This window comes from Ornithinibacillus halotolerans (genome assembly GCF_014637405.1).
Classification (GTDB): domain Bacteria; phylum Bacillota; class Bacilli; order Bacillales; family Amphibacillaceae; genus Ornithinibacillus; species Ornithinibacillus halotolerans.
In genome coordinates, this window is the sequence record NZ_BMEY01000003.1 from 173,015 (window position 1) to 283,232 (window position 110,218).

The window sequence follows — 110,218 nt, forward strand, 5'->3', positions numbered from 1 at the left end:
ACGACATCACTTCCAGTCCTACAGTATTTTGCAGAGCATGCATATCATGAAAAGGTAACAAAAGAGCAACTTGAAAAACGTTTTTACTACTGTACAGGTGGTAATTTTTCTGACTTTATGATTTTAAATAAGTTTGATGAAACGCCAGGAGTTTCTAAAAATAACTTGCATGAATCAAATCCATCCAAGTTTTTACTTTGGCAAGATCCATTGATTGGCCTATATGATGAAAATATTAAAGGACTAGAATTAAATTCCCATTATCAAAATTTAATATCACAACTTGATACTGTGCAACAACAGTCATCGAATGAATGGAGTGAGATGTTCGCATTTTATCAGCAGTTGGCAGTAGTTTTAAGTAGTAAGGCTGAACTGGGAATTCAGATAAAACACGCCTATGATAATAAGGAGAAGGGTGTTCTAAATCAACTCGTGAAACAAATTACTCTTCTTAGAGATAATGTCAATACATTAAGAAAAAGTCATCGCACCCTTTGGTTCAATATGTACAAAGCATTTGGATGGGAAGTGCTAGAAATCCGCTATGGGGGACTAATTGCACGTTTGGAAACAACAGAATATCGCCTACAAGAATGGCTTGTTGGAAAAGTTACTAGAATTGAAGAATTGGAAGAAGAAAGATTACCTTTTGAAGGACCATACCCGATGCCTAAGGTATCGCTAGGTAGAAATATTTATAGAAGAATAGTTACAGCTAGCAATTTAACTTAATTGTTTAAGGAATGAATCTGCTCGAATTGAAATAAAATAACATAATTTTAAATATTTTTTTAAATTATTATTTCATAAATAGAAGTATTATGATATATTTATCATATCATCATACAAATACCTAGATTGCTATATACTAGGTATATTTTTTAAGACAAATGTGTAAGCGTTATCAATAAACTGAGTTGTAAGGAGAGATTTTACTATGGAAAAAAAGAAACACTTAGTAGTTGTAGGAGCACACTGTGGTGATGCTGAAATCCAAGCAGGTGCAATCGCACATAAATATGCAAAAGCTGGTTGGGATGTTACCTTTTTACATTTAACTGCAGGTGAAAAAGGAAATCCTCCAAATGTTTCTGTTGAAGATTATGCAAAACAGAAGAAGCAAGAAGCAGAAAAAGTAGCAGAAATATTAGGTGGAAAAAGTATTACATTAGATTATAAAGATGCAGAATTGACATTTAATGATGAAATTATTACCCATGTTGCTACATTAATGCGAAAACTGAAGCCAACAGTCGTAATTACGCATTGGGTAAATAGTATTCACCCTGATCACGCGCTTTGTCCAAGAATTGTACAAGCTGCACAACTTAAAGCAGGTCTTCCTGGTTTCGACTTAGATGGATTAGCACCACACTTCTATCCGTTCTATCATAGTGAGAATTGGGAGGATATGGAAGGATACGAGCCTGATATATTTGTAGATGTATCGGAAGAATTTGACACGTACTTAGAAGCACTTTCAAATTATTGGTTTATCATGAATTCTTCTTCATTCCGTTATTACGATTATTATAAAGCACTTGGGACAGTTAGAGGCTGTGTAAGTCGGGCAACATATGCGCAAACATTGAAGTTTCCTGTCGGTGGAAATGTTCGTAGAGGAAATGGTATCCCTGGTCACGAATTGCCAGTTTAATTCCCAGGAAAGAGGTGTAATTGTGGTAGATAGTGGTTTAAAGAAAAAGATTGGAAGATTACTAGTAATAGGTTTTCCTGATAAGCAAGTTCCAGATTATGTGAGAGAAATGATTCATAATTACCATATTGGTGGAATTATTCTTTTTGGACGAAACATTGGTACACCCGAGGAAATTCTAGCCTTAACGACCGATTTACAATCAGAGGCTAAGAAAGCTGAATATGAACACCCACTTCTAATCTGTGTGGATCAAGAAAATGGAGTGGTTCGTCGTTTAGGGGAAGGTGCTACAATTTTCCCTGGTGCTATGACTTTAGGAGCATCAGGTAACCCTGAAAATGCGTACCAAATTGGTCTTGCAACTGGAAAAGAGCTAAAGGCATTAGGAATAAATTGGAATCTTGCACCAGTTTTAGATGTGAACAATAATCCTGATAACCCTGTAATAGGTGTAAGGTCCTTTGGAGAATCTGCTGAAATGGTTGCAAAATTAGGCGGAGAAATGATGAAGGGGATGCAAGACGCCGGAGTTATTACGACACTTAAACATTTTCCAGGCCATGGTGATACAAATGTTGATTCCCATTTGGACCTTCCAATTATCACACATAGTAAAGAACGTTTGGACAAGATAGAATTGTTACCTTTCAAGAAGAATATTGAAGCTGGTGCCGATACTGTTATGACAGCTCATGTATACTTTCCATCTATTGAAACTACGCCAGGAATCCCTGCAACCCGTTCTAAAAAAGTTATTACTGGTTTGTTAAGAGAGGAGTTAGGATTCAACGGAGTCGTAACAACAGACTGCATGGAAATGAATGCGATTGCAAACGGTGTTGGTACTGAACGTGGTGGTGTTGAGGCTGTTAAATCTGGTGTTGACCTAGTGATGATTTCTCACACGCCATCTAAGCAGATTAATACGATAAAAGAAATTGAACATGCTGTAAATTCCGGTGAGATAGATGAAGAACTAATCAATCAATCCAATCAACGAATTGCGGCGTTAAAAGAAAAATATTTAAGCTGGGATGAAATTTCACTAAACAAAGAAATAGTTGTTCCAAGTATTGTTGGCAATAAACAGCATGAAGAACTTGCTCATGAAGTCTACAAACAAAGTGTGACAATTGTAGTTAATGATAATGTATTACCTGTTTCATTAAATGAGAATCAAAGAGTGTTAGTTGTATGCCCTGATAACGGAACAACAATGCAGGTAGAGGATAAGCGTTATGCAACCCTTTCATTGGATGAAGCAATAAAATACTATCATAAAAAAACAGATGTTTACTACTTTTCGAAAGCCATTACAGACAATGAAATAACGTCTATTTTGGATAAAGCACAGCAATATGATTTTATTATTGTTGGTACGTTAACGATTATGAATGGTAGTAAACAAATATCATTGATCGAAGGACTGAATAAGCTTAACTTGCCTTATGCAGTTATTGCGATGAGAAGTCCTTATGACCTTAATTTTTTACCTAGAGTTCCAGTTTACATTAGTACGTACGAGTTTACTTTTCCGGTACTCAAGGTTGCGGCTGGAGCAATCTTCGGTAAGGAAGATGTTAGTGGAAAATTACCAGTAACATTAACCTCGAAAAAATAATAAACCAAGAGCTTCAACTTCTAAAAGAAAGGGGTTGTATTAACATTGGCAAAGACTTTGTCTGAAAATCCCCCCAAGAAAAAGGGAACAAACTGGAGAAAAATAAAAATAAATTGGCAGCTATATGTGCTTCTAGCACCAGGACTAATTTATTTTCTAGTATTCAAATATTACCCAATGTATGGTGTGCAAATTGCATTTAAAGATTTCAGGGCTGTAGACGGAATATTTGGCAGTGCATGGGTAGGTTTTGATCATTTCATACGTTTCTTTGATTCCTATTATTTTTGGGACCTAATTAAAAATACGTTAGGAATTAACTTATACGCATTAGCCCTATTCCCAATATCTATTATTGTTGCCCTGTCACTTAATGAATTAAGAGATGGAAAATTTAAGAAAACTGCACAAACAATAACATATGCACCACATTTTATATCTGTTGTTGTATTTGTAGGTATGATTATTGCATTCTTAGATCCGGCAACAGGTATTATCAATAACTTTATACAGTTTCTTGGCTTTGAACCAATTAGTTTTATGACCGAACCTGGATGGTTTAAGACTATTTTCGTTTGGTCCAATGAATGGCAAAATTTAGGTTGGGGAGCCATTATTTATTTGGCTGCATTAGCAGGTGTTGACCCACAACTACATGAAGCAGCAAAAGTTGATGGGGCAACCAGACTCCAGCGAATATGGCATATAAATCTTCCAAGTATCATGCCAACTATCATAATTTTACTTATTCTAAACATGGGAAATATGATGTCAATTGGTTTTGAAAAAATCTTACTTATGCAAAATGAGTTAAACCTAGAGTCATCCCAAGTTATTCAAACCTATGTATATGAAGCGGGTCTATTACACGGACAGTATAGTTATTCAACAGCAGTAGGTTTATTTAATTCAGTTATTAACTTTGCAATCTTAATTTTCTTCAACCGATTAGCAAGAAGAACGGGTACAAGCTTATGGTAAAGGAGTATCCATTATGAGCATAAAACCAGCAAAATCAGATAGAATTTTTGACTTTTTTAATAAGTTATTAGTTTGGTTCTTTATTGTGATAATTTCATATCCGCTAATTTATATAATCAGTGCATCCATTAGTGATCCAGCATATGTAAACTCTGGTCAAATGTGGTTATTTCCAAAGGGAATTACATTTGAAGGATTCGAGCGGGTATTTCAAAGCAATGAAATTTGGCTAGGTTATCGAAATACTATCTTTTACACCTTATTGGGTACATTTATTAATCTAGCAATAACGTTACCAATGGCATATGCCTTATCAAGGAGCGATTTAATTGGTAAAAAGGCTATTATGGCTTTGCTAGTATTTACAATGTTCTTTGATGGTGGATTAATTCCAACGTACTTATTAATTCGTGATTTAGGAATGATTAACACGGTGTGGGCAATGGTAATTCCTAGTGCAGCTGCAATGTGGAATATTATTGTTACGATGACATTTTTCAAAGTTAGTATACCGAAAGGGTTGGAAGAAGCAGCGGAGATTGACGGTGCTTCTCAAATTAGAACCTTCTTCCAAATTGTTATTCCTTTATCCGCACCAATTATTGCAGTAATGGCACTATTTTATGGAGTTGGACATTGGAACCAGTACTTTGGAGCTTTAATTTATTTACAAGATAGAGAATTATTCCCTCTACAGTTATTCTTAAGGGAAATATTAGTACAACAGCAAATCACAGCTGAATTAATGCAGCAAAGTGGTACAGCTGCTGCAATTAGTGAACACGCTAAAATAGCAGATATCATTAAATATGCAGTAATGATTGTGTCTGCAGCACCACTTCTAATAGTGTATCCATTCTTACAACGTTTCTTTATTAAAGGTGTAATGATTGGATCACTTAAAGAATAGAATCTAGATTTTTTAGTGGGGGAATTACTCTAGGCTATTTTGAAGTTGTAATACCCCGGCTTAAATTCAACTCGTTCTAGGGAGGTGACTGTTTATTTAGCTTGCCAAGTCTTTATTAACTTTTATAAAAATAAGGGGAGATTAGAAGTGAAATTGAAAAAAAGCTTGTTAATGATGGTAATACTGCTTATTGCTGCAGTCGTAATTGTAGGATGCTCTAATAAAGATGATAAAAATAATGCTTCAACAAGTGAACCTGATGATAACTTCAATCCAACTGGGTATCCAATCGTAGATGAGCCGATTACATTGGAAATTATGGGTAAAAGTTCGCCAGTACAACCTGAATGGGGCGAAATGGGATTCTTCCAAGAGATGGAAGAAAAAACGAATATTAAATTAAAATATAGAACAGCTGCTGCGGATGACTTCACTCAAAATAAACAATTAGCATTTGCAAGTTTGGATTTACCAGACTTTTTCTATGGTGGAGAGTTAACTGCTAGTGAAGAATCTGATTATGGTTCACAAGGTCTATTAATACCATTAGAAGACCTAATTGAGGAGTATGCACCAAACTTTAAGAAGCTAATGGATGAAAATCCAAACCTTGCTGCTTCTATTACAACTCCGGATGGTCATATTTATGCACTACCAGGTATAGATGAATCTGTAACATCCAAAACACCTATTATGTGGATGAACGGTCCTTGGTTAGACGAACTTGGTCTTGATAAACCGGAAACAATGGATGATTTCTATGAAATGTTAAAAGCATTTAAAGAAGAAGATCCAGGAAATGTTGGAGATGTTATTCCACTAACAGCTAATGCTCCAGCAGATCTAAGAGTTGGTTTATTACCTAACTTTGGTATTGTTCAAAGTGATGGAATTTATGAAGAAGACGGCGAAGTAAAATATGCCTGGGTACAGGATGAGTATAAAGAATACCTTAAGTTTTTAAATAAATTATATGAAGAACAATTATTAGATAATGAAATGTTCTCTCATACATGGGAACAATTTGTAGCTAAAGGTAGCCGTACGGGTATCTTCTCAACTTGGCCAATTGTTCAAGTAGGATTTGAAGATCCATCAGATGCTTTAAATTACCCTGTGTTACCTCCAATGACTAGCTCAACTAACGATGAAAAACTAACTATTTTAATGAGTGAAATTCGTAGAGGTAGAGCAGCAATTACTAGTGAAAATGAACACCCAGAAGCAACATTACGCTGGATTGATCATGCTTATTCAGAAGAAGGAACGATGCTTTCCCGTTTAGGAATTGAAGGTAAGACTTATGAGTGGAATGAAGACAACCAATGGGTTCTTCTTTCAGAAGATGGTTTAAGTACAACAGAAACAAATGCAAAACATGCACCTGGTGTTGGAACAAACGTACCAATGAACTTAACTGAAGAATTCTTTGCCCAAGAGGGTGGAAACCCAGCTATTCTTGAAATCTATGATTGGGTTTCAGAAGAATTAATCCCATATGCAAGATTACCATATCCACAAGTGTACTTTACAGAAGATGAACAACAAAAAATTAATATTGTAAAACCTGATATTGATAGTTATTTCCAACAAATGGAGGCTAAATTCATTACCGGTGCTGAAGATATTGATGCTACTTGGGATGAATATGTAAGTACGTTAGAAAAACAAGGTATTGAAGATCTAGTTGATGCTCATCAATCAGCTTATGATCGTTGGAAAGAAGCTCAATAAAAGCTTAATAAGATTAGAACAGCCTGGTCTTCCAGGCTGTCTCTAACTACAGCTTAGACTACTAAATAATATAGAGGCGATAAAATGATGGTTTTGGAAGGAATAGTTTGGAAGTTATACGATATTTCAAGTTGGATTATGAAAATGATGTATCTTAATCTATTATGGATTGTGTTTTCACTATTAGGTCTAGTAGTGTTTGGATTTTTTCCAGCGACTTCTGCTATGTTTGCAGTTACCCGTAAATGGGTTCTAGGCGAGAAAGAAATTCCGGTTTTTCAAACGTTTTGGCAAGCGTACAAAAGTGGATTTATTCAAATGAATATTATAGGTTTTGTAATTACTATCATAGGAGCAATATTATATCTTGACTTACGTTTCTTTCAGGCATCTGAACATGTCTTACTATCTTTTTTAGCATTCTTTATTATTTTTGCTCTTTTTATATTTTTTGCGGTAGTATTATATATTTTTCCAATATATGTCCACTACAAATTTAATACTTTTGAGTATATTAAGAAGTCTATAATTATCGTAATTGGAAAACCATTGAATGCTATCATGATGATTGTTGGAAGTTATTTACTATATGTAGTATTTAGTATGATTCCTTTTCTAACATTGTTTGCAAGTGGTAGTATAGCGAGTTTGGTATTAATGTGGATTGCAATGAGGTCATTTCCTAGATATGAAGTAAAAGTGAGTGGTGTCTAATGAAACTAGGACTAGATATTTTTCTAGAGCAGGATTATAAACAATTTAAAGGGCAAAAAATTGGTCTAGTAACTAATATTACCGGTGTAAATGAACGTTTAATCCCTTCTATCGATTTATTTCATGAACATCCAGAAATAGAACTGACAGCTTTATATGCACCGGAACATGGTATTCGAGGAGATGCAAGAGAAGGAGAAAAAGTTGAATCCATGGTAGATCCTTCTACTGGTTTACCAGTCTATAGTCTATACGGGGAAACTAGAAAACCAACGAAAGAAATGCTAGAACAAGTTGATGTGCTCGTTTTTGATTTACAGGACATTGGTTCTAGATACTATACATTTATTTATACAATGGCCTATGTAATGAAGGCTTGTAAGGAACTGGGGAAGCATTTTGTTGTTTTAGATCGACCAAATCCAATTTCTGGGACAAGGATGGAAGGGAATTTGGTAGAAGATGATGTTAGATCATTTGTTGGTTTATTGCCAATTCCAAATCGTCACGGGATGACCGTCGCAGAACTTGCATTATTATTTAATAATGAGTATGGCTTTGATTGTGAATTGACCGTTGTAGCAATGCAAGGTTGGGATAGAGAGATGTACTTTGATGAAACAGGACTATTTTGGGTTCCGCCATCTCCAAATACTACAAATATGGATATGAGTATATTATATCCAGGAACCTGCTTAATAGAAGGTACAAATCTGTCTGAAGGAAGAGGAACGACAAGACCATTTGAATTCGTTGGTGCACCATTTATTAATGGTCAACATCTAGCAAAGGAATTTAATCAAAAGAATATTCCAGGTGTCATAGCTCGACCTACATCATTCATACCTTTTTATCAAAAGCATAAAGATGTACTATGTAGTGGCATACAACTTCATGTGGAGAACCGTTACAAGTTAAATTCTCTTCAAGCAGGAATTATCTTATTAGAAACCATTGCCGATATGTATCCCAATGATTTCGAATTTATTAGCAACGTCAATGACAAATATTTCTTCGATTTATTAGCGGGTACGAAATCATTAAGGAATCATATCTTGCAAAGAACGTCTAATGATTTTATTGAATCTTGTCATGATAGTTTAGAAGTTTTTCGAAAATTAAAAGAACCTTATCTCTTATACAAATAGGATGGATAATAAATGAATAATTTAACAACTTTGACGACAGAAATGCGTAATCAAAATACGATGACTATTGATAGTATGTCAACAGCTGAAATACTTACAACTATTAATAGGGAAGATATGACAGTCGCAAAAAGTGTACAACAGGTGCTCCCCGAAGTAGAAAAAACAGTGGAAGTTGTGTATCAACAGCTGAAGAACGGTGGAAAGTTACTTTATGTTGGTGCAGGTACAAGTGGGAGAATTGGGATTTTAGATGCAGTTGAATGTCCTCCAACGTATAGTACAGCTCCAGAAGTAGTGCAAGCTGTAATGGCAGGTGGTATTAATGCGATTGAAAAAGCTGTAGAAGGTGCCGAGGATGATGAGGACTTAGGTGCTAATGATCTAAAGGAACGTCATCTAACGAAAAACGATGTTGTCATAGGAATTGCAGCAAGCGGCAGAACCCCATATGTGATAGGTGCATTAAAATATGCGAAGCAAATTGGGGCAACTACAATAAGTCTTGCTAGCAATAAGAATGCTGTTATTAGTCAGTATGCAGATATAAAAATTGAAGTTGTGACTGGTCCAGAGATACTAACCGGTTCAACAAGAATGAAGGCTGCTACTGCTCATAAGATGATTCTAAATATGATAACTACAACAGCGATGATAAAAATCGGAAAAGTCTATGAAAATCTAATGGTAGATTTAAAGGTAAGTAATCATAAACTAAAGGAACGTGCTAAAAATATTGTTTCTACTATTACAGAAACATCCTATGAAACTGCTACAACAATACTAGAAGAAACAAATTATGAGGTAAAACCAGCCATTGTCATGATTAGAACAGGTGTCACACTAGAAGAGGCAAAGAAATATATTCAACAAGCAGATGGCTTTGTACGTGTGGCAATAGAATTAGCGACTAAGGGAGGAAAATAATCATGGTTACTTATAGACATTATAAATCTGGTGATGAAGAACAAATTGTAACATTATGGAATAACACATTATGGAAAGATCCGATTACTGCTAAACGTTTCCGTAATCTAGTATTATTAGATGTCAATTTTGATCCGGAAGGTTTACGAGTAGCAATTGACGGAAAGAAAATTGTTGGAGTAGTGTATGCAGTACGCAGACTATTACCAATGTATGGAACGGATTTAGAGCCAGATAATGGTTGGATTCCATTCTTTTTCGTTGATGAGCACTATCGTAATTCCGGTGTTGGTACAAAATTAATGGAAGATGCCATTCAGTTCCTAAAGGAAAATGGTCGTAAACATGTTTTCTTCGCTTCTTATGCACCAAATTATATTATGCCAGGAATTGATGAGGCTGCATATCCAGAGGCATATCATTATTTGCTAGCTCAAGGATTTACAAAGCTATATTCACCAATCGCGATGGACCGCAATATTGTAGATTTTAAATTAACGGATGACATAAAAGAATTAGTAAAACAGCGCGAACTAGAAGGTTACACATTTACTACTGCTGAGGATAAAGATTTATATGATGTAATTAAGTTTGCAAACGAAAAGTTTAATCCAGATTGGGGTAGAGCAATTAGAGAAGGAGTTCTACAGGGATTACCAATGGAGAGAATTCTAGTGGCAAGACAAGAAGAACAAGTAGTAGGCTTTTGTATTTATGGTGGATATGAAGGGGTACCAGATCGCTTTGGGCCTTTCGGAGTAGACCCTGAACAGCAAGGTAAAAAATTAGGGAAAATTCTACTAAACTTATGTTTACATCAAATGAAAGCAGAAAGTCTACATGGAGCATGGTTTTTATGGACCGGTGAGAAAACAAGTGCAGGGTATTTGTATAAGAAAACAGGTTTCGAAATTACTCGTACTTTCCATGTTATGAAAAAGGATATTTAATATAGAACAACAAGCACTAATATTGCATTCATAGTGCTGATTGTTAGGGTGGTAATAGAATGAATTATGTTATTGGAATTGATGGTGGTGGGACTAAAACACAAGTAGTTCTAGTAGATCTAAATGGAAAAGTGTTGCTAAATACTACGTATGGTTCCACCAATCCAAATGCAGTAACAAAGCAAGAATTAAATGACACCTTTCAAGCAATCTTTCAAGAGATGGAAGAAAACATTCCTGGAAGTCTTGAAATGGTGAGTAGTATTTTTGCTGGGGTTTCAGGTGCAGGAAGTAAAGCATCAGCATCTCTTTTAACTGAAATAATTGCACCATTCTTTTCTTTGAATACAAAGATAACGGTAGTTCCAGACTCCATCAATGCGCTCTATTCAGGAACATTTGGTATGCCAGGAATTGTGCAGATCTCTGGAACTGGTTCCATAACTTACGGAATAAACGAAAGACAAGAGCAGGGGCGTGTAGGAGGATGGGGTTATCTGCTTGGAGATGAAGGAAGCGGTTATGATGTTGGTAAACATGGAATTCAAGCGGTATTAAAATTTCTTGATGGACGTGGACCTGAAACAATGTTGAAAAATATGCTTTTTAAATTATATACGATAAGTTCAGGCAGAGAACTTATCGATAAAATTTACTATTCTGATAATCCACGACTAGAAATCTCTCGAATTTCAAAATTAGTTTTTCAAGCATTTGAAAAAGAAGACACCGTGGCTATGACTATTCTGAGACAAGTAGCTCATGATATTGCACAAAGTATTATGACACTTGACCAGAAGCTTTTTAATAAAACGGAAAAGGTAACCGTCGTTCTTTGCGGTGGATTATTTTCAAACCCAACAATTCTTCCAGTGTTACTTCGAGATGCACTGATAAATTATCCCAAAAGAATGTCTCTTATTATTCCAGAATTTCCGCCAGTAGTTGGCTCGGTAGTTGGAGCCTATTTGGCAATAGATTGTGCTGTAACAGAAGATGTTAAATTGAATCTGCGTAGTTCGTTTATCAATTATAAATAAGGTAGGTGATTAGCGCATGTCCCATTTAAAAGGCGGATTAACTATCATAAAAGAAATGGTAGATACCCTACCGAAGTCAGAAAGGAAAATTGCGCAATTCATTCTAGAACAGCCGAAAGAAGCAGTATTATTAACGGCACAAGCTCTAGGGAGTGAAAGCCAAACAAGTGGGGCAGCAGTTATACGCCTCTGCAAATCATTAGGATTTAGTGGCTTTCAAGAATTAAAGCTACGTGTAGCAGGAGATCTCCAAGAGAAAAGCAGTCCTGGATTTCGTGATATTGAACCTAATGAAGATTATAATCAAATCATTGAAAAAGTTACGGCGAACACGATGCAATCCATTAAAGATACAGCAAATATGGTGAATATTCCACGATTAAGGGAAGCAGTAGAAACATTAATTCATGCTGATTCGATTACATTTATTGGTTTCGGTGCTTCCTTTATTACAGCGAAGGATGCAGAACAAAAGTTTATACGAATTAATAAACATGTTCATGCCTATTCCGATTTACATATCGCTTCCACTGCTATTGCAAACAAGGGGCCAAATGATGTTGTTGTCGGCATTTCTTTTTCGGGGGATACGATTGAAGTTACTAAATTATTAGATCTCGCTAAAAAGAAAAATGCTAAAACAATCAGCATTACTAAATATGGACATACTACGTTAACAAGTTATGCCGATATTAATTTATTTACTTCATCTGCAAAAGAAGCTGTCATGCGGAGTGGTGCTACATCTTCTAGAATTGCACAACTTCACTTAATCGATATTTTGTTTATGTGTGTAGCTTCCGAAGAATATGAGAAAACTGTAGAACGACTAGATGCAACCAGGGAGGCAATCGAGTATTTTAAAGGGCAGATGAATTTGAAAAGTAAATAATCTAATGAGAAATCCTGATATTGAAACGCTTTTTTGGTAAAGGTTTTTATCAGGATTTTTTACTTGTTCATATATTTGCCATAGATGAACAAACATACTTGTTAGAATGTTGTAAATGATAATCGTTATCATTTAAAATAGAGAGGAGGAAAGAAGTTAAGAGGAGGGATTTGACGTGAGTAATTTTTTAGTGCTTTATGCTAGTGCATCAGGAAATACAGAAATAATGGCTGAAGTAATGGCTACCTATCTCAAGAAGCTTCAACATCAAGTGACCATGAAGAACTTTGATTTTGATCAAATTACTATAGAGGAATTAAATGATTATGATGCTACTTTAATCGGGGTCTACACCTATGACTTTGGAGAAATCCCTTTTGAAGTGGAGTTTTTTTATGATGAGTTGGACATGAGTGATATAAGTGGAAGCATCTGTGGCGTCTTCGGGGCAGGAGATTCTGCTTACGGAGATACATTTGGAATGGCTGTGGACTTAATGTATGAAAAGTTAGAGGAATGCGGTGCTCAACTTCATCCAACAAGATTAAAAGTAGATTTAACACCAGAGAAGGAAGATATAGAAAATTGTGAAGTGCTAGCTGAAGGAATAGCGCAACTAGTAGAGGAGAAAGCAGTTAAAGCTTTGAGATAAATTGTATTTACACGGTTAGTCATATGTTGGAATTTGGGTAAAGTGTTCTCGATGTTCACTATATGTACGTGATGTATGATTGGAGGAGAGCCTGTATGAATACTAGCTCTCCTTTCTAGGCTGTGTTTCATCCCCTTAAACAACAAAATTCTACGCACACCTCTCCTATTCATAGTTTCAAAAAGTAATTCCATTGATATGAAATAATAAACCGAATATTAATATGAATATATGAATTATCATTTCAATTCTTGTGTAATCATGTATAATAATAATAGGTTTGATTAAATAGTAATCTACTAATTAGATGTATATTAAATAGCAATAATTGCTTCTTTTATTCGCTTATGTAAGCGGTAACAATTATTTGTGTTATAACCTGATATTTTGAGTGGAAAAAGAGTAATAAAGGTAAGTTTAAGTGATGTTACTATGTATATCTCCATAATAAAAGGAGGAGATGATATTGCATGTAGATAATGATTCCTGTTATGCAGTTGGTATTATGTCTGGAACTTCTGTGGATGGAATTGATATTGCTGTAGTACGGATTTCAGAAAAGAAAAATAAGATCAATTTAGATTTGAAGTATTTTGACACCATTCCGTACTCGACTGAAGTGAGACAGGAAATATTGGAGCTTTGTGATCCAACGAAAGCAAGAATCCAGATGATTTCTAATATGAATATGTTATTAGGGAAATTGTATGGTGAAGCAGCTTTAAAAGTAATTGCTGATGCAGAACTACTTCGACAAGATATAGCATTTATCAGTTCTCACGGCCAAACAATTTTTCACCAACCAGACGAAATGATGATTGGAGGACAACGAGTAACTTCTACATTACAAATTGGCGATATAAGTTCGATTGCTGAAGTAACTGGGATTACAACCGTAGGGGACTTTCGGACAAGAGACATGGCAGCTGGGGGGCAAGGTGCACCATTAGTCCCTTATGCTGATTATCTACTATTTCGTCATCCACTGTTCGGTAGAGTACTAGTGAATATAGGGGGAATTTCTAATCTAACCATTCTACCTGCAAATGGGGATGAGAATCAGGTGAAAGCATATGACACAGGCCCTGGGAATATGATTATGGATTACTTCGTAAAAAGGATAACTGATGGTAAGCAAACCTATGATAAAGACGGAGAATTAGCTAAGAATGGTAAGGTTGATGATGATTGGTTAGAGGAATTGTTAAACGAAACTTACTACACATTGAAACCACCAAAAACAACGGGAAGAGAATTATTTGGTGAGGAGTATGCAAGAAAGCTGTGGGAGAATGCAGAAAGGCAATCAATTAGCTTCGCAGATCGGTTGGCAACAGTGACCAAGTTAACCGCTGTAACGATAACAGATCAAATAAGGATTTACCTTGATTCTGCAAATATTCATGAAGTATATATTAGTGGTGGGGGCTGTTATAATCCAACACTAATGAACGATATTAAAAATAGCTTACCTGCTGGAGTCAAGCTTCGTAAAATGGATGAATTAGGCATACCTGCTGATGCAAAGGAAGCGATGGTTTTTGCATTACTAGGATATCAGTATTTAAATAGGAGAACGAATAACTTTCCACCGGCTACAGGTGCGAGACATAAAGTTATGATGGGAAAAGTAGCATGGGGACAGTAATTTCTTGCTAGACAACATAAAAGTTGGTAGGACTTGGTTGGAGCATTATAATTAAGGGTACAGTTCATCCAGTTGGCATAACATTAATTTTACATGACCGTTAGAAGAGCAATACGAGAATACATTTTTATAGAAAGAACTATAGATGACAGACAAATTATAAATGTAGATAAAATATTTTAAGAAAAGAGATGGTTTCATGTCCTATATGACAGGAGGTTTAACTATGCTAACGGAAATGTTGCCCACATTACCTCCCTCTGAGAAAAAACTTGCTGCTTATATCATTCAACAACCAGAAGAGGCAATAAAACTTACAGCACAAGAATTAGGAAAAAGAAGTGGTACAAGTGGTGCTGCAGTTATTAGACTATGCAAATCTCTTGATTTAAAGGGATTTCAAGATTTAAAGTTCCGGATAGCGGGTGACTTACATAAAACAACGAATGAAGGTTTCCGTGATATTAGACCAGATGAAGGACTACAATCTATTATTGAAAAAATGACAACTAATAGTATTCAAACAATAAAGGAAACTGTCGATCTTATTCAAATAGAGGAATTAGAAAAAGCAGTACAGCTCCTGCTGGATGCAAAAAAGATTCATTTTATTGGAGTTGGGGCATCCGGTATTATTGCCAAAGATGCTCAGCAAAAGTTTTTGCGAATTAACAAAACGGTCTATGCCTTTTCAGATATCCATATGGCAGCAACCCTAGTTGGTAATGGGGATGAAGATGATGTTGTTGTTGGAATTTCTTTTTCTGGTGAAACAAATGAAGTTGCAAATGTATTAGAACTTGCTAAACAAAAGAATATGAAAACGATTAGTTTAACAAGATACGGCAGTTCAAAGGTTACTGAGCAAGCTGACATTAGATTATATACGTCTGCGACAAAAGAGCCGACATTTAGAAGTGGTGCTACATCATCTCGAATTGGTCAGCTACAGATAATTGATATTTTATTCATGCGAGTAGCAACATTGAAATATGATGAAACAGTTAATTATATTGATGCCACAAGAGATGCCATTAACTTCATTACACAAAATGGGAAGAAAAAATAAATAATAGGTTAACTCCGTTACAGTTGGCTTATTCTAACAGATAGCATGATGCTCGTTTTCTAGTAAAAGGAGGAAAAAAATTGCGGTATATACCATGGCAAATTGAACGATTAGATGAACTGGTTACGTTATGGAATAAGGAATTAAAGGAAAGTCTTCCAATGCGAACGGAGCTCTTTCAACAAAATAGTTTTCTAGATAAAAATATCTCATATGAAGGATCGCGTATAGTTATTAATGACGATGACAAAGTAATTGGCTTTATTGTGGTGAAGTTGTTAAAAGAAGAAACAGAAGTAAAAATGCGTAATGATGTTGCCTGGATCCAAGCACTTCTAGTAGATTCGGCTTACCGTAACAAAGGGATAGGGACCGAACTACTTAAACATGCTGAAGCAATTATTAAACAAAGAGAAGCAAATCTAATCTGCTTAGGTAGAGATTTGTATCATTATCTTCCGGGGATTCCTAAGGAGGAGCAGCAAACAAGGGCATGGTTTGAGAAAAGAGGATATGAGCATGATCAATCCAATGTCGATTTAACTCGTTACTACCATCCTAGTGAGGAAATCTATTGGCCTAGCAAACCAGAGGCTGAATTTACTATTTTACTAGAATCAGAAAAGGAAAAATTACTCGATTTTCTTCATCGCTGCTTCCCTGGTCGGTGGGAGCATGAGGCAATCCAATATTTTGAAAAAGGCGGGACTGGTCGCGAATTTGTAGTCTTAAAGGAGAAAGGTGAAATTATTGGATTTTGTCGAATAAATGATGCCAACTCCCCTATTATTATGGGAAATATGAACTGGTCAGCCTTATTTGATGCAAATGTTGGTGGTGTTGGGCCACTTGGGGTTGATGCTGAGAAGCGGAAAAAAGGGTATGGTCTTGCTATTGTACAAGCTGGTATTGCTTTTCTTCGTGACAGAGGGGTTAACCAAGTTGTTATTGACTGGACAGGATTAATTGAGTTTTACCAGAAACTAGGATATGAAGTATGGAAACGTTACGAAGGTTATCGAAAGGAGATTTAATTATGCGCGATAAGATAATTGACTTCTTACAAAAAGAGGTAGAACATAACCATATTCCAGGTGCAGTCATTCATGTTTCTCATAAAGGGAATGTAATTGTACATGAAGCAGTTGGGAATAGAGTAGTTTATCCAGAAAAGGCTCCGATGCAGTTGGATACTGTTTTTGATTTAGCGTCGCTAACGAAGGTTGTTGCAACATTACCTGCATTCTTAAAACTTATGGATGAAGGTGAATTGAGACTAGACGATTCAGTGTCCTATTTCTTACCTGAATTTGGGCAAATAGGAAAAGATGATATAACATTAAGGCAGCTAATAACCCATACTTCTGGATTACCGTCGCATATTGAATTCTTTAAGGAGGGCCTGACTACAGAACAAATAATGGAACGTATTTACAACCAGTCACTTATACATAAACCAGGAGAAAAAGTAATCTATAGTGATCTAGGGTTAATTACACTTTATAAAGTTATAGAAACTGTAACGACGGAAGAATTTAAAGACTTTGTTGCACGTGAAGTTTTTACACCACTTGAAATGACGGAAACAGGATTCAACCCAATATTTGAAAAGGAACGTTATGCAGCAACTGAGTATATTGAAAAGCTAGGAATTTATAAAACTGGTATCGTTCATGATGAAAATACCAAGTCAATGGGGGGAATTAGTGGACATGCCGGACTATTTGCACCGATTAGTGATCTAGTTAAATTTGCAACTATGATTGAGAATAATGGAGTTTATAACGGAAAGCAGATTATTTCTGAAACTGCATTACATTTATCACGGCAAAATTATACTCCATTTGATGAAGAGTTTCGTGGATTAGGATGGATTTTGAAGGGCCCTGCGTATTCTTCTTGTGGAGATTATTTCTCAGCAGGCTCATATGGTCATACAGGGTTTACTGGTACAAGTATCTGGTTTGATCCCCAGATCGACCTGCATGTCATTCTATTAACGAATCGTGTTCATTTTGGGAGAAAGCCTGCTATTCTACGATTACGTCCGAGATTGCATAACGTAATTCGGAGATATTTTTAGTGTGGAGTAGTTTGCCAAATGTCACTATATGCATCATGCATGCCTACTGCGATGTTAAATCGTCCTTCATGAACCTAATGAAGGACGATAATACTTAAAGCTAAAAGAATGGAGGATAAAGATGGAAGCTTTCGCATTGTCAGGGATGTTAATTTCGCTAATTTTCATGGTTGTGCCGATTGTTGCTGCTGTGTTTCTATTAGTTTGGGTTTATCAAACAAAAGTAAATAGCGAGAAACAAGTGATGCAGAATGAAAGAGTTATTAAGCTGCTGGAAGAATTGACTATGAAATAAAAGCCATTCCCACAGATAGAATGGCTTTTTCCTCATTAACCTAGAAAATCTTCTAATAATCTATTAAATTTTTCATCATGTTCCCAAAACATCATATGTCCACCAAGCACCTCAATTTGTGTATCAGGTGAAAGTGCCTTTGTATATGCTGTTGCTATGTCGGCCCAATGCTCAGCAACTACTGTTAATGTTGGAAGAGAGGTGCTTGCTAGTTTTGCCTCTTTCCGATAGTCTGAGAACATTCCAGACGCAAATAAGTTTCCTGCAATATAATAAGGTGTTTTCATGGATTGTTCAATTAACCAAGTCAATTCACTTTCTGTTAAATCCCGTTGCACCATTACTCCTGTAATATAGGCAGTAATAAATTCACGCTGTCCTTGTGGGGTACGCAATGACTGATTATAAATCCCAGCAATGTCATCTAATGCCCCCTCAACCCAATCTGTTTCCATAGTAGAAAGTGATTTTGGTGGCATATCTACTAACACGATTGATTTAATATTTTCCGTGCCAAATTGTTTCACATATTCCCAAGCAGTTAAGCAACCAAATGACCAACCAATCAATGTTGGGTTATTTACATCTAGTTCCTCCAACACCTTCTTTAAATCTGTTCCATGGGTAACGTAATCATTGCCATGTACAGTAATGGTAGACCTTCCATGACTCCTCGGATCAATAACAATTACACGGTTTGTTTTGCTAAAATAGGCGACCTGCTTCTCAAAAACTTCTGTCGTAAATGTAAACCCTGGAATAAATACTAATGGCTCTCCTTCACCAATATCTTGAACATAAAGCTCTACTCCCGCATCAACCTCAATATACTTTCCTGCCATGACTATTCCCCCTATCTGTTTTTATAGTCTAGTTTATTGGCACGAGTTACGTAATAGAACGGATTGTCCTCTTAAAACCATAAAATAGGAGATTTTGAAGTTATTTATTTCAAAGTTGTACATATATTTTTATGTAAGAAGAATGCAAATCCATACATTCTTTACTAGAAAAAAAGGGGGTTAACTAGTGAAATTAAAGAAACGATTTTGGATTTTATGCTTATCTATCGGTCTGTTACTATTCGTCGCAGCTTGCTCTGATAATGATAATAATAATTCCAGCCCAGATGTTGGAACGGATGGTGAAATTGCTGGAGACTTAGAAATTCAATATTTTGTTGGTGGATATGGTGATTCATGGTGGAAGGAAGTCATTGCCGACTTTAAAGAAGCCTATCCAGATGTAAATGTTATCGAATATGCAGGTCCAAATGTAAACGAGGAAATGCGATCCCGCTGGGTTTCCAATGATCCACCTGATGTCGTGTACATTGATGGCGCAGGTTCAAGTGAAACTCAAATGGTGGAAGATGGCCAGTTGATGGATTTAACTGATTGGTTGTCTGAAATTGAATTAGAAGGTGGCGATAAGCTAGCAGATAGCTTTATCGTAAAACCAGCTAATTATGATGGAAAAATCTATTCACTACCACTAGTGTTTGACACGTGGGGAACGTGGTATGATAAAGCGCTATTCGATGCAAATGGCTATACTGTGCCAACGAACTTTGATGAGTTTATGGATTCCATGGCTGAAATAAAAGCAGGAGAGGGCATTGATCCTTTCGTAACAACAGGGCAGCATCCATATTACTTCCTACGCGGTATGCTTTATCCTGCATTCGCAGCGGCAGGGGGCGAGGAATTGTTAGCCGATGTCATTACTGGTAAGGAAGGTGCATGGTCTAGTGACCAAGTGCTAGAAATTATGAAACGTGTGGAGAAAATGGTGGATGAAGGAATGTTTGATTCTGGGCTAGGGGCATTAAACCATACCCAGTCGCAAATGAACTTCTTACTTCACCAAAATGCGTTTATTCCAGTTGGGTTCTGGTTACCGAATGAAATGAAAAATGACATTCCAGATGGATTCGAATTTGGTTTTATCCCTTCACCAATGAATGCAGCCGATGAGAAATATGCAATTGTTCCGGATTTACGTCCACTCGCAATTGCACAGGAAGCGGATAACCCTGATGCCGCGAAAGCGTTTGTCGAGTTTGTCTTCACAAGAGAATATGCAAGTTCATTCTCAGAACATACGGGAGCAATCATGAACTTAAATGGGGTTGACCTCACTCAGAATGAAAATGTTCCAGGTTACTTAACCGAAGCAAATGCGATGATTAATGATCCTGATGTTGTACAAATTTATGAAAAGCCACATCCAATGAGTGCTGATTTAGAAACGCCAATTGGCAATGCATTAATTTCACTAATGCTTGGTAATATGACAGCCGAAGAATTTGTGGAAGAAGCGGAAAAAGCAGCTGCAGAATATCGCGCCGGATTAAATTAATATTGGGAATGGGGACAGTGGGGACTGTCCCCATTCAAGAAATGAGTGATGGTTATGGTGCAGTCTAAAAAGCAAAAATATACGTTTCTAGCTTTTTGTTTACTTCCTACATTTATTTTGTTTGCGATTTTTACGTTGTATCCATTGTTTAGTGGATTGTACTTTTCATTTTTTGATTGGTCAGGTTCTTCAAGTAATAAAGAGTTTATTGGCTTTGCTAATTACATTAAACTTTTCAATGATGTGATTATCCCAAAAACAATTATTCACGATTATTTTCTTGTCGTTACGAAGATAATCGGAATTATGATACTAGCGATATTCTTTGCTGTCGCCCTTACTCAATTGAAAATAAAAGAAGCACCTTTTTACCGTGTGGTGTTTTTCTTTCCAAATATAATGTCAGTTGTCGTTATTGGTATTTTATGGACGTTTATATATAACCCAAGTTTAGGGCTGGTAAACTCAGGCCTTGAATTTTTAGGTTTAGAAAAATGGGCTAAGCCTTGGCTAGGGGATGAAAAGTGGGCCTTGCCAAGTCTTGTGCTTCCCGCAGTTTGGGCAGGAATTGGCCTGTTTATGCTTATGTTAATGGGGGGAATAGCGAACATAACGAAAAGTTATTACGAAGCGGCTAAAATTGATGGTGCTTCTGAATGGCAGCAGTTTTGGAAAATAACTTTACCTCTTGTTTGGCCACAAATAAAAGTATCGATATTGTACATTGTTATCACCACTTTAAATGGTTCGTTCATCCTTGTTCAAGTTATGACAGGTGGTGGACCAAATAATGCAACACATGTGATGGGATCATACTTATATCAACAAGCCTTTAAACAATATAACTTTGGCTATGGTGCTACAATCGGTGTCATGATTTTAGTGCTTTCATTAATTACTGTTCTATTTTTACAGTTTCTCATGCGTCGTGAAAAGGTCGAATATTAGCATGAAAAAGGAGGGTGGCTATGAGGCGAAGTGTTGGACAAATATTAGGAAGGACAGGCATTCGTATTCCGTTAATTCTATGGAGTATTGCTGTGTTATATCCAATCTTTTGGATGTTTCTAGGCTCGTTTAAGTCAAATGCAGAAATTTACCGTAATCCTTGGGGTTGGCCGGAAACGTTTAGTTTTGCAAATTTTAGCCAAGCATGGACCAACTATAATATCGATATTAGTGTGTTTAACAGTTTAATAGTAACGGCAATTGGTGCTGTGTTAACTTTAGTCTTAGCAATTCCTACGGCTTATGCTATCGAACGAATTAATTTTCGTGGTAGTAAAATGCTATTTACTTTATATATTTCAGCGATGATGATCCCAATGGTGTTAGGGTGGATTCCGCTTTTTTTCTTACTAAATGATTTAAATTTATTAGATAATGTTTTTGGATTAGCGATTGTTTATGCTGTAAGTCAGCTGCCATTTAGTATCTTTGTCCTCACGAGCTTTATGAGTACCATCCCAAAATCATTAGAGGAATCGGCATCGATTGATGGACTTTCTCCTTATGGCATCTTATTTAAAATCGTCACCCCGTTATCCATGTCTGGAATTATTACGGTAACCATTATGAATTGTATCCAGTTTTGGAACGAATATTTTATGGCACTGATTTTCTTACAAACAAAAACAAATTATACCCTTGCCTTAGCAATCGATTATATAAGTAGTGAAGCACAATATACAAATGCATGGGGCACTTTGTTTGCGAGTTTAGTCATTGCGATTGTACCGGTAATTATTTTGTATGCTATATTTCAAAGACGGATTGCGAAAGGAATGACAGAAGGAGCGATTAAGGGGTAGCTTGTTTAGTACTCTTTTGATTTCCCTAAGATTGAACCTGACTAGTGCTTTCATTTTAAGTTACCAAATTATATAATAAATAATAGACTTGAATATTTTGAGATAAGAAAGGGTGAGCATATGATTGTACCATCTGAGAAAAAGTTGTCATTAGAAGAATTCTATAAAATGCGGAAAGGGAATAACCAATTGCTCGAATATATTGATGGTATTGTTTTTATGTCACCATCTCCATCAACTTTTCATCAAAGAATATCAGGGCGATTACATGCAAAGTTATTCAACTTTTTAGAAGGTAAGGAATGTGAAGTATTTCATGCACCCTTTGATATTGAGTTATCAGATGATAATCAAGAAGAAACGAAAGTAGTTACTCCAGACTTGTCAGTCATATGTGATAAAACAGGATTAGACCAAAACAAATATAGTGGATCTCCTACGATGATTATTGAGATACTCGGTCCTTCTAATCAATCACATGATTAAGTAACAAAGTTAAATCTCTATATGAAATATGGTGTGAAAGAGTATTGGATTGTTAACCCAATGTTGTATACCGTGCAAATATACTTATTAGATGATGCTGGTCACTACCAACAAGCGGATATTGTCAAAAAGAATGGAGTTATAAAATCAAGTGTGTTATTAGGATTTGAAGTAGATGTGGAAAAGCTTTTTTTGGATTAAACATTAAGCGGGATAGGAAAGGTACTATGCCAGTTTCCTGTTAATAAAATAAGGTGACTGGCTATATCCAATCTTTTATCCGTTCTAAAACGGCAACACATCATTAACTATTAACTAAAATGGTAAATCATCGTCCTCGACTTCTTTCTTATAAAAAATAGATCTTTTTTCTGCCTGTATTATTTTCTCATTTTTTACTGTTTCGTCCTCTTCCCAGTCTTCCAAAGTAATCCCAAAAGGGACTCCTCCTTCTGTATACCCTGCAATAAATGCAAATGTCTCATCACTGTCAGGAAACATGTCTTCCTCTTGTTGTTGCTTCTTAAGAGCGTTTCTTTCTTCGGCTTTTCGTTGTTTCTGTCTCTCAGATTCTCGCAATTTTTGTTTATATGATTCCTTAAACGTATATCCTAGTAGTTCCAATTCATATACCGCAGTAAGCTTATTGACACCGAAATGCTTACTATATCCGTTCACAAGGTTTTTACCTTCATATTTAGGTATCCAGTGCTTAGCAGCTTGTACTCTGCTTTGACGGTTTAGCCGCTTATGTCTTGGTGTATTGGATCTTTTCTTCTTCTTTTTTGCCATAGCGTTACCCCTCCGATATGCTTCTAGTAGTTTCAATAATACATTGGTATGTTAAATGAAAACAATTGATTTGTTTCATAAATTGAATAAGTAAAAGTATGAAGAAATTCTAGTAATATTCTAATGAAAATAAACGATAAAGAAGGTAGGCTGGGGAATGCAATTGGAGGTGTAAGCTGGACTGATGGTAATATGTAACTTTTTCAATAAGGAAGAATATACGTTCTATTTGTTGTCCAAGAATGTTATAATACAATTAGTAACTATAGAAGCATGGTGGGCGGTAGACCATCTCCTTAAAAGTGAGGTGGTACAATGACGATTTACGAAGCACTTAACCTGTCAGTAAATATAGTAATAGCTTTTTTTGCGATTATAACACTGATTGTAACGTTAATCGTCACCATGACAAAGAAATAACCGCCCCCATTGACCAGTGGATGAGGCGGTTACTTCTTTGAAAATACATCTTTCTACGGTCACCGCTCTTTATGCGGTTTATAGTTACTACCGGGTGGTTGCCGCCACTCGGTTACCTATTTATATTATACCATAAACCTTATTAATTTATAACTTGATGAGGAATATATGTACATGTAAAAAGGTTAATGGATCCAAATAGATATTAAAAAATAAACTACTCCCCTTGTTCTAAGCCCCGAATTTCCTCATTCGATAAAAAATACCAATAGACATCATTAACATCCAAATTTATAATAGAATTATGTAGAAAAGTGTAGGTGAATTTAGATGAATATGGGACCTTTTAAGAAAGTTATTGAAGCTAGTTATTTAACCGCAGACAAAGCATGGAGTTATAGAGCAATTTTGCGGTACTTTTATATTCAGCATGAACGTATGCGTGAATTTCTATTTCCAGAGGAGATTTATTCCTATTTAAAAGAGTTACAAGGGTTTGAAGGTTATTCAGAAGAACAACTTCATCAAGACCTAGATCAACTTGTGAAATGGAATAATGTCAATGCACGTCAGGAGATGGGAAGAGCCCATACGATTGAAGAATTTAAGAAGAAACGTTTTCGTTACCAAAGTACTCCTTATACCATTGAATTTGAACGGATGCTCCAAGAGATGGAAAAAGGGGGAGCTGTTTTTGGAGGCTCATTAGAGAAAAAAGAATTTGAGCGGTTATATCAAGCATTAGTGGATATTGAATTGATGCTAAAAAACACCCCATTACCAACCCCAGAAGAGTGTGCACAAGCTTGGAATGATGTATTTACATACTTTCGATCTATTACTAAGAACACATCTAATTACATTGCTCATATCAATAGTGAGCAGGCGGAAGAACGTATGCAGACTGAAGCATTTTTAGTGTTTAAAGATCAGTTTACTACTTACCTTCGTGATTTTATTATTGGCCTTCAACAAACAGCATTGAAAATCCAGCAAATTTTAAAATCAGTTGAAATTACCTCCCTTAGTCCACTAATTAATCAAGTTATTATTCACCAACAAAATGTTCCTAGATTCGAGGACAATGGATTAAACGAGCAAGAATTATTTGAAGAACAACAGGAAAAATGGTTTAGTTTGATGACTTGGTTCCTAGGTAATGAACATCGTGAAAGTGAGTTAGATAGTTTACAAACTCGGACAAATGAACAGATTCGGCGAATTACTAGAGTTGTTCAGCGACTTGGAGAACGGCATCAATATTTTCGCAGCCGGAAAAAAGATTATTTACATTTGGCAAAGTGGTTTGATTCTTTTGATGATATAAAGGATGCGCATCAACTGTCAGCAGTTGCCTTCGGAGTTTTCCATACAAGACATTTATTTAGTGACCATGTGCCGACAGATGATATATACACGGATACTTGGGACGAAAAACCGATTCAGCATGAAACAAAGCCAAGAATAAGGAATTATACTGAAAAAACACGACCAGGTGCAATTGTTAGTCAGCAGAAGAAAAAAGAAGTGGCCCGGGCTCAATTTTTACAAGAAAAACTATTGGAACAAGAAGCAATTGAGAAATACATGCAAGGAAATGAAATTCGTTTGGAAACACTTCCAATTATTGAAACACATGTAAGGAAAATGCTACTAAGTTGGATTGGAAAGGCAATGGCCAAAAAGGACCACACGTTTAAAACAGAACATGGCCGGACTGTAACTGTTATAGTTTCGAAAGATAGAAGAATTCAGCTGAAAGCAGAGGATGGCATTATGGAAATGCCTGCTGTCATATTCCGCTTTAGTGGAGAGAGTCCCTCTACAGCTGATATGAGGTGATAGAATGGAAGTTTTTGATGAAAAAGCACAAACCGGATTAAGGACTCTTTTGGAAAACTTTTGGATATTACGTTCCAAAGAACCTGAGGTGTATCAGTTAGTTCGAGAACGAGAAAAAGTTTTGAAACGTTATGTGGAAGAAAAGTTTGGGTTTGAACTGATAGTACACCAACATTTTATTAAATTAGAAAAAATACCAACAGAACCGAAAAGTTGGATGGGAATTCAGGAATTTCAAGAGCCAAGAGATTACGCGATGTTCTGTTGTGCCCTAGCATTTACAGAAAATCGTACCGTGGATGAACAATTTTTATTATCCGATATTTGTGAGGATATAAAGGACCTCTATCCAGGGGAATTCCCATTAGACTGGACAAATTATAATCATCGAAAATCATTAGTACGTGTCATCAAACAGTTAGAAAAACTAGCAATCTTAAAAACGGTTGAAGGGGAAATTGACCAGTTTGCTATGAATGAGGAACAAGAAGTATTATATGAAGTTACGGTTTACGCCCGCTATTTTATGCGTTCCTACCCTAAAGATTTATTTGAATATGATTCGATCGATGAAATTCTCGCTAGTGAATGGGAACGTCATGAAGGAGAGTCTAGGCGAAAACGAGTTTATCGCAAACTGTTTATTTCTCCGGTTGTTTATCGTGAAGGGGAGGATGATCAAGATTTCGCTTATATCCGAAACTATCGAAACCGCCTCGTAGATGATATTGAAGAGCATACATTGTTCCGAATTGAAATTTTTAAGAATGCTGCAATGCTTGTTTCTGAAGAGAAAAAGCAAGAGTTAACACTTTTTCCAGATCAAAAGGCCATCATGGATATTGCGTTACATTTTGCCACTTATTTACGGGAAAACAAAGGTATCTATCAAGCGAATGCACTTGGAAACATTCATCTAACCGAGGTTCAGTTGGAGCAGATAATTCACGAATTGCACACCCAATACGGAGAAGGTTGGAGTAAACAATATCGAGAAGGAACAATAAAAAGTACATTAAGAGAATTAGTAGATTTGTTGGAGGATTGGGAGATGCTCGATAGGGAGGCGGTTACGAATCATTACATGTTTAAACCACTCATTGGTAGAGTCTCTGGTCATTACCCGAAAAATTTTCAGGAAAAGGAGGATTAAATAAATGAAAAAGTATAATAAATGGAAAATGAATCGGGCTGGATTATTGAACTTTTGGTACTATGATGATGAAATTTTTGAGTTCTCGGATGGAAAGCTTCTACTACGGGGAAGTAATGGATCAGGTAAATCTGTAACCATGCAAAGTATTTTACCTGTTTTATTAGACGGGAAAAAGTCACCTGACCGCTTAGATCCGTTTGGTTCAAAAGCTAGGAAAATGGAAGACTATTTATTAGGGGAAAAAGATATTGTTAATCGCGACGAACGAACAGGTTATCTTTTTATAGAATATAAACGGGAAGATACAAATCAATATATTACGACTGGAATGGGACTGCAAGCACGTAGAAATAAGACGTTAAATGCTTGGTATTTTGTTATTACCGATAATCGTAGAATTGGTAAAGATTTTGCTTTATTTGAAGTGGAACGAAATGCAGGAGAAAAACAGCAGATTCCTTTATCACGTATTCAGTTGGAAAATCGAATTGGGTCTGGAGGTTATGTTGTACGGACTCAGACGGAATATATGAAATTAGTTAATAAATATATTTTTGGATTTGAAGAGATAGAAGCCTATGAGGACTTGATCAAATTATTAATTCAACTAAGGAGCCCTAAACTTTCAAAGGATTTCAAACCAACCGTTATTTACGAGATTTTGGAAGCAGCATTACCACCGTTAACAGATGTGGATTTACGACATTTATCCGATACGATTGAGCATATGGACCAAACGAAACAGCAAGTAGAACAATTAGAACGTGAGCAGGAAGCATTGGTAAAACTGATCAACCGTTATGATGCCTATAACGAATATCGAATGGCAGATACAGCCCAAGAATTGATTCAAGTAAAAAGAAAACATACAAAGGAAATAGCGATACTAGATGAGAAAAAGCAAGAGGAAGCAACACTTGCCAAGGAGATTCAGGCTTTAGTGAATCGAAATCTAGAATTAGGCCAGGCCATTTCTGTATTAGAACAAAAACAAGCAAGACTACATGGGCATAAAGTATGGAACTTAGAGAAAGAATTGACCGATGAACAACATAGTTTGGATGAATTGAAGAAAGATGCACAGAAAAAAGATGAACAGCTGACAGATAAGAAACGACAAGAGCTGGATACAAAGGAAAGACGGAAGAAAATAGAAGGAGAGATTGTTGCAGATGAGGAACGTATTGCTGACATTCTTATGGATATGCAAAATGATGCAGCGGAATCTTCTTTCGAACGACATGAATTAAATGTGCAGGATTTTTATCGTAACAAGATAAATGATTTTGATTTCACCGTTTGGAGCAAAGAAGCGGAAAATCACGCAAAAGTGCTGGACAAGATAAGTGAAGAGCTTCGTACCTATGAAAATTTAAAAGAACGTCTAGTAGAATTTCAAAAAAATATTGCGGATCAACAGCTTGAATTAGATCAAATCAAGCAGGAAGAAAAAGACTGGGGAGGGATCTTTGAACGAGATAAGCAGGAGAAATTAAATGAAATACACGCATGGATTGACGAGTATCCATTTTTCCAAATAGATGAAGCATTGCTACATCAAGTATCACGTTCTATGGATCAATTGTTTGAGCCATATTCTTATGAAGTAGTACGAGCTCCATTTATTCAGGTAAATAATGAATATAAAATGAGTATTCATGAAAAGATTGCAACAAAGAATAGTAAACTGACTGAGTTAAAATCTAAAATGGTTCAAAAGGAGATCGAGCTTTCTACTTGGAAACAAAAGCGTGACCCAGAGCCACCAAATCAACAGGAAGCAACAAGAGAGGCGCGTAAATTATTATTACAGAATGGACAGCCATTTGTCGCTTTTTATGAAGCGGTTGAGTTTCAGGAACATGTGACAGAGGAAGTGAGGAAACGCATCGAAGCGGCCCTTTTAGATTCAGGAGTGCTAGATGCATTAATTACAGATCCGTATACGCAAATTAACCATGACCGTGTAATTATACCTCAACCAAATATGATGGCCCATACGCTTGCCGATTATTTAATTCCTGACTTAGCAGAGGATTCTACTATTTCTCCGGTATTAGTTGATGAGGTCTTACGGAGTATTCTTGTGGATGAAGGGGACACTGGTTCTGGGTTTTCTATTCATGAGGATGGAACATATCAAATCGGTTTACTTCATGGGCATGCAGTAGAAGTTGAATCCGTTCGTTTTATTGGTAGAAATGCTAGGAAACGATATCGTGAAGAGCAAATCGCAACGATTACAGCAGAAATTGACGAGCTTAAACTGGAAATGGAGTTAGCTAATCAGGAAATAGCTGGGTTTCAAGCAGCTATTCAAGCAGCTGATGATGCGACGAAACGTTTCCCAACTGATGAAGATTTACAGGTTGGATTCCAACAAATTAAAGAAAAACGATTCCAAATGGAACAGCTTCGAAAAGAATTACAAAGGCTTGATAGTCAAGCACAGGAAACATCCAAGAAATTTCAAGATGTAAAACGCTCACTAGATAATCAAACACGTGGCCTAAATATTGCATTTTCTTATGAAGCTTATGCTGAAGCAAAAGTCGTCATGAGAAGTTATGAAAAGGCGCTGGGGGAAATTATTACCCTTCATACTAGTTACCTGCTACGTAAAGGAAGCCTGCTCCAAGCTGAAAATAGGCTAGAGGAATTAATCGAAGAAGTGGATGAGTTACAAGGAGAATTAAATTTGCTTCATGATAAGGTAAGCTTGAAGGAAAAGAATATCAATGAAATTGAAAAGCAGCTTAAGTTACATGGTGCCGAAGATATTCGTAAGCAAATACAAGAAGTACAATCCTCTTTAACAATCGCAACTAGCGAACAGAGTAAAAATCAACAACTACTACCTAGAAAGGAAACAAGGCTGGAAACTCTTCAAAATGAAATGAATCAACAGCAACAAAAAATCGCCTTTTTACAAAACTTAAGTGAAGCATGGTCAGAGCTATTTTCTCAAGAGGTGCAGTATGGATTTGTAACCTTACCAGATGAACTGGCTGCTCAAGAATATCCTACTTGGGTTCATAAAACCTATAAACAACTAGTAAAAGATAGAGATAGTACACAAATTTCTAGCCAATTGACTAGTACATTTTATGAACAGCAGTCCAATCTGATGGAATATCGTATGTCTGATATTCAGGAATCCCATCCGGAATTTGCTTGGATGGCTGAGGAATGGACCGATGAACAGAACATTCAAATCAATAACTGGAAACAGAAGGCTGCCCGGCGTCTAATTCAGTTAGATTTCCAAGGGAAACGTGTAAGTCCTTATTTTGTTCGTGAAAAACTAGAAAAAGATCATTTACGCCAACAACATCTCTTGGATGATCAAGACCGCAAATTGTATGAAGAAATATTATTTGATTCAGTAGGAAAAAAACTGCGTAGTCGGATTGGCCGAGCACAGAGTTGGACAGATAAGATGGACAAACTAATGACCTCCAGTGATTCATCATCTGGCTTGTCGTTTTCTATTCGCTGGAAACCTCGTACTGCTGAAACAGAGGCAGAGCTTGATACAAAAGAATTAGTTGATTTATTACGACGCGACGCCCGTTTATTAAAGGACGAAGATATTGATAAAGTCATTGAGCATTTTAGGTCCAAAATTAATCGGGCAAAAGAACTTGTTGCACTTAAGGGGGAGGGGAATACATTATTACAGGTTCTAAAGGAAGTATTGGATTATCGAAATTGGTTTTCCTTTGTTCTTTCCTATAAACGAGAAGGAGAACCAAAACGTGAGTTAACAAACCATGCTTTCTTCCAGTTTAGTGGAGGGGAAAAAGCGATGGCTATGTATATTCCTTTATTTACAGCTTGTTACTCACGTTATCAGGAGGCAGATCCAAGTGCACCATATATTATTTCACTAGATGAAGCGTTTGCAGGTGTGGATGAAGATAATATTAGTGTCATGTTCCGGATTGTTGAGGAACTTGGTTTTGACTACATGATGAATTCCCAAGTTCTATGGGGGGACTATGAAACCATTTCATCTCTTTCTATCTGTGAAATTGTTCGTCCGAAAAACCAAGACTTTGTGACGGTTATTCGCTATCATTGGGATGGGAATAAGCGCTCGTTACTTGTTGATAATGAACAAACAGAAGTAGTAGAGGTGTAAAGAATTAGTATTTGTATGGATTGGGGAAATTACAGTGGAATTAAAGTTAAAAGAAGCGGTAGCCTTTTTCAAAAGTGAAAAAGCATATCAACAGCTTTTTATCCATATGCGCAAAAAATATGAATCACTTGGCCGGATTGGTGGAACTGTACCAGTTCGGCAATTTTCACACGATGACCTAGAAGTAATTGGTGGTTTTTTTGGGATGACAGTAGAACAACTGCTATTGAAAAAGTCTATCTCCATTTTGGCTTTTGAAAGTAAGATACAGGAAACACGCTTTGCCGGGATCACTCTAAAGGATTTATTGGATGCTTTTTATGGAGAGAAAATTATCTCAAAAAAACAATCTGCATTAGAAAAAGAAAATCGATTAAAACAACTTTTACAGGAATTACAACAATCATATCCTAGTCTCTTCTTTTGGCTAGAACATTTAGAAACTTACTCATCAGATAGTAGATGGATAGTACGATTAGCAATGGAGGAGCCAGAGCGTTTTCGTAATCTTGTAGAGTTTTTGGATTTAGCAATCTATGGTTTACCGAATGAAGTGGAGCGTTTACCGATGTTTAGTCAACGTATTACTGGTGACCCACATGCATTTGATTTGGAGCAAGATTTAGGAAAGGTTTTTTTACATGTGCTAACTGTTCATTCGAAGTCTGGTGAGGAAGCGATTATTGTTCCATCTGGGACGGAAGAAATAAATGAATTACTACAACGCTATCATATCTACCGGGACGATTTATTAAATTTTGTCACCTGTGCAAATTTATATGCTGACCGTTCAGATGGTGAAATTCATCCAGTCTGGAGTGCAGCGGTAGCATGTCATTCGGTACAAATTGTTCCTTTGCGAGAACTTGTCAATTTGAAAAACATTTATCCGATAAAGGGAAATGACGTCTGGATAGTTGAAAATTCTGGTGTTTGTTCTGCAATACTTGACCAAGTGCCTAATGCTCCAATTATTTGTACAAATGGGCAATTCAAATTAGCCACATTATTATTGATGGACTTACTAGTGAAACATGGCTGTATCTTACATTATGCTGGAGACTTTGACCCGGAAGGTTTAGGAATGGCACAACGAATGGTGAATCGTTATCAAGATAAAGTAAAATTATGGCATATGGATATTATGGCATATCAAAAGAGTAATCCTGTCAAACCATTAACAAAAGAACGTTTGGAAAAATTAAAAGGTATTTCAGAGGATAATTTAATAAAAGTTGCAAATGAAATGTTAGAGTATGGAAAAGCAGGATATCAGGAAGCGTTAGTAGAATGGATGTTGACGGATATTAGACAGAAAATTTAAATTGTAATTATCCGGAAATAATAGAGTGAATTTATTTTTGGCCATTGATACACACTCCAGTTAAGAATAAAGTGTTAGAAGTAAAAATAAGCATATATTTTGTAAAATTGAATTTCGACATACTTATACTAATTAGAATATCAAAAATTTCTAAGAGAAATATAAAAATTGAGCAACTTTCTCATGTGAACTTCCTTATTTTGCTACATTGTTGTATAAATAGATTCGTGGTAATGTATGAATAATAATAAAAAAAGGGGTGATTCCATGGCTGAAATTTCTATGCAAGATGTATTTCAAGCGATTAAAGAATTATCGGCAGATGTAAAAGAAGTTAAAAGCGAAATGAAAGAGCTTAAAAATGATGTTCAAAGTATTAAACAAGAAGTCGAAGGTATCAAAGACCATGTCAAACATATCGACACTAAGCTAGATATCTTTACCGAAGACTTAGCTGATGCTCGGACAGAAGTACGGATTTTAAAGAAAGAAAGAGTGTAAGAGTTAAGAGAAAACTCCCTATTAATTAATCTGAATAAAAAACTTAAAATATTATTAAAAAAACTATTGAATTAGTATGCCAAAACATGCTATATTTTTTTTAGCAAAAAAGGAAAGTAATAGCTTTCATCATTGCATTAAATAATAGAGCATATCCGCTGAGAATATATTACAAGAAAATGTTTTATTCGGTGATATGTGAATCAAGTTATACATACATTAATCGGGAAAGGACAGAAAGCCTCTTTTAAGAGAGAAAAATAGTTGATGGAATTTAGTAATCTTATATATTTTACCGAACAGTACGCACCCAACGGGGAAGGAAAAAGCGTTAAGGCTATCCTTTACCTGGTAGAGAAGGGTGTATTTTTAATGCCAAAAATTATGACTGACAGTCATTCTTTGGTAAAAAATTGGATAAAAATGGCGAAAAGTACGTAAAATCTTTCTACTGTATAGTAATTCAAGTAGAAGGAAAAAGTAAAAATTACGAGAGAGAATGTGGGGACAGTCCCCCGAAAGACTATGAGGAGGGATGTAGGTTGAGTGTGCAAATGGTTCGGTTAGAAAATGTCATAAAAGAATTCGATGATTCGATAGTAGTAGATAATTTAAGTTTAGATATACGTGCAGGTGAATTTCTTACACTATTAGGTCCTTCGGGGTGTGGGAAAACAACAACATTACGAATGATTGCTGGATTTGAAAAGCCAACAACAGGTAAGATCCTATTAAATGGGAAACAAGTGGACGATATGGAGCCGTATAAACGGGAAGTAAATACGGTGTTTCAAAGTTATTCTCTATTTCCACATATGACAGTTTTTGATAATGTTGCGTTCGGTTTGAAAATGAAAAAAGTAGGAAAAGAAGAGATAAAAGAACGTGTAACGAAAGCACTGAAACTAGTACAACTAGAAGAGTACGGTAACCGTAAACCGAAGCAATTAAGTGGTGGTCAGCAACAACGTATCGCTATCGCGAGAGCCATTGTGAATAATCCAAAAGTGCTTCTATTAGATGAACCATTAGGTGCATTAGATTTAAAACTGCGAAAGCAAATGCAACTGGAACTGAAACATTTGCAGCAAACGTTAAATATTACTTTTATCTATGTAACCCATGATCAGGAAGAGGCATTAACGATGTCCGACCGTATCGTGGTAATGAATAAAGGAAAAATCGAGCAAATTGGCCAGCCCGTTGAAATATATGAAAGACCACAAACACGATTTGTTGCTGACTTTATCGGCCAAACCAATATTATTGAGGGAACGGTTAGCGAAATAAATGGTGACTTGGCAACAATGGAATTTGCAGGACAAACGATACAAATTCCAAATGCAAATCATGTTGAGTTGAACGAGGAAGTATTTATCTCTGTCCGACCTGAAAAAATGAAAGTTAGTCGTACACCTTTCGAAGGGGCTATTAATCTAAAAGGAACGTTCAAAGAGAAAATATATGTGGGATCGGTGACGAAAATTGTCGTAACGATGCCAAATGGCAAAAACCTAACGATTAATGAATCACATGATAAAATTGAGGATTTAACAGATACTAGTGACGAATTGTTCGTAAGTTGGAAACCAATACATTCGGTAGTTTTGAAAAAATAATATATAAGAAAATTATAAATTGATTGGAGATGGGACGTATTGAAAAAGTTTTTTGTTTTTGCACTAATTAGTATGTTTATTGTATTTCTAGCAGCTTGTGGGTCAGATAATAATGATGGGAATAATGCTGGTGGAGATAAGGAGCTAAGTGACGAGCTTATCGTATTTAACTGGAGTGAATATATTCCTCAAGAAGTGTTGGATGATTTTGAAGATGAATTTGGTGTAGATATTGTTTATTCTACATATAACTCAAACCATGAAATGTTAACAAAAGTGCAAAGTGGTACGGTTGCTTATGACATTGTTTTTCCATCGGATTATTATGTGAAACAAATGGTGGATAATGACTTACTTCTGGAAATTGATTTTGATAACATTCCAAACTACGAAAATATTGCAGATGCTTGGCATGATATGCCATTTGATCCGGAAAATAAATATTCCGTTCCATTTATGTATGGATATGACGGGATTGCCTATAACAAAGAATTTGTAAAAGAAGCGCCAACTAGCTGGGAAGATTTATGGAATCCGGAATATGCTGGAAAAGTTCTTTTACTTGAAGAATCAAAAGAAGTTTCTAATATGCTTCAACAATTACTTGGTAATGACATGAATGATCCAACAGAGGAACAACTTGAAGAAGGATTTAAAAAATTACAAGAGTTAATTCCGAATGTATTAGCGTTTGATGGAACACCATCTGACCGTTTAGTTAGTGGAGAAGCTTGGATTGCTCATGGTTATTCTGGAGCAGCTGCTACTGCATGGTTAGAAAATGAAAATATTGATTTCGTTCTACCTGAAGAAGGTGGAATCGTTTGGTTAGACGCCATGGTTATTCCGAAGACTGCGAAGAATAAATATACGGCAGAAGTATTTATTGACTATCTACTTCGTCCAGAAGTAAGTAAGCAGTTATCTGAGTTTATTCCTTATGGAAATCCGAATGAAGGGGCCGTTGAGATTTTACCAGATGAAATTAAAAACAGCCCTGGCTTAAACTTCCCTGAAGAAGTGATTAAACGTGCTGAATGGAATCTTCCACTAGATGCCGATCGCACACAATTGATGAACCGTTTATTCCAAGAATCAAAAGTAGATTAACTTGGAGGGGACAGTCCCTAATTTAACGCTTTAGCGTGGTGGGGGACTGTCCCCTATACTCATGAAGGTAGGTGGAAAAATGTGAGACCGAAAACGAAGAAGATTTTATTTTCTTTTTCCCTACTCGTCTTTTTATTCTTTTATATTCCAATTCTTTTTGTCATCATATTTTCTTTTAATGATTCAAAACTTGGTACGGTATGGACTGGATTCACACTAGAATGGTACGGATCCCTATTTCAAAATAAGCAGTTAATATCTGCCACAATGAATAGTTTATACTTAGCTGTTGTAACAACAATTATCGCTACTATTTTAGGAACTTTAGCAGCATTAGCACTTCATCGTTATACATTTATTGGGAAAAAATCAGTAGAGTTTCTATTTTACATCCCTGTAGTTATACCAGATATTGTTGTGGCGGTAGCTTTACTTGCAATTTATGGGTTATTGAATATGTCTCTTGGACTGAATACAGCAGTTCCTGGACATGTGGCGATTACAATTTCGTATGTGATGTTAGTTGTGTTAGCGAGACTATCTTCATTTGATAGTTCACTGGAGGAAGCGGCGAAAGATTTAGGAGCAAACGAATGGCAAACGTTTTGGAAAGTAACTTTTCCTTTAATATTCCCAGGAGTACTTGCTGGAGCATTACTGGCATTTACCATTTCCTTAGATGAATTCGTTATTTCGTTCTTCACGTTAGGGCCAGGTGATAACACCTTACCTGTACTTGTTTACTCCATGGTTCGATTAGGAGTATCACCAGAAGTGAACGTACTTTCTACTATTATAATTGCGATTATGTTTATTGTAGTATTTTTCGTTGGACTAAGAATGCGTAAAGGGGGAACCGCGAAATGAGATCAAGTTTTAGAAAAGCATATTTGTTACTATCCCCAAGTCTATTTTGGCTAACTTTATTCTTAGTCATACCAGTGTTATTTATCGCTGTCATTAGTTTTACAACGAATGGTGATTTTGGGCGGATTATTTATGAATTTAGTACGGATGCCTATTCATCAGCATTTAGTTCTCTATATGCAAAAGTCATTTGGCAATCCATTTGGTGGGCGTTACTAGCAACGATTGTCTGTCTTGTGATTGCGTATCCATTTGCTTATTTCATTGCCAATGCTGGTAAGTGGAAAAACATCTTGCTATTACTTGTCATGGTGCCATTCTGGACGAATTTATTGATTCGTTTATATGCGTGGATTATCTTATTGAATAATCAAGGTGTCGTAAATAACTTTTTGATAAAACTAGGATTTATTGACGAGCCACTGGCACTCATGTATTCTCCTGGTGGTGTTATTCTAGGATTAGTGTACGGTTTCCTTCCATTTATGATCTTGCCAATTTACTCTTCCATAGAGCAGTTGGATAAAACGTATTTGGAAGCATCAGAAGATTTAGGAGCGGGACCAGTAAGGACATTCCTAAGTATTACATTACCATTAACATTCCCAGGGATTTTAGCTGGTTTCATCATAACATTCGTACCAGCAATTAGTGTGTTCGTTGTTACGGACTTATTTACTGGTGGAAAATTATTAATGGTTGGTAATGTCATTCGAGATGCATTCTTAGTAGAAATGAATTGGCAACTTGGTGCCGCATTATCATTATTGTTAATGATCTTGGTATTGTTATCGTTGATGATCTTTATGCGATTTACGAGTCGGAAGGACCGGAAGTTGTTGATATAGGATTTTATGTGGTAGAAAAAGCGTGCTTGCGGGCATGCTTTTTTCTGTTTTTAAGGGAGTTAGATTTATTTTGGCAAATTTCTACAATTATTTTATAAAAAAGGTTAAACATATTTTTTTCTTGCCGATATAAGAAGTACAACATCATGATGATGTAAAAATGTTTTGGCCAAACATTTTAGCAAAGCGAGACATAAGGATGTGACTCGCAAGAAAAAAATACTTAATTACATGGAGGTAATTTATTATGATTATTAACCACAATATTCCAGCGTTAACAGCTCACCGTCAAATGGGAGTTAACCAAGCAAACGCACAAAATTCAATGGAAAAACTATCAACAGGTCTTCGTATTAATAAGGCTGGGGATGATGCAGCTGGTTTAGCTATCTCTGAAAAAATGAGATCTCAAATCCGTGGCTTAGAGCAAGGTTCTCGTAATGCACAAGATGGTGTTTCCTTGATTCAGACAGTAGAAGGGGCTTTAACTGAAACTCATGCTATGTTACAACGTATGCGTGAATTAGCAGTACAAGCAAATAATGATACTAACACTGGTGGAGATGATGGAGACAAAGCAAAACTTCAATTAGAAGTTGATCGACTAAGTGAGGAAATACAAAGAATTGCAGATACAACTAAATTTAATGGTCAAACTATTATTGATGGAAGTGGAGGTCCAGAAGGAAATGGGGAATTCACATTCCAAATAGGTGCTAATGTTGGTGATACTATAACAATTACAATGGGCGATATGACTGCAGGTACCCTTACTGTTGATAGTTTAAATATAGTAGATGATGCTGAAACTGCAATTGGTAATATTGATGATGCAATTGAAGCAGTTTCTAAGGAACGTGCTTCTTTAGGTGCTTATCAAAACCGCTTTGAACATACAATTAATAATTTAAATACATCAGCTGAAAACCTAACAGCTGCAGAATCACGTATTCGTGACACTGATATGGCTGCTGAAATGATGGAGTTCACTAAGAACAACATCCTTAACCAAGCGGCACAAGCTATGCTGGCTCAAGCCAACCAACAACCACAAGGAGTATTACAATTACTTCGTTAATTCTACAAAAATCGAGAAGTCATTATGGCTTCTCGTTTTTTTATTTATCCTAATGGTATATATGAACTACAATACACGTATTTAAATTAATAAATTACCCATAATTTCCCCAACCTTAATACCTAATAAACCCCATCCTCACCTTAAAAAACGTTTTCCATTTAAAGAATAGTTTGACAATTCTTCTAATTTCGTATAAATTATTATTATAATAAAAGGGGGGATAAGCACGTGAAAAAATTACGTAATGCAATAATGTTATTATTATTCATCGGACTGGTTGCTGCTCTAGCCGCATGTGGTGATGGGGAAAAGAACATCGCGATCGGACCACCTGCAAGTGAAACTAACTCGGTTTCCAAGTTAATTTTAGCTGCATATGGTTTAGAAGATGGAGACTACAAAGCATTCCAAGAAGGATTTGGAGATGCTGCAAATGGAGTTCAAGATGGAAATATTGATATCTCCATCGGAATTCTTGGACTACCAGCAGGAAGTATTGAAAGCTTACAAGCATCTGCAGGGGATGTAAAAATGCTTGAATTATCGGATGAGGCAATTGCCTATATGGAAGAAAATAGTGGCTATAAGCGCCATACAATTCCAAAAGAAACATATGATTTCTTAGAATCCGACATTGAGACAGTTACTGCTTATGCAATTCTAATGGCTAATACGAACACGATTAGTGAAGAATTAGGATATGAATTAGCGAAAGCAATGGTAGAAAAGTCTAGTGAAATAACACATGCACAAGGTGTTCAAATGACATTAGAAAATGCGCTTAATGGTGCTGAAGGTCTACCAATCCATCCAGGTGCAGCAAAATATTATCAAGAACAAGGATTAGAATTTGATAATCCAATTGCAGAGTTAGATATTACGGAAGAGAAAACTGAATTGATTTTAGGAACTGGTAGCTCAGGTGGTACATATTATCCACTTGGAGGAGAAATGGCAACCGTGTGGAAAAACAATATTGACGGTATTAACGTTACAAACACGGAAACTGGAGCTTCTCTAGAAAACCTAGCAAGTATTCGTGACGGAAATATGGATTTAGGTATGACGGTTCATGTTCCGGCCCTTGATGCTGTTAATGGAACTGGTGAATTTGAAGGGGCAAATGTTGAAAACGTTGCCTTTATCGGACATATTTATCCAGAAGTAGTACAAATTGTGACGCGCGAATCAACAGGAATTGAAAGGTTAGATGACTTAAAGAAATAGGTTATCGATCTAAATAAAATAACTTATTAATAGGAAGGGATCATGGATACTCCATTCGATCCCTTTCTTCCTATACATACAGTGAAAGGAAGTGACTATATGGACGAAAAGAAAATGTCACAAGAAGAAATAGATGCCCAGAAAATACTAGAGAAGTATGATAAAGAAAGTAACTTTCGAGTTAACATTGGGAAATGGGCGTGGGTAGTTACTTTTCTTGGGGTCTCCTTAACGATCTTTCATCTTTATACCGCCTATTTCAGCGTATTACCCTCGCAGCAGCAAGGCGCAATCCATTTAGGAACAGCACTTGGATTAATCTTTTTACTTTTTCCAGCCAAAAAAGGATTACAGAGGAAACAAAAAACAGTACCATGGTATGATGTCGTACTTGCATTTACTGCGATGTATGTCTCGTATCATAAGATTATCTTCTTTGATGAAGTATTAAGAAGCCGAGTTGCAGGGTACAGTACATTAAATATCATTATCGCTATTATTGCTATTTTATTATTACTAGAAGCGACTCGTCGTACAGTTGGAGTTCCGATTGTTATTGTTGCTAGTATAATGATTTTGTACGGAATCTTTGGGAACATAATTCCAACTCAAATCTTGTCGCATCCTGGTTTCTCCATTGATCGAATTGCTCCGAATCTATGGTTTCAAGAAAGTGGAGTATTCGGAACGCCGATACAGATTTCGGCGAAGTTTATCTTCCTCTTTCTCTTCTTTGGGGTTATTTTAGTTCATACAAAGATAGGACAATTCTTTAATGATCTAGCTTTTGCTTTAACAGGAAGATTTACTGGAGGGACTGCTAAAGCTGCAGTAGCTGCTAGTGCATTACAAGGAATGGTTTCTGGAAGTTCAGTCGGAAACACCGTTGCCTCAGGTTCGTTTACAATTCCAATGATGAAAAAAGCTGGGTTTAAACCAGAATTTGCTGCGGCAACAGAGGCTTCTGCATCTACTGGTGGACAAATTATGCCACCATTAATGGGAGCTGCCGCGTTTATTATGATGGAATATTTAGGGGTAGATTATAGTGTTATTATGCTTTCTGCTCTCATTCCAGCTATTCTGTATTTCACAGGTATCTTTATCGGGACCCATTTTGAAGCAAAACGACTACGTATTTTAGGTTTACCGAAAGCAGATTTACCGAGTTTTAGAAAATTAATGTTGAAAAATTGGTATATGCTTTTACCACTTGTTGTAATTATTGGAACAATCCTATCAGGGTTTTCTCCACAACGTGCAGCGTTGCTCGGTATCATTTCTGCATTTCTAGTAAGTATAGTTCGAAAAGATACGAGATTAAATCTTCGAGGTACAATTAATGTACTGGAGCAAGGTGCAAGAGTTGCTTTACCAGTTATTGCGGCCTGTGCGACTGCAGGTATAATTGCAGGAGTTGTTAGTATCACTGGTCTTGGTGCAAAATTTGCATCAGGTATTATTGCGTTATCTGGTGGAATGTTACCATTTGCATTGATCTTTACGATGATTGCTTGTCTCGTATTAGGTATGGGACTACCAACAACAGCCAATTATGTTGTAACTGCTACGATTGCAGCTCCTGTGTTAATTAATGATTTTGGAGTAGCGCCGATTGCTGCTCATATGTTTGTGTTCTATTTTGGAATTGTTGCAGATATTACACCGCCTGTATGTTTAGCGGCTTATGCTGGGGCTGGTATTGCTAGGGCAAATCCGTTTAAATCCGGGGTCATTGCAGTTAAGCTTGCCATAGCAGCATTTATTATCCCGTATATATTTGTATTTAATCCAATTTTAGTACTCGTAGATGTGACAGTAGTTACATTAACACTTGGAATTGTTACTGCATTAATTGGAATGATGGGAGTAAGTAGTGCAGTTATTGGCTATTTTATCCGCACATCCCGTGCATGGGAACGAATTGTTTTAGCAGTTGGTGGGTTGCTCATGATTGTTCCAGAACTATATTCAAGTTTAATTGGCTTTGCTTTAATGGCAATCGTTTGGTTTATTCAAAAACAACGTGAAGATGATAGTGGCAAACTTGCTATGGAAGTTTCTGCTTAAGTGTTGAGGACTGTTCTCTGTAAAAACAAACAGAGGGTAGTCCTCAATTTGTTTTTTCCTTCTTCTTGTTCCATATGCTATATTTAGTAGAGGACAATTTTGGAAGGGGCAACCGTTTTGAGTTTAGAACAACAAGAAATAAGAGAGAATCAACTATACAAATTTTTACTAATTACAGGAATTATTCTAGTCGCATTTAACCTTCGTCCTGCAATTACATCGGTTGGACCACTGATGAGTACAATTCGTGATGATCTTGGTTTATCGAACTGGAGTGTTGGATTATTAACGAGTCTACCACTAATTGTATTTGCGATAATGTCACCTATCTCAGCTAAACTAGGGAATCGTTATTCGAACGAAGTGGTGATGTTGTTTGGACTTATATTTATAATAGTAGGGATCGCTACAAGATCAGCCTCAACGATTATATTGTTATTTGCTGGAACATTATTAATTGGCGTAGGAATTGCAGTATGTAATGTTCTTTTACCAGGTGTTATTAAAGATAAATTTCCTTTAAAAGTTGGATTAATGACGAGTGTCTATTCCACATCGATGGGGGTACTTGCAGCTGCAGCCTCAGGAATTAGTTTTCCACTAGCTAGCAATTATAATTTAGGCTGGCAACTTGCTCTTCTTATCTGGGCTATTCCAGCATTTCTTGCTATGATCGTATGGCTATTTGTCACGAAAAATAAACAAGGAAAAAGTACTGAAACACAATTTTTAACAGAAACAAATACGAACCTCTGGCGTTCTCCATTAGCCTGGCAAATAGCGTTCTATATGGGATTTCAATCGTTTCAATTTTATGTCGTAGTGACTTGGTTACCTGAAATTCTTCATTCTACTGGGATGACGATGGAAACAGCAGGCTGGATGTTGTCATTTACACAATTTATTGGGATTCCTGCAAGTTTTATTGTTCCAGTGTTAGCGGGGAAATTTGCTTCCCAACGTATACTTGTTGTTATAATGGGTGCATTCTCTGTTTTAGGGTATAGCGGATTATTACTAGGCACTAATTATGTAACGATGTTAATTAGCATCATTTTTATTGGTATTGCGCTAAGTGGAACATTCTCCTTAGCGTTGACATTTTTAGGATTACGTGCAAAAACAGCAAAACAATCTTCAGCCCTTTCTGGTATGGCACAAGCTTTTGGTTATATCCTTGCTGCTGTAGGACCAATATTTATCGGTTATTTATTTGACTTAACCAAGGCTTGGACAACCCCAATTGTGACATTAATCATTACTTCGATTTTAGTGATCGTCGTTGGACTAGGTGCTGGCCGAAACAAATATGTATAAGAAAAAATAGGATAGGAGAGGTAATTTTTATGAAGAAACTATTACTAACAGGATTTGAACCATTTCTAGAATTCCCGATTAATCCAACAACAGAAATTGCAACGACTTTACATGGGGAAAAAATTGGTGAATATGAAGTTATTGGAGAAATTCTCTCTGTCGATTTCCTTCAGTCTGGTAATCAATTATTGAATTTATTAGAAAAGCATAAACCAGATGCAGTCGTATCACTCGGACTTGCTGGAGGCAGAAATTGTATCACACCGGAGAGAATTGCGATAAATTGTAATGATGGTCCGGTTGATAATAGAGGCCATAAACCAAATGGAGAAAAGATTATTGAGAGTGGTCCAGACGCTTATTTTTCAAAACTACCGATCTATGAAATAGTAAAAAAGCTAGAAGAAGCAGGATACCCTGCGAAGATCTCAAATACAGCAGGAACTTACCTTTGTAATAATGTCATGTATCATGCGCTTCATTATATTGAAGAAAAAGGATTAAATATACAATCGGGATTTATTCATATCCCAGCATCACACACACTAGCAGTTAAGAAAAACATGCCTAGCTGGTCTCAACAAGATTTAACAGATGCTATTAAACTTGCAATAAATTGTTTGTAAATATGATTGGGGAGCATATGCATTAGTGCAATCAGGCGTATGCTCCTCATTTTAATTTTTGTGCCAATGGGAAAAAAGTATGTTCCCTTATTCGATATTAATGCACCTATGTGAATAAGGAATGTGCCCTTACTTGTTAATAATGCGCCCATGTGACCAAGTAATGTGCCCTTACTTGTTAATAATGCGCCCATGTGAAGAAGTAATGTGTCCTTACTTGTTAATAATGCGCCCATGTGAAGAAGTAATGTGTCCTTACTTGTTATTAATGCACCCATGTGAACAAGGATTGTGCCCCTAACCGTTATGAATGCACCCATGATACCAAGTAATGTGCCCCTAACCGTTATGAATGCACCCATGATACCAAGTAATGTGCCCCTAACCGTTATGAATGCACCCATGATACCAAGTAATGCGCCCATAATCGTTAATAATGCACCCAAGAAACCAAGTAATGCGCCCTTAATCCGTCTCTATGCTCCCATAGAAAAAAAGTATGCACCCTTAACCCAGTTTTATCCTCCCATTACTACTCTCAATCCCTCAAGGATATAAGAATTTCCCAATTGCTTTCTCCCACTAAATGTATTAAAATTACCTAGTTAATGAGATTATAAGAATGTGAGATGATGACACCATGCCAAAATATATATGGCTTTTGGCAGTTGCAACGACCATTAGTGTAACAGGTGGTTCTTTTTTATGGCCACTTAATACGATATACATGCATAATGAATTAGGGAAAAGCTTAGCATTTGCTGGCTTTATTTTAATGTTTAACCAAGGGGCGAATATTGTCGGAAACTTGGTAGGTGGTATTCTTTTTGATAAATTTAGTGCATATAAAACGATTCTGTTTGGAGCATTGCTTTCAACGAGTGCGGCAACTTTTCTAACGTTTAACCATGATATTGTGGCATATTCTATCTGTCTATTAATTATTGGTCTTGGTTCCGGTATTACTTGGCCCGTTATGTATGCGATGGCAGGTTCAGTCTGGCCAGAAGGTGGTAGAAGGACGTTTAATGCCATTTATGTCGCACAAAACTTAGGGGTGGCACTTGGGGCTATGATCGGTGGGTATGTTGCAAGTATTTCGTTTGATTATATATTTATTGCGAATGCTTCCCTCTTATTTGTTTTTACTTTAATTGTTATCTTTGCTTTTCGTGGTATGGATGAAGAGAAAAATCGACATATGCATACGAACATCCTTGAACAAAGCGGACAAATTAAAGATAAATCAGCATTTACTTCGTTAATTATTTTAAGTGTTGGATTTTTCGTTACATGGTTTGCTTACAGTCAGTGGCAATCCACAATCGCGTCTTACACACAGGATATTGGAGTGCCATTAGAACAATATAGTACACTTTGGGCTATTAATGGGTTCTTAATTGTATTAGGACAACCATTACTTAAACTATTTACAGACCGAGTGACATCTCCTAAAACCCATATTTACGTCGGGGCGAGTATCTTTTTATTCTCTTTCGTGATAGCTATGTATGCAGAGGCATTTACGATGTTTGCGGTAGCGATGGTCATTTTAACTATTGCAGAAATGTTAATTTGGCCTGCCATTCCTACATTAGCAAATGCATTAGCACCAGCTGGAAGAGCAGGGTTTTACCAAGGATTTATTAATAGTGTAGCAGCAGCAGGTAGGATGCTTGGTCCATTTTTAGGTGGGCTTGTAGTTGATATGTATAACATAGAAGTATTATTCTACTGTTTATTAGTACTGTTACTAGTCCCTTTCTTTACAACAAAAATATACAATCGTACGGGAAAACAAGATCAAGTAGCAGAAAAAAAAGCATAGCATTCCTTATTTTCAAGGTCCCTTTCATTCATTATCAAAAAGAGGTATAATAGAAATACAAAGCCTGAAAGGGGATGCTGACATGTCTTTCTCAAGAGGACCAAAAGAGCCAGTCCCGGAAGTGGAAACGAATGTATGGGCATGCACGAGTGAAGAGTGCAATGGCTGGATGAGAGAATCTTTCAGTTTCCAGCAAGAAGAACCACATTGCCCACTATGCCAATCATCAATGACTCAAGAAGTTCGAGTTTTACCAGAAGTAAAATAGAAATGTAACTATAAAGAAATAGAGGTTGGAACATAAATTCTAAAGATGTTGTTAACCGAATAAGCACTACACTAGCCCCGGAAATAAACGGAGACTCCTTGAAAAAGGAGTTCGCTTTTTCTACGTGCGAGGTTTCGCTGTCGAAGCGTTCCTTGTCCAGTGGGAGGAAAGGCATCGGTAAGACCCCGGAAGAGCTTTAGCTCTGAGGAGGCTTACCAGCCGCCCACGGAAAGCGAAGTTTATTTCCGGGGCGGTATTATATGCACTTTTCTTTTTTCAACCTCTCCCTTATAGTTAAAAAAATGAATGAAGATCTTTAGAATAATCACCAAGTACATAGCCTATACATAAATTGAACTATACTAAATTATTTTTCAAAAGGATGTGTCTTTTTGCCAAACAAACTAGGGTTTTATGTCACCGGAAATACAGCAGAAGGCTTTGTAAACTTCTTATCTACCAACACTTCCAACTTCCATCATCATATTATTTTAAAACATCCATCACTAAAAGTTAAAACAACGATAATAAAAGAAATCATCAATCAATATGAAGCAACAAATGATCTCGAAGTTTTATATAGCTCCATCGGAAATGAATTTTTAGAAGGTGTTATTATACGTGATAAAAAAATCGCCATTATTGATGAACGGATAGCAAGTGCAGATTTACCTGGCTCATTTGAAGTTGATTTAACTTTATTTACGAATGACCATTTACTAACGGAAGATTTTTCAGCTGAGCGAGATAAAATACGAGAACTGACAGAAACAGCTTACAAAAATTTTCAAACAGGATTACGTATTCATGACGACTTAGAAAAGGTTTATATAAAAGAAATGAATTTCAAATTAGCCAATCAAGTTGCTGAGGAATTTGTAGACACGATACTTAAAGACGTTCCGAAGCAAAATAGACAATCACAAATTGTCCATCGTCTTTTCGGTACGAATACGAAAGATGGTGTCGTTAATTGTGTTCCTGAAATTTTAAGTCAATTGTCAAACAAGTACTTTATTAAAGGAAGAGCTGGTACTGGAAAATCTACATTTATGAAAAAAGTTATGGCTGCTTGCCAAGATAAAGGCTATGATATTGAACTATATCATTGTAGCTTTGACCCAAATAGTATTGATATGGTGCTCGTACGAGATCTAGAATTTTGTATTTTTGATAGTACAGACCCACATGAGTTCTTTCCTGAAGGACCAGGGGATTATGTAATAGATATGTATGAAAAAACGGTTACTCCAGGAACAGATGAAAAGTATGAGAAGGAAATAACGGAACTGAATACTCGATACAAATCATACATGAAAAAAGGAGTCGCAAATTTAAAAGAAGCTGGAGAAATAATAGATTCATTGGAGCAGAGATTTGTAAGAAATCCAAAAGAAATCGAGAAAATTAAAACTTTTCTTGTTGGGAAAATATTAGATGAAGATTAACCTGTGAGTAGATTACTTACAGGTTTTTCTTTTTATTATAAATTTTTACGAATAATTATTAATTAAGGACATTTGGCCCAAAACTTAAACTAAATCAAAATTTCTCTTGATTTTATTTTGTAAATAATGTAGAATTAATTAACTGAAAATTTAGTTAATAAATCTTGGGAGGTGGACACCGTGATATCTGTTAAGATGCTTAAGCCATATTATATTAAGGCAGACGATCAATTTGTACGTATCATACTAGCATACCAATATTTTTCTGTCCTAATTAATAAAAAGGTATATCAGTTTATACCAATCGAAGCTAAAGAAATTCGCATCAACCGCAGAACACGTAAAGTCGAAAATGTCGGTAGTCGTTTTGCTTTTCAAAAAGGCAAGGAAATTATTTATATGACGATGACTGAACTAATGACGCTTCCCGATTTTCTAGAACAATTAGATACTATTGCAAAACCGTATTATGAAGCTAAACATGAGGTGGATGAAGTAGAATCTGAAGCCAATGCTGTTATAGATGAATTAGAAAAACGAAATATTAAACGATTAATCGATAAAGCGCTTGATGAACGTGATGAAGACACGTTTCGTGAACTAGTGAAGTTGTTATGATTCAAAAGGAGCATTTACCTGTACCTATAAATTAGGCGGGCATGCTCCTTTTGATTTATTTTCAGAAGAAAAGGTTTCGTTTTAAGAATATAGGGAATTACACGTATTACAATTATTCCACTTGGAAGCATTGGGGGGAAGATAAATGGTAACAGTTAAATTGTTAAAACCATATTGTATTAAAGCTGATATTGAATATGTTTATGTCCTATTAGAGGAAAGACAATTTACTATTTCAATTCATGATGATGTTTACCAATTTGTACCTGAAAAATCAAGGGAGTTCATCATTAATCGCCGAACGAAAAAAATCGAAAACCTTGATGCAACATTTGCCTTTAAAAAAGATGATATTATTTTCTATTTATCTATGAATGAATTAATCAATATACCAGATTTTTTAATTAAACTATATTTTATTACGAAACCTCATATGGAATACAAACAAATTGAAAATATTAATGACGACATAAATGTAATTATCGATGAACTTGAACAACAAAACATTAAGCGATTGATCGATAAAGCATTAGACGAACGTAACGAAGAAGCCTTTTATGACTTAATTACACTATTGTAGAAGGAAGGCAGCTAATAAAAATGGCTGCTTTCCGATTTCGATAAAATACCTCAAGTTAGATAATTCCACTAGATCCCTTCTAAAAAGCTTTTTTAAAGCGCCTTTCTTACCAGAATAAGTCTCCACTTCTAAAACCGCACAATAGTACAAACTTCCTAGGATTAGTTAGAACGATTAATATTTATAATATAACTTAAGCCTTTATCAGCATGCACAAGCGTTCTTAATAGTGGATGAAAAATTCTTTAAAAAATACAAAATAGTAAGTAAATTAAAGAAATTGAAAGAAATTAAAAGCAAAATGTTCTTTTTAACGAAAAAACGGCCGAATTTGGGATTTTTGTTTCTGAGTAAAATAGCCTATACTTCAAATTAAGTTGTTCTTTATAAGGAACAAAAGCACATCTTCTAAAGAACGATGGTGTTTAACTAGTTAGATACATATGGGAATTCTTGATTAGAGATTCCCCGGCACTTTTAGATTGTGGCCAGATTTAAAAGTGTGTATTGTTCTGAAAAAATTAAATTATTTTTAGGAGGAATTCGAGAATGAGTATTAAGAAAAAATTAGGTATGGGTATTGCAGCAGCAGCACTAGGTATTTCATTAGTTGGTGGAGGAACATGGGCTTACTTTAGTGACACGGAAGTATCAAACAATAGCTTTGCAGCTGGTACTTTAGATTTAGCTGTGAATCCTTCAGTAGTAATTGATGTGGATAACTTGAAGCCTGGAGATACAATGGTTCGCGAATTCGTATTAGAAAATAATGGATCTTTAGATATTTCATCTATCGACCTTGCAACTGCATATAACGTTATCGACGCTAAAGGTGATAACGTAGATGACTTTGGTAAACATATTAAAGTACTATTCTTAGAGAATGCTGATAAGACTGGTGACGGATGGGTAATTGGAGATTATAACGATGTAATCTCTGAAACTACATTATATGATTTACAAAATATGACTCCAGATGCGTCTGAAAACCTACAACACTGGATCACTTGGTTATTTGGTCTAAATGGTGAAGGCAGTGGTTTAGCAGCTGGTACTAGTGACCAAATGTACGTAGCATTCGAATTCGTTGATAATGATGCAGACCAAAACGAATTCCAAGGCGATTCTCTAGAGCTTGAGTGGACTTTCACAGCTCACCAAACTGAAGGTGAACTTAGATAAGTATAATGGATTAAGAGGAGAACTAACCCTTCTCCTCTCTTCCAATTTCTATAAAATCTCTAACAAATGCATTTATTTTACTTTATTAAGAATATCACCCTTGGTGTTCTTAATAAAGTAAAATATATTCGCTTTATAAGGAGGAAAGTCCGTGAGAATGAGTCGCCTTCGTAAATTTAACAGGCATAAAAAGAAGAAATTAATAGTAATGGGGAAATTAGTGCTAATTTTTTATTTAGCTTTATTTTCATTTACCTATTTAACTGGTGGAACGATAGCCTATTTTAATACTAGTTCTACAGGTACACTTACATTTACAGCAGCTGATACATGGTTTGATGGGAGTAATCTAGTGTTTATCGATAAGCCTGTCCAAAACGTAAAAGCTTGTCCAGAAGTAGAAATATCAACCAGATTAAAGAATGAAGGAATTAAAATGTCGGGGACAACGAAATATGAGATTTACTTTACTAACGATAAAGGAAATCCAAAAAATCATGGGGAATTAATTGTAAATAATGGAATTGTTCCTCCTCTCGATAATGGTGAAGTAACGGAATTGACACATCTAGCTAAAGAAGCGGGCTTTTATACATTCAAAGTATACCAGCGAGAAGGGTATGAAGGTAAGTCAAGTGAAATTTGGAGCAAAAAAATCCATGTAAACTGTAATGCGGCAAAACCAAATAATGATGAACAAGTACAAGATGATACAGTCGAGAACGAAGAACAAGCAAATGAAGAAGTAAATTCTGAAACAGAAGAAAAATCGAATTCCGATAATTCCCAACCAGATGAAAATAAAGAAGAGCAAAATGAATCCAATCAACAATCAGAAGAACCAGAGACAGTTGAAGAAGAGCAAAATGCAGAAGAGGAATCTACTAGTCCAGATGCTTCAACGAGCGATGGTCAGGCAGAAGTGAATGATCAAGAAGAAATTACTGAGCAAGGAGATGAAAATAAGGAATAACATAGTTTGATAATAACAAGTATGACGAAAAGAAGACCTAAAGTTATTTTTAGTAAGGAAGGTGTAAAACGAATGAAGAAACCAATCACAAAAAAAATCCTTAGTTTTCTTAATCATGCTACAACTGTAGTACTTTTCCTAGTATTAATTTCTATGACTGTTATGGTAGTCTCTACGAAAGCATCTGGTGGAGAGCCTGAAATATTTGGTCATCAATTAAAGACAGTACTTTCTGGATCCATGGAGCCAGGAATTAAGACAGGATCGATTATCGCAGTAAAACCTGGTGGAGATATGACAAGATTTAAGCCGGGTGATGTTATTACGTTCCAAGAGGAAGATGGGAAGATAATTACCCACAGAATAACAGAAGTTTTAGAAAGTGGAGAAAATACGATGTACCGAACAAAAGGGGATAATAACAATGCAGAGGATATAAATCCAGTCCTATCAGAGAATGTCCTCGCTGAATATACTGGTTTTACTATTCCATATGCCGGATACTTTATTAGCTTTGCACAATCACAGAATGGGGCATTGCTACTTCTTATCCCAGGATTTCTCCTTATTGGTTATGCTGGTATAACGATTTGGAGGGCGATTAGAGAATTAGAGGTGCCAAGTAAAGAAAATAAAGAAGAAGAAAAGAATACTAGTTTAACGTAATTACTAGTGTAATATAAATATTTTGCCTACAAAGGGGGCAATCACTTGAAACGGTTATTGTTGGTATGTATCCTATCCATTTCGATTATCGTGGTCGTTTTTAGCCCAAAGCACAGTCTTGCCGATAGTGCAGAGGGAAAACACGATATCGATATTAGTCTTTCACCAAGTGACGTATTGTTTGACCTGAAAAATATGAAACCGGGAGATTGGGCACCGAGAACATTGACGGTTAACAATAAAGGGAAATTAGACTTTGAATATCAGATGTCGATTACCAATGAAGGCGACTACATGTTATTTAATGAGCTAGTATTAGAGGTTGCGGATGGTAATAACGAATTATGGAATGGCAAATTGAAAGATTTTAATGGATTATCGAATCGAAGTCTTAAAGCTAATGAAAGTGAAGATCTTGAATTTACACTTCGTTTCCCTGAAGAACTTGGCAATGAATTTCAAGGTAAAGAAGTACACTTTAAGCTAGTCTTTGTCGCAGAGGGTAAAGAAGAGGGGCAAGATGACACTGAAAATCCAGGGGATGACCCATCTGATTCAGAAGATCCTGATGATGAAGGTGGAGTGAAAGGTATTGATAAAGAAACAAATGATAAAGATACAGAATCTGTTGATGGTATTGTAAACGACGGTGATAGTTCAGGTGGTAGTACACTTCCCAATACAGCAGCAAATATGTTTAATTATATCTTTATAGGTGCATATTTACTTATAATTGGTGGGCTTATTTTTCTAATTTCTTTGAAGAGAAAGAGATCCAAGGTGAGTGAAATTTGATTTTTCGCAAAATTCTACATTTATATTAGGATCCTCCTACAAAACTAGAAGAGTTTAGACAAAAGAAGACACACAAAGTGTACTAGATATTTAGTATAATAGACTTAAATTATTTCATCTGTAAAAGGCGAACTACCTGGAAAATAGGGTGTAAAGACTTAGGTTAATTTAATTCTTCACAGGTAGTTAGTTTTATAGATGTGACGATATGGGGGATGGGATATTTTGAGTAAAGTAATTGATGTAGTAAAACTTGATCTAGAATGGATACAATTAATTAGGGAGGCGAAGGAATTAGGGATGAGTATTGAGGATGTAAGAACTTTTCTTACAGAAGCGAAACATTAATACATAATACTTTTTCTTTATTTTCTGTACTTTATATAGAACTGCTCACCTAATTGTGATATAATTTCGCTGAAAGAGGTGAGTCGACTTGATCGGAGAAAAAATCAAACAACTTCGTAAAGAAAAGAAAATGTCCATATCTGAACTCGCTGAAAAAGCTAATGTAGCAAAATCATATTTAAGCTCAATCGAACGTAACCTCCAGTCGAATCCATCCATCCAGTTTATTGAGAAAGTAAGTGCGGTACTAGGTGTCTCCGTAAATGAGCTTATTAATACTGGGGAATCTGTTGAACTTGAAGATTTAGATGGTGAATGGCTACAAATTGTGAAAGAAGCTATGGAATCAGGTGTGTCAAAAGAGGAATTTAAGAACTTTCTTGAATTTAATAAATGGAGAAAACATAATAATTAAAAACCGTACCCGTGTACGGTTTTTTTATTTGCAAATAAAATATGAGTTGTTCAACGGTCGCAATTTTTCGTCAGTCTCGTTTTCAACTGCCTTTGCATATGGTATTAATATAAATGATAATGAATGTATTAGTAATAACACGCCTTTTCAAGGATATTTCTTAGCAATAGTAGAAAATGTAATATATTCTGGCAATTATACAAAGTTGTTATATAATGGTAATGGTAACTTTGTACTATAGTTTAATAGATTTTATGTTAAGATATCTTTATCCTATTTTGTCCTAAATTGAAAATTTAAGGCGGTAATATTATGGTTGAACGAGAGTTTATAAAAAATATGATGAAAAAGATTATTGAGGATACAGAGAAAAATAAAAATCGATCATCAGATGAGATAATCCAAACGATTATTGAAGAACTAACTCATCAAAAGGCAACAAACCAAACGAATCGAATGATTAATTAATCGTGTTTTAGGGCTATCCTTTTATATGGAGTAGTCCTTTTCTTCTTTACTACTCGTATGCTACTTGCGTTATGTTAAAATTAACAATGGATATTGCGAAGATGGGGGAAGCTAAACAAATGGGTGAACAAACAGCAGCTTACATAATCAAGAATATAACAATTTTTTTAGAGGATGAAATTATCCACAACGGAATTATAGTCATGGAAAACGGTATTATACATAGAATTTACCATGCAAATGAAAAGATAGACAAATATCCAAGCCAATTTAAAATTGTTGATGGCCAAGGGTTAAATGCTGTGCCCGGTTTTATTGATGGACATATTCATGGTGCAAATGGTGCAGATGTCATGGATGCAACAGAAGAAGCATTGGATGCAATTGCACAAGTTTTACCTAAAGAGGGAACGACTAGTTTTCTTGCTACAACAATTACACAATCGGAAGAAAATATAGAGAGTGCACTTCGAAATGTAGCAACTTACCAATCTAAACCTGGATTTGCCGAAATAATTGGGGTTCACCTAGAAGGTCCTTTTATAGAAGCAAGTAAAAAAGGTGCACAGCCATTAGAGCATATTCAAAAACCAAATGTGGAGCTTTTTGATCGTTGGCAAGCCATATCCAATCACAATATTAAAACAATTACAATGGCACCTGAACATGATGATGGAGAGTTTATTCGTCATCTTGCTAATTCAGGGGTGAACGTTTCAGCGGGCCATACGTCAATAGGCTTTGAGGAGATGAAGAAGGCTGTTGCTAATGGTGTAAGACAAGTAACCCATTTATGTAATGCCATGCCTGGAATCCATCATCGTGATATTGGTGTAGTTGGCGCTGCGTTCTTTTTAGAAGAATTACGTGCAGAACTCATCGCGGATGGAATTCATGTTTCACCACATATGCTCCGTTTGATTTATCAAAACATGGGTAGTGAGCGATTAATTTTAATTACCGATGCAATGCGAGCAAAATGTCTACAGGCAGGAACATATGACCTTGGCGGACAAATGGTTCAAGTCGATGGAGAAAGAGCAGTACTAGAAGATGGTACTTTAGCAGGTAGTATTTTGAAATTAAATGAAGGTGTTCAACAAATGTTGGATCTTCCTGAGGTACAATTTAAAGATGTTATTAAAATGGCAAGTATTAATCCTGCCAAACAAATTAGTGTTTTTGACCGAAAAGGAAGTATTGCTGAAGGAAAAGATGCAGATATATTATTAGTAGATGATAGTTTTTCCATTAAGTATACTTTCTGTCGAGGACAATTAGCATATAAAGGAGAAGAGTGAAATGAATATAATTGCAGCGAAAGATTACCAGGACATGAGTGAAAAAGCTTGTGAAATCGTAAGTGAAACAGTCAAAAGTAAAGATAAACCAGTACTAGGCCTAGCAACAGGCTCCACACCTGAAGGTCTATACCAATGTCTGATTGAAAAAAATAAAACTAATGAAGTTAATTTTGAACATGTTACAACATTTAATTTAGATGAATATGTAGGGCTAGATGCGGATAATCCAAATAGTTATCGTTATTTTATGAACGAAAAATTATTCAATCATATTAATGTTAATCAAGACAATACACATGTACCAAGTGGAGTTGCATCCAATCTTGAAGAAGAATGCGCTACGTATGAAAAATTAATTAAAGAACATGGTGCTATAGATTTACAAATTCTTGGAATTGGGCTAAATGGTCATATTGGCTTTAACGAGCCTGGTACTCCGTTTACAAGCCGCACGCATATTGTGGAGTTAGATGAATCTACTCGTCAGGCAAATGCTCGATTCTTTGATTCCATGGACGAGGTGCCAACTCAAGCAATCACAACTGGTATTGAAACAATTATGGATAGTAAGAAGATTGTATTGCTTGTATCTGGTGAGAATAAAGCAGATACAGTAAAACGTTTGATGGAAGGCGAAGTTTCGGAAGATTTCCCGGCTTCTATTTTGAAAGAGCATGCAGATGTAACAATAATTGCGGATGAAGCTGCTTTAAGTAAAGTTGATCTATAAATGAAACAAAGAGGGTTGGGACAAAATAGTTTATACTAAAGATGAATACGAATATTAAATCTAGTATGTGCGTCTAACCCGCTCCGGGAATATACTTCGCTTTCACTTCCAGTACCGGGGCGACATCTGCTCGAAAGAACCATCGCAGTGTCTACCTCGCCGCGGGCGGCTGGTGAGCCAGGCAACTACAATGAGTTTGCTTCAATGCTGCCTTGCACCGAGGAAGCCTGCTGCTTAGCGTTACTTGTAGACGCAGGTGCATCTCGGGGTCTCACCGATGCCTTGCTTCCCGCAGGACAAGGAATGCTTCGTCAGCGAAACATCGCACGCAGAAAAAGCGCTCTTCTTTTTCAAGGAGTCTACGTATATTCCCGGAGCTAATAATGCTTATTGTTTATCTTATTAGTCTAATTTTTATTTTGTCCTAACCAATTTCATAAAAAATGATTATCTATTATTTATTCCTTCGTACTCTCCACTTCTATTTCAATATATTTTTCACCAATTAGTTTGATTTCTCCTTGTCCACTTGTTAGATCGACCATCCATGCTTGAAAATCTTCTTCTTGCCCATCTTCGACATAAACAATAAACTCTACATTTTCTAGATAATTTATCGTTTCAAGAATATGATTAGAATTTCTTAGTTCATTTTCTAATTTTCCTAGCATTGCATAATCAACTGTAATAGAGAAACCTTTCATTAATTGTCTTTTAATAATTCCAACTGCTTTAATTGCTTCAGAAGTAGAACTTCCATATGCACGGATAAGTCCACCTGCCCCAAGTTTAATTCCACCAAAGTAACGAGTTACTACAACTGCAGTGTCTTTTAAATTTTGTTTTTTTAGTACTTCTAACATCGGTACACCGGCAGTACCACTAGGTTCACCATCATCATTTGCTTTTTGGATTTGATCATGCTCACCGATAATATAGGCCGAACAATTATGAGTTGCATCATGATATTTCTTTTTTAATTCTTGTATAAAAGCTTGTGCCTCTTCCTCTGTTTCGACTCGTTTAATCGTGCCAATAAATCTAGACTTTTGAATGACGATTTCATGAGAGCCACCATCTTTTTTTACAGTATAATATTTGGATAACACGTAGAACGTCCTCCCTTTTATAAAATCTTAGTAGATAAATTCTTAAAAGAATGTTTAAATTATAGCTATACTGGGTATTAGTATCTAGGGTTTAATCTGTAAACAATAATTTTTTTAAAAAAGTTGAAAAGAACCCTTAAAAAAAGAATATAAAGCACGTATAATTATACCATAGGTTGGTGAGTGCTGATGTCAGTTAAAACTAGGGAAAAAGATTTAGATTTTATACTTGATGAAATGGTAGAGGTTGTTGAGAATAGTAAGGATGAAATATTTCATATTGGGGAAGAAGCCCGTTCCGAATATGAGATATTGCTTAGAGAGCTTGAATATACAAAGCAAAAAGTTCTGGAATACATAGAAGATGGTGACAAACTTGAGCAAAACGTCCGGTATTCTAGAAAACGTCTATCAGAAGTAAGTAAGTATTTCGACCGTTATTCTGAAAAAGAGATTCGGGAAATCTATGAATCTACTCATGAATTACAGACTAAGTTAGTCATACTCCGCCAAGAAGAAAGAGCACTCCGGTATAAGCGAGATGACATAGAACGACGATTAAAGAATCTAGATCAAACAGTAAAGCGTGCAGAAAATCTAGCGAATAAAATATCGGTCATACTCACATATTTAACCGACGACTTTAGACAAGTAAATGATATGATAGAAGAAGCCAAAGAAAAGCAAGAATTTGGTTTGAAAATCATTGAGGCACAAGAAGAAGAACGAAAACGTATTTCACGTGAAATACATGATGGACCAGCACAGATGTTAGCGAACATTTTACTTCGGTCGGAGCTTGTAGATCGTACTTTCCGCGAAGGAAGTCCAGAAGATGCGTTAGAAGAAATACGTAACGTTCGTAAAATGGTTCGTTCATCACTCTATGAAGTACGACGTATTATTTATGACTTACGACCAATGGCACTAGATGACTTAGGATTAATTCCTACTATTAAAAAATATGCTTCTACGACTTCAGACTATCATAATGTAAATATTGAATTTACTTCTATGGGAGAACTGGATCGAATAAATCAGCGATATGAAATTGCTCTGTTTAGATTAGCTCAAGAAGCAATACAGAATGCAATAAAACATGCAGAGGCAACCTTAATTACGGTCAATCTTGAAATTTGTCCTAAAAACATAAATCTAGTCATTAAGGACAATGGAAAAGGGTTCGATCCTACCATTAAACGAGATAAATCTTTTGGATTAATGGGAATGAGAGAGCGTGTTGAGATGTTTGATGGTATAATGGATATTAAGTCATCCATTGGGAAAGGCACAAAAGTAATCATTCAAGTTCCTTATGAAAGGGCTCTTGTTGAATAAATAGAGATATAGTAATTGTCTATCGTGGTACACGTAATAGGGGATACAATATTACGTATTGGGGAGGAAAAGACAATGAGTTTAGAAAAAAATATAAACATTGTATTAATTGATGATCATAAGTTGTTTCGCGAAGGGGTTAAACGTATTTTAGAGTTTGAACCATCTTTCCAAGTAGTAGCTGAAGGTGATGATGGTGTCATGGCAGCACAACTTGTTAAAGAATACAATCCAGATGTCGTATTAATGGATATTAATATGCCAACGATGAATGGTGTGCAGGCTACTGCGGAATTAGTTCGTAATTTTCCTAATTCCAAAGTAATTATTCTGTCCATTCATGATGATGAAAGCTATGTAACCCATGCACTTAAAACAGGGGCACAAGGCTATCTGTTGAAAGAAATGGATTCCAATTCATTAATTGAAGCGATTAAAGTGGTTAGTGAAGGTGGATCATACTTACACCCTAAAGTTACACATAACTTAGTTCAGGAATATCGTCGATTAGCTAAAGAGAGTGTTGCTGTTGGATTAGGTAGTCGAGTAGAATACCATCGTCCATTACATTTATTAACAAAACGTGAATGTGAAGTATTGCAACTTCTAGCAGATGGAAAAAGTAATCGCGCCGTTGCTGAAGCATTATATATTAGTGAAAAAACAGTTAAGAACCATGTTAGTAATATCCTACAAAAAATGAACGTAAATGACCGAACACAAGCAGTTGTATCTGCTATCCGAAAAGGTTGGGTTGAAGTACTATAATCGTTCACAAAAAATAGCTGGCTAAAATGTAGTCAGCTATTTTTTATTGGTAAAAAACCATTTCTAGTAGTATCTATTTAATCATATGTGCATAAGTAATATATGATGATGCATTTTTTATAGTGTTGATGTAAAATATAAGGAGCATATAACTATCTTTATATACACAAGAGAGGAAGGGGAAAAGATGAAAGTTGCTGTAATAACAGACAGCACGGCATATATCCCTAGAGATATGAGGAACGCATATAATATCCATATGGTTCCATTGAGTGTTAATTTTGGGGATGAAACATACCAAGAAGAGGTTGATATTTCTACAGAGGAATTTTATCAAAAAATTAAAGAATCAAAAGATCTACCAACTACATCTCAACCAGCAATTGGACTAATTACACAAAAATTAGAAGAACTACGTGAAGAGTATGATGCAGTTATTTCTATTCATTTATCAAGCGGAATTAGTGGAACATACCAAGCTATGGTCAGTGCAGGAGATATGGTTGAAGGAATAGATGTGTATGCTTTTGATTCAGAGATTAGCTGTATGGCACAAGGGTTTTACGCACTGGAAGCAGCGGAAATGGCAAAAGAAAATAAAACAGCTGATGAAATTATTGCCCGATTAAATGAAATGAAGGAAACGATGCATGGTTATTTTATTGTTGATGACTTAACGAATTTGCATCGTGGAGGAAGATTAAGTGGGGCACAAGCACTTATGGGTAGTCTATTACAAGTGAAACCAGTTCTACACTTTGTCGATAAAGTGATTGTTCCATTTGAGAAGATTCGTACCCGTAAAAAAGCAATTAATCGTGTTTTAAGTATGTTAGAAGAAGACGCGAAAGAAGATAAAATTGCTAAAGTTGCTTTTATCCATGCAAATAATGAGCAGGATGCAATTACTTTGCAAGAAAGTTTTAACGAGAAATATCCTAATACCGAAACAACGATCAGTTATTTTGGCCCGGTAATCGGCACACATGTCGGTGAAGGTGCAGTAGGAATATGCTGGTATTATAAATAAGCAATTATATTATTTTATTTTTTTATCGTAGGGATTGTTGTTATGGAACGCATAACTGCAATCCCTTTTATAGAAAGTGAGTGATATAATGGAAAAACAAGTATACCAAATTCAACACCTCCTTCCAAAATCATACATAGGTAAACTCCTTCTTGAAAGTGAACTCCCAGAAGACCCTAATATAATTAAGCATTTCACCAAACTGCCCCCAATTAAAAAAGAATTATTCCAAGTTATATGTCAGCGTTGTAATAACAAAACTCCTCATTTATTCGGAAATATCCCTTGTGCAAAATGTAACGGAAATCATATCTATTGTAGAAACTGTATCATGATGGGACGTGTGATGGAATGTGAATATTTGTATGCTTGCTCTGGAGAAGAAGTAAAGTGGACAAGCTATAATTCTTGTTTAACATGGGAAGGGGAACTAACCAAAGCACAGCAACACGCCTCCAATCAAATTGTTGATGCGATTCAAAAGGGTCAGAGTGAATTTCTTGTCTGGGCTGTTTGTGGTGCAGGAAAGACGGAGATGTTATTTGAAGGCATTGAAGTAGGATTAAAGCTTGGAAAACGTATTTGTATTGCTACACCACGTGCAGATGTCGTTCGAGAACTAAAACCAAGAATTCAAGAAGCGTTTCAAGAAGTTCCTGTTCAAGCATTATACGGCGGAAGTGAGGAAAAAGAAGGCTCCTCTCAATTAATTATAGCAACAACCCATCAGTTGTTACGGTTTTATCGAACATTTGACATCGTTATCATTGATGAGATTGATGCATTCCCTTATCATCATGATCCATCTCTGTCTTTTGCTGTAAACCGAGCAAAAAAGACGAAGCATACGACTATCTACCTCACAGCAACTCCACGCAAAGATTTAAGGCTACGAATTGCATTAAACAAATTACCTCATACATTTGTTCCACTCCGTTACCATGGCCATCCTTTACCAGTTCCAACATTACAAATCTCCTATTCTTTACAAAAAGCATTGAATGAAAAGAAAGTCCCCCAAATATTACTCCATTGGATGAAAAATCGCCAAAACCCGAATAGGCAATTATTAATATTTGTTCCAACAATTTCATTAGCTGATGAACTAACTACGTATTTAAAGGAACAAACTGAAGTACTTTTCAAGAAAGTCGTTTCTGTTCATGCTGAAGATGAGGATCGAGTCGTAAAAATTAATCAATTTAGGCAGAGAGAAATTGACTTATTAATAACAACAACGATTTTAGAGCGTGGGGTAACATTTCCATCAGTTGATGTCATTGTATTAGATGCAGGTCATGAAGTCTTTGATGAAGCGGCACTCGTTCAAATTGCCGGACGTGCTGGTCGGAGTGCTGATGACCCGACTGGAGAAATTGTTTTTCTCCATGATGGCAAGACAACTGCGATGGTGAATGCAGTTCGTTCTATTAAACAAATGAATAAGCGAGGAGGTTTTTAAGTATGCATTGTTTATGGTGCCATGAGGAGATATTGCAAGAAATCAATTGGATAAATTTATTATCTCCACCAAAGCAAACTCGCATTTGCTATCGTTGTTCAGAGCAACTCATTGTTATTTCAGGTAATCGCTGTCCACAATGTAGTCGTTTAAATGAGCGAGGGATATGTAATGATTGTTTAAGGTGGAAAGAATTATTTGAAGGAGAAGATGTCATTACTTTTAATTATTCCGTCTTTCCGTATACCTCCTTCATAAAAGAGGTGGTAGCAAAATGGAAATATAGAGGGGACTATGAACTAGGATTTATTTTTCGAGAGAAATTCCTGCAGTTTTTTAAGGAAGCATTCCAGAGTGTTTCTGATCCGATTGTTGTTCCTATTCCATTAAGTAAGGAAAGACTTTTTGAAAGAGGTTTTAACCAAACAGAAATGTTAGCCTCTTTTTTGCCAGTTGAGACGCAACATGTCTTAACTAGAGTACAGGGAGAGAAACAAGCAAAGAAAACAAGGGTGGAACGAATATCCTCAGAAAATCCATTTAATCTAAAAAAGAAATTAAACAACTCAGTCATTCTTGTCGATGATATATATACAACAGGAACTACGCTTAGGCATGCAGCAAAATTATTGAGAGAATCTGGATGTCCTGATGTATATACATACACGTTAGTTAGAGGCTAGCTTGTGTGGTATGATAAAGGAGAGAAGGAGAATTAACAATGGCAGAATTAGCAAACTGTATACAATGTGGTAAAGTGTTTGTCACACAACATAGAGAATTATGTTCTGAGTGTTATCGAGCGGAAGAAAAAGCATACAAAAAAGTGTACGATTTTCTAAGACAACGTAAAAATAGAGAAGCAACTACTTTGGAAGTTGTCGAGGCAACCGGTGTTACAGAAGAGTTAATTATAAAATTTATAAAAGAAAAACGACTACGCCCTTCGATGTTCCCAAAGTTAGGATATCCATGTGAACGATGTGGATCGTATATATTAACAGGGAAAATTTGTTTCAACTGTTCAATGGAACTTAAGAAAGAATTAAAACAGCTAGAAGAAATTGAAAAAATACAAGAGAAAAATGCAGATCCCCTAAAAAAAGATGATACGTACTATATCTTAAAAAAACATGAACGCTAGTACTTAACGTTTTTGAAAATAAACCGATACTATATATAAGAGATTTGATATTGGAACGGAAAAACGAGGTGATAGCTATGAAAATAAATGGTATGAATCAAACCAACTTTAATCCATATAAAAATCAAATGCAAAAATACCAAGATACGAAAAAGGCAGTTAAGCAGAATGATCAATTAGAGATTTCATCAGAAGCTAAAAAACTACAAGAAAATAATAAAGTAAACGAAAATCGACAAGCATTTGTTCAAGAAATTAAAAATCAAATTGATTCAGGAACATATAAAATTAACTATGAAAAAACTGTCCAAAAAATGATTGAATTCTGGTCAAAATAATAAGGAGAACGGTATGATGTCCGTACAATCTATAATTGAAACATTAAACAAATTAATTTCTATTCATAGACAATTATTAGATTTGTCCATACAGAAAACCGAAATTGTTAAAGAAGGACAAATTGAAAAGTTACAGTCAGTCTTAGTGAAAGAAAGAAAACTAGTTCAACAATTAGAAAAGGAAGAAACTGTTCGTCACGAGGAAGTAAAGAATTGGTTTGCTCAGCAAGGATTAAGCAATGATGAAGCGACCATGACAAACCTATTAAATCACATCGAAAATGAAATAGAAAAAATAGAGCTAGAGGAACATGCAGTTCAATTAACAGATCTTATTGTGAAATTGAAACAGCAAGAACAATTAAACCTGGCTTTAATTCATCAGTCTATGCAGTTCGTTCAGCTATCGATTGATTTACTAAGCCCATCTTTAAAAAATTTGAATTACGGTGATAAACAGCAACCAACTGTAAATCGCTCACTATTTGATTCTAAAGCTTAATTTATAATAAAGGAGAAAATCAATGAGTACATTCCACGGTCTTGAAATGGCAAAGCGTGCACTTGCTGCACAACAAGCTGCTTTATATACAACTGGACATAACATTTCGAATGCAAATACCGATGGCTATACGAGACAACGTGTTAATTTGGAAACATTACCAGCATACCCAGCAGCATCTCGTAATGCTCCTAAAATAGCTGGTCAACTCGGTCAAGGTGTAGAAGCTGCATCAGTAGAACGTATTCGAGATAGTTTCCTAGATTCCCAATATCGAACGGAAAATGGAACGGCAAACTACTGGGAAACAAAATCTAATGCACTACGACAAATTGAAGGTATTTTTAATGAACCATCAGATAGTGGTTTGGCTACTGTAATGAATAAATTCTGGCAGTCTCTTCAAGATTTATCTGTTAATCCTGATAATGCAGGGGTACAAGCTGTTGTTGTTGAACGTGGAGAAACGGTAGCGGAAACTTTTAACCACCTAATCAAAAATTTAAATGGGATACAAAGTAACCTAGAAAAAGAAATAGATGGGGCCGTTAAGGAAGCAAATGCTCTCCTTAATCATCTATCTACTTTGAATACAAAAATAAAAGAATTAGAGTTTACTGGGCAAACCCCTAATGATTTGTATGATAATAGGGATAAGTTAATAGATGAGCTTTCAGGATTTATTGATGTAAAAGCACTCGGACTAGAAAACAGTGAATCGATAAACATTGTGTACGAAGATAACGAAATAAAAGTAAATGGAAATACAATTGATGAAAAGTCTGGTTCTATACAGGCATTACTGGATACGTATCAGGATAATAATGATTATTTACAAGAGGTAAAGGACCTTGCCAGTTCGTTTGCTAATGAGTTTAACGATATTATTCAAGTAGAAACTGGAGAAGGCTCAATAAATTTCTTTGAGTTTAATAATGACGAATTACAAGTCTCTGATGAAACATCTAATGTTAGTGCCTTTATACTGAATAGAGATAAACTTAATCAATTTAAGACGTTTAATCAGTATGAACAGTTTATCGGAAGAATCGGTATTGATACACAAGAAGCAAATAGAATGACAGAATATACGAATACATTAAAAACGCAAATAGAAAACCAAAGAATGTCTATTAGCTCTGTTTCACTCGATGAAGAAATGACAAATATGATTAAATTTCAACATGCATATAATGCAGCTGCTAGAAGTATGACTGCAATGGATGAAATGTTAGATCGAATTATCAATAATATGGGAATTGTAGGAAGGTAGGCGAATAAATGATGCGAGTAACACAATCCATGTTGACCAATAATACACTTCGAAATTTATCTAATAATTATTCTAAAATGAGTAACTACATGGATCAGCTTTCTTCTGGAAAGAAAATTAGTCGACCTTCAGACAATCCTACAATTGCCGTTAAAGCTATGGGTTATCAAAGCCAATTAATGGAGATGGAGCAGTATAACCGTAATATAAATGAAGCCCATCATTGGTTGGATAATACAGATGCAGCTCTAGATGAATCGACAAAAGTATTACAACGTATGCGAGAGTTAGCTGTTTGGGCTAGCAATGATACGTTAAATGAACAAGAAAGAAAAGATATTAGTGTGGAAGCAAAAGCATTAAAAGAGCAATTAGTCACAATAGGCAACACGAAAGTGAATGGAAAATATATCTTTAATGGATTGGACCCAAGTGAGGAACCAATTATCAAAAATGGCGATGAGATTATAAGTTATCCTACTGATACAAAGGCTGTAATGTTTGATGTTTCTGCAGGCGTTAGTCTTAAGGTTAATGTAGATTCAAGTGAGATTTTTGGCAAGGATGCATTTGACAGAATTCAAGGTTTTATAGATGAGCTCGAGGCAAGTCCAATTGATCAAACAAAAATTGCAGCTAGTATTAGTAATATAGATGAAAATATTAATGACGTTTTATCTGTTCGAGCAGAATTAGGGGCACGAATGAATCGTCTAGATTTAATAGAAAACCGTCGGAGCTCTCAGGAATTATTAACAACTGATATGAAAGCTAAAAATGAAAATATTGACTATGAAGAAATAATTACAAAGTTTATGTCACAAGAAAACGTGCACCGTGCTGCACTTGCAAGTAGTTCAAAACTAATCCAACAAACACTTATAGATTTTCTAAGGTAATTGAGGCTGGGTCAAAATCATTTTTCTTAATTTAAACCTGAACAATACGATACACTAGCTCCGGAAATATACGCAGACTCCTCGAAAAAGGAGAACGCTTTTTCTTCGTGCGATGTTTCGCTGTCGAAGCGTTCCTTGTCCTGCGGGAGGAAAGGCATAGGAGAGACCCCGCAGTGCGTTAGCACGAGGAGGCTCACCAGCCGCCCGCGGAAAGCGAAGTATATTTCCGGAGCGGGTTAGTTGCACCCAAATCGTATAGTTTGGTTTTACTATGTAGAAAAAGCTTTTGTCCCAGCCCGTATTTTATTTCCTAGAGAGTTGAAGTAAGGTTAGATATAAAAAGGATTAAGAATAATGATGAAGGATGAGCAATATGAACATACAAACAAAATATCTTGGCACAGTCGCTATAGAAGAAAAAAATATGATCCATTTTCCTTCCGGTATTCCTGGTTTTAATGAAGAAAAACAATTTATCCTTTTAGATATTCCCGGTAATCCAGTTTTTCAATTTCTACAATCGGTACAAACAGAGGAACTAGCGTTTATCGTGACAGATCCATATCATTTTTATAATGATTATACGATTGAACTCGATGATCCGACATTAAATACCTTAAAAATTACTAGTAAAGAGGAAGTATTTGTAATGAGTATTGTGACATTAAAAGATCCTTTTGAAAACAGTACAATCAATTTAAAAGCACCTCTAATCATTAATCATAAGAAAATGTTAGGAAAACAGCTAATTCTTAATTCAGACACATTACAAAGTAAGGCAACGATTAAACCAGTGACTGTTCAGAAAGGAGTGTAGTAATGCTTGTACTCACAAGAAAGTTAAATGAAGCGATTCAAATTGGTGATGATATCGAAATCAAAGTACTAGCAATCGAAGGAGATCAAATTAAATTAGGCATTGCTGCTCCAAAAGCTGTGGAAATTCACCGGAAAGAGATTTATTTAGAAATACAAAAACAGAATAATGAAGCGGCGAATTTATCTGTTGATCCATTTAAATTACTAAAGCAATAATAACTTAACTTTTTGTCCATTTAAGCCGATATAAAAAGAAAATGTTTGTAAGGAGTTGTTTGAGCATGCGACTAGATTCACTCTCAGTTCATACACAGCCCTTGCAAAACAGTAACAACAATAGAGATACAACAGAGAACAAAGCTGTTGTGCAAGTCAATCGATTGAATCAATCGAGGCCAAGTAAAGATGAAAATGAAAGAGATGTTATAACAGCAATAGATAAATTAAATGATTTTATGGAGCCGTTAAATACGAGTTTAAAATTTGAATTGCATGAGGAATTAAATGAGTATTATGTTGCCATTGTAAATCCAGATACCAATGAAGTCGTAAAAGAGATTCCACCTAAAAAAATTCTGGATATGTATGCAGCAATGGGCGAATTTATGGGATTTTTATTCGATAAGAAGATATAAATGAGGTGTACGAGATGAGTATGCGTATCGGTGGCTTAGCTTCAGGTATTAATACAGATGAGATAATTCAAAAGTTAATGTCAGCAGAAAGAATGCCATTGGAACGAATGGAACAAGATAGAACACTACTAGAGTGGCAACGAGATGGGTATCGAGAAATCTATCAAAAGTTCTTTGAGATGGATAATAATCTAATGTTAGATATGAAATTAAGCCGAACCTATCAATCAAAAACGGTGAATTCATCAAATAGTAATGTTGTAACAGCGACAGCTAACCCAAGTACGATGGATGGTTCTTACAATATTACGGTTGAGCAGTTAGCAACGACAGCGATTAATAGAAGTACAAGTAGTATTGTTGCAGGCAATGCTCCGTTTGATCCAAATAAACCAATGGTAGACCAATTAGATTTATTTGCAAATACAATAGATTCTAGCAATATTACTGGTCCATTCACATTTAGTACGTTTAATGAAAATGGAGAAGCAGTTGAACATACGTTTACAATAGGGGAAAACGATTCCTTAAATGATGTATTAAAACAGATTTCTGATGCAGACAATAATGTTCGTGCTTTTTATGATTCTACAGCGAAAACCGTTATTATTGAGTCGACGAGAACAGGAAATTTTAATAAAGAAGGACAAGGAGAAATAGTATTTAATGAAACTGATAATGCCTTCTTTACAAACGTTTTAAATCTTAGTACGGCTAATGAAAAAGGTGGTACGGATGCGAAATTCACCTATAACGGTTTAGAATTTACATCAAAAGAAAACACATATGAGTTTAGTGGGTTGAAACTGGAGTTAAAAGGTGTTTCCAAAGTAGGAGAAAGTACGAATCTATCTGTAACGAATAATGTCGATGGTGCCTTTGATTCTATTATGGAGTTTGTAGATAAATATAATGAAATTGTTGAGATGATTAACAAAACCCAAACAGAAGAAAGATATCGAGATTATAAGCCATTAACAAAAGCACAGAAAGATGAAATGGATGAAAAACAAATTGAGCTGTGGGAAGAAAAGGCAAAGAGCGGCATTTTACGTGGAGACAATATTCTTACATCTGGAGCATTTAATTTACGCCAAACTTGGTACTCCACTGTCCAAACAGGTGGGGAAATAACTTCATTAACACAAATTGGTATAACGACAACATCGGATTTTAGAAACGGTGGAAAATTAGAAGTTAACGAAGACAAGTTAAAAGAAGCTTTAAGAGATAATCCAGAAGAGGTATATAAATTATTTTCAAATGCAACTGATGATAAAGATGATCCGAGTCGTGGAATAATTGATCGTTTAGATGACTCTATTAATTCAATTATGAAACAGATGGAAGAACGTGCTGGAAAAACAACGTCAACATTAGATAACTATACATTAGGTAAACGAATTAAGGATTTAAATACTAGAATTACAGACTTTGAAGACCGCCTAACACGAATTGAATCACGCTATTGGAAGCAATTTAGTGCGATGGAGAAAGCAATATCGCAAATGAATGCTCAATCGACACAACTATTCTCCCAGTTTGGTGGAATGTAATCCGATAATTCGATAAAGGAGTATGACTGATGACTTTACAAAAACCATATCAAGCGTATCAAAATAATGCTGTCAATACTGCCTCCGGTGGTGAATTGACACTAATGTTATACAACGGGTGTTTGAAATTTATTAAACAGGCAATGAAAGATGTGCAAGAGAAAAACTATGAAAACAAAAATACAAATATCCAAAAAGCACAGGCTATCATCCAAGAACTAATTGTTACATTAGATCAAAATGCAGATATTTCAAAACAGATCATGCCGTTATATAACTATATGTATCAGCGCTTAATGGAAGCAAATATGAAAAATGATTTAGATATATTAGAGGAAGTCCAAGGATTAGTAACAGAATTTAGAGATACATGGAAACAAGTAATTCTATTAAATAGAAAGAAACAATATACACAAGGTGGTCACGTATAATGAATCGTGTGCAACCAATCTATGAAATTACAACTAAAATGAACGAGTTGTTAGATGGAGAAATTACTTCGAGTAATCGAGAGGTCGTTATTGAATCTATTTTATCATTATTAGATGAAAGAGAATTGTTAATAAATCAAGAAGTTGACACTACAACCTATTCAGAGGAAGAACATTCGCTTGGAAAAAGCTTACTCATATTAAATCAAGAAGTGCATCGAAAAATGAATGAATTATTCCTAGATTTAAAGTTTGAAATGAAACAAGTGAAGAAACAAAAACATTCCAATCGCCAATATACAAATCCGTACGCAAATGTACAAACATTAGATGGCATGTTTATGGATAAAAGAAAATAAATTGATTTAATGAGTGGGAGTGTGCATAATCCTACTCATTTTTATTATACTTATATAGATTGTCTTTAAATCTTTAAAAAATTGTAACCGTTTTAAAAGGATTTTTAATGGTAAATATAGTATAATGTAAATATAAGATAGTAAAGGAGGACACTTTAATGAAATTCAACATTCGTGGTGAAAATCTAAAAGTTACTGAGGCAATCCGTGATTACGTAGAGAAGAAGATTAGTAAACTGGAAAAATACTTCGAGAATCCTTTGACCTCAGATGTACATGTTAATTTAAGTGTCTACAATGATAAGCAGCGTATCGAGGTAACGATACCGATGACTAGTCTTTTATTACGAGCTGAGGTTGAGCATGCTGACTTATATGCAGCTATTGATTTAGTTGTTGACAAACTAGAAAGACAAATTAGAAAATATAAAACAAAGGTTAACCGTAAGTCTCGCCAAAATGGTATACCAAAAGTGGTGCCATTAGCTGATTTGGCAGATCAAACTGATGACATAGAATCTGATGACATAGAAATAGTAAGAACAAAACGTTTTGATTTAAAACCGATGGATTCGGAAGAAGCAGTATTGCAAATGGATATGTTGGGGCATGCCTTCTATGTTTTCCAAAATGCTGTTTCTGGAGATACAAATGTTGTATATCGTAGAAAAGATGGGAAATATGGTTTAATCGAACCAAAATAACGACTGATTACTACAAGCGATCTCAAAAAAATGAGATCGCTCTTTATTTTTATTATAACCAAACAATTTACGTTGAATATAAATAACTAGTTTTCGTTTTAACGAATAACAGTTGTTGGCATATCCAATTAAGTAGTGTTATTATTTAATATATAATATATAGTAAAAGGATATAAAGTATAGAGATAGTGCATCTACTATATTGTGTCAATATAGTAGGAATAGTGGGGCAATAACACCACTATTCGTTACACTATTCGGATTGAGGAGCGTAACGATGGCAGGTTTTCTAAAAAAATTATTCGATGGAAATAAAAGACAATTAAATCGGATTCAAACTATGGTTGAACAAATTGAATCATTAGAACCTGATATGGAAAAATTATCAGATGATCAATTGAAAGATAAAACAATTGAATTTAAAAATCGCTATGCAAATGGTGAGAGCTTAGATGACTTACTTGTCGAGGCTTATGCTGTTGTACGAGAAGCTTCAAAGCGTGTATTACATATGCGTCCATTTAAAGTCCAGTTAATGGGTGCGATTGTACTTCATGAAGGAAATATAGCTGAGATGAAAACGGGGGAAGGTAAAACACTTGCCTCAACGATGCCAGCTTATTTAAATGCGATTTCTGGTGAAGGTGTTCACGTTATCACGGTAAACGATTACTTAGCAGACCGTGACTCTAAACAGATGGGACAACTGTTTGAGTTTCTTGGATTAACGGTTGGGTTAAATACAAACGGTTTATCTAAAGAGGAAAAACGGGAAGCATATGAAGCAGATATTACGTATGGTACGAATAATGAATTTGGTTTTGATTATTTAAGAGATAATATGGTTCTATATAAAGAGCAAATGGTGCAACGCAAATTGAACTTTGCAATTATTGATGAGGTTGACTCCATACTTATTGACGAAGCAAGAACACCTTTAATTATATCGGGTTCTGCTCAGAAATCAGCTACTTTATATACACAAGCTAATTCATTTGTAACTACATTAAAACGTGAAGTGGATTATACGTACGATGAAAAGACTAAAGGTACACAGCTTACAGAGGAAGGGATTAACAAAGCTGAGAAGTACTTTAATATAGAGAATTTATTTGATTTAAATCATGTTACCCTTACACATCATATTGGACAAGCATTGCGTGCTCATGTAGCGATGCAACGTGATACCGATTATGTCGTTGAAGAAGGTGAAGTGGTTATTGTTGACCAGTTTACTGGACGTTTAATGAAAGGACGTCGTTACAGTGATGGACTTCACCAAGCAATTGAAGCAAAAGAAGGACTGAAAATCCAGAATGAGAGTATGACCCTTGCTTCTATCACTTTCCAGAACCTATTCCGTATGTACAATAAACTTGCGGGGATGACAGGTACGGCTAAAACGGAAGAAGAAGAATTCCGAAGCATTTATAATATGAATGTTGTTGTAATTCCAACTAATAAACCGATTGCTCGTATGGATTACCCGGATAAGATTTATAGTACAATGAACGGGAAATTTAGAGCTGTTGTTGAAGATATTAAGGAACGAAATAAAAAAGGACAACCAGTACTAGTTGGTACAGTAGCTGTTGAAACTTCTGAATTAATTTCTCAATACTTGAAAAAAGCTGGCGTAAAGCATGATGTTCTAAATGCGAAAAACCACTATCGAGAAGCTGAAATCATCGAGCATGCAGGTCAAAAGGGTGCAGTTACAATTGCAACAAATATGGCAGGTCGTGGTACAGACATTAAACTTGGTGAAGGTGTGCTTGAACTAGGTGGTTTAGCAGTAATTGGTACAGAGCGTCACGAGTCTAGACGTATTGATAATCAGTTACGTGGTCGTGCTGGACGTCAGGGAGATGTTGGGATGTCGCAATTCTATCTTTCCATGGAAGATGAATTGATGCGTCGTTTCGGTTCAGATAACTTAAAAGCAATGATGGAAAAAATGGGAATGGATGACTCCCAACCGATTGTGAATAAATTTGTCTCACGAGCAGTAGAGTCTGCCCAAAGACGTGTGGAAGGTAATAACTATGATGCACGTAAGAATGTTTTAGCATATGATGATGTATTACGTGAACAACGTGAAATCATTTATAAGCAACGTTTTGAAGTAATTGATGCTGAAGGTAATCAACTTCGCACTATTATTGAAAATATGATTCAATCTTCGCTAGAACGTGTTGTTCAATCACATACACAAGATGAAGACGAACAAAACTGGGATTTACAAGCTATTGTTGAACATGTCAATGGTAACTTGTTAGATCAAGATTCCTTAACAATCGAAGACATCAAAGATAAAGAAACAGAAGAAATTTTAGAACTAGTTATGGAGAAAGTTCGTGCGAAATATGATGAGAAAGAAGAAGAACTTTCAGAAGAACAAATTCGAGAGTTTGAAAAAGTAATTCTATTACGAACAGTAGATACGAAGTGGATGGACCACATTGACCAAATGGATCAACTACGACAAGGAATTCACTTACGGGCATATGGTCAAAATGATCCATTAAGTGAATATCGTTTCGAAGGATTTGCTATGTTTGAAGGTATGGTTGAGAGTATTGAGGATGAAGTTGCTCGCTATATTATGAAAGCTCAAATCCGCGATAATCTAAAACGTCAGGCTGTAGCTAAAAATACACAAGCAGTATCAGGCGGTGGAGAAGAAAAGAAAAAAGTTCGTAAACCATATGTGAAAAAGGAAACAGTCGGAAGAAACGATCCTTGTCCATGTGGAAGTGGCAAAAAGTACAAAAACTGCCACGGAGCTAATTAAAGGGTTTCAAGAAGTTCACTATTAAATAATTTCGCGTTTTATTAATGAAAATAATGAACAAATACCACACTAGCCCCGGAAATATACGGAGACTCCAGTGGGAGGATAGGCTTCGGTAAGACCCCGCAGGAGCGATAGCTCTGAGGAGGCTTACCAGCCGCCCACGGAAAGCGTAGTATATTTCCGGGGCGAGTTCTGTGCACTGACTATAAAGAATAGTTTACTCTTGAATGACTTGATTTTTTCCAAATATTAAATAGTTATAAAACAGGTGCTTTAATTTATATTAGTTAAGCATAATAATTTATAGAGGTGAACAAGATGGAATTTAGTGAAATAAAACATGAATTAGACCATATCAGCAAACGAATTACAGAATTTAGGGGGTCTCTTTGACTTAGATTCAAAGAAAGCGCGTATCCAAGAATTAGAACACGATATGACAGCACCAGGATTTTGGGATGACCAAAATGCTGCTCAAACTGTAATTAGTGAAGTAAATGGCTTGAAAAACTTTGTAAACAGCTTTGAAAATATTATCAATCAACACGAGGATTTAGAAGTAACATACGAATTAGCAAAAGAAGAAAACGACCGTGAATTAGTTGATGAATTAATTGAAGAACTCAGCAACTTAAAACAAGAAGTAAATGATTTTGAATTACAAATGTTATTAAGTGAGCCATATGATGCGAATAATGCTATTTTAGAATTGCATCCTGGGGCAGGTGGGACCGAATCACAAGACTGGGCAAGTATGTTATTAAGAATGTATCAGCGTTGGGCAGAGCATCATAATTTCTCTGTTGAAACCCTAGATTACTTGCCAGGTGAAGAAGCGGGAGTAAAGAGTGTCACATTGCTAATTAAAGGACATAATGCGTACGGTTATTTAAAAGCAGAAAAAGGTGTGCACCGATTAGTACGAATTTCACCTTTTGATTCTTCTGGCCGTAGACATACTTCCTTTGTATCTTGTGACGTTACACCAGAAATGAGCGACGACGTTGATATTGAAATCCGAAGTGAGGATATTAAGGTAGACACGTATCGAGCAAGTGGTGCAGGTGGTCAGCACGTCAATACAACTGATTCAGCAGTTAGAATAACACATATACCAACGAACACAGTCGTTACATGTCAAAATGAACGTTCACAAATTAAGAATCGTGAAGCAGCAATGAAAATGTTAAAGTCAAAACTTTACCAATTAGAGATCGAAAAACAACAACAGGAACTTGCGGAACTTCGTGGGGAGCAAAAGGAAATTGGCTGGGGTAGTCAAATCCGTTCCTATGTTTTCCATCCATATTCCATGGTTAAAGACCATCGTACTAATGTTGAAATAGGAAATACAAATGCAGTGATGGATGGGGAAATAGATCCATTTATTGATGCATACTTACGATCCCAACTATAAATTTTTAAATAAACCCGAATTGTGGTTAACGTATATTCGGGTTTATTTGTATTTAACCAAATTTTTGCAACTACAATTTAAATTGCTAATTTTGTCAAAAAGTCCCAATAAGCTTGAAAACACTTGCACTCTCGCCAAAATATGGCAAATTTGTGGCTAGTATATTTCCTAAAAAAGGCTATACTAAAACTGATAGTAATTACACTTATGATTGGGGGATTTTTAAAATGAAAAAATGGTTATTAGCTATTCTATTTGGTTCAGTTCTTGTACTAGCTGCATGTGGCGGCGATGATAACAATGGTGGAACTGATAACAATGCCGGCGGTAATGATAATGGTGGTGAAACTGCTTCTGTTGCTGAAGAAGTTTATGAAGCAAACTGTGCAGCATGTCATGGTGCTAACTTAGCTGGTGGTGCTGGTCCTAGTTTAGAAAAAATCGGTGCCGAATATTCTGTTGAAGAACTTAATGAGATCATTTCAAATGGAATCGAAGGGACTTCAATGCCTGGATTTGGTGATCGTTTATCCGAAGATGAAATCAACCAACTATCTGAATGGTTAGCTGCGAAAAAATAAGCATAAGGTTCAAAAGAAAAGCTTAGACTGCTAAACGGTTTAAGCTTTTTTTATTTTTCAACTATTTAACTTATCACTTCTAATTCAACTCCTAATCATAAATACCTACTTCTTTTTTTGCTAACCCTCGACATTTATCTTTATATTTCATCCCTTGAAATATAAATGTAATATAATTTTGTCTAAAAAAGCTGTTGAATGATGCTATAATGTAAGAGAAACTTGAACAAAATAAGACTTTTTAACTAAAGGTGATAAATAATGATAACAATGAAAGATGTATATAAAACATATGATAATGGTGTAACTGCTCTAAACGGCATAAACGTTGAAATTGACCAAGGAGAATTCGTATATATTGTTGGTCCTAGTGGGGCTGGTAAATCATCATTTATTAAGTTGATGTACCGAGAGATTAAACCAACTAAAGGAACCCTTTATTTAAATAATAAAGATGTAAGTCAAATAAAAGAAAAAGATGTGCCATTATTACGTAGAAATATTGGCGTGATTTTTCAGGACTTCCGTTTACTACCTAAACTATCAGTCTATGAAAATGTAGCATTTGCTCTTGAAGTTATTGAAGAATCACCACGTAACATACGAAAACGTGTAATGGATGTTTTAGACCTAGTAGGGTTGAAAAACAAAGCACGATTCTTTCCGAGAGAATTATCCGGTGGTGAACAGCAACGTGTATCCATTGCTAGAGCAATTGTCAATCGTCCGAAGATTGTTATTGCCGATGAGCCGACTGGTAATTTAGACCCGGAAACTTCATGGGAAATTATGCGTGTCTTTGAACAAATAAATAATAGTGGTACGACAATCATTATGGCAACCCACAGTAAAGAAATCGTTAATACAATTAAAAAACGTGTTATCGCGATAGAAGATGGCTTAATTGTACGAGATGAACATCGAGGTGATTACGGATATGAGAGCTAGGACAATCAATAGGCATTTTCGTGAAGGTATAAAAAACATCTTTCGTAATGGCTGGATGACTGTTGCATCAGTTGGTGCAGTAACAATGACGTTGATTTTAGTAGGGGCTTTTTTAGGCCTCATTCTAAACTTAAACCACATGGCTAAGAACATCGAAGAAGATGTTGTTATAAAAGCATTTATAGATTTAACTGCTGAAGAGGATCAAGTATTAACCCTCGGTAAAGAAATAGAAAAAATCTCAGGTGTTGAAAGTGTTATTTTTTCATCTAAGGATGAAGAGTTAGAAAGCTTAATTCAAAGTATGGGTGAAGGTGGAGAAGTCTGGCAGTTATATGAACAAGATAATCCATTAAATCATGCGTACATTGTAAAAGCAGAGGATCCACATAATACCGAACAAATCGCTCAGAAAATTGTTAATTTAAAAGGCGTAGATTCGATTACTTATGGACAAGATGTAGCACAAAACTTGTTTAAATTTACTGATTATGCACGAACAATCGGAATTATCTTAGTAGCAGGTCTTGTTTTGACAGCAATTTTCTTAATTTCTAATACTATTAAATTAACGATTATGGCTAGAAGTCGAGAGATTGGAATTATGAAATTAGTAGGTGCAACTAATTCATTTATTAGGGGCCCATTCTTCGTGGAAGGACTGTTACTTGGAGTGCTAGGTTCGATTATTCCAATTGTTGCTGTACTTTCTCTTTATAAAGTTATTGAAAATAGTATAGTTGGGATGACTTCTATCGGATTTGTTGAACTGTTACCATTCAATCCATTTGCATGGCAGCTTGCGTTAGTTATTTTAGTCGTAGGTGCAGGAATTGGTATATGGGGTAGTCTGATGAGTGTTCGTAAATTCTTAAAAGTATAACTACTAAGCAGGAGGAGATAGGACTCTCCTCTTGCTCTTACATAATGCTAATGTACTAGTTTTATAGATGACTTGGAAAGGCAGGGGAATAAGGTGAAAAAAAGGGTTTGTATAATAGTATTAACAGTCCTATTAGCCTTTGGTCTTCTATCATTAGATTGGAATGAAGTATCGGCTCAATCTAAAGAAGACTTAGAGAAAGAAATCAAGGAACTAGAGAAGGATATAGAGAGTAATAAAGAAAAACAAAAAGAATTACAAGATAATAAAAGTGAAACGGAAATAAAAATTAAAGAAAATGAACAAAGACAGGAATCAGTACAAAGTCAAATTGATTCAATTGACCAACAATTAGCAGCAACTAAATCTTCTATTCAAGTAAAACAAAATGAAATAGATGCAACTAATAATGAAATTGAAAATTTAAATGCACAAATTGATGAGTTAGCTGCAGAAATTGAACGTCTAGAAGAAGAGATTGACATATTGCTAGAACAAATTGTAAGCCGTGAATTATTATTAGCTGAAAGATTACGTTCTATTCAAAAAAATGGCGGAGCAATGAGGTACTTGGAAGTATTACTTGGTTCGAAAAGTTTCTCTGATTTTATTACAAGAGCAGCTGCTGTAAATATTATGATGGACCAAGACAAAACGATACTTGAGTCATTGGCAACAGATAAAAAGGAAGTTGAATCTAAAAAGAACTCCGTCGGAGAAAACAAAAAAAATATTGAAGCAAAACGTTCAGATGTGGAGAATAAAAAGATTGCTTTAGAAAGTCAGAAAGGTGAACTAGTTGCTCTAGAGAGTCAACTGGATCAACAAATGGCAGAGAGGCAGCGTCTCTTAGCTCAACTTGAAAAAGAGCATGAACAGCTAGAAGAGTATAAATTTACTTTAGAAGATGAACAAGCCCTGTTACGTAAACAAGAGCAGGCAATTGCGAAGGCAAAGCAAGTTGCTGAAAATAACTTAAGTCAATTTTCATCTGATACAAGTGTGAGTAGTTCTAATTTTATTTGGCCCGCTTCAGGAAGCCGGTCATCTAATTATGGGTATCGGGTAGACCCAATTACTTATCAAAGAAGCTACCACTTAGGAATAGATATAGCTGCTCCTACAGGTACACCTGTTTATGCTTCAACAAACGGTGTTGCAGTACGTGGAAATCTTTCTAGTACTTACGGAAACCATATTTTAGTTGTAACGAAAATTGATGGTGTTGATTATACAACGCTTTATGCTCATTTAAGCGGGTTTGCTGTAGGGGATGGAGAAGTTGTAAAACAAGGACAAGTAATAGGTTATATTGGTTCAACAGGACGTTCTACTGGTCCACATTTACATTTTGAAGTTCACCGAGGAGGGTGGAAAGGATTTTATCCACCAAACTCTAATAATGTAAATCCATTAAATTATCTTCCTTAATTAACGGAACAGGCATTACACATTCTGTGTGATGCCTTTTTATTTCGGGTTTAAAATAAAAGTTTGGCGTTACGTCTCATTATTCGATATGATATTAGAATAAGTAGTTGTATCTAAACTGGAATGAGACATACTTTATCTATAAATACAATACAGTATAGAATACACTAATTTATCCACCATAGCCGAATCGGTGTTCTAAATGAAGAATGCCACTATAATTTTTTGGATACATAGCAACTAAACATACAACTTATACTGGGGTGATAAAATGAAAATAAGTAAGGTACAGTTAGCGCTCATTTTGATTGGTGCACTAGTTCTAGGTTTTGCAGGTGCATACATTGGTGTTTCTATTGCCAATCCAGATCAAGCAGATCAAATTGTAGAAAATAACAATAACGATCCAATAAGGAACAATGACAATAATAGCCAGGAAGATGAAGGATCAAATAATAATGAACCTCCACAATGGGCTAAAGTATCTCAAGCTTATAATTTAATTAAAGATAATTATTTAGAAGAAGTAGATGAACAACAACTAATTGAAGGTGCGATAGAAGGCATGCTTCAAACATTAGGTGACCCATATAGCTCATACATGGATATTGAAACGATGAAGAACTTCAACGAACAAATCGAGTCTTCTTTTGAAGGTATTGGTGCTGAAGTTAGTATGGTAAATGGAATCGTTACGATAGTCGCCCCTATTAAGAATTCCCCAGCAGAAAAAGCTGGAATTAGACCGAATGACCAAGTATTAGAAGTAGATGGAGAGTCGTTAGAAGGATATAATTTAAATGAAGCTGTTTCAATAATTCGTGGCGAAAAGGGTACAGAAGTTATTCTTACGATCCAGCGTCAAGGGACTAGTGAGCCATTTGAAGTCTCCATAATACGAGATACTATTCCAATTGAAACAGTTTACTCTGAAATGCACACGATTGACGGGAAGAAAACAGGTGTTATTGAAATTACCAATTTCTCTGAAACAACGTCTAAAGAATTTAATAATCAATTAAAAGACTTAGAAGATGATGGAATGGAAGGGCTAATCATTGATGTTCGAGGTAACCCTGGTGGCTTATTAAGCGCTGTAGAAGAAGTATTAATGAATTTTATTCCAAAAGACATTCCGTATATTCAAATTGAAGATGCTGATGGTAATAAATCTCCTTATTACTCCAAGCTGAATGAGAAAAAAGATTATCCAATTACTGTGTTAATTGATGAAGGAAGTGCATCTGCATCAGAAATATTGGCAGTTGCAATGAAAGAAATCGGTTATCAAATTATTGGAAAGACATCCTTTGGAAAAGGGACTGTTCAACAAGCCGTTCCTTTAGGGGATGGAAGTACTATTAAATTAACTTTCTTTAAATGGCTGTCTCCTGAAGGAAATTGGATTCACGAAAAAGGTGTAGAACCGACAACTGAAGTAGAACAACCTAAGTATTATTACACCAATCCAGTTCAGATTGAAGACCCACTTAAGTTTAATGATACTGGAAATCAAGTAGAGAATATCCAAGTTATGTTAGATGGATTAGGGTACGATGTTGATCGAACAGATGGATACTTTAGTGAAAAGACAGAAGAGGCTGTAAAACAATTCCAACAAGATAATGATTTATCGGCAACTGGTGTAGTGGACCAAGATACAGCTGGAACGTTAGAAGGAAAAGTGATTGAGAGAATCCGTAGTGGTGAAGATGATATACAACTAGAAAAAGCACTAGAAGAAATTTATAAATAAGAAAAAGGAATCCACATCATATTGTGGGTTCCTTTTTTATTAATTTTAGGACAAAATATAATGTTTTATTGAAAAGCAGGAAAATACTTCCCATTTGTCGAATAAATAAGGTTATAATTGCATTAGTGACGTTACTGCATGTTGGAAGGTGAATATAATTGTTTCAAGATTGGATAATTGAAATTGGACAAGGTGCTGGAAAGTTATTTTTCAACCCATTATTATATTGGTCGATTATTTTTATTGTATTAGTCGGTATTCGGCGAATTAAGAAAGAAAGACAATTCATTGGTACAAAGGTCTTTGATGTCTTTACTGAATGGAAATCAACATGGGTGTTTTCTATATTTATTGGTATTTTTTATTCTGTAATTACAATTGGTCTTGGATTAGTTCTGTCTAATGAAACTATTTTTCTGTTATACTTTGTGACAATCTTACTTAGTTTAAATTTTCGATTTTCGTTACTTTCGCCAAGTTATACAATCGGCGTTACGGTATTTATATTATTACTTATACCGAATCTATTTGATGCTAGTCCTATTAGTGGAGATGTTAATCTATCTGCCTTAGTAATTATTATGGCTTTATTTTTATTTGTAGAAGCACATTTTCTAAATAGAATAAGACCGAACGAATCATTTCCAGAGTTAGAATTAGGTGGACGAGGCAGTTGGATAGGGCGTCATGCAATTAAAAAATATGCAATCATACCGTTCTTTACTTTAGTACCATCAGGCTTTATCGAACCATTTGCTGATTATTGGCCATTTCTTTCAGTAGGTGATACTAACTTTTCGATGATTCTTATTCCGTTTGTATTAGGCTTTGAATTCAAAGTTCGAGGCATGTTACCACATGAGGCAGCAAATAGATTGTCTCTGCAATTGCTAGCCTTAAGTGCTTTTGTTCTGATTATTGCTATTGGAAGTATCTTTATTCCATGGATGGCAATAGTTGCAGTAGGGGTGGCTATTATTGGAAGAGAGTTTATCCTTTATCGATTTAAGACAAACGATCAAGCGAAGACTCCTTATTTTAATCATACGAATCGTGGATTAAAAATTTTAAGCATTATTCCAGGCTCTCCAGCAGAGCGCTTAAATATTGAAGTGGGAGAAACAATAACTAAAGTAAATGGGATTATCATTAATAATGAAGAAATCTTATATGAAGCATTACATCAAACCGGTTCTTTCTTTAAAATTGAGTTAATTGATACGAATGGTGAAATCCGGTTTGTACAAAGTGCAATGTATGAAGGAGATCATCATGAGTTAGGGATTCTATTTGCAGGCGAGCCCTATCGAAAAACAAAATAGAGTATATTTAGCTTCCCCCTCTAGATATTTTTAGAGGCGGAAGCTTTTTTATGATAAGGCTTACTAAGGGGATAAATTTTGTGTTGAGATTTTTCATATTTTTTTTGTATTCATACAAACTATAACTATAAAAATGCAAATTTTTTACAGGAAGGATTATTATATGGATGAAAAGTTACATATTAGGGGTATGGAATACTGTCGATCCCATTTATTACTCATTAACTAGGTTGAAATATGTAATGGATGAAGAGAAGAATCGTTCTTTATTCCGCGTTAGATTAACCCGGTTCAAAGGAAAAAGTACGGTATTATCAGATGGAACAGTTATTAAGAAAAATGATCTATTATTAAAAATTCATCTTCATAATGTAAAAATTATGAATGAATTATATGCTATCTCTAGTGATACTAAGCGTGCTGTATATTTTTATCATATGGTTAAACGTGCGATGCCTTTACTTGCAAAATATGTTAAAGAACATGAGCGATTTGAAGAGATTAAAGGAGTTATTGGAATAACGACTTTACATAAGGGCTCAAAGCGATTAGGGTTTGATAATGTGAATATATCAAATACGTTTTATCGAACTTATAAACAATTTACTTTTACACCAATTAATTATTTAGCTAGCTCATCCAAACAACATCATCCAATCTACTTATTTATGTCGAAGGATGAGCTAGTAAAAAGGTATCCAATTTAAATTGCTAAGTTGTGATACGTAATCTCTGGACGACTTCCAACTCGGATGTTTACACCGGTTTGGCCAAGTCCTTCACTAATATAAAAAGGAGAGTCATTATGCGTGTGTAACCCCTTCACTATATTTAGTCTTGGAAGTTGTCCCATTTTTACAAGGTGATACGCTTTTGGGTATCGTATTTGTCCTCCATGAAAGTGACCAGCTAACAAATAATCGAAATGGTAATTATCCATTTGTAAGACAATGTTCGGATCATGGGTTAAGACAATGTTGATACCTATTTTTATTTGTTCGTATGATTTTTCTAAATTACTTCGGTTTGTGCTGTAATCATCTATGCCGATAATGTTAATAATTTGATTATTAACTTCGATTGTTTTATTAGAGTTTTGCATCACAACAACATTATATTGTTCCAACGTACTTATTAAGTTGGTTAAGTTTTCCCCTTTTAGGACGTAATCGTGATTTCCGAGTACGGCATACGTTCCATAAGTTGGCTGTAGTTCTTGGATTACTTTTAGATAAGGAATTAGTTTTGGGATTGTTCGTTTTCGATCCAAGAAATCACCGGTTAAAGCAATGAGATCTGGTTTTTCCTGAGAAAGTTTTATCGCTAGTTCTCTAGGTGAAATAGATATATTTTCTAGATGCAAATCGGACAAGTGAAGGATAGAAAGGGTTGATTGACTTGACTGATGTTTAGTAGGTACTTGAATGTTGTTAATTTTTACGTCTTTTGTATTCTTATTTGCTTTATATATAAAATAACTAATGATAATGAATAATGTCGCAGAAATAATATATGCCAAATGAATTCCTCCCCACAAGTGAAATTATAACATGGGATTCTTAAGGGAACATTGGTAATTGTAGGGATTACTTTGACGATGATAGGATGAGGTAAATGAACAGTAGACAACATGAAGGAGCATTATTCTTACCTTTTATGCAAATTCCAACCGGTCATCATCATGTCGCAGATGCTGTTATGGAAGAATTGGAACATATTATTAATGAGATAACTTGCGAAAAAGTAGATATACTTTCATATAGCTATGGCAAGATAGAAAAACTAGTAACTGCTACATATTTAAACAGTATAAGAATTATGCCGAAAGCATATAACTCACTGTATCATTTCTTAGCTGTAAAAAATCAATCAAAGCGTTCTAGGCAATTTTTATATGAGTTACTATTTACATCATTTTTTAAGAGATTAATCTTACAACATCATCCGAGGGTTTTGTTTTGTACTCATTGTTTACCTTCAAATATTGCGAGCGTTTTGAAAGAGAAGGGAAAGCTTCAAGCCATTACGGTAAATGTGTATACTGATTTTTTTGTGAATAGAGTATGGGGAATTAGAGGTATCGATTATCATTTCGTACCCTCCATCAGAGTCAAACAATTCTTATTAAATTTAGGTGTGAAGGAAGAGAAAATATTTGTTACTGGTATCCCAATACATCCTATTTTTCATAAGCATCAAGACAAAAAAGGAAAAATGAAAAACCATATTCTTATCGCAGGTGGAAGCCTTGGGGTTGGTTCAATGGAAAAACTGATACCGAAAAATCCTACACTAACGTATTCCGTATTATGTGGCCATAATCGTAAATTGCATGAACACATAATAAAAATGAATCACCCACAAATTATACCAATTCCTTATCTTCATTCTAAAGAAGCAATGAATCATCTATATCATCAAGTAGATGCTGTTATCACCAAGCCAGGTGGTGTTACGATAAGTGAATGTCTTCATAAACAAATCCCTATCTTTACATGTAATGCACTACCAGGCCAAGAGAAAATAAATGAAATGGAATTAAGGGAATTAGGCATAATTAACTCACTAGATCCATTTATCAATATTGAAACTCAAATTTTGGACTTCTTTCTCGACCAAGATAGACTTTTTAATTACCAAGAAAATATAAAAGCCTACCATCAAGATCTAGACATCCAGTCCCTTTCTGACATTCTACTTTCGATTTACAAATAAACGGTCTAAACACTAAATTGGAAAATTCGTATATCTTCACTAAAATAATCGAATGTTAGTTCGTATTTCTGTTACAATAGAGGGAGAATATGGTACAATATTAACTAGGTTTTTAGGATGGAGGGAAGTCTATGGAAAATAATAAATTTGAATTGGTATCCAGCTACACGCCACAAGGAGACCAACCAAAAGCAATTGAAGAATTAGTTAATAAAATATTAGCCGGTCAGAAGCATCAAACATTACTAGGTGCTACGGGAACAGGAAAAACCTTTACTGTATCCAATGTAGTAAAAGAAATTAATCGTCCTACACTTGTTATTGCTCATAATAAAACATTGGCTGGGCAATTATACAGTGAATTTAAAGAGTTTTTCCCGAATAATGCAGTGGAATATTTTGTTAGCTATTATGATTATTATCAGCCAGAGGCATATGTCCCGTCCACCGATACTTTTATTGAAAAAGATGCCAGTATCAATGATGAAATTGATAAATTACGCCACTCAGCGACATCGGCACTTTTTGAACGAAATGATGTGCTTATTGTTGCCAGTGTTTCATGTATATATGGATTAGGTAATCCGGAAGAATATCGTGCTCAAGTGTTGTCCCTTCGAATGGGAATGGAGAAAGACCGTGACCAACTACTAAGAGACTTAGTGGAAATCCAATATGCTAGAAATGATATCGATTTCCAACGTGGTACATTTAGAGTACGTGGTGATTCGGTTGAAATTATCCCTGCATCAAAGGAAGAGCATTGTATTCGTGTCGAGTTTTTCGGAGATGAAATAGACCGAATACGAGAGGTGGATGCCTTAACTGGAGAAATTGTAGGGGACCGAGAACATGTCGCTATATTCCCAGCATCCCACTTCGTAACACGCGATGAAAAAATGAAACTAGCAATTGCCAATATAGAGACAGAACTAGAAGTAAGATTAGAAGAACTAAGAAGTCAAAATAAATTACTAGAAGCCCAACGCCTCGAGCAACGAACAAACTATGACTTGGAAATGATGCGCGAAATGGGTTTTTGCTCCGGAATTGAGAATTACTCTAGACATCTAACTTTAAGGGAAGCAGGGGCAACACCGTATACATTATTAGATTACTTCCCTGATGACTTTTTAATTGTTGTGGATGAATCTCATGTTACATTACCTCAGATAAGAGGGATGTATAATGGGGACCAAGCTCGTAAACAAGTATTAGTTGATCATGGTTTTCGATTACCCTCTGCACTAGATAATAGACCATTAAAGTTCGAGGAATTTGAAAAGAGAATTAGTCAAATTATTTATGTTTCTGCTACACCAGGACCATATGAACTCGAACATACACCTGTAATGACCGAACAAATTATTCGACCAACAGGATTACTCGATCCAGTTGTAGAAGTGCGTCCAATTGAAGGTCAAATTGACGACCTAATTGCAGAAATTAATAAACGAACGGATAAAAATGAACGAGTTTTAATAACGACGTTAACGAAGAAAATGTCGGAGGACTTAACCGATTATTTAAAAGAAATTGGAATTAAGGTTGCATACCTCCATAGTGAAATAAAAACATTAGAACGGATCGAAATTATCCGTGATCTTCGTGTAGGAAAATACGATGTGCTTGTTGGTATTAACTTATTACGTGAAGGACTTGATATACCTGAAGTATCTTTAGTTGCCATATTAGATGCAGATAAGGAAGGTTTCCTAAGGTCTGAACGATCCTTAATTCAAACGATGGGTCGAGCAGCTCGTAATGCAAATGGTCAAGTAATTATGTATGCAGATAAGATTACCGATTCTATGCATAAAGCGATCGAAGAAACCGAACGTCGTCGTGAAAAACAAATCGCATATAACGAAGAACATAATATAACACCAAAAACGATTATTAAAAAAGTTCGTGATGTCATTCGTGCAACTGTTGCTGCAGAAGAACAAGAAGGATACAAAGAAAAGTCGAAATCAATTGCCAAACTAAGCAAGAAAGAACGAGAGAAAGTAATCGAAACTATGGAAAAAGAAATGCGAGAAGCAGCAAAGGCTTTGGATTTCGAGCGAGCTGCAGAGCTTCGTGATGTTATATTTGAACTAAAAGCGGAAGGATGACCAATATATGACAAATAAAATGATTAATATAAAAGGTGCAAGAGCACATAACCTGAAAAATATTGATATATCTATTCCTAAAAATAAATTAGTTGTCGTTACTGGTCTATCAGGTTCCGGAAAATCATCTTTAGCCTTCGATACGATTTATGCAGAGGGACAAAGGCGCTATGTAGAATCACTATCTGCATATGCACGTCAATTTTTAGGAAATATGGATAAGCCAGATGTCGATATGATTGATGGCTTATCCCCTGCAATTGCAATTGATCAAAAGACAACAAGTCGTAACCCGCGTTCCACGGTTGGAACTGTTACAGAAATCTATGATTATTTAAGACTTCTTTATGCGAGAATCGGACATCCAACTTGTCCAAAGCATGGAATTGAAATTTCATCTCAAACTGTTCAGCAAATGGTTGATCGAATTATGGAATATCCGGAAAGAACAAAAATGCAAATCTTAGCCCCGGTCGTATCTGGAAGAAAAGGTGAGCATGTAAAAGTATTAGAGAAACTTAAAAAAGAAGGATATGTTCGCATTCGTGTCGATAAAGAAATGCGAGAAGTTACAGAAGAAATCAAGCTGGAAAAGAATAAAAAGCATTCTATCGAAGTAGTAGTAGATCGTATTATCGTCAAACCAGATATTGAAGGACGTTTAAGTGATTCCATCGAAACTGCATTAAAACTAGGAGAAGGTAAAATTATTGTTGATGTAATGGGTGAAGAGGAACTTGTTTTTAGTGAAAATCATGCCTGTCCAATATGTGGATTTTCAATCGGTGAATTGGAACCGCGCTTGTTTTCATTTAACAGCCCATTTGGAGCATGTACTAGCTGTGATGGTCTTGGCACGAATTTAATTGTGGATCTTGATTTAGTTATTCCTGACTGGGATAAAACATTAAATGAACATGCTATTGCTGCTTGGGAACCGATTAGTTCACAATATTATCCTCAGTTACTGAAAAGTGTATGTGACCATTTTAATATTGATATGGACACACCGGTAAAGGATTTACCTAAAGAACAAATGGATAAAATCCTTTATGGTAGTGGTACAGAGAAAATACATTTCCATTATAAAAGTGAATTTGGTAATACACGAAATGGAATGATTCAATTTGAAGGTGTCTTAAATAATATTGCACGCCGTCATAAAGAATCTTCATCAGACTTTATTCGTGAAACATTAGAAAAATATATGAGACAAAAAGATTGTCCAACTTGTAAGGGCCATCGATTAAAAGATGAAGCTCTAGCTGTGAGAGTAAATGGCCTTCACATAAGTAATGTAACGGATTTCTCCATTACAGAGGCAATGACGTTCTTTCAAGAGCTAGACTTATCAGAGAAAGAAAAACAAATTGCTAGACTTCTATTAAGAGAAATTAATAATCGATTAGAATTCTTGAAAAATGTTGGGTTAGATTATTTAACTCTTTCACGTACAGCAGGAACATTATCTGGTGGAGAGGCGCAACGTATTCGACTGGCCACTCAAATTGGTTCAGCACTTACAGGAGTATTATATGTACTAGACGAGCCATCCATTGGACTTCATCAACGAGATAATGATCGATTAATTGACACGCTCAAATATATGCGTGATCTAGATAATACATTAATTGTGGTGGAACATGATGAAGATACGATGCTAGCTGCTGATTGGTTGATTGATATTGGGCCGAGAGCAGGAGAGCATGGAGGTCAGATTGTTGCCAGCGGAACACCAGAAGAAGTGATGAAAAATGAAAGTTCATTAACAGGTCAATATTTATCTGGTAAAAAATTCATTCCACTTCCGATTGAACGAAGAAAATCTGATAAACGTTATCTAGAAGTTGTTGGTGCGAAAGAAAATAACTTGAAAAATGTATCTGTAAAAGTTCCAATTGGTCTATTTACAGTTGTTACAGGTGTATCAGGTTCTGGAAAAAGTTCGCTTGTTAACGAGATAATCTATAAAAGGCTCTCCAAAGAATTAAACCGTAGTAAACTTATCCCTGGAAAGCATAAAGACATGAAAGGGATGGAGTATTTAGAGAAAGTCATTAATATTGATCAATCTCCTATCGGTAGAACACCTCGTTCTAATCCGGCAACCTATACGGGAGTATTTGATGATATCCGTGATTTGTTTACGTCAACAAACGAGGCGAAGGTCCGTGGATATAAAAAAGGACGCTTTAGTTTCAATGTAAAAGGTGGACGTTGTGAGGCATGTAAAGGAGATGGAATTCTTAAAATCGAGATGCACTTCTTGCCTGATGTCTACGTCCCTTGTGAAGTATGCCATGGTAAACGATATAATCGCGAAACGTTAGAAGTGAAATATAAAGGAAAGAGTATTTCCGATGTATTAGCTATGACAATAGAAGAGGCTCTGGAATTCTTTAATAATATACCTAAAATAAATAGAAAACTACAAACAATTGTAGATGTAGGATTAGGTTACATCCGTTTAGGTCAGCCAGCTACAACATTATCTGGTGGAGAAGCACAACGTGTGAAATTAGCGAGTGAATTACATCGTCGTTCCAATGGGAAGTCTCTTTACATTTTAGATGAGCCAACGACAGGTTTACACGCAGATGATATAAGTCGTCTATTAAAGGTATTACAACGTTTAGTTGATAATGGAGATACAGTTCTAATCATTGAACATAACTTAGATGTTATAAAAACAGCTGACCATATCATTGATATCGGGCCAGAAGGTGGAGCTCGCGGAGGAGAAGTAATTGCATCTGGAACACCAGAAAAAATTGCCGAACATGAAAATTCACATACAGGTAAGTATTTGAAAGCAGTATTAGAACGCGACACAAAAAGACAACAAGAACTATTAGAAGCAAAAGAAAGTGTGAAATCTTAGCAAGCAAGGATGCTTTATACTCTGCAAATGATAAAGCATCCTTGTTCTTACATATTATGTCAATAATTGTAAGTATTAATTTTGACGGAATTATTTCCATTCGGTAATGTTACAAGTAGATATGTAAGGAGGAATATGATGAAACCAATAGAGTTAGATGTTGTTCAACAAAAGTTGGAGAGTTTTATCGATAAAGATGTATATGTGCATCTAGAAACAACGAATGGAGCTTATGCAAGCCATGTGAATGCTAAAGCATATAATGTCGGGGTTTATATTCGCAATGCTAAAATCCGTTTTAACCAAGCTAAAATTGTAGGTGATGGAAAATCATATCGTGCGGGATTAAAAATGGATATCGGTTGGGTCTATGCAGAAGGACTTACAGACTTTGAGATGTTTCAAGGTGAGAAACTCTTAATGGCAGGGCATGATCGTGAAGGAAGATTGATGGTCGCATTACAAATTAGTGAAACACCATTTAATTATTAGAGATGGATTAGAGGTGAATAAGATGGAAAAACATGTTGTTGTGATTTATCCACACCCAGATGATGAAGCATTTGGAGCGGCAGGTACAATTGCTAGTTTTCGAGAACAAGGAGTACCAGTAACATATCTTTGTGGGACATTAGGTGAAATGGGAAGAAATATGGGCAACCCAACGTTTGCTAATCGAGAGACATTACCAGAGATTAGAAAACAAGAATTAATTGCAGCATGTAAAGTGCTTGATATGGAATTACATATGCTTGGATATCGAGATAAAACAATAGAATATGAAGACCGTCGTGAAGTTGCTACACACTTGAAAAATATTCTAGAAGATCTGGAACCTAGCCTTGTAATTACACATTACCCAGAACATGCTGTACACCCAGATCATAATGCACTAGGAGCAGCTGCTATTGAAGCAGTTCGACTAATGGATCGAGAGAAACGTCCAGTTGTTTGGGCACAAGCAATTACGAATACGCATGTAGAAGATTTAGGTATGCCAGATGTAGTAAATGATGTGAAAGATAAATTCGATATAAAAATGGATGCAATCCTTTGTCATAAATCCCAAGCAAGTGGTGTTATCCGTAGTTGGAACCAAAGTGATGATATGGATAATGATTTAAAGGAAGAAGCAAAAAAACGTTTAGGTGTAGAAGCTTTTTATATTTGGAAATATAAATAGTAATATCGGTCTATATAAAGTATCTTGTTTTCGCAGATGCTTGAACTATATTAGCTTCCTTGATGCATTGTATCAAGGAAGCTTTTCCATTATTAGCAGGAATGATTCGTATGAATAATGCATTGAATGTTGCAAATAAACATTTTGAGTAAAAAATATTGAGAAATGTTGTTGATAGCCGTTTTCGTAAACATTCAAAGCTAAATTTATCAAGAAATGTTCATGATAAAATCCCTCACAAGAAATTACTCATGAAATTTAGTTCGTAACTAAACAATTCTAGAAATAAATCCTAGTTTTCTATTAAAATATTTAATTAAGAAGGAAAATATATAATGGATATCGAACTAATTAACTAGAAAACTTAAAAAGGATGTGAACAAATGCTTAAAAAGGGGTTATTATCCTTACTACTAAACGCAATCGCTTTAATTACAGTTGCACAGCTCTTTGATTCCTTTCACTTAGAAGGATTTGGTACAGCTATACTTGCAGCGTTTGTGCTAGCAATCTTAAATATCATCGTTAAACCAATATTAATTATTTTGACATTGCCTTTTACAATTCTGAGTTTGGGATTGTTCCTTTTTGTCATTAATGCCATAACATTAATGATTACGCAAGCTGTGATTGGGGATAATTTTGTCATTACTGGTTTTGGCACAGCCTTACTAGCTGCAGTAATTCTCTCGATTTTAAACTTACTATTAAATAAATTAGTAAAAGACACTCTAACAAAATAAATATATTTCTTTACCCTAACATAGGATTATCCTATGTTTCTTTTTGTTCCTATACAATTCATCTTTTTTCCTTCCATGAATTAAAATGTGCTACAATGGGAAACAGTTAGTACTGCTCATGGAGGAAAGTCATATGAAGACAATTGTACGTACAAAAGACTTGCTAGATAACTTTAATTTAGAATTGGTTGCTGGTGAAGAAGGAATACATAGAGAAATCACTACAAGTGATATTTCTCGTCCGGGAATTGAAATGACTGGGTATTTTGACTATTACCCAAAAGAGAGACTCCAGTTAATAGGAAGAACTGAGATGACCTATTTTTTAGGCCTAAGTTTGGAACAACAAGCAGATAGAATGGCAAAGCTATGTACAGATATTACACCGGGTATTGTGATTACTAGAGGAATGGCTATCCCGCAAGTAATGATTGATGCGGCTAATAATTCAGGTGTACCTATCTTACACTCTCCTCGAAAAACAACGAGAGTCATTAGTCGATTGACAAACTATTTAGAAGTTAAATTTGCCCCATTTACTGCTATACATGGTGTACTTGTAGATATTTATGGAGTAGGTGTATTAATCACAGGTCAAAGTGGAGTGGGTAAAAGTGAAACTGCACTAGAACTCGTGAAAAGGGGACACCGCCTTGTAGCAGATGATAGTGTGGAAATTCGCCAAGAAGATTATGATACTCTAATCGGTAATTCTCCACCATTAATTGAACACTTATTAGAAATACGTGGATTAGGTATTATTAATGTCATGACATTATTTGGTGCTGGGGCAGTTAGGAGTCATAAGAAAATCTCCTTAATTATTAATTTGGAGAATTGGGATTCCAAAAAACAATATGATCGTTTAGGGTTAGATGAAGAAAAAATGAAAATCATGGATGTTGAACTACCTGTAGTAACGATTCCTGTACGTCCAGGACGTAACTTGGCGGTAATTATTGAAGTAGCCTCAATGAATTTCCGATTGAAACGAATGGGAGTTAATGCTGCAGAAGAGTTTTCAGAACGCTTAACAAATATGATTGTTCAAGAAAAAGGCCAAGAATAGGAGTGAGTATATGAGTTGTGCTGCACCTACACTCGACCGTGTCTTCTTACAAATAGGCTCATTACCAATTTATTGGTATGGAGTAATTATTGCTGCTGGAGCGTTTCTAGCTCTATATATAGCAATGAAGGAAGCGGATCGATTAGGACTTAATAAAGAAATATTTGTTGATTTATTAGTATTTGCAATACCTATTTCCATTCTCTTTGCAAGAATTTATTATGTTACATTTGAATGGGATCGTTATGCTGGTGGCCCTTGGTGGAAATTATTTGCTGTATGGGAAGGTGGCATAGCTATTCACGGTGCTCTAATAGGCGCAGTGTTAACGGCAGTAGTTTTTGCTCGTGTAAAAAAAATACCATTCTGGCAGTTAGCAGATATTGCTGCACCAAGTCTTATCCTTGGGCAAGCAATTGGCCGTTGGGGTAATTTCATGAATCAGGAAGCACATGGTGGCCCAATCATGGACCAAGGAGTTATCGATGCTCATTATGCTGTACTACCTGATTTTGTTATGAACCAAATGTGTATCGGTGGAACGTATTATTATCCGACTTTTCTTTATGAATCATTATGGAATATATTAGTTCTCATTTTATTATTATGGTTACGTCGTAAAAATCCAATCCGTGGTACTGTATTCCTTACGTATTTAGCAACTTATTCTGTAGGAAGATTCTTTATTGAAGGAATGCGAACAGACAGTTTATATATTGTTGGAAACCTACGAACGGCACAGTTTATTTCCATTTTACTAATTGTTGGTGCGGTTATTTTAATTATTTATCGATATAAAACAGTGAAATTGCGCTACGCAGATATCGATGCGAAGAAGAAAGTAAAAACGAATAAGAAGAGCAGTAAGAAAAAGAAAAAATAGTATTATTGGAGAGAGGATATCAGAGCGTGTCAGGGATGTTAATTCGAGGTCTAAATCAAGGGCTTCAAACAACATGGGCATTAGGAAAAGTTATTTTTCCAATAACGTTAATCATTACGATTCTACAGTATACACCAGTGTTACCTTGGCTTATTGAGTGGATTAGCCCATTGATGGGATTAATTGGTTTGTCAGGGGAGGCAGCGGTTCCGATCGTATTAGGAAATGTGTTAAACCTTTATGCAGGTATTGGAGCAATTATCTCCTTTGACTTTACGGTAAAAGAAGTTTTCATTATGGCAGTAATGCTTTCTTTTTCCCACAATTTATTTATTGAGTCAGCTGTAGTCTCAAAAGTTGGTGTGAAATGGTGGTTAATTGTTGGAATTAGAATTGGCTTAGCTTTAATTGCTGCCGTTGTAATAAACCTTCTTTGGAATGGTGGAGGAGAATTAGCGCAGTATGGGCTCATCACTCAAAGTTCAAAAGATTTAACAGGATGGGGAGAAATAGTCTTTTATGGTCTCCAAACAGCTGTCATTGCTGTATTACAATTAGCATTAATCGTTATTCCATTAATGGTAGTTATGCAAATTTTACGAGATAAAGGATGGTTATCGAAACTGTCCAATGGATTTGCACCAATGGTCAAAGTATTAGGTATGGAAAAAAATACTTCGATGACGATGGTAGCTGGACTAACAATTGGTTTAGCGTATGGAGCAGGTCTGATGATTCAAGCTGTTAAGGAAGATGGGGTATCCAAACGGGATATGACATTAGCATTAATATTTCTCGTTGCCTGCCATGCAGTTGTTGAGGATACTTTGATATTTATTCCATTAGGTATACCAGTTTGGCCACTGCTTCTTATTCGGTTAATTACAGCAATTGTATTAACAATGACAATTGCATTCTTCTGGAGACGAGGAGAATTAAGGAAGAGAGAGGATATCACCAATGAACATTCGTACAATACTATTTGATTTAGATGGCACATTGATTGATACAAACGAGTTAATAAATGAATCTTTCCTGTATACGTTTAATAAATTTGGACTCGAATTTACAAGAGAGGAGTTATTATCATTTAATGGCCCCTCTTTACAACAGACTTTTGAACAAATTGATTTGGATAAAGCAGAAGCGATGATTACGACATATAAACAACATAACATAGCTCATCACGATGAATATGTAGAAGCTTTTCCAAATGTGAAAGAGACTTTAACCATATTAAAAGAGCACGGTATCAAGCTTGGTATCGTTACTTCAAAGATACGGGACACGGCAATAAGGGGTTTGAAGATCACTGGTATCTATGAGTTCTTTGAAACTATTATCGCAATTGATGACGTTTCGAATCCAAAACCACACCCAGAACCGATATTAAGTGCGATGAAGAACTTGAACGCTGATCCAACCTCCACATTAATGGTTGGAGACAATCATCATGATATTGATGCAGGTCACAATGCCAATGTGTTAACTGCTGGTGTTGCTTGGTCACTTAAAGGAGAAGAAACTTTACTAACATACAAACCGACATATATGTTACATGATATGAAAGACTTATTAGAGATTCTTGAGGTGTAGCAAAGATGCGTAATACAGAGCGCCATCCTGTTCGAAATGCCAATTCCCTTTGGCAAATTTATAAAACTGTTTCATTCTGGAAGGTAGTTAAAAATTTTATCGTCATACAAATTGCTAGGTATACGCCTTTTTTAACTATGAAAAATTGGTTGTATCGGGTATTTTTACGCATGAAAGTTGGGAAAAAAACGGCATTTGCACTAATGGTTATGCCTGATATTATGTTTCCAGAAAAAATTACAGTTGGTTCAAATTCAGTTATAGGCTACAATACAACGATTCTTGCACATGAATACTTAATTAAGGAATATCGACTTGGTGAAGTGATTATCGGAAATGAAGTATTAATTGGTGCAAACAGTACCATTCTTCCAGGAGTGACAATTGGGGATGGAGCTATCGTATCAGCTGGTACATTAGTACATAAAGATGTTCCTGCTGGAGCCTTTGTCGGTGGTAACCCAATGCGATTAATCTATACAAAAGAAGAAATGGAATTAAGAAATAAACAAGGAAAATAACATATTATTATAAAAAGGGATTGTCTTCATAAACACGTGTATATTGCATGTGATTTGTGTCGACAATCCTATTTTTTTGAAAAATATAATATATAGAATTATTCAGCAATCATTTAAGTTTACTTTACTGAATATTGACGTTATATTTATCTCGAATCGGAGATAAAATGAAAGGATGATTTACATGGTAAGAGTAGGAGTAGTTGTAGGAAGTCTTCGCAAGAAATCATTTTCAAAACAGGTAGCAACAAACGTAGCATCACTTTTTGCTCCAGGTTATGAAACAGAGTACTTAGAAATTGGAAATCTACCTTTATTTAATCAAGATTATGAAGGAGAATTAGAAACACCTGCTGAGTATACAGAGTTCCGCAAGAAAGTTAGCGAACTAGATGCTGTACTATTTGTAACACCAGAATATAATAGATCTATTCCAGCGGTGTTGAAAAATGCTTTAGACGTAGCTTCTCGCCCATATGGAGAAAATGTATGGTCAGGTAAACCAGCTGCTATTGTTAGTGTTTCACCAGGTGCTTTAGCTGGATTTGGTGCAAACCATCATTTACGCCAAGTACTATCTTTCTTAAATATGCCAGTTGTTCAACAACCTGAAGCTTATATTGGTAATATCTATGAACTACTTGATGAGAATGGTAAATTAAATGAAGATACTACTCAGTTTTTACAAACATTCGTAGATACGTTTACAGATTTAATTAAAAGATATAATGCTTAATTAAATAGTGAGTTTATAGAGTTGTTATAGACGATGGTTAATTCATCTCTATAACAACCTTTTCTATTAGACAGATGCTAACAAGATTTTATCATCCACTCTATAATTCTTTCACCACTTATGGTATACTTTCTTCGATATGTGAAAAAATAGGGGGATATGCATGCAAACAGCGAACAAAAAGGAAAAACAATCAAATAATGTTATCCCTTTTATTCCAACAGGTGATTTCTATTTTGCAAAAGGAGTAGAGTCCTTCCGCAAACGTAAATTTGATATAGCTTTAAAATGGATTACAAAAGCAGTAGAATCCTCACCTCATAATCCATTATATCAGTGTCAACTGTCTATTATTTATACTGAAACAGGAGCTTTTCATAAAGCCAATCAAATACTGACAAATGTTTTGCAAACTACAGGAGATAATTATATTGATTGTTATTATCTACTAGCGAACAACTATGCCCATTTAGGATTATTAAATGACGCAAAGAAATTTGCAAATTCCTATCTGGAAAAACAGCCAAATGGGGACTTTAGTGAAGATGCGAAAACGTTATTAGAATTAATTGAAATAGATGATGATCTTGATGATGAGGATTGGGAGATTGAAGAAGAAGATGAGTTAATCATTTATCAAGAAACAGTCTTCCATCACTTGGAAAATAAGGAATGGGATAAGGCGTTAATTTTATTGGAAGAAATGATGGTTCTCTTCCCTGAACATAAAATTGCACAGCACGAATACTCGTATGCATTGTTCTTTTCAGGACAACAGGAAGAAGCTATTGCAATGGAATTAGAACTAATGAGAGAAGATCAAAGTAATCTTTATAGTCATACAAATCTTGCGTTGTTCTACTACGAAACAAATCAGGATACAGAATACAAACAACATATAAGTGCATTACTAAATATATATCCGATTCATGAACAGCAGAAGCTACGAATAGCTGTTACACTGGCACGGACAGGTTTTCTTCAAGAAGCATATAATAGGTTCCGTATGCTTAATAAGTCAATTGTTAAAAGCCATATCTCCTATTATCGTTGGTACAGTACAACTGCTTATCGATTAGGAGAGCCAGCGAAAGCGTTAAATTTATGGGAAGAAGGATGTAGAAAGCATCCAAACCTTTCTAAAGAAGAAGGACCTTGGAATTACATCTTAACTTAATAAATTTGGATGGACTGGAACACTGTATGTAGTGAAAATGAGCAGATAATTAGACGTAAATATGTAAATCCTTTACTCTTTAATTAGTATTATTATTGTTTTAGTAGAAAGGGGCGTTACATTATGTCCGAAGAGAAAATATATGATGTCATTATTGCTGGTGCAGGACCTGCTGGGATGACAGCTGCAGTATATGCATCTAGAGCAAATTTAGATACATTAATGATTGAACGAGGTATCCCAGGTGGTCAAATGGCTAATACAGAAGATGTAGAAAACTATCCTGGATATGATCATATTCTTGGGCCAGACTTATCTAATAAAATGTTTGACCATGCCAAAAAGTTTGGAGCAGAATATGCATACGGCGATATTAAAAGTGTTGAGGACCATGGAGATTATAAAATCATCAATGCTGGTTCAAAACAATACAAAACAAGAACTCTTATCGTTGCCACTGGTGCACAATATAAGAAACTAGGTATTCCAGGTGAAGAAGAATTAGGTGGCCGTGGAGTCAGCTATTGTGCAGTATGTGATGGTGCTTTCTTTAAAGAACGTGAGTTAATTGTCGTTGGTGGAGGAGATTCCGCAGTAGAAGAGGGAGTTTACTTAACCAAATTTGCAAGCAAAGTTACCATTGTACACCGTCGAGATGAACTACGAGCACAGAAGATTCTTCAACAACGTGCATTTGACAATGAAAAAGTTGATTTTATCTGGAATAAAACTGTTGAGAAAATAAATGGTCCAGAAGGAAAAGTAAGCAGTATCACATTGAAAGATGTTCATACTGGAGAAGAGACGGAAAAATCTGCTGATGGTGTATTCGTATATATTGGTATGGTACCGTTAAGTGAGCCATTCCAATCAATAGGAATCACAAATAATGACGGATACATTGAAACAAATGCCAATATGGAAACGTCAATTCCTGGAATTTTTGCTGCAGGTGATATTCGTGATAAGAAATTAAGACAAATTGTTACCGCTACTGGTGATGGAGCGATTGCAGCTGAATCTGCAATTGCATATATAGAAGAACTGAAGGATAAAATAAAAGCAACAAATTAAGAAAAAATTGGTAAAGTAAAAGCATCTTAACTTTGTTGTAACACGCACGAAATATAAATAGGGTACAATTAAGTTAACTAATTGACCCCCTTTTTAATAGATAGATTAGTTATTTGCGCAGATAATAGTATCTGCGCCCTTTTTTTGTCCTACAAAATCTTTCCAAATTCACCCTTTCTAAGAAATAATATCATTTTCTTGTTTCCACAAATTGCTTATATGTATAATGAAATATAGTTATAAATAAATTTATCTATAAGCATATCATTCATGCTATAATAATATTTTTAATGAACGGAAAAGAGAGGTGATTCATATGACTAACCAAATTGATACAAATGAAACAAAAATGGTTATTATTACAGGAATGTCCGGAGCTGGAAAAACTGTAGCTATACAAAGTTTTGAAGACCTAGGATATTATTGTGTCGATAATTTACCACCTGCATTATTACCGAAATTCTTAGATTTAATGAGGGATGCAACGAATAATATTCATAAAGTTGCACTAGTGATGGATCTTCGCGGTAGAGAATTTTTCGATTCGTTATTTGAAGCACTTGACTTATTAAGTGAAGAAGATTGGTTAGATGAACATATACTATTTCTAGATGCAAATGATGAAAAATTAGTAACAAGATATAAAGAAACAAGAAGATCTCATCCACTTGCAATTGGGGATTTACCTCTAAAAGGAATTAAGCAAGAAAGAAAAATATTAGATGAAATGCGTGGTCGCGCACATCGTGTCATTGATACATCTAGTTTAAAACCTAGAGAATTACGAGAGAAAATCCTGAACTATTACTCAGAGGAGAAACAAGAAATTTTTTCAGTTCACATGGTATCCTTTGGTTTTAAATACGGTATTCCTATCGATGCAGATTTAGTATTTGATGTACGATTTCTACCGAACCCACATTATGTCACTCATTTACAGCCATTAACTGGTTTAAACCCAGATGTTTCATCCTATGTCTTTAAATGGTCTGAAACACAGAAATTTCAAGAGAAAATTATGGATTTACTTCAATTCATGTTACCTCAATATAAAAAAGAAGGTAAATCTCAATTAGTCGTTGGAATCGGTTGTACTGGTGGACAGCATCGCTCGGTTGCATTAGCTGAATACTTTGCTAAAAGATTAGGAACGAACTACATTACCCATGTCACACACCGAGATATTGAAAAAAGAAAGGGCCATTAAACATGACAGAACAGAATCAACCTCGAATAGTTGTTATTGGCGGAGGAACTGGTATGCCAGTTCTTTTACGCGGGCTCAAGGATCTTCCAATAAAATTAAAAGCATTAGTAACGGTGGCGGATGATGGTGGAAGTACAGGTAGGATAAGGAACGATATGGCAATTCCAGCTCCTGGGGATATTCGAAATGTGATTGCTGCATTATCAGAAGTTGAACCAATGCTTGTGCAATTGTTTCAACATCGATTTACAGATGGTAAAGATTTATCCGGTCATTCGATGGGGAATTTACTCCTAGCCGCTATGACTTCTATTACAGGGGATTTCTATACTGGGATTAAAGAAATTTCGAGAGTGTTAAATGTAAAAGGGAAAATCTATCCTATCTCCAATGAAAATATCTCACTTTGTGCTGAAATGGTGGATGGCACTATCGTTTCAGGTGAATCAAATATTCCACTGTCAGGGAAACTAATTAAACGAGTGTTTCTTGATCGTGATGATGTTACACCATTACCAAATGCGATTAGAGCAATTGAAACAGCGGATTTAATTGTTATCTCACCAGGAAGCTTATTTACTAGCATAATGCCAAATTTAATTATTCCAAATATAGATGAAGCATTACGAAATGCTAAGGCAAAAAAGGTTTATGTTTGTAATGTTATGACACAGGATGGGGAAACAACAGGTTTTTCAGCAAGTGATCATGTTCAAGCCATTATTAATCATATAGGTAATAATATATTAGATGCAGTTGTAGTGAATAATAAATCAATTGATGAGAAAATCCGTAATATTTACGCAGGAGAAAATGCTGCTCCAGTAGTCTATGATATCGACAGATTATTAGATATGGGGTTAGAAGTTATTGAAGGAGATATCATCGACTATTCGCGAGGAATGATTCGTCATGATACAAGAAAAATTGCTAAGTTATTATTTTCACTAATTAAATAATATAAATGTTAATTATAAGGTAAAGGAGGGAGAAAAATGTCCTTTGCTTCAGAAATAAAAAAGGAACTAACTACAGCTGAGTTAGAGGACTGTTGTAACGATGCGGAATTAGCAGCACTTATTCGTATGAATGGGACAGTTTCCTTTTCTCAGTTTAACTACTCATTAGATGTACAGACAGAAAATGCAGCAATAGCAAGGCGAATCTATACATTAATTAAAGCAAGTTTTTCACATATGCCAGTAGAATTGTTAGTCCGTAAAAAAATGAAGTTAAAGAAAAATAATGTATACATCGTTCGGTTAAAAGAAGATGTACATGAAATGCTTACAGAATTAGGGATTCTCCAGGATTCCTACACGTTCATTCGTGATATTCCAAATGATATTATTCAAAAAGAGTGTTGTAGGCGATCTTATCTACGCGGTGCCTTCTTAGCAGCTGGTTCTATAAATAATCCTGAAACTTCTTCTTATCATTTAGAAATTGCTAATACAAATGAACAACATAATACTGCACTCTGTGAATTATTAAACTCCTTTGATTTGCGGTCAAGAGTTCTAGAACGGAAAAAAGGATACATTGTTTATATAAAAGAAGCGGAGAAAATTACTGAATTCTTAAGTGTTATTGGAGCTAATAATGCTCTCTTCAAATTTGAAGATGTGCGTATTGTTCGAGATATGAGGAACTCTGTAAACAGGCTAGTAAATTGCGAAACGGCTAATCTAAATAAAACAATTGGTGCAGCTTTTAGGCAAATTGAAAATATAAAATTAATTGAAAATACAATAGGATTAGAAGCGTTGCCAGAAAAATTACGGGAAGTAGCAGTGTTGCGTGTGCAACATGAAGATGTATCTTTAAAGGAATTAGGTGAACTAGTTTCTAGTGGAAAAATATCTAAATCCGGGATAAATCATCGGTTAAAGAAGATAGATGAACTTGCTGAAAAGATAAAACGTGGTGAAAATCTGCCACTGTTAAAAAACTCGTAAATATTTTTTATTTTCTTTTTTCATGATATAATTAATTATCATGAAATTTATTTAATAGTAATTATTAAATTATAAGAAAAACGATGAAGTTTGTTATACGTTTTTCTTATAATTTTAATCAGAATGAGACCGCTTACTTTAAGGGGAGGATGATGAGGGAAATGGTAGAGAGAGTAGTTACAGTTGAGTTGGAGTCAGGATTACAAGCAAGACCAGCTGCACAGTTTGTTCAAGAAGCAAACCGGTATGCTGCCCATTTATTTTTAGAAAAAGACGGAAAAAGAGTCAACGCTAAAAGCATTATGGGGTTAATGAGTTTAGCTGTTACAACAGGTGAATCTATTAAACTAATAGCAGATGGTTCCGATGAAGAGATTGCATTGAATCATTTAGTATCGTTTGTTAGTAAAAAATAGAGTTTTACTATTAGATGATTATGTGAAAGAAATAACATAATAAACAATATAAAAGGGTGGGCCTAATCAGTCCACCCTTCTCTGCATTATTCTGGTTTACGTTCTAATACTTTATCAATTAACCCATACTCCACAGCACTTGCAGCAGTCATGAAATTATCTCTTTCTGTATCGCGATTGATTACTTCAATAGGTTGACCAGTGCGCTCGGAAAGAATTTTGTTTAGGTTTTCTCTCATTTGTAGAATTCTTTTTGCGTGGATTTCGATATCCGTTGCTTGCCCTTGCGTACCACCAAGTGGTTGGTGAATCATTACTTCACTATTAGGAAGTGCATAACGTTTCCCTTTTGCGCCAGCCGCAAGTAGAAAAGCTCCCATTGAAGCAGCCATACCAGTACATATTGTAGATACGTCTGATTTAATAAATTGCATTGTATCATAAATTGCCATACCAGCTGTAATAGAACCACCTGGTGAGTTGATGTATAATGAGATATCCTTACCTGGATCTTCTGCTTCTAAAAATAGCAATTGAGCAACAATAGAGTTTGCGACATTATCATCGATAGCACTACCTAACATAATGATTCTGTCTTTTAATAAACGAGAGTAAATATCATATGCACGTTCACCGCGGTTTGTTTGTTCAATAACTGTAGGTATTAAATTCATTGGAATTCCTCCTTTAATCTTTTCAAATGGATATCCAATCTTTGGATAATTTTATCATATAACAATGGTCAATGAAGGTCAAACGAAAACGTTCGCCAAATCTTGCAACTTGTCTATGTATGAAATCACACATTACATCATGCCCGTTGGTAAGGGGATTTAAACCTTTTCCTATTAAAAATACTTGTTTATTAAACGTTTAAGCGTTATAATAACATTTGTGTTCCAATCAAACATTTAATGATGCGCCCATAGCTCAGCTGGATAGAGCACTGGTTTCCGGTACCAGGTTTGCCGGGGGTTCGAATCCCTCTGGGCGCGCTAAAAATAAGCAAGGGTCAATTAGACTCTTGCTTTTTTGTTGACCCAATTTCGAAAACTGCCTCTGTATCACTTTCCTCATTGCATAGATTATTCTCCTCAGCTACTAATGCGTACGATCGTAACAACACCTAAGGTATTTGACGAATAGAATCTATATTAATAATTCACTTACTAATAAATACTGGAATTTAATTGAACCCTTTAATATTCTTTTGGTAGAAAGGGATATTTTTGCTCTTCGGCCATTTTCTAGTATACTTAAACTATAAACACTTCATGAAGGAGAAAATCACATTGAATAAAGTAATATTTTATACAAAGGAAATATGCTCATTATGTGATGATGCAGAAGCATTATTAGAAATGTTTCAACAGGATTATGAGTTTGAAATTGAAAAGAGAGATATTTATACAAATGATGCGTGGTTGGAAGAATATCAATTGCTCATTCCATTGTTAGACATAAACGGTATAAAACTGGATTGTGAACATGTTGATTATTATACAATGGAGAAAACATTAAAAGAAAACTTTCCATTACGACACAAGTAACAATGTTGATTGTGTATTTTAACTAATAGAAATGCAATTTCATTGTATAATCTAGCTATTATGGTATAATACTAATGTACATAGGATTCTATGTGTATTTTTTTGGGACGTGTGGGACGTTTTGTTAATGTGCGGGACGTATTTGCTCCCGATTATAAAAGGGGAAATGTCATGAAGACATTAATCGACATTCAAAAAAAACTTGTTCCCGATTTGTTAGAAGTATTGAAAACAAGATATTCTCTTCTTCACTTGATTAATCAGAATCAACCGATCGGAAGAAGAGGGCTAACTGATGAAAGTAACTTAACAGAAAGACAAGTTCGAAGTGAGATTGATTTTCTCCATGAACAGGGATTGATAGAAGTTACAACCAAGGGAATGCTTATAACAGATCAAGGGAAAGATATATTAGAAAAACTAACCCAATATATAGCTGAAATTAGTGAATTAAATCAGTTAGAGATTCATTTAAAGGAAATATTACGAGTAGAAAATGTCATTATCGTTCCTGGTAATAGCGACGAAGAAGATTGGGTAAAACAAGAAATGGGCAAAGCTTGTGTCCGTTATTTAAAGAAAATAATTATGCCTAATGCTACTATTGCCGTAACCGGTGGAACTACGATGGCTTCTATTGCAAGTGTAATGTCTCCTTTAGATAAAGTTGATAATTATTTATTTGTCCCTGCTAGAGGCGGTATTGGTGAGAAGGTTGAGAACCAAGCCAATACGATTGCCGCTGAAATGTCCCTGAAAGCACAAGGAAACTATCGATTACTATATGTACCTGACCCACTTAGTGAAACTTCATATCAGAATCTAATAAATGAACCTTCTATTATTGAAGTTTTACAGTTAATTAAGAATGCAGACATAGTCTTGCATGGGATTGGGGATGCATTAACAATGGCTGAGCGCAGGAAAACGCCTGAGAATATTAAGCAAAAGCTGTTGGAGGAAAAAGCAGTGAGTGAGGCATTTGGGTATTATTTTACCCAAAAGGGAGAAGTGGTTCACAAAGTGCGTACCGTTGGTTTGCAATTAGAAGATCTGGATTCGAAAGAGTATGTTATTACTGTTGCCGGAGGAAGTTCCAAGGCAAAAGCAATCGAATCTTATTTCAAACAGGCAAAAAGCCATATGCTCATTACGGATGAAGCAGCAGCAATACAGATTTTGAGGGATTCTTCCCTTTAAATATATTTATAACAAGATTTTAGGAGGAATTAATCATGGCAGTAAAAGTTGGTATTAATGGATTTGGACGTATTGGACGTAATGTATTTCGTCAAGCTCTTAAAAGAGATGATGTAGAGATTGTAGCAGTTAACGATTTAACAGATGCAAATATGCTAGCACACTTATTAAAATATGATTCAGTTCATGGTGTATTAGAAGAAGAAGTATCTGTTAACGGTTCAAATATTGTTGTAGGTGATAAAGAAATCCAAGTATTGGCAGAACGTGACCCTGCTAATCTTCCTTGGGGTGAACTAGGTGTAGATATCGTTGTAGAATCAACTGGTCGCTTTGTTGATCGTGACTCATCTCAAAAACATATTGATGCTGGTGCGAAAAAAGTAATTATCTCTGCTCCTGCTAAAAATGAAGATATCACGGTTGTAATGGGTGTTAACCATGAACAATATGATCCAAGCAACCATCACATTGTTTCTAATGCATCTTGTACTACAAACTGTTTAGCACCATTTGCTAAAGTACTTAATGATAGTTTCGGAATTAAACGTGGATTAATGACAACTGTTCACGCTTATACAAATGACCAACAAATTTTAGATTTACCACATAAAGACTATCGTCGTGCACGTGCAGCTGCAGAGAACATTATTCCTACAACTACAGGTGCAGCTAAAGCTGTTGCGTTAGTATTACCTGAGTTAAAAGGTAAACTTAATGGGATGGCAGTTCGTGTTCCTGTTCCAGATGGTTCCATGGTAGATTTAGTAGCAGAATTAGATAAAGAAGTGACTGCTGAAGAAGTAAACCAAGCATTCAAAGATGCAGCTGAAGGCGAACTAAAAGGTGTATTTGAATACAGTGAAGCTCCACTAGTATCTCGTGATATTGTTGGAAATACACATTCTTCAATCCTTGATGGTCTATCTACAATGGTTATGGAAGGCAATATGGTTAAAGTACTTTCATGGTATGACAATGAAATGGGCTATTCAACTCGTGTTGTAGACTTAGCTGCTTACATGGGACAAAAAGGACTATAAGAATAAGTGAACTAGAAAAGGTGGGGGAGGTATTCTCCTCCTTTTCACTTTTCTCTTGAGTATTGGTAGATTATAAGGGAAAATTTATATCGTAATGCTTACATATATTTCTGGAGGGATTTCGAATGAGTAAAAAAACGATTAAAGACCTCAATTTAAAAGGAAAAAAAGTGTTTTGTCGTGTGGACTTAAACGTTCCAATGAAAGATGGAAAAGTGACAGATGACACACGTATAAAAGCAGTTTTACCGACAGTCCAGTATTTAACGGAACAAGGAGCTAAAGTTATTTTAGCAAGTCACCTTGGACGTCCGAAAGGCCAGGTTGTTGAAGAACTAAGACTAGACCCAGTTGCAAAGAACTTAAGTGACCTATTAGGAAAAACGGTTATTAAAACGGATTCTGTTTATGGTAGCGAAGTAGATGAAGCGATTGCTAGTTTAGAGGAAGGCGATATATTACTTCTTGAAAATGTTCGCTTTGAAGCTGGAGAAGAAAAAAATGATCCTGCTCTTGCAGATGCATTTGCTAAAATGGCTGATGTCTATGTTAATGATGCATTTGGAACTTCACACCGTGCACATGCATCGACTGTAGGAGTTGCAGAAAAAATTCCATCAGCTGCAGGTTTTTTAATGGAAAAAGAAATAGCTGTTATTGGAAAAGCACTAGAAAATCCTGACCGTCCTTTTACTGCTATTATTGGTGGAGCAAAAGTAAAAGATAAAATTGGAGTTATTGATAATCTATTAGATAAAGTGGATCATCTAATTATTGGTGGAGGTCTAGCTTATACATTTGTAAAAGCGCAAGGCCACGAAATTGGTAAATCCCTACTTGAAGAAGATAAAATTGACTTAGCTAAAGAATTTATGCAAAAGGCAAAAGATAAAGGTGTCAACCTAGTTCTTCCTGAAGATGTTGTTGTTGCAGATGATTTTTCAGAAGATGCAAACAAAAAAGTTGTTGCTATCTATGAAATTCCTTCTGATTGGGAAGCGTTAGATATTGGTCCAAAAACAAGTGAAAAGTATGCCCAAATTGTGAGAGATTCGAAACTAGTCATTTGGAATGGTCCAATGGGCGTTTTCGAAATGAATGCATTTGCTAATGGTACAAAGGCAGTAGCAGAAGCTTTAGCAACTACTGAAGGATATACTATCATTGGTGGTGGCGATTCAGCAGCTGCAGTTGAGAAATTTAATCTTGCCGATAAAATGGATCATGTATCAACTGGTGGAGGAGCATCCTTAGAATTTATGGAAGGAAAAGTACTCCCTGGTGTTCAGGTCATAAACGAAAAATAATTATTCTTAAGAGGTGATCCCATGCGTAAAAAAGTAATCGCAGGTAACTGGAAAATGAATAAAACGATTCAAGAGGCTAATGAATTTGTTGAAGCAGTCTCTGGAAAAATCCCTTCCAATGAAAAGGTAGAAGCAATTGTATGTGCACCATATCCATTCTTAGCTTCTTTAGTTGAAAAAACTAAAGGAACTAATCTACTTGTAAGTGCTCAGAACATGCATTATGAAGATAGTGGAGCATTTACAGGGGAAGTAAGTCCGGTTATGTTAAAAGATTTAGGAGTAACTCATGTCGTATTAGGCCATTCTGAGCGCAGAGAATATTTTGCTGAGACAAATGAAACAGTAAATAAAAAAGTACACGCAGCATTTAAGCATGATTTAACACCAATTGTTTGTGTTGGAGAAACATTAGAGCAACGTGAAGCAAATGAAACAAAGTCCTTCGTAGGTGAGCAAGTGAAAAAAGCTATCGAAGGTTTATCGAATGAACAAGTTGCTAAAACGATTATTGCTTATGAACCGATTTGGGCAATCGGAACTGGAAAAACTGCGTCTAGTCAAGATGCAAATGAAGTATGTGCACATGTTCGTCAGGTCGTTCAAGAAGTGACAGATGAAGCAACAGCCAATGCTGTAGTTATCCAATACGGAGGAAGTGTAAAACCTTCTAATGTTGATGAATTACTTGCACAATCTGATATTGATGGTGCGCTAGTTGGAGGAGCAAGTCTAGAAGCTGAATCATTTATGCAGCTTGTGGAGGCAGGAGCAAAATGAGTACAAATAAATTAGCTGCTTTAATTATCTTAGATGGCTTTGCTATTCGAGATGAGGAAAAAGGTAATGCAGTAAAACAAGCAAACAAACCAAATTTTGACCGGTATTGGAATACTTTTCCTCATAATCAACTGGAAGCAAGTGGTGAAGCAGTAGGATTGCCGGAAGGTCAAATGGGAAATTCAGAAGTTGGTCATTTGAATATTGGGGCAGGACGTATTGTTTACCAAAGCCTTACAAGAGTGAACCTATCTATCCGTGAAGGGGACTTCTTTGAGAAAAAAGCATTTTTAAAATCGATGAATAGTGCCAAACAAAAAAATAAGTCTTTACATATTTTTGGACTATTATCAGATGGCGGTGTTCACAGCCATATTGAACATTTATTTGCTTTACTGAAACTTGCGAAACAACAAGGATTAGAAAAGGTGTATGTCCACGCATTTTTAGATGGTCGTGATGTTGGACCACAAACTGCGAAAGGATATATTGAGTCTACAGAAGAGAAGATGATAGAGTATGGAGTAGGAAAAATAGCTACTGTATCTGGGCGTTATTACTCAATGGACCGTGACAAGCGATGGGATCGAGTGAAAAAATCATACGATGCAATGGTCTATGGTGAAGGTCCAACCTACAAGAATGCTCTAGATGTTATTGAAGATTCCTATGCGAATGGTATCTATGATGAATTCGTTATTCCATCTGTCATTGTAGATGAAAATGGTGAACCAGTAGGTAAAGTAGAAGACGAAGACTCGATCATCTTTTATAACTTCCGACCAGACAGAGCGATTCAAATTTCTCGTACATTTGCGAATGAAGATTTCCATGATTTTGACCGTGGACCTAATGTACCTAAAGATTTAGATTTTGTTATGCTTACGCAATTTAGTGAATCCGTTGATGGATTTGTTGCATATGAACCGACAAATCTGGATAATACAATTGGAGAGGTTTTATCTCAACATAATTTAAAACAGCTCCGTATTGCAGAAACAGAAAAGTATCCACATGTTACGTTCTTTATGAGTGGTGGACGAGAGCAAGAATTTCCAGGAGAAAAGAGAATATTAATTGATTCTCCTAAAGTAGCTACTTATGATTTGAAACCTGAAATGAGTGCCTATGAAGTTACAGATGCCCTTCTTACAGAACTGGATAAGGGTGAAATTAATGCCGTTATCTTAAATTTTGCAAACCCTGATATGGTAGGACACTCTGGAATGTTAGAACCAACCATTAAAGCAGTAGAAGTAGTCGATGAATGTCTTGGTAAAGTAGTGGATAAAATAATCGAGTTAGGCGGACATGCCATTATTACGGCAGATCATGGAAATTCAGATGAAGTGCTAACATTAGAAGGAAATCCGATGACTGCCCATACAACAAATCCAGTACCAGTCATTGTGACAAAAGAAGGTATCGAATTACGTGATGGTGGGATTCTAGCAGATTTAGCACCGACATTACTTGATTTATTACAGGTTGATAAACCAAAAGAAATGACAGGAACATCACTTATTAAAAAGTAAAAAGAAAAAAGGAGAGAAAATCATGCCTTATATTACAGATGTTTATGCACGCGAAGTTCTAGATTCAAGAGGAAATCCAACAGTAGAAGTAGAAGTTTATACAGAATCAGGTGGATTCGGTTCTGCAATGGTACCTAGTGGTGCTTCAACAGGTGAATATGAAGCTGTTGAGTTAAGAGATGGAGATAAAAGCCGTTATTTAGGTAAAGGTGTAGAAAAAGCAGTTCATAATGTGAACGAAATTATTGCGCCAGAACTACTAGGTTTGGATGTAACACGTCAAAATATCATTGATGCGCTAATGATTGAATTAGATGGTACAGAAAATAAAGGAAAACTAGGTGCAAACGCTATTCTTGGTGTATCCATGGCAGTAGCTCGAGCAGCTGCTAACTTCTTAGAAACACCATTATACAACTACCTAGGTGGATTTAATGGTAAAACTCTACCAACTCCAATGATGAACATTCTAAATGGTGGAGAGCATGCAGACAACAACGTAGATATTCAGGAATTTATGATTATGCCAGTTGCTGCACCTTCATTTAAGGAAGCATTACGTACTGGTGCAGAGATTTTCCATTCATTGAAAAAAGTATTAGGTTCCAAAGGACTAAATACTGCAGTTGGTGATGAAGGTGGATTCGCACCGAACCTTGGTTCAAACGAAGAAGCATTACAAACAATTATCGAAGCGATAGAAGCTGCTGGTTACAAGCCAGGAGAAGAAATTAAACTAGCGATGGATGTTGCATCTTCTGAGTTTTACGAAGGTGGAAAATATGTTCTTAAAGGTGAAGGTGTAACTCGTACATCTGAAGAAATGGTTGCATGGTATGAAGAGATGGTAAACAAATACCCAATTATCTCTATTGAAGATGGCCTTGATGAAAATGACTGGGAAGGTCATAAACTGTTAACAGAGCGCCTAGGAAATAGAGTACAATTAGTTGGTGATGATCTATTCGTTACGAATACGAAAAAACTAGCGCAAGGTATTGAACAAGGAGTAGGAAACTCTATCCTAATTAAAGTAAACCAAATTGGTACTTTAACAGAAACATTCGATGCAATTGAAATGGCTAAGCGTGCAGGTTATACTGCAGTTATCTCGCACCGTTCAGGTGAAACAGAAGACTCTACAATTGCAGATATCGCAGTTGCAACAAATGCTGGTCAAATTAAGACAGGCGCACCTTCTCGTACAGACCGTGTAGCGAAGTATAACCAATTACTACGTATTGAAGATGAACTAGCTGGCATGGGTGAATATGCTGGACTAGATGCTTTTTATAACTTGAAGAAGTAATTAAGAAATTAGAAAAGACTGCCTATCAGTTGGGCAGTCTTTTTGTGCGACGGGCAGTTGCACATGGCGCTGATAATTCAGCGCCTGTTTTATTTCTTTTAGGACAGAGACGTCACTGAGGTGAAACGACTGGATGACAGAAAGAAATTAGATTTCCAGATGGT

At 35.5% G+C, this 110,218-nt stretch carries 106 protein-coding genes, 1 tRNA gene and 1 pseudogene (1 of these 108 only partly in view); 102 read left to right on the plus strand and 6 right to left on the minus strand.

Annotated features, from left to right (window positions below; all coding sequences use genetic code 11):
* The 18 genes from IEV35_RS04005 to IEV35_RS04090 form a co-directional block, all read left to right on the plus strand.
* Positions 1-735: the 3' portion of a beta-N-acetylhexosaminidase gene (locus IEV35_RS04005; RefSeq protein ID WP_188383414.1), read on the plus strand. Its footprint begins 1,146 nt before the window's first position; only the last 735 of its 1,881 coding nucleotides appear in the window; its start codon lies off the left edge, out of view; its stop codon occupies positions 733-735.
* A 205-nt stretch (positions 736-940) separates the two neighbouring features.
* Entirely contained in the window at positions 941-1,660 is a 720-nt protein-coding gene (locus IEV35_RS04010; RefSeq protein ID WP_188383415.1) for a PIG-L deacetylase family protein, read from the plus strand.
* Positions 1,661-1,682: 22 nt separating this feature from the next.
* Positions 1,683-3,284: a beta-N-acetylhexosaminidase gene (gene nagZ / locus IEV35_RS04015; protein WP_229740637.1), complete on the plus strand. Its 1,602-nt coding sequence runs from the start codon at positions 1,683-1,685 to the stop codon at positions 3,282-3,284.
* A gap of 45 nt (positions 3,285-3,329) precedes the next feature.
* Positions 3,330-4,265, plus strand: a complete 936-nt coding sequence (locus IEV35_RS04020; RefSeq protein WP_373284687.1) for an ABC transporter permease — start codon at positions 3,330-3,332, stop codon at positions 4,263-4,265.
* A 13-nt stretch (positions 4,266-4,278) separates the two neighbouring features.
* Positions 4,279-5,175: a carbohydrate ABC transporter permease gene (locus IEV35_RS04025; RefSeq protein ID WP_188383417.1), complete on the plus strand. Its 897-nt coding sequence runs from the start codon at positions 4,279-4,281 to the stop codon at positions 5,173-5,175.
* A gap of 147 nt (positions 5,176-5,322) precedes the next feature.
* Positions 5,323-6,909, plus strand: a complete 1,587-nt coding sequence (locus IEV35_RS04030; protein ID WP_188383418.1) for an extracellular solute-binding protein — start codon at positions 5,323-5,325, stop codon at positions 6,907-6,909.
* Between the two features lie 84 nt (positions 6,910-6,993).
* Complete coding sequence (locus tag IEV35_RS04035; RefSeq protein WP_229740638.1) at positions 6,994-7,623, plus strand: YesL family protein; 630 nt, start codon at positions 6,994-6,996, stop codon at positions 7,621-7,623.
* Positions 7,623-8,771, plus strand: a complete 1,149-nt coding sequence (locus IEV35_RS04040; RefSeq protein WP_188383420.1) for an exo-beta-N-acetylmuramidase NamZ family protein — start codon at positions 7,623-7,625, stop codon at positions 8,769-8,771. Before IEV35_RS04035 ends, IEV35_RS04040 begins: the two co-directional genes overlap by 1 nt.
* Before the next feature lie 12 nt (positions 8,772-8,783).
* A complete protein-coding gene (gene murQ, locus IEV35_RS04045; protein ID WP_188383421.1) occupies positions 8,784-9,698 on the plus strand; it encodes an N-acetylmuramic acid 6-phosphate etherase in 915 nt (304 codons plus the stop codon).
* Between the two features lie 2 nt (positions 9,699-9,700).
* Positions 9,701-10,648: a GNAT family N-acetyltransferase gene (locus IEV35_RS04050; RefSeq protein WP_188383422.1), complete on the plus strand. Its 948-nt coding sequence runs from the start codon at positions 9,701-9,703 to the stop codon at positions 10,646-10,648.
* A gap of 59 nt (positions 10,649-10,707) precedes the next feature.
* Positions 10,708-11,688, plus strand: coding sequence for an N-acetylglucosamine kinase (locus IEV35_RS04055; RefSeq protein ID WP_188383423.1), 981 nt, complete (start codon positions 10,708-10,710; stop codon positions 11,686-11,688).
* 16 nt (positions 11,689-11,704) lie between these two features.
* Positions 11,705-12,580 (plus strand): MurR/RpiR family transcriptional regulator, encoded by an 876-nt coding sequence (locus IEV35_RS04060; protein WP_188383424.1) that lies wholly within the window; start codon positions 11,705-11,707, stop codon positions 12,578-12,580.
* A 175-nt stretch (positions 12,581-12,755) separates the two neighbouring features.
* Complete coding sequence (locus IEV35_RS04065) at positions 12,756-13,232, plus strand: flavodoxin domain-containing protein (RefSeq protein ID WP_188383425.1); 477 nt, start codon at positions 12,756-12,758, stop codon at positions 13,230-13,232.
* 466 nt (positions 13,233-13,698) lie between these two features.
* The gene (locus IEV35_RS04070) at positions 13,699-14,880 is read left to right on the plus strand and encodes an anhydro-N-acetylmuramic acid kinase (RefSeq protein ID WP_229740639.1); all 1,182 of its coding nucleotides are present in this window, start codon (positions 13,699-13,701) and stop codon (positions 14,878-14,880) included.
* 226 nt (positions 14,881-15,106) lie between these two features.
* Positions 15,107-15,949, plus strand: a complete 843-nt coding sequence (locus tag IEV35_RS04075; protein WP_188383427.1) for a MurR/RpiR family transcriptional regulator — start codon at positions 15,107-15,109, stop codon at positions 15,947-15,949.
* A gap of 80 nt (positions 15,950-16,029) precedes the next feature.
* A complete protein-coding gene (locus IEV35_RS04080; protein ID WP_229740640.1) occupies positions 16,030-16,983 on the plus strand; it encodes a GNAT family N-acetyltransferase in 954 nt (317 codons plus the stop codon).
* 2 nt (positions 16,984-16,985) lie between these two features.
* Positions 16,986-18,032, plus strand: coding sequence for a serine hydrolase domain-containing protein (locus tag IEV35_RS04085; RefSeq protein ID WP_188383428.1), 1,047 nt, complete (start codon positions 16,986-16,988; stop codon positions 18,030-18,032).
* A 121-nt stretch (positions 18,033-18,153) separates the two neighbouring features.
* Positions 18,154-18,327, plus strand: coding sequence for a hypothetical protein (locus tag IEV35_RS04090; RefSeq protein ID WP_188383429.1), 174 nt, complete (start codon positions 18,154-18,156; stop codon positions 18,325-18,327).
* A gap of 35 nt (positions 18,328-18,362) precedes the next feature.
* Here the strand turns inward: IEV35_RS04090 and IEV35_RS04095 are convergent, their stop codons facing one another.
* Entirely contained in the window at positions 18,363-19,169 is an 807-nt protein-coding gene (locus IEV35_RS04095; RefSeq protein WP_188383430.1) for an alpha/beta fold hydrolase, read from the minus strand.
* A 187-nt stretch (positions 19,170-19,356) separates the two neighbouring features.
* Here IEV35_RS04095 and IEV35_RS04100 point away from each other — a divergent pair, with 187 nt between their 5' ends.
* The 4 genes and pseudogenes from IEV35_RS04100 (at position 19,357) to IEV35_RS04115 (ending at position 23,186) form a co-directional block, all read left to right on the plus strand.
* On the plus strand, positions 19,357-20,688 hold the full coding sequence (locus IEV35_RS04100; RefSeq protein WP_188383431.1) for an ABC transporter substrate-binding protein: 1,332 nt from the start codon (positions 19,357-19,359) through the stop codon (positions 20,686-20,688).
* A gap of 54 nt (positions 20,689-20,742) precedes the next feature.
* Positions 20,743-21,636: a carbohydrate ABC transporter permease gene (locus IEV35_RS04105; RefSeq protein WP_188383432.1), complete on the plus strand. Its 894-nt coding sequence runs from the start codon at positions 20,743-20,745 to the stop codon at positions 21,634-21,636.
* A gap of 20 nt (positions 21,637-21,656) precedes the next feature.
* Complete coding sequence (locus IEV35_RS04110) at positions 21,657-22,499, plus strand: carbohydrate ABC transporter permease (RefSeq protein WP_188383433.1); 843 nt, start codon at positions 21,657-21,659, stop codon at positions 22,497-22,499.
* Between the two features lie 120 nt (positions 22,500-22,619).
* Positions 22,620-23,186 (plus strand): annotated as a pseudogene (locus tag IEV35_RS04115) (Uma2 family endonuclease).
* Positions 23,187-23,300: 114 nt separating this feature from the next.
* Here the strand turns inward: IEV35_RS04115 and IEV35_RS04120 are convergent.
* On the minus strand, positions 23,301-23,777 hold the full coding sequence (locus IEV35_RS04120; RefSeq protein ID WP_188383434.1) for a hypothetical protein: 477 nt from the start codon (positions 23,775-23,777) through the stop codon (positions 23,301-23,303).
* A 750-nt stretch (positions 23,778-24,527) separates the two neighbouring features.
* On the opposite strand from IEV35_RS04120, the gene IEV35_RS04125 reads away from it, so the two are divergent.
* From IEV35_RS04125 to pcp, 14 genes are all read left to right on the plus strand, one after another.
* Positions 24,528-26,039: a TIGR02677 family protein gene (locus IEV35_RS04125; RefSeq protein WP_188383435.1), complete on the plus strand. Its 1,512-nt coding sequence runs from the start codon at positions 24,528-24,530 to the stop codon at positions 26,037-26,039.
* A 4-nt stretch (positions 26,040-26,043) separates the two neighbouring features.
* Positions 26,044-27,192: a TIGR02678 family protein gene (locus IEV35_RS04130; RefSeq protein ID WP_188383436.1), complete on the plus strand. Its 1,149-nt coding sequence runs from the start codon at positions 26,044-26,046 to the stop codon at positions 27,190-27,192.
* A gap of 4 nt (positions 27,193-27,196) precedes the next feature.
* A complete protein-coding gene (locus tag IEV35_RS04135) occupies positions 27,197-31,339 on the plus strand; it encodes a TIGR02680 family protein (RefSeq protein WP_188383437.1) in 4,143 nt (1,380 codons plus the stop codon).
* Positions 31,340-31,373: 34 nt separating this feature from the next.
* Positions 31,374-32,663 carry a TIGR02679 family protein gene (locus IEV35_RS04140; RefSeq protein WP_188383438.1) on the plus strand — a complete coding sequence of 430 codons (1,290 nt, stop codon included), beginning with the start codon at positions 31,374-31,376 and terminating at the stop codon, positions 32,661-32,663.
* 267 nt (positions 32,664-32,930) lie between these two features.
* Entirely contained in the window at positions 32,931-33,164 is a 234-nt protein-coding gene (locus tag IEV35_RS04145; protein WP_188383439.1) for a hypothetical protein, read from the plus strand.
* Between the two features lie 554 nt (positions 33,165-33,718).
* Positions 33,719-34,783 carry an ABC transporter ATP-binding protein gene (locus IEV35_RS04150; RefSeq protein WP_229740651.1) on the plus strand — a complete coding sequence of 355 codons (1,065 nt, stop codon included), beginning with the start codon at positions 33,719-33,721 and terminating at the stop codon, positions 34,781-34,783.
* 39 nt (positions 34,784-34,822) lie between these two features.
* The gene (locus IEV35_RS04155) at positions 34,823-35,893 is read left to right on the plus strand and encodes an ABC transporter substrate-binding protein (RefSeq protein WP_188383441.1); all 1,071 of its coding nucleotides are present in this window, start codon (positions 34,823-34,825) and stop codon (positions 35,891-35,893) included.
* An 81-nt stretch (positions 35,894-35,974) separates the two neighbouring features.
* Positions 35,975-36,760, plus strand: coding sequence for an ABC transporter permease (locus IEV35_RS04160; protein ID WP_188383442.1), 786 nt, complete (start codon positions 35,975-35,977; stop codon positions 36,758-36,760).
* The gene (locus IEV35_RS04165) at positions 36,757-37,608 is read left to right on the plus strand and encodes an ABC transporter permease (protein WP_188383443.1); all 852 of its coding nucleotides are present in this window, start codon (positions 36,757-36,759) and stop codon (positions 37,606-37,608) included. Before IEV35_RS04160 ends, IEV35_RS04165 begins: the two co-directional genes overlap by 4 nt.
* Positions 37,609-37,855: 247 nt before the next feature.
* Entirely contained in the window at positions 37,856-38,686 is an 831-nt protein-coding gene (locus IEV35_RS04170) for a flagellin N-terminal helical domain-containing protein (protein WP_188383444.1), read from the plus strand.
* 231 nt (positions 38,687-38,917) lie between these two features.
* Positions 38,918-39,916 carry a TAXI family TRAP transporter solute-binding subunit gene (locus tag IEV35_RS04175; protein ID WP_229740641.1) on the plus strand — a complete coding sequence of 333 codons (999 nt, stop codon included), beginning with the start codon at positions 38,918-38,920 and terminating at the stop codon, positions 39,914-39,916.
* A gap of 99 nt (positions 39,917-40,015) precedes the next feature.
* Positions 40,016-41,986 carry a TRAP transporter permease gene (locus IEV35_RS04180; RefSeq protein ID WP_188383445.1) on the plus strand — a complete coding sequence of 657 codons (1,971 nt, stop codon included), beginning with the start codon at positions 40,016-40,018 and terminating at the stop codon, positions 41,984-41,986.
* A gap of 117 nt (positions 41,987-42,103) precedes the next feature.
* Positions 42,104-43,303 (plus strand): CynX/NimT family MFS transporter, encoded by a 1,200-nt coding sequence (locus IEV35_RS04185; RefSeq protein WP_188383446.1) that lies wholly within the window; start codon positions 42,104-42,106, stop codon positions 43,301-43,303.
* A 29-nt stretch (positions 43,304-43,332) separates the two neighbouring features.
* A complete protein-coding gene (gene pcp / locus IEV35_RS04190; RefSeq protein ID WP_188383447.1) occupies positions 43,333-43,929 on the plus strand; it encodes a pyroglutamyl-peptidase I in 597 nt (198 codons plus the stop codon).
* Here pcp and IEV35_RS04195 read toward each other — a convergent pair.
* A complete protein-coding gene (locus IEV35_RS04195; protein ID WP_188383448.1) occupies positions 43,881-44,375 on the minus strand; it encodes a hypothetical protein in 495 nt (164 codons plus the stop codon). The genes pcp and IEV35_RS04195 overlap by 49 nt on opposite strands.
* A 194-nt stretch (positions 44,376-44,569) precedes the next feature.
* On the opposite strand from IEV35_RS04195, the gene IEV35_RS04200 reads away from it, so the two are divergent.
* The 14 genes from IEV35_RS04200 (at position 44,570) to nagB (ending at position 55,552) form a co-directional block, all read left to right on the plus strand.
* On the plus strand, positions 44,570-45,757 hold the full coding sequence (locus IEV35_RS04200) for an MDR family MFS transporter (protein WP_188383449.1): 1,188 nt from the start codon (positions 44,570-44,572) through the stop codon (positions 45,755-45,757).
* Positions 45,758-45,839: 82 nt separating this feature from the next.
* Entirely contained in the window at positions 45,840-46,025 is a 186-nt protein-coding gene (locus tag IEV35_RS04205; protein WP_188383450.1) for a cold-shock protein, read from the plus strand.
* A 392-nt stretch (positions 46,026-46,417) separates the two neighbouring features.
* Positions 46,418-47,473 (plus strand): hypothetical protein, encoded by a 1,056-nt coding sequence (locus IEV35_RS04210; protein WP_188383451.1) that lies wholly within the window; start codon positions 46,418-46,420, stop codon positions 47,471-47,473.
* A gap of 180 nt (positions 47,474-47,653) precedes the next feature.
* Entirely contained in the window at positions 47,654-48,091 is a 438-nt protein-coding gene (locus tag IEV35_RS04215) for an IDEAL domain-containing protein (protein ID WP_188383452.1), read from the plus strand.
* Between the two features lie 145 nt (positions 48,092-48,236).
* Entirely contained in the window at positions 48,237-48,671 is a 435-nt protein-coding gene (locus IEV35_RS04220; protein WP_188383453.1) for an IDEAL domain-containing protein, read from the plus strand.
* A gap of 549 nt (positions 48,672-49,220) precedes the next feature.
* Positions 49,221-49,853 (plus strand): CalY family protein, encoded by a 633-nt coding sequence (locus IEV35_RS04225; protein WP_188383454.1) that lies wholly within the window; start codon positions 49,221-49,223, stop codon positions 49,851-49,853.
* 157 nt (positions 49,854-50,010) lie between these two features.
* Positions 50,011-50,826 carry an amyloid fiber anchoring/assembly protein TapA gene (tapA, locus tag IEV35_RS04230; protein WP_229740652.1) on the plus strand — a complete coding sequence of 272 codons (816 nt, stop codon included), beginning with the start codon at positions 50,011-50,013 and terminating at the stop codon, positions 50,824-50,826.
* A 72-nt stretch (positions 50,827-50,898) separates the two neighbouring features.
* Complete coding sequence (gene sipW, locus IEV35_RS04235) at positions 50,899-51,492, plus strand: signal peptidase I SipW (protein ID WP_188383519.1); 594 nt, start codon at positions 50,899-50,901, stop codon at positions 51,490-51,492.
* A 45-nt stretch (positions 51,493-51,537) separates the two neighbouring features.
* Positions 51,538-52,287, plus strand: coding sequence for a TasA family protein (locus tag IEV35_RS04240; protein WP_229740642.1), 750 nt, complete (start codon positions 51,538-51,540; stop codon positions 52,285-52,287).
* Between the two features lie 225 nt (positions 52,288-52,512).
* Complete coding sequence (locus IEV35_RS04245) at positions 52,513-52,635, plus strand: anti-repressor SinI family protein (protein ID WP_188383456.1); 123 nt, start codon at positions 52,513-52,515, stop codon at positions 52,633-52,635.
* A gap of 88 nt (positions 52,636-52,723) precedes the next feature.
* Positions 52,724-53,050, plus strand: coding sequence for a helix-turn-helix domain-containing protein (locus IEV35_RS04250; protein WP_188383457.1), 327 nt, complete (start codon positions 52,724-52,726; stop codon positions 53,048-53,050).
* Between the two features lie 312 nt (positions 53,051-53,362).
* The gene (locus tag IEV35_RS04255) at positions 53,363-53,518 is read left to right on the plus strand and encodes a hypothetical protein (RefSeq protein ID WP_188383458.1); all 156 of its coding nucleotides are present in this window, start codon (positions 53,363-53,365) and stop codon (positions 53,516-53,518) included.
* Positions 53,519-53,637: 119 nt separating this feature from the next.
* Positions 53,638-54,819, plus strand: a complete 1,182-nt coding sequence (gene nagA, locus IEV35_RS04260; RefSeq protein WP_188383521.1) for an N-acetylglucosamine-6-phosphate deacetylase — start codon at positions 53,638-53,640, stop codon at positions 54,817-54,819.
* Between the two features lies 1 nt (position 54,820).
* Positions 54,821-55,552, plus strand: coding sequence for a glucosamine-6-phosphate deaminase (gene nagB, locus IEV35_RS04265; protein WP_188383459.1), 732 nt, complete (start codon positions 54,821-54,823; stop codon positions 55,550-55,552).
* 458 nt (positions 55,553-56,010) lie between these two features.
* On the opposite strand, the gene IEV35_RS04270 is transcribed toward nagB, so the two are convergent.
* Positions 56,011-56,661 carry a YigZ family protein gene (locus tag IEV35_RS04270; protein ID WP_188383460.1) on the minus strand — a complete coding sequence of 217 codons (651 nt, stop codon included), beginning with the start codon at positions 56,659-56,661 and terminating at the stop codon, positions 56,011-56,013.
* 189 nt (positions 56,662-56,850) lie between these two features.
* On the opposite strand from IEV35_RS04270, the gene IEV35_RS04275 reads away from it, so the two are divergent.
* The 26 genes from IEV35_RS04275 (at position 56,851) to IEV35_RS04405 (ending at position 81,761) form a co-directional block, all read left to right on the plus strand.
* On the plus strand, positions 56,851-57,999 hold the full coding sequence (locus IEV35_RS04275) for a sensor histidine kinase (RefSeq protein ID WP_188383461.1): 1,149 nt from the start codon (positions 56,851-56,853) through the stop codon (positions 57,997-57,999).
* A 75-nt stretch (positions 58,000-58,074) separates the two neighbouring features.
* On the plus strand, positions 58,075-58,767 hold the full coding sequence (locus IEV35_RS04280) for a response regulator (protein WP_188383462.1): 693 nt from the start codon (positions 58,075-58,077) through the stop codon (positions 58,765-58,767).
* A 187-nt stretch (positions 58,768-58,954) separates the two neighbouring features.
* On the plus strand, positions 58,955-59,797 hold the full coding sequence (gene fakB / locus IEV35_RS04285) for a DegV family protein (protein ID WP_188383463.1): 843 nt from the start codon (positions 58,955-58,957) through the stop codon (positions 59,795-59,797).
* 88 nt (positions 59,798-59,885) lie between these two features.
* On the plus strand, positions 59,886-61,259 hold the full coding sequence (locus IEV35_RS04290) for an ATP-dependent helicase ComFA (protein ID WP_188383464.1): 1,374 nt from the start codon (positions 59,886-59,888) through the stop codon (positions 61,257-61,259).
* A gap of 2 nt (positions 61,260-61,261) precedes the next feature.
* Positions 61,262-61,942 carry a ComFC family protein gene (locus IEV35_RS04295; protein WP_188383465.1) on the plus strand — a complete coding sequence of 227 codons (681 nt, stop codon included), beginning with the start codon at positions 61,262-61,264 and terminating at the stop codon, positions 61,940-61,942.
* 38 nt (positions 61,943-61,980) lie between these two features.
* Positions 61,981-62,403: a TIGR03826 family flagellar region protein gene (locus IEV35_RS04300; protein WP_188383466.1), complete on the plus strand. Its 423-nt coding sequence runs from the start codon at positions 61,981-61,983 to the stop codon at positions 62,401-62,403.
* Between the two features lie 50 nt (positions 62,404-62,453).
* Complete coding sequence (gene flgM / locus IEV35_RS04305) at positions 62,454-62,741, plus strand: flagellar biosynthesis anti-sigma factor FlgM (protein ID WP_229740644.1); 288 nt, start codon at positions 62,454-62,456, stop codon at positions 62,739-62,741.
* 16 nt (positions 62,742-62,757) lie between these two features.
* Positions 62,758-63,243, plus strand: a complete 486-nt coding sequence (locus tag IEV35_RS04310) for a flagellar protein FlgN (protein WP_188383467.1) — start codon at positions 62,758-62,760, stop codon at positions 63,241-63,243.
* Between the two features lie 22 nt (positions 63,244-63,265).
* On the plus strand, positions 63,266-64,516 hold the full coding sequence (flgK, locus tag IEV35_RS20075) for a flagellar hook-associated protein FlgK (RefSeq protein ID WP_229740645.1): 1,251 nt from the start codon (positions 63,266-63,268) through the stop codon (positions 64,514-64,516).
* Positions 64,517-64,524: 8 nt separating this feature from the next.
* Positions 64,525-65,415 carry a flagellar hook-associated protein FlgL gene (gene flgL, locus IEV35_RS04325; RefSeq protein WP_229740646.1) on the plus strand — a complete coding sequence of 297 codons (891 nt, stop codon included), beginning with the start codon at positions 64,525-64,527 and terminating at the stop codon, positions 65,413-65,415.
* 373 nt (positions 65,416-65,788) lie between these two features.
* Complete coding sequence (gene fliW, locus IEV35_RS04330; RefSeq protein WP_188383468.1) at positions 65,789-66,232, plus strand: flagellar assembly protein FliW; 444 nt, start codon at positions 65,789-65,791, stop codon at positions 66,230-66,232.
* 2 nt (positions 66,233-66,234) lie between these two features.
* Complete coding sequence (gene csrA, locus IEV35_RS04335) at positions 66,235-66,450, plus strand: carbon storage regulator CsrA (RefSeq protein WP_188383469.1); 216 nt, start codon at positions 66,235-66,237, stop codon at positions 66,448-66,450.
* Between the two features lie 65 nt (positions 66,451-66,515).
* A complete protein-coding gene (flaG, locus tag IEV35_RS04340; protein ID WP_188383470.1) occupies positions 66,516-66,869 on the plus strand; it encodes a flagellar protein FlaG in 354 nt (117 codons plus the stop codon).
* 14 nt (positions 66,870-66,883) lie between these two features.
* Positions 66,884-68,425: a flagellar hook-associated protein 2 gene (locus IEV35_RS04345; protein WP_229740647.1), complete on the plus strand. Its 1,542-nt coding sequence runs from the start codon at positions 66,884-66,886 to the stop codon at positions 68,423-68,425.
* Positions 68,426-68,454: 29 nt separating this feature from the next.
* Positions 68,455-68,856: a flagellar export chaperone FliS gene (gene fliS, locus IEV35_RS04350; RefSeq protein ID WP_188383471.1), complete on the plus strand. Its 402-nt coding sequence runs from the start codon at positions 68,455-68,457 to the stop codon at positions 68,854-68,856.
* Complete coding sequence (fliT, locus tag IEV35_RS04355) at positions 68,856-69,215, plus strand: flagellar protein FliT (protein WP_188383472.1); 360 nt, start codon at positions 68,856-68,858, stop codon at positions 69,213-69,215. The genes fliS and fliT overlap by 1 nt, the downstream gene beginning before the upstream one ends.
* A 158-nt stretch (positions 69,216-69,373) precedes the next feature.
* The gene (gene hpf, locus IEV35_RS04360; RefSeq protein ID WP_188383473.1) at positions 69,374-69,919 is read left to right on the plus strand and encodes a ribosome hibernation-promoting factor, HPF/YfiA family; all 546 of its coding nucleotides are present in this window, start codon (positions 69,374-69,376) and stop codon (positions 69,917-69,919) included.
* Between the two features lie 277 nt (positions 69,920-70,196).
* On the plus strand, positions 70,197-72,713 hold the full coding sequence (secA, locus tag IEV35_RS04365; protein WP_188383474.1) for a preprotein translocase subunit SecA: 2,517 nt from the start codon (positions 70,197-70,199) through the stop codon (positions 72,711-72,713).
* Between the two features lie 321 nt (positions 72,714-73,034).
* Positions 73,035-74,133, plus strand: a protein-coding gene (gene prfB / locus IEV35_RS04370; RefSeq protein WP_229740648.1) for a peptide chain release factor 2 whose coding sequence is annotated in 2 segments (ribosomal slippage) — positions 73,035-73,097 and positions 73,099-74,133 — 1,098 coding nt in all. Because the reading frame shifts where the segments join, the coding sequence is not laid out codon by codon here.
* A gap of 227 nt (positions 74,134-74,360) precedes the next feature.
* Entirely contained in the window at positions 74,361-74,714 is a 354-nt protein-coding gene (locus IEV35_RS04375; protein ID WP_188383476.1) for a c-type cytochrome, read from the plus strand.
* A gap of 261 nt (positions 74,715-74,975) precedes the next feature.
* The gene (gene ftsE / locus IEV35_RS04380; RefSeq protein WP_188383477.1) at positions 74,976-75,662 is read left to right on the plus strand and encodes a cell division ATP-binding protein FtsE; all 687 of its coding nucleotides are present in this window, start codon (positions 74,976-74,978) and stop codon (positions 75,660-75,662) included.
* Positions 75,652-76,545 carry a permease-like cell division protein FtsX gene (gene ftsX / locus IEV35_RS04385; RefSeq protein ID WP_188383478.1) on the plus strand — a complete coding sequence of 298 codons (894 nt, stop codon included), beginning with the start codon at positions 75,652-75,654 and terminating at the stop codon, positions 76,543-76,545. The genes ftsE and ftsX overlap by 11 nt, the downstream gene beginning before the upstream one ends.
* Positions 76,546-76,638: 93 nt before the next feature.
* Entirely contained in the window at positions 76,639-77,976 is a 1,338-nt protein-coding gene (locus IEV35_RS04390; RefSeq protein WP_188383479.1) for a murein hydrolase activator EnvC family protein, read from the plus strand.
* Between the two features lie 271 nt (positions 77,977-78,247).
* On the plus strand, positions 78,248-79,732 hold the full coding sequence (locus IEV35_RS04395) for a S41 family peptidase (RefSeq protein WP_188383480.1): 1,485 nt from the start codon (positions 78,248-78,250) through the stop codon (positions 79,730-79,732).
* Between the two features lie 158 nt (positions 79,733-79,890).
* A complete protein-coding gene (locus IEV35_RS04400) occupies positions 79,891-81,054 on the plus strand; it encodes a PDZ domain-containing protein (RefSeq protein WP_188383481.1) in 1,164 nt (387 codons plus the stop codon).
* Positions 81,055-81,221: 167 nt separating this feature from the next.
* Entirely contained in the window at positions 81,222-81,761 is a 540-nt protein-coding gene (locus IEV35_RS04405; protein ID WP_188383482.1) for a YkoP family protein, read from the plus strand.
* Here the strand turns inward: IEV35_RS04405 and IEV35_RS04410 are convergent.
* Complete coding sequence (locus tag IEV35_RS04410) at positions 81,758-82,573, minus strand: metallophosphoesterase (protein WP_188383483.1); 816 nt, start codon at positions 82,571-82,573, stop codon at positions 81,758-81,760. The two genes, IEV35_RS04405 and IEV35_RS04410, sit on opposite strands and share 4 nt — an antisense overlap.
* Positions 82,574-82,668: 95 nt before the next feature.
* Between IEV35_RS04410 and IEV35_RS04415 the strand changes: the two genes are divergently transcribed.
* The 18 genes from IEV35_RS04415 to IEV35_RS04500 all read left to right on the plus strand — a co-directional run bounded on the left by IEV35_RS04415 (position 82,669) and on the right by IEV35_RS04500 (position 101,330).
* Positions 82,669-83,769 carry an MGDG synthase family glycosyltransferase gene (locus tag IEV35_RS04415; RefSeq protein ID WP_188383484.1) on the plus strand — a complete coding sequence of 367 codons (1,101 nt, stop codon included), beginning with the start codon at positions 82,669-82,671 and terminating at the stop codon, positions 83,767-83,769.
* 131 nt (positions 83,770-83,900) lie between these two features.
* A complete protein-coding gene (gene uvrB / locus IEV35_RS04420; RefSeq protein WP_188383485.1) occupies positions 83,901-85,886 on the plus strand; it encodes an excinuclease ABC subunit UvrB in 1,986 nt (661 codons plus the stop codon).
* 7 nt (positions 85,887-85,893) lie between these two features.
* Complete coding sequence (gene uvrA / locus IEV35_RS04425; protein WP_188383486.1) at positions 85,894-88,767, plus strand: excinuclease ABC subunit UvrA; 2,874 nt, start codon at positions 85,894-85,896, stop codon at positions 88,765-88,767.
* A gap of 138 nt (positions 88,768-88,905) precedes the next feature.
* The gene (locus tag IEV35_RS04430; RefSeq protein WP_188383487.1) at positions 88,906-89,259 is read left to right on the plus strand and encodes a YojF family protein; all 354 of its coding nucleotides are present in this window, start codon (positions 88,906-88,908) and stop codon (positions 89,257-89,259) included.
* A 22-nt stretch (positions 89,260-89,281) separates the two neighbouring features.
* Positions 89,282-89,950, plus strand: coding sequence for a bacillithiol biosynthesis deacetylase BshB2 (gene bshB2 / locus IEV35_RS04435; protein ID WP_188383526.1), 669 nt, complete (start codon positions 89,282-89,284; stop codon positions 89,948-89,950).
* Positions 89,951-90,333: 383 nt separating this feature from the next.
* On the plus strand, positions 90,334-90,693 hold the full coding sequence (locus IEV35_RS04440) for a phage holin family protein (RefSeq protein WP_188383488.1): 360 nt from the start codon (positions 90,334-90,336) through the stop codon (positions 90,691-90,693).
* 133 nt (positions 90,694-90,826) lie between these two features.
* Positions 90,827-91,762, plus strand: a complete 936-nt coding sequence (gene hprK, locus IEV35_RS04445) for an HPr(Ser) kinase/phosphatase (RefSeq protein WP_188383489.1) — start codon at positions 90,827-90,829, stop codon at positions 91,760-91,762.
* A 10-nt stretch (positions 91,763-91,772) separates the two neighbouring features.
* A complete protein-coding gene (gene lgt, locus IEV35_RS04450; RefSeq protein ID WP_188383490.1) occupies positions 91,773-92,645 on the plus strand; it encodes a prolipoprotein diacylglyceryl transferase in 873 nt (290 codons plus the stop codon).
* A gap of 26 nt (positions 92,646-92,671) precedes the next feature.
* Positions 92,672-93,631, plus strand: coding sequence for a nucleoside recognition domain-containing protein (locus IEV35_RS04455; protein ID WP_188383491.1), 960 nt, complete (start codon positions 92,672-92,674; stop codon positions 93,629-93,631).
* Entirely contained in the window at positions 93,606-94,241 is a 636-nt protein-coding gene (gene ppaX, locus IEV35_RS04460) for a pyrophosphatase PpaX (RefSeq protein ID WP_188383492.1), read from the plus strand. Before IEV35_RS04455 ends, ppaX begins: the two co-directional genes overlap by 26 nt.
* 5 nt (positions 94,242-94,246) lie before the next feature.
* Positions 94,247-94,762 carry an acyltransferase gene (locus IEV35_RS04465; RefSeq protein WP_188383493.1) on the plus strand — a complete coding sequence of 172 codons (516 nt, stop codon included), beginning with the start codon at positions 94,247-94,249 and terminating at the stop codon, positions 94,760-94,762.
* A 184-nt stretch (positions 94,763-94,946) separates the two neighbouring features.
* Positions 94,947-95,498, plus strand: coding sequence for an NADPH-dependent FMN reductase (locus IEV35_RS04470; RefSeq protein WP_308419764.1), 552 nt, complete (start codon positions 94,947-94,949; stop codon positions 95,496-95,498).
* Positions 95,499-95,661: 163 nt separating this feature from the next.
* Positions 95,662-96,675 carry a tetratricopeptide repeat protein gene (locus IEV35_RS04475; RefSeq protein WP_188383495.1) on the plus strand — a complete coding sequence of 338 codons (1,014 nt, stop codon included), beginning with the start codon at positions 95,662-95,664 and terminating at the stop codon, positions 96,673-96,675.
* Positions 96,676-96,798: 123 nt separating this feature from the next.
* On the plus strand, positions 96,799-97,749 hold the full coding sequence (trxB, locus tag IEV35_RS04480; RefSeq protein ID WP_188383496.1) for a thioredoxin-disulfide reductase: 951 nt from the start codon (positions 96,799-96,801) through the stop codon (positions 97,747-97,749).
* Between the two features lie 316 nt (positions 97,750-98,065).
* Entirely contained in the window at positions 98,066-98,956 is an 891-nt protein-coding gene (gene rapZ, locus IEV35_RS04485; RefSeq protein WP_188383497.1) for an RNase adapter RapZ, read from the plus strand.
* Between the two features lie 2 nt (positions 98,957-98,958).
* Complete coding sequence (gene mgfK / locus IEV35_RS04490; RefSeq protein WP_188383498.1) at positions 98,959-99,915, plus strand: gluconeogenesis morphogenetic factor MgfK; 957 nt, start codon at positions 98,959-98,961, stop codon at positions 99,913-99,915.
* Between the two features lie 36 nt (positions 99,916-99,951).
* A complete protein-coding gene (gene whiA, locus IEV35_RS04495) occupies positions 99,952-100,914 on the plus strand; it encodes a DNA-binding protein WhiA (protein WP_188383499.1) in 963 nt (320 codons plus the stop codon).
* 161 nt (positions 100,915-101,075) lie between these two features.
* Positions 101,076-101,330, plus strand: a complete 255-nt coding sequence (locus IEV35_RS04500; RefSeq protein ID WP_188383500.1) for an HPr family phosphocarrier protein — start codon at positions 101,076-101,078, stop codon at positions 101,328-101,330.
* 86 nt (positions 101,331-101,416) lie between these two features.
* Here IEV35_RS04500 and clpP read toward each other — a convergent pair whose 3' ends face one another.
* A complete protein-coding gene (gene clpP, locus IEV35_RS04505) occupies positions 101,417-102,004 on the minus strand; it encodes an ATP-dependent Clp endopeptidase proteolytic subunit ClpP (protein ID WP_188383501.1) in 588 nt (195 codons plus the stop codon).
* A 245-nt stretch (positions 102,005-102,249) separates the two neighbouring features.
* Between clpP and IEV35_RS04510 the strand changes: the two genes are divergently transcribed.
* The 8 genes from IEV35_RS04510 to eno all read left to right on the plus strand — a co-directional run bounded on the left by IEV35_RS04510 (position 102,250) and on the right by eno (position 110,054).
* Positions 102,250-102,325, plus strand: a tRNA-Arg gene (locus IEV35_RS04510).
* Between the two features lie 297 nt (positions 102,326-102,622).
* Positions 102,623-102,880, plus strand: a complete 258-nt coding sequence (locus IEV35_RS04515; protein ID WP_188383502.1) for a glutaredoxin family protein — start codon at positions 102,623-102,625, stop codon at positions 102,878-102,880.
* A gap of 171 nt (positions 102,881-103,051) precedes the next feature.
* Positions 103,052-104,080: a sugar-binding transcriptional regulator gene (locus IEV35_RS04520; protein WP_188383503.1), complete on the plus strand. Its 1,029-nt coding sequence runs from the start codon at positions 103,052-103,054 to the stop codon at positions 104,078-104,080.
* A 35-nt stretch (positions 104,081-104,115) separates the two neighbouring features.
* On the plus strand, positions 104,116-105,123 hold the full coding sequence (gene gap / locus IEV35_RS04525) for a type I glyceraldehyde-3-phosphate dehydrogenase (RefSeq protein WP_188383504.1): 1,008 nt from the start codon (positions 104,116-104,118) through the stop codon (positions 105,121-105,123).
* A gap of 125 nt (positions 105,124-105,248) precedes the next feature.
* Positions 105,249-106,430, plus strand: a complete 1,182-nt coding sequence (locus IEV35_RS04530) for a phosphoglycerate kinase (RefSeq protein WP_188383505.1) — start codon at positions 105,249-105,251, stop codon at positions 106,428-106,430.
* A gap of 21 nt (positions 106,431-106,451) precedes the next feature.
* Positions 106,452-107,210 (plus strand): triose-phosphate isomerase, encoded by a 759-nt coding sequence (gene tpiA, locus IEV35_RS04535; RefSeq protein WP_188383506.1) that lies wholly within the window; start codon positions 106,452-106,454, stop codon positions 107,208-107,210.
* Positions 107,207-108,745 (plus strand): 2,3-bisphosphoglycerate-independent phosphoglycerate mutase, encoded by a 1,539-nt coding sequence (gene gpmI / locus IEV35_RS04540; RefSeq protein WP_188383507.1) that lies wholly within the window; start codon positions 107,207-107,209, stop codon positions 108,743-108,745. Before tpiA ends, gpmI begins: the two co-directional genes overlap by 4 nt.
* A gap of 22 nt (positions 108,746-108,767) precedes the next feature.
* The gene (gene eno / locus IEV35_RS04545; RefSeq protein ID WP_188383508.1) at positions 108,768-110,054 is read left to right on the plus strand and encodes a phosphopyruvate hydratase; all 1,287 of its coding nucleotides are present in this window, start codon (positions 108,768-108,770) and stop codon (positions 110,052-110,054) included.
* Positions 110,055-110,218 lie beyond the last annotated feature (164 nt).

Bases quoted from the DNA above. Each gene is read 5' to 3' on its own strand.
- IEV35_RS04120 (WP_188383434.1), bottom strand. From the start codon at position 23,777: ATGGCAAAAAAGAAGAAGAAAAGATCCAATACACCAAGACATAAGCGG.
- IEV35_RS04060 (WP_188383424.1), top strand. From the start codon at position 11,705: ATGTCCCATTTAAAAGGCGGATTAACTATCATAAAAGAAATGGTAGAT.
- uvrA (WP_188383486.1), top strand. From the start codon at position 85,894: ATGACAAATAAAATGATTAATATAAAAGGTGCAAGAGCACATAACCTG.
- rapZ (WP_188383497.1), top strand. From the start codon at position 98,066: ATGACTAACCAAATTGATACAAATGAAACAAAAATGGTTATTATTACA.
- IEV35_RS04165 (WP_188383443.1), top strand. From the start codon at position 36,757: ATGAGATCAAGTTTTAGAAAAGCATATTTGTTACTATCCCCAAGTCTA.
- IEV35_RS04255 (WP_188383458.1), top strand. From the start codon at position 53,363: ATGGTTGAACGAGAGTTTATAAAAAATATGATGAAAAAGATTATTGAG.
- IEV35_RS04295 (WP_188383465.1), top strand. From the start codon at position 61,262: ATGCATTGTTTATGGTGCCATGAGGAGATATTGCAAGAAATCAATTGG.
- nagA (WP_188383521.1), top strand. From the start codon at position 53,638: ATGGGTGAACAAACAGCAGCTTACATAATCAAGAATATAACAATTTTT.
- csrA (WP_188383469.1), top strand. From the start codon at position 66,235: ATGCTTGTACTCACAAGAAAGTTAAATGAAGCGATTCAAATTGGTGAT.
- lgt (WP_188383490.1), top strand. From the start codon at position 91,773: ATGAGTTGTGCTGCACCTACACTCGACCGTGTCTTCTTACAAATAGGC.
- uvrB (WP_188383485.1), top strand. From the start codon at position 83,901: ATGGAAAATAATAAATTTGAATTGGTATCCAGCTACACGCCACAAGGA.
- fliT (WP_188383472.1), top strand. From the start codon at position 68,856: ATGAATCGTGTGCAACCAATCTATGAAATTACAACTAAAATGAACGAG.
- IEV35_RS04145 (WP_188383439.1), top strand. From the start codon at position 32,931: ATGGCTGAAATTTCTATGCAAGATGTATTTCAAGCGATTAAAGAATTA.
- sipW (WP_188383519.1), top strand. From the start codon at position 50,899: ATGAAGAAACCAATCACAAAAAAAATCCTTAGTTTTCTTAATCATGCT.
- IEV35_RS04430 (WP_188383487.1), top strand. From the start codon at position 88,906: ATGAAACCAATAGAGTTAGATGTTGTTCAACAAAAGTTGGAGAGTTTT.
- tapA (WP_229740652.1), top strand. From the start codon at position 50,011: ATGAGTCGCCTTCGTAAATTTAACAGGCATAAAAAGAAGAAATTAATA.
- IEV35_RS04180 (WP_188383445.1), top strand. From the start codon at position 40,016: ATGGACGAAAAGAAAATGTCACAAGAAGAAATAGATGCCCAGAAAATA.
- fakB (WP_188383463.1), top strand. From the start codon at position 58,955: ATGAAAGTTGCTGTAATAACAGACAGCACGGCATATATCCCTAGAGAT.
- IEV35_RS04220 (WP_188383453.1), top strand. From the start codon at position 48,237: ATGGTAACAGTTAAATTGTTAAAACCATATTGTATTAAAGCTGATATT.
- tpiA (WP_188383506.1), top strand. From the start codon at position 106,452: ATGCGTAAAAAAGTAATCGCAGGTAACTGGAAAATGAATAAAACGATT.
- trxB (WP_188383496.1), top strand. From the start codon at position 96,799: ATGTCCGAAGAGAAAATATATGATGTCATTATTGCTGGTGCAGGACCT.
- IEV35_RS04300 (WP_188383466.1), top strand. From the start codon at position 61,981: ATGGCAGAATTAGCAAACTGTATACAATGTGGTAAAGTGTTTGTCACA.
- bshB2 (WP_188383526.1), top strand. From the start codon at position 89,282: ATGGAAAAACATGTTGTTGTGATTTATCCACACCCAGATGATGAAGCA.
- IEV35_RS04310 (WP_188383467.1), top strand. From the start codon at position 62,758: ATGTCCGTACAATCTATAATTGAAACATTAAACAAATTAATTTCTATT.
- IEV35_RS04085 (WP_188383428.1), top strand. From the start codon at position 16,986: ATGCGCGATAAGATAATTGACTTCTTACAAAAAGAGGTAGAACATAAC.
- IEV35_RS04205 (WP_188383450.1), top strand. From the start codon at position 45,840: ATGTCTTTCTCAAGAGGACCAAAAGAGCCAGTCCCGGAAGTGGAAACG.
- IEV35_RS04110 (WP_188383433.1), top strand. From the start codon at position 21,657: ATGAGGCGAAGTGTTGGACAAATATTAGGAAGGACAGGCATTCGTATT.
- pcp (WP_188383447.1), top strand. From the start codon at position 43,333: ATGAAGAAACTATTACTAACAGGATTTGAACCATTTCTAGAATTCCCG.
- IEV35_RS04125 (WP_188383435.1), top strand. From the start codon at position 24,528: ATGAATATGGGACCTTTTAAGAAAGTTATTGAAGCTAGTTATTTAACC.
- IEV35_RS04135 (WP_188383437.1), top strand. From the start codon at position 27,197: ATGAAAAAGTATAATAAATGGAAAATGAATCGGGCTGGATTATTGAAC.
- hpf (WP_188383473.1), top strand. From the start codon at position 69,374: ATGAAATTCAACATTCGTGGTGAAAATCTAAAAGTTACTGAGGCAATC.
- IEV35_RS04395 (WP_188383480.1), top strand. From the start codon at position 78,248: ATGAAAATAAGTAAGGTACAGTTAGCGCTCATTTTGATTGGTGCACTA.
- IEV35_RS04200 (WP_188383449.1), top strand. From the start codon at position 44,570: ATGCCAAAATATATATGGCTTTTGGCAGTTGCAACGACCATTAGTGTA.
- IEV35_RS04375 (WP_188383476.1), top strand. From the start codon at position 74,361: ATGAAAAAATGGTTATTAGCTATTCTATTTGGTTCAGTTCTTGTACTA.
- fliS (WP_188383471.1), top strand. From the start codon at position 68,455: ATGACTTTACAAAAACCATATCAAGCGTATCAAAATAATGCTGTCAAT.
- IEV35_RS04055 (WP_188383423.1), top strand. From the start codon at position 10,708: ATGAATTATGTTATTGGAATTGATGGTGGTGGGACTAAAACACAAGTA.
- IEV35_RS04150 (WP_229740651.1), top strand. From the start codon at position 33,719: ATGGTTCGGTTAGAAAATGTCATAAAAGAATTCGATGATTCGATAGTA.
- IEV35_RS04225 (WP_188383454.1), top strand. From the start codon at position 49,221: ATGAGTATTAAGAAAAAATTAGGTATGGGTATTGCAGCAGCAGCACTA.
- IEV35_RS04050 (WP_188383422.1), top strand. From the start codon at position 9,701: ATGGTTACTTATAGACATTATAAATCTGGTGATGAAGAACAAATTGTA.
- IEV35_RS04025 (WP_188383417.1), top strand. From the start codon at position 4,279: ATGAGCATAAAACCAGCAAAATCAGATAGAATTTTTGACTTTTTTAAT.
- IEV35_RS04440 (WP_188383488.1), top strand. From the start codon at position 90,334: ATGCTTAAAAAGGGGTTATTATCCTTACTACTAAACGCAATCGCTTTA.
- IEV35_RS04470 (WP_308419764.1), top strand. From the start codon at position 94,947: ATGGTAAGAGTAGGAGTAGTTGTAGGAAGTCTTCGCAAGAAATCATTT.
- IEV35_RS04090 (WP_188383429.1), top strand. From the start codon at position 18,154: ATGGAAGCTTTCGCATTGTCAGGGATGTTAATTTCGCTAATTTTCATG.
- IEV35_RS04105 (WP_188383432.1), top strand. From the start codon at position 20,743: ATGGTGCAGTCTAAAAAGCAAAAATATACGTTTCTAGCTTTTTGTTTA.
- eno (WP_188383508.1), top strand. From the start codon at position 108,768: ATGCCTTATATTACAGATGTTTATGCACGCGAAGTTCTAGATTCAAGA.
- IEV35_RS04475 (WP_188383495.1), top strand. From the start codon at position 95,662: ATGCAAACAGCGAACAAAAAGGAAAAACAATCAAATAATGTTATCCCT.
- mgfK (WP_188383498.1), top strand. From the start codon at position 98,959: ATGACAGAACAGAATCAACCTCGAATAGTTGTTATTGGCGGAGGAACT.
- IEV35_RS04040 (WP_188383420.1), top strand. From the start codon at position 7,623: ATGAAACTAGGACTAGATATTTTTCTAGAGCAGGATTATAAACAATTT.
- flaG (WP_188383470.1), top strand. From the start codon at position 66,516: ATGCGACTAGATTCACTCTCAGTTCATACACAGCCCTTGCAAAACAGT.
- IEV35_RS04095 (WP_188383430.1), bottom strand. From the start codon at position 19,169: ATGGCAGGAAAGTATATTGAGGTTGATGCGGGAGTAGAGCTTTATGTT.
- IEV35_RS04290 (WP_188383464.1), top strand. From the start codon at position 59,886: ATGGAAAAACAAGTATACCAAATTCAACACCTCCTTCCAAAATCATAC.
- fliW (WP_188383468.1), top strand. From the start codon at position 65,789: ATGAACATACAAACAAAATATCTTGGCACAGTCGCTATAGAAGAAAAA.
- IEV35_RS04520 (WP_188383503.1), top strand. From the start codon at position 103,052: ATGAAGACATTAATCGACATTCAAAAAAAACTTGTTCCCGATTTGTTA.
- IEV35_RS04010 (WP_188383415.1), top strand. From the start codon at position 941: ATGGAAAAAAAGAAACACTTAGTAGTTGTAGGAGCACACTGTGGTGAT.
- nagB (WP_188383459.1), top strand. From the start codon at position 54,821: ATGAATATAATTGCAGCGAAAGATTACCAGGACATGAGTGAAAAAGCT.
- IEV35_RS04465 (WP_188383493.1), top strand. From the start codon at position 94,247: ATGCGTAATACAGAGCGCCATCCTGTTCGAAATGCCAATTCCCTTTGG.
- gap (WP_188383504.1), top strand. From the start codon at position 104,116: ATGGCAGTAAAAGTTGGTATTAATGGATTTGGACGTATTGGACGTAAT.
- ftsX (WP_188383478.1), top strand. From the start codon at position 75,652: ATGAGAGCTAGGACAATCAATAGGCATTTTCGTGAAGGTATAAAAAAC.
- IEV35_RS04405 (WP_188383482.1), top strand. From the start codon at position 81,222: ATGAAAAGTTACATATTAGGGGTATGGAATACTGTCGATCCCATTTAT.
- ppaX (WP_188383492.1), top strand. From the start codon at position 93,606: ATGAACATTCGTACAATACTATTTGATTTAGATGGCACATTGATTGAT.
- ftsE (WP_188383477.1), top strand. From the start codon at position 74,976: ATGATAACAATGAAAGATGTATATAAAACATATGATAATGGTGTAACT.
- IEV35_RS04530 (WP_188383505.1), top strand. From the start codon at position 105,249: ATGAGTAAAAAAACGATTAAAGACCTCAATTTAAAAGGAAAAAAAGTG.
- IEV35_RS04415 (WP_188383484.1), top strand. From the start codon at position 82,669: ATGAACAGTAGACAACATGAAGGAGCATTATTCTTACCTTTTATGCAA.
- IEV35_RS04345 (WP_229740647.1), top strand. From the start codon at position 66,884: ATGAGTATGCGTATCGGTGGCTTAGCTTCAGGTATTAATACAGATGAG.
- IEV35_RS04075 (WP_188383427.1), top strand. From the start codon at position 15,107: ATGCTAACGGAAATGTTGCCCACATTACCTCCCTCTGAGAAAAAACTT.
- hprK (WP_188383489.1), top strand. From the start codon at position 90,827: ATGAAGACAATTGTACGTACAAAAGACTTGCTAGATAACTTTAATTTA.
- gpmI (WP_188383507.1), top strand. From the start codon at position 107,207: ATGAGTACAAATAAATTAGCTGCTTTAATTATCTTAGATGGCTTTGCT.
- IEV35_RS04035 (WP_229740638.1), top strand. From the start codon at position 6,994: ATGATGGTTTTGGAAGGAATAGTTTGGAAGTTATACGATATTTCAAGT.
- whiA (WP_188383499.1), top strand. From the start codon at position 99,952: ATGTCCTTTGCTTCAGAAATAAAAAAGGAACTAACTACAGCTGAGTTA.
- flgL (WP_229740646.1), top strand. From the start codon at position 64,525: ATGATGCGAGTAACACAATCCATGTTGACCAATAATACACTTCGAAAT.
- IEV35_RS04275 (WP_188383461.1), top strand. From the start codon at position 56,851: ATGTCAGTTAAAACTAGGGAAAAAGATTTAGATTTTATACTTGATGAA.
- secA (WP_188383474.1), top strand. From the start codon at position 70,197: ATGGCAGGTTTTCTAAAAAAATTATTCGATGGAAATAAAAGACAATTA.
- IEV35_RS04500 (WP_188383500.1), top strand. From the start codon at position 101,076: ATGGTAGAGAGAGTAGTTACAGTTGAGTTGGAGTCAGGATTACAAGCA.
- IEV35_RS04170 (WP_188383444.1), top strand. From the start codon at position 37,856: ATGATTATTAACCACAATATTCCAGCGTTAACAGCTCACCGTCAAATG.
- IEV35_RS04280 (WP_188383462.1), top strand. From the start codon at position 58,075: ATGAGTTTAGAAAAAAATATAAACATTGTATTAATTGATGATCATAAG.
- IEV35_RS04130 (WP_188383436.1), top strand. From the start codon at position 26,044: ATGGAAGTTTTTGATGAAAAAGCACAAACCGGATTAAGGACTCTTTTG.
- clpP (WP_188383501.1), bottom strand. From the start codon at position 102,004: ATGAATTTAATACCTACAGTTATTGAACAAACAAACCGCGGTGAACGT.
- murQ (WP_188383421.1), top strand. From the start codon at position 8,784: ATGAATAATTTAACAACTTTGACGACAGAAATGCGTAATCAAAATACG.
- flgK (WP_229740645.1), top strand. From the start codon at position 63,266: ATGAGTACATTCCACGGTCTTGAAATGGCAAAGCGTGCACTTGCTGCA.